The following is a 112096-nucleotide window of genomic DNA, read 5'->3' as shown; positions in this document are numbered from 1 at the left end:
GCGATGTTCTTCCTCCCGGACTACAACATCAAGGACGACGCCAAGGCCGCCCGCAAGGAGTTCGGCCGCGCCCTCGCCTCGTACATCGACCTCGTGGCCCTGGAGCGCAACAGCGGGTCGGGGCCGCGGCAGGCCATGGAGATCGCCGCGAACATCGGCGACTCGTGGGTCTTCCGGCGCCTGGCCACCGAGCTGGCGCGCTCCCGCTGGTCGGGCCTGCCCCCGTGGGACGCCCTGCGCAAGCTCTCCGACGAGCTGGGCCTGCCCGAGCTCGCCGACCTGGCGGACATCATGCGCCTGTCCGGCGAGGAGGGGGCGCAGGTCTACGCGACCCTGCGCTCCCGCTCGCAGTCCATGCGGACCGCCGAGCTCAACTCCGCCCTCGCGGAGGCCAACGCGACCGGGGAGCGCATGTCCCTGCCGATGTCGGCGCTGGGTCTGATCTTCATGATCATCCTCGTCACACCGGCGCTGCTCGAGGTCTGGGGCACCTGAGCCCCGTCGACGTGCGATGACGGGGAGTTCTCTCCTTGGGTCCCCGGGAGGACTCCGATAGCCTTGGGCCCGTCCGGGGGGACACGCCAGCCCCGGGCGTCACCTCACGTCATCCGGGAGCACTCACCATGATCCAGCTGTTCGCGACGTTCCAGGTTCTGGGCGCCCAGACCATGGACTACCTCGACCGCCAGGCCGACGTCATCGACCGCGCCCGCCAGGACCGCGGGTCGATCACCATCGAGCAGGTGCTCTGGGCCGTGGCGGCCATCACCGTCGTCGGCATCGTCTTCACCGCGATCAAGACCTTCGTCCAGCGCAAGACCAGCGAGATCAACTGATCACATGACCGCAGGCAGGGGACGCCGATCACGGTCGGAGCGCTGGCGCTCCGACCGAGGCGCGCTGACGCTCGAGCTCGTCGTCCTCCTGCCCCTCGCCCTGAGCATGCTGCTGCTCGCCGTCCAGGGCGCCGTGTACTACCAGGGCCGCACCGTGGCCATGGCCGCGGCCCAGGACGGCGCGCGGGGAGCGGCCGCGTTCCGGGCCACCGACGCCGACGGGAGGTCGGCCGCGTTGGCCTTCGCCCGCAAGGCCGGCGGTGAGGGCCTGCTCGAACGTCCTGAGGTGCGGATCGAGCGCGACCAGGTCGCCGGGACGGTGACCGTGGAGGTCCGCGGGACGACGATGTCGCTCGTCCCCGGGTGGGACCCGACGGTCGAGCAGTCCTCCACGCGCCCGATCGAGGAGTTCACCGGGGCAGAGGACTCCGGGGGTGGTGTCACGTGGTGACCCCGCGCCGATGGGCCGGCGACCGCGGCTCGGCGAGCATCGAGCTGGTCATCCTCGGTCCGGCCTTCATGCTCCTGCTCGGGCTGCTCGTCATGGGCGGGCGCCTCGCCATCGCCAACCAGACCATGCAGTCGGCCGCGAGCGCGGCCGCACGCAGCGTGACGATCGAGCGCGGGGGCGACTCCGAGGAGCGTGGCCGCGAGGCCGCGGCCCGGGTCCTCGACGAGCAGGGCACCCAGTGCACCCAGCTGGACGTCGCCCTCGACCTCACCGGCAAGGACACCGATCCCGGCGTCGTCGGCCAGTCCGTCACGGCCACGGTCACCTGCAAGGTCGACCTGAGCGGCCTCGGTCTCCCGGGGATCGACGGCGCCCGCACGGTCGAGGCCTCCGCCAAGAGCCCCGTCGACACCTACCGGGAGCGCTGATGTCCCTCCCTACGTCCCGGACGCGGCTGCGCGACGAGCGCGGCTCGCTGAGCACCTACTTCGTCTCCGCCGTCATCGCGACGATCCCGCTCGTGGGCCTGGTCGTCGACGGGGGCGGGCAGGTGCGCGCCCTCCAGCGCGCCAACGACGTCGCCGCCGAGACAGCCCGCTACGCGGGGCAGGCCATCGACAAGGGGTGCGCCATCCAGGGCGCGGAGGTCGAGGTGCCGGCTCCCCTGGCCCGGCTGGCCGCCCAGGAGTTCATGGCCGACAACCCCACCGACGTCAGGCTCGAGTCCGTGCAGGTGACCGACGGTGGCCACGCCATCACCGTGCGCACGAGCGTCACGTACGACCCGATCTTCCTCGGCGCCGTCGGCGCGGGCTCCAAGCAGCTGACCGGCGAGGCGAGTGCCTACCAGTACCGCACCGACCTCTCAGGAGAGGAGTACGACCCCAGTGAACAAGCGTACGGCTCCTGCCGCTAGGGCCAAGGGCCTGCTGGCCCTGGTCGGCATCCTCCTGCTGGTCGTCGGTTTCCCCTGGCTGATGTCCCAGATCGGCGCCGGCCCGGTCCCCGATCGGTGGGTCTCCCCCGCCGAGATGTGGGACGCCGTCACGACCCCGGACGACGGGGCCGTGCTCATCACGATCTTCCGCTACGCCGCGTGGCTGGCATGGCTCTTCATCGTCCTCTCGATCGTCCTCGAGGTCGTGGCGCGGCTGCTCGGCACCGACGTGCCCCAGCTGCCGGGCCTCTCGCTCCCGCAGGGCATCGCCCGCTACGTCGTCGGCACGGCGGCGCTGCTCTTCGTCAGCCTCCCCGCGGTCGGCAGCTGGGCGACCGCCAGCGCCGCCCCCATGCCGGGCGACGTCGGGTCCACGACAGCGTCCTCGACCGCCCTCGCAGGTGGTCTCGCGGCCACCTCCGCTGCGGGCGCCGTGGCGGACCAGGTCGCGAGCGATGCCCCCACCGCGGACCGGGCGAGCGACACCCGCGAGAGCGTCAGCCACGAGGTCGCCCGGGGCGAGAGCCTGTGGTCGATCGCCGAGCAGCGCCTCGGTGACGGCACCCGCTACACCGAGATCGTCGACCTCAACCGGGACACCATCCCGGCCTCTCACTGGATCTCACCCGGCCAGACCCTGCAGCTGCCCGCTGACGCAGCGAGCGACACCGCTCCCTCGGAGGACACCCGCACCGTCGAGGCGGGCGACACCCTCTGGGACATCGCCGAGGACGAGCTCGGGTCGGGCGACCGCTACACCGAGATCGTCGATGCGACCGGCTCGGTCGAGCAGCCGGACGGCGACCGCCTGACCGACCCCGACCTCATCAAGCCGGGCTGGACCCTCCAGCTGCCCGGCGACGGGGACGCCTCGGCGACCACGACGCCGCCCGCCGCCGACACCACCGCCGACTCCGCCGCCGACCCCGCTGCGAAGGACGCCACGACGGGTGCGGCCGGTGCCGGCGCCGGGTCCGGCGCCACCATCCACACCGCGGCCGCGAACCTCGGCAGCGACACCGCTGCCGACACCACCGCGGACGACGCCGACGACACCGACCGGGGTGCGCTCGACCCGACGCTCGCCGGAGACCCCGCGGACGAGTGGGGCAGCACCGTCCTCGGCCTGTCGGGCCTCACCGCCGCCGGCCTCGTCGCGCTCGTCGACCTGGCGCGGCGCCGCCACGCAGCGCGGCTGGGCACGCCCGACCGGTCCGACCCGACCGGGCTCGAGCGGGACCTGCGGCTCGCGGCCGACCGTCACACCGCCGAGAGCATCGACCTCGCGCTGCGCCACGTCGCCGCATCCGCAGCAGACGCCGGCCGCGCCCTGCCCGGGCTGTACTCGGTCCGCATGACCCGCGAGCAGCTCGACGTGCAGCTCGCCGACCCCATGCGGCTGCCGGCGCCGTGGACCTCCACCGCCGACCCGCGGCTGTGGACCCTCGCCGTCGACCGGGCCGTGACGCTCGACCGGCAGGCACTCGCCGAGGTCGCTGCCCCCTTCCCGTCCCTGGTCGTCGTCGGCCAGGACGACGAGGGCGCCCAGGTCCTCGTCAACCTCGCGCAGGCCCGCACCTTCGCGGTCGTGGGTGCCGGCGAGCACACCCGCGAGACCCTGGCCGCGATGACGCTGGCGCTGGCGACCGCCCCGTGGTCCGACGCGACGACCGTCACGGTCATCGGGGGCGATGCGTCCCTGGAGCAGGTCATCGCTTCCCCCCGGGTGCGCTTCGTGCCCGACATGGCGACCTACACCCTCTCGGTGGAGGTCCAGATCAGCCCGACGGCCCGCGAGGTCATCATCGTCAGCGGCGACCTCGACGCCCGCGACCGCCGCCGACTCGACACGGCCGTGGCCTCCTCCCCCCGCGTCGCGCTCGCACACGCGGCGACGAGCGCCCCCGACGGTGCGGACGCGCTGACCATCGCCGACGACCCGAGCACCGCGGTCCTCTCCCCGGCATACCTGCAGCTGCACCCGCAGCGCCTCAGCGAGCACGACGCCGCCCGGCTCGCCGACCTCTTCGCCCTCGTCGCCCCGTCGACCGACCGCTGGGCGCCCCCCGACGGCGAGCCGACCCTGGCGAGCATCGGCGAGGCCGCGGCCGCCATGGGCGCGCCCGGCATCATCGTCAACCCCTCCGCCGACCTGCCCGTCGACGACGCCCCCACGGTGCGCCGCTCGCAGTCGCACGACCGGGTCGCCCACGGGACGCCGGTCCGCTGGAACACGCCGGTCCACACCCCGGTGGCGCAGAGCTCGTCGACGCCGGGCGACGACGTCCCGACGGTGCGCCGCACCGGGGGCCTGGACCTCACCGCCCTGGCGAGCGCGCCCCACTGGTTGTCCAACCAGATCACCCCGACCCCGGGTACGCCGTTGCCGCCGGTCATCGCCTTCCCGGAGCGGGTCCGCGAGCTCGCCGCCCCGACGCACGCGCCGGTCCTGCGCGTGCTCGGGCCGGTCGACATCGACAACGTCGGTGAGGTGGCCGCCGCCCACCGCATGCGGCTCACCGAGCTCGCCGCCTTCGTCAACCTCCACCCGTGCGCGAGCGGCAGCGAGGTCGACGACGCCCTGTGGCCCAACCGGGCCCAGCACGACCACGTGCTCGTGCGCAACCGCGCGCTCACCGGCCTCGGCGAGTGGCTCGTGCAGACCCCTCTGCCCGACGCCGGCCGCACGGCCGCCGAGGGTCTCGTGAGCGACTGGGGACTCTTCCGCGGGCTCGTCCCCGGCGACCCCTCCGTCGCCGGGACCGACCACCTCGAGCAGGCGCTCGGCCTGGTGCGTGGCCGCCCCTTCGCCGGGGTGCACCCGCGCCACTACGTGTGGGCCGAGGCGCTGCGGGCCCAGATGGTCTTCGCCATCACGACCACGGCCACCGAGCTCGCCCGACGGCTCCTCATGGAGGGCCGCTGGGCGACCGCCCTCGACGCGACCGTCGTCGGCCTCACGGTCGAGCCCGGGGTCGAGGCCCTGTGGCGGATGCAGCTGCTCGCCGCACACGAGCTCGGGGACCTGCCCGCCGTGGAGGCCGCGGCGGTCGGCCTCGCCGACTGCGCGCGCCTCGCCGACCGCGAGCTCGAGGCGGCCTCGCTCCAGCTGCTCGCCACCCTGCCCGAGCTCACCGCGGCGCAGACGCGGACGACCACCCACCACGCGGTCTGAGGAGGCCCACATGTCCGCCCCGACCCTCTTGCGCCGCGAGCGGCTCCTCGGCGTCCTCGGCGTCACCCTCCTGCTGCTCGTCACCTCGCTGGCCACCGCGCCCCCGAGCGACGCGGGCATCTGCCAGAACTTCGGGCTCAACGCCAGCTGCCGGATCATCTTCGGCGGTGAGAAGAGCAACGGCGACGGGGGCAAGGGCGGCGGCGGCAAGGTCATCCCGCCGTGCAACCGCGGAGCGCCGGAGCACGAGGCCGTCCCCTGCGAGAACGCCGTCGGTGGCTCCTGGAGCAACGAGCGGCAGTGCTACGTCCTCGCCGCAGACCCCCAGCCCGACCCGTCGGACCCCCTGTGGCAGCGCAGGGGCAAGCTCTACACCTGCTTCGGCCTGGACGACGAGGGCCAGGTCGTCCCCAAGGACTCCTTCTGGTCCGTGCGCGAGCCGCGCACCGACAGCCCGGGCAACCTGCAGGAGGATCTCGAGCGGGGCGTGCGGACCAAGTTCCGCGCGATGTACCCCGGTCTGGCCCCCAACCCCGTGCCGATGCACTCCCGCTTCGACGGCTGGCGCATGGCTCCCGTCGGCCTGTGGGTGTGGATGTGGCCCCGCGCCCCCTTCGACTCCCAGTGGGGCCCGATCGAGGCGACCGATGAGTCGACGGGCTACTACATCAACGCACGCGTGACCCACGTCGTGTGGGAGATGGGGGACGGCACGACGAAGTCCTGCGGGAAGAGCCCGGCCTTCATGCCGTACATGCGCGACCGCACGCCGACCTGCGGGCACAAGTACAAGAAGCCCGGCAACTACCTCGTGCGGGTCACGACGCACTGGAAGATCGACTTCCGCGACGCGGCCGGTCCCGACAGCACGACGCTCTCCTTCCCGCAGTCCCTCTGGGTCCGCATCGGCGAGAACCAGGTGGTCACCAAGTGACCCGACGCCACGCGGGCGCCACCCCCTTCGTCCTCGTCGCGGTCGCCGGGCTCCTGCTCTCCGGGTGCGGCGAGGAGTACCCGGACGAGACCATCGATCGACAGCTCGTGAGCTCGAGCACGACGACGCCGCCGACCGGTGAGGAGGTGGCGAAGGAGCGCGCCCGCGGGGCCGTGTACCAGTACGTGAGCGGCCGCAACACGGTGCTCAGCGACCCAGGGAGCTACCGCGACACCTCTTCGATCGGCTTCGCCGAGGGGCGCGCGGCCACCTCGGTCGTCGCCGAGGCCGGCGAGCTCGACGTCGAGCACCACCGGATGTCCGGCCAGGCGAAGCTCACCGCCGACCCCGAGGCGACCGACATCGACCTGGACCCTCCCGCGAAGGGCGGGGTTGCGGTCGCCCCCTTCGTCGAGGTGCGCGGGTGCATCGACGAGAGCGCGACGTACGCGGTCGACGCGAGCGGCGCCAAGGTCGAGGGTTCGCAGGGGCCGGGCCCGCACCCGGTGCGCTTCCACGTCATCAACCGGCAGTGGCCCAGCCCGTCGGGGTGGCAGATCGCCTGGTTCGAGGAGCTCAAGGGCTCCTGCTGAGTCAGGCCCGCGCGGCGAGCGCGACCACGACCGGGACGAGCGCGGCCACGACGACGAGGGTGTCGGCCCGGGTCCACGGCGCCCGTGAGACCCAGGTGCGCCGGCCCGCCGTCGCGAAGCCCCGGGCGTCCATCGCCACTGCGAGGGTCGCGGCCGACCCGAGCGAGCGCAGCAGCATGCCGAAGGTCGAGGCCCACAGGTGCGCGAGCACCGACCCCGGCCGTCGCCACGTGATGCCCTGGCCGCGCAGCCGGCGCGCCCACCCGATCTCGGCCCACACCTCGCCGAAGGACTGCACGCGCTGGAGCGCCGCGCCGAGGGCGACGACCGGCCGTGGCGGCAGCCGCAGCCGCTGGGCGAGGTGGTCGGCGAGGTCGTCGGGGTCGACGAAGGCGAGGGTGATCGCCGAGGGGACGACGATGACGAGCAACCGAGTCGCCGCGGACAGCGCCGTGTCGACCTCGCGCGCCCCGAGGAGCCAGGTCGACCACCCGACGCCGAGAGCACCGAGGAGCGCCGGGACGAGCCGGATACCGAGTGCGCGCCACCGCGCGGCGTCGGTCCACCCGCCGCCCGACCCGCGCCGGTTGGCCAGACCGACGAGTGCACCGAGAGCGAGCAGCCCGAGGATCGCGAGCGAGACCTGCCAGCCCGGCGAGAGGACCGCCGCGACCATCGGCAGGGCCGCGGCGGCGAAGAGGGAGAGCGGACCGCAGCGCGACAGGACCGCACGCGGGGTGGTCCGGGGCGGCGCCGCGGGCGGTGGCACGACGGGCCTGGTCTCGTCGACGAGCGCGACGAGGTCGGCGTCGTGCGTGGCGGCGACGACCGCGCCGCCGCGGGCGCGGTGCGCGAGGAGGAGCCCGGTCACGGCCGACCAGGTGCCCCGGTCCTGGCCGACCGTCGGCTCGTCGGCGAGCACGGCGGCCGGGCCGTGGGCGAGGGCGGCGGCGACGGCCAGGCGGCGCTGCTCGCCGCCGGAGAGGGTCTGCGGGTCGGCGGACTCGAGGTGGGCGAGGCCGAGCACCTCGAGCAGGTGACGGGCGCCCCCTTCGTCCGGGGCGCCGAGGGTGGCGCCGGTCAGGGTCACCTCGTCCAGGACCGTCCGCGCGAGGAGCGCGCTCGAGCTCCACTGCGGCACCCATCCAATGAGCGGCGCGACCTCCGTCGCCGGCAACCCGGCCACGTCCCGGCCGTCGCCCGTCGTCACACCCCCGGACGAAGGGGGCAGGAGCCCCGCGATCACCGCCAGCCACGTGCTCTTGCCCCCACCGCTCGGCCCGGTGAGCGCCGCGGCCCGGTGGGCCCGCAGGTCGAGCGGGGCGTGCGTGACGAGGGCGGTGCTCACCTCGCTGCTGCCGTCGAGGCGGTTGCGCCGACGCTCGACGACGAGGGGGTCGACCGTGATGACCGGGTCGGTGGCCGGGACGGCGAGCGGACCGAGGTCGACGGCGAGCGGCTCGGGCGCGGGCACGCCGGGCACCCAGATGCCGTCTGCGGCGAGTGCCTCCCCGTGGTCGGCCAGGACGGTCCGTGGTGGTCCGTCGTGGTGCACCCGGCCGTCGCGGCCGAGGACGAGCAGGCGGTCGACGTGCGGCAGCCACGGTCCCAGCCGGTGCTCGACGACGACGGTCGTGACACCGGCGGCGCCGCGGACCACGGCCTCGCGCACCCGGGCGGCACTCGCGTCGTCGAGCATGGCGGTGGGCTCGTCGAGGAGCAGCAGCGCGGGGTGCAGGGCGAGGGCGCCGGCCAGCGCGAGTCGCTGCGTCTGCCCGCCCGAGAGCGCGCCGGTCGGGGTGCCGGGGTCGAGGTGGTCGAGGCCGACCGCGGCGAGCGCGGCCGCCACGCGGGCGGGCATGTCGCTCGGGTCGACCGCGACGTTCTCCAGGCCGAAGGCCACGTCGCGCTCGACGGTCGCGGCCACGGTGCCCGAGCCCGGCTCCTGCAGGACGAGCCCGACGGTGCCGGGCCGCTCCCCGGGGGCCCGGCCGTCGACCTGGACGGACCCCGTGAGGTCACCGGAGTCGACGGTGAGCAGCAGACCGGCGAGGGCACGCAGCAGCGTGGACTTGCCCGACCCGCTCGGCCCGACGAGCAGGACGCGCTCGCCCGGGTCGAGGGTGAGGTGCAGGTCCCGCAGGACCGGCTCCCTTCGTCCGACGGGGCGCCAGGTGAGGCCCTCGACCTCGACCCGCCCCCCGCCGGACGCATGGTCAGCGGTCACCGATCAGACGGCCCGCCGCTCGAGGAGCTCCTGCCCGGGCGGGAAGGGGTTGAGCGCGCCGGCCCGCGCGAGCGCCCGGGTGAGCAGCCACCCGCCGATGCCGGCGACGACGAGACCCGAGACGACCATGAGCGGGAGGTAGGCGAGCTTCCAGGTCCAGGTCCAGTCGGTGAAGTAGTACGCGATCTCGTAGACCCACTCCAGGGGCGCTGACAGCGCACCGGCGAGGACCGCGACGGCGGGGCCGAAGGCCTTGTAGGCGAAGATCGCGAAGGCGATCTCGGCCCCGAGTCCCTGCGCGAGCCCGGAGACGATGGTCGTCACGCCCCACTGGTTGCCGAAGAGGGCCGAGACGATCGCGGCGATGAGCTCGCAGGCCAGGGCGGCGCCAGGACGGCGGACAACGAGGCCACCGACGATCCCGGCGATGAACCAGAAGCCGACGAAGAGCCCGAAGAGGGGCTGGAAGGCGAGCCCGAGCGCGGAGATCGGGCCGTTGTAGAGCAGGCCGTAGCCCCAGTAGGCGACGCCGAAGGCCACGCCGAGGAAGGCGATGGTCAGCAGGTCGACGGTGCGCCACCGCATGAGCGGGCGGGTGGCGAGGACGGTCGCGGCGGCGCGCTCCGTCAAGGACGTGGTGGTGGTCATGATGGTGCATCTCCTGTGTCGTAACCCACAGGGAGGGCCATGGTCGTCGACGCGACCGCAGGGTCGTGCCGGCGACGACGTCCCTTGAGACTCGACTCCCTACGCCGGTGCTAGCCGGATCAGGTACGAGGGTCTGCGGTTGCCCGCACTCTCAGCGCTGCTGCGCTCCCCTGTCGTGCCCGACCAGCATACCGAGGCCGGTGGCCCGGCGGACCAGGGAGGGCGTCCTGTGGCAGTGTGGGACCCGTACCGGGTGGGCGAGTCCGTCGGCCACCGATCGACGTTGAAGGGAACACCGACGTGGGCAACATGGTCTGGAAGATCCTCGGCACGGGCTCGGCGATCCTGGCCGGCATGGTCGCGAACAAGATCGTGCAGGTCATCTGGTCTCGCGCCGGCAGGGACGAGTCGATCGACCCCAACAACCCGGAGAACCCGATCGGTGAGGCGATCGCCTTCGCCGCGCTCGCGGGCCTCGCGATGGGTCTGGCGCGCACGATGGCCACGCGCCAGGCGGCCCACTTCTACAAGAAGTCGGCGGGCCACCTGCCCGACGCGATGCGCAACCTCGAGGGCGAGCTCGACAAGGTCTCCTGATGCGCGGCATCTCCATCACCGAGCCCGGTGACGCCGACGTCCTGCAGGTCACCGACGTCGACGCGCCCGTGGCGGGTCCCGGCGAGGTCGTCGTCGACATGGTCGCCGCGGGGGTCAACCGCGCGGACGTCATGCAGCGCCTCGGGCACTACCCGCCGCCGAAGGGCGCCTCCCTCCTGCCGGGCCTCGAGGTCTCGGGCACGGTCCGGGAGGTCGGCCCGCAGGTCGAGGGCTGGTCCGTCGGCGACGAGGTCTGCGCCCTCGTCGACGGCGGCGGTTACGCGGAGCAGGTCAAGGTCCCCGCGGCACAGCTCCTCCCCGTGCCGAAGGGGGTCTCCCTCACCGACGCCGCGGGGTTGCCCGAGGTGGCGTGCACGGTCTGGTCCAACGTCTTCATGACGGCCAACCTGCAGCCCGGTGAGGTCTTCCTCGTGCACGGTGGGTCCTCCGGCATCGGCACGATGGCCATCCAGCTCGCCACGGCGGCCGGGGCGCGCGTGGCGGTGACGGCCGGCTCGCAGGACAAGCTCGACGTCTGCCGCGACCTGGGCGCCGAGATCCTCGTCGACTACAAGGAGCAGGACTTCGTCGAGGAGGTCCGGGCCGCGACCGACGGCCACGGCGCCGACGTGGTCCTCGACCTCATGGGGGCGAAGTACCTGCCCCGCAACGTCGACGTCCTGGCCACGTCGGGGCGTCTGGTCGTCATCGGCCTCATGGGTGGCCGCAAGGGCGAGCTCGACCTCGGCAAGCTCCTCAGCAAGCGGGCCGCGGTCATCGCGACCTCCTTGCGCGCCCGACCCGCTGAGGAGAAGGCGGCGATCGTCGCCGCGGTCCGCGAGCACGTCTGGCCGCTCATCGAGGACGGCGCGGTCCGCCCGATCGTCCAGGGCACGCACCCGCTCGACCGGGCGGCCGACGCCCACCGCGAGCTCGAGGCGAGCGGCCACATCGGCAAGATCCTGCTCACCGCCTGACGCGACCCCTCCCCCTTCGCATTGCCCTAGGGGAATGCAGCCGCGAGCCCGCATTCCCCTAGGGCAATGCGGGCTCCCGCGGCCGGACGAAGGGGGTCAGTCGCCGAGCTCGGCGCCCATCGCCCGCCCCGCGGTGCGGCCGGAGAAGATGCACCCGCCGAGGAAGGTGCCCTCGAGCGCGCGGTAGCCGTGGAGGCCGCCGCCGCCAAAGCCGGCCGCCTCGCCCGCCGCGTACAGCCCGCGGACCGGCTCCCCGTCGTGCCCGAGGACCCGCGCGGACAGGTCGGTCTCGAAGCCCCCGAGGGTCTTGCGGGAGAGGATGTGCAGCTTGACGCCGACGAGCGGTCCCTTCTTGGGGTCCTGGAGCTTGTGCGGCGGGTAGGCCCGCTTGGAGATCTTGTCCCCGATGTAGCTGCGGGCCACGCGCATCGCGGCGACCTGGGCGTCCTTGGAGTAGGCGTTGTCCAGCTGCGCGTCGCGCTCGTCGAGCAGGCGCTTGACGTGCGCGACGTCGAGCTGCGGCTCACCGTCCTCGACCAGCCCGTTCATCTGCGCGACGAGCTCCTCGACCGTGTCGGCCTGGACGAAGTCGGCGCCGTGGTCGAGGAAGGCCTGCATCGACGGCGTGACGTCGGCGAGCGAGCGCTTGCGGATGACGCCGCCGATGTCCTTGCCGGTGAGGTCCTGGTTCTGCTCCGACCCGGACAGCGCGAACTCCTTGCCCGCGACCGACCGGTTGGTGACGAACCACGAGTGGTCGTGGCCGGTCCGGCGCAGGTGCTCGAGGGTGCCGAGGGTGTCGTACCCCGGGAGCAGCGGCGCCGGCAGGCGGTTGCCCTCGGCGTCGAGCCACATGGAGCTCGGCCCGGGCAGGATCCGGATGCCGTGACCGGCCCAGATCGGGTCCCAGTTGCGGATCCCCTCGACGTAGTGCCACATGCGGTCGCGGTTGATGAGGCGCCCTCCGGCGGCCTCGGTGATGGCGATCATCCGGCCGTCGACGTGCGCGGGCACACCCGTGACCATGCGCCGGGGCGGGGTCCCGAGGCGCTCGGGCCAGTTCTCCCGGACGAGGTCGTGGTTGCCGCCGATGCCGCCGGAGGCGACGAGCACGACCGGCGCCCGCAGCTCGAATCCGTCCACGGGGTCGCGGTTGGTCGCGACACCGCGCTCGGCCGGGTCGGCCGCGAGCCGGACGCCACGGACGCCGACGACGGCACCCCCTTCGACGACCAGCTCGTCGACGCGATGGCGGTGCGCGTAGGTGACCAGGCCCCCTTCGCGCGCCTCCTCGACACGACGGACGAAGGGGGCGACCACCCCCGGTCCCGTCCCCCACGTGATGTGGAACCGAGGGACCGAGTTGCCGTGGCCGTGCGCGGAGCCGTCGCCGCGCTCGGCCCAGCCGACGATCGGGAACCAGCGCATCCCCTGCTCGTGGAGCCAGGCGCGCTTCTCCCCGCCGGCGAAGTCGAGGTAGGCCTGCGCCCACCGGCGCGGCCAGTGGTCCTCGTCCCGGTCGAATCCGGCGGTGTTCATCCAGTCCGAGTGCGCGAGGTCCGCGGAGTCCTTGATGCCCAGGCGACGCTGCTCGGGGCTGTCGACGAAGAACAGCCCACCGAAGGACCAGTGCGCCTGTCCCCCGAGGTTGGCCTCGCTCTCCTGGTCGACGAGGAGGACCCGTCGGCCGGCATCCGCGAGCTCCGCGGCCGCGACGAGCCCGGCCAGTCCGTGGCCGACGACGATGGCATCTGCGTTCATGCCGTGAGCCTAGACGCGGTTACCGACAAGTAGCAATGTGGGTGCCAGCGGCCGTCTGCCTACAGTGGGGCGGTGCGATGGACCGAGCTGATGCGACGCGCCGGCATGGCCGCGCTCGTGGCCGCCGCGACGCTCACCGGTGGGCTCGTCACCGCCGCGCTGTGGCCCGTCACGGTCGAGACCGGGTACTACGCCGCCGACGTGCGGCTCGCCCCAGGGTGGGGCGACCGCTCGCGGATCGGGACGGACACGGTCGTCGGGAGCGTGTCGGCCCGCTTCTCCGGGCTGGCCCCGGGCGTCGACGTCGCGCCGCGCGTCAAGCCGGAGATCACCGAGCTCGTCCGCTCCGGCGACCTCGACGCCAGCGCCCTCGACGTCGGCCCCGACGAACGCACCCGGGTCATCCGCGAGGCCGCGACGGGCGTCGGCCTGCGCTTCGCCGCCGGTGCCGCGCTCGGGCTCGGCGTCGTCCTCCTCGGCGTCGGCCTGCGGCGACGGGGACTCCCTTCGCCCCGGACGGCGGTCGGCTCGCTCACCGTCGCCGCCCTCACCTGCGCGCTCTCCGGGGTCTCCGCGCAGCGCACCTACCAGGCCGACCGGCTCCTCGCGCTCGACTCGACCGGGCTGCTCCAGCTGGCCATCGCCAACCGCGGCCTCCTCGACGACGTCGAGCAGCGCGCCGACCAGGCGACCCCCTACCTGCGCAACCTGCTCGCCCTCTCCGCCGCGATGCAGGACGAGTACGCGCCCGAGGAGGTCCCCGGCGGCGAGGCCCTGCGCGTGCTGCTCGTCTCCGACATCCACTCCGCCAACCAGTACGCGCTGATGCGCACGATCGTGCAGGAGCAGGACGTCGACGTCGTCATCGACTCGGGCGACCTCATCAACCTCGGGCACGTCGAGGAGGCGCGCCTGAGCAACCTCTACCGCTCGATCACCTCGCTCGGCGTGCCGTACGTCTTCGTCGCCGGCAACCACGACCGCAGCAGCCCGAGCGACACCGCGCTCCTCGACGAACTCGCGGGCACGCAGGGGGTGCAGCTGCTCGAGCCGGGCGACGGCGGCTACCGCGAGGTCGACATCGGCGGCCTGCGGATCGCCGGGTTCAACGACCCGAGGTACTACGGCGACGCCGACGACGGCACCACCGACGCCCAGGGCGCGGCGCGTGATCGGTGGCTCGAGGCGCTCGGCGAGCAGGAGCCACCCGACATCACCGTGTCCCACGAGGCACCAGCTCTCGACGACGCCCCCGGCCGGCTGCGCGTCCACGGGCACGGCCACGTCCCGCTGCTCGACGGCAACCGGCTGCAGGTGGGCACCTTCACGGGCGGCGGGACGCTGTCGCACTTCGTCGGTGGGCCCGACGCCGAGCTCGTCGGCCAGCCGAGCTCCTTCGACGTGCTGACCTTCGACTCCTCCTGCCGCGCCCAGCGCCTCGTGCGCTACCAGTACCGCTCGGTCATCGAGGGCCGGCCGAGCTTCGACTCGCTGTCGGTGCTCAACGCCTCGCGGATCGTCGAGGACCCGGCCGAGGGACGCACCTGCGGCGGCGACGAGTTGAGCGTCCGCCCCCTTCGTCCCTGAGGTGGGGTGGCGGGGGCGCGAGTCCCACTGGCCCCATGATTATCGGGTCACCCGTTAAACCCCCGCTCAGCAAGAGTTTGAAACTCTTGCGAACCCGAGGTTTCTCGGGTGACCCGATAATCTTGAGGCGGCGCGGCCTCCCCGCCGCCGCTCAGACCGCGGGGAAGACCGGCGGGTGGACCGCCGCGATCTCCTCGAGGACGCGCACGACCTGGCACGAGTAGCCGAACTCGTTGTCGTACCAGACGTAGAGGACGACGCGGTCGCCAGCGGTGATGGTCGCGCGGCCGTCGACGATGCCCGCGTGGCGGTTGCCGACGAAGTCGGTGGAGACCACCTCGGGGCTGTCGATGTAGTCGAGCTGCTTGTGCAGGTCGCCGTAGAGCGAGGCCTGGCGCAGGAAGTCGTTGAGGGTCTCGCGCTCGACCGGCTTCTCGAGGGTGAGGTTGAGGATCGCCATCGACACGTTGGGCGTGGGGACGCGCACCGAGTTGCCGGTGAGCTTGCCCTCGAGCTCGGGCAGCGCCTTGGCGACCGCCTTGGCGGCACCGGTTTCGGTGAGGACCATGTTCAGGGCCGCGGAGCGGCCGCGACGCTCACCCTTGTGGAAGTTGTCGATGAGGTTCTGGTCGTTGGTGAAGGAGTGGACGGTCTCGATGTGGCCGCCGACCACGCCGTACTCGTCGTTGATGACCTTGAGCGTCGGGACGATCGCGTTGGTCGTGCACGAGGCAGCGGTGACGACCTTGCTGTCACCGATCATCGCGTCGTTGATGCCGCTGACGATGTTGGGCAGGCCGCCCTTGCCCGGGGCGGTGAGCAGGACGCGCGAGACGCCGGGGCACTGCAGGTGCTGGGACAGGCCCTCCTCGTCGCGCCACCGGCCGGTGTTGTCGACGACGATCGCGTCGTTGATGCCGTACTGCGTGTAGTCGACGCTCGAGGGGCTGTCGGAGTAGATAACCTGGATGAGCGTGCCGTTGGCGAGGATCGTGTTGTTGTCCTCGTCGACCGTGATCGTGCCGGGGAAGGACCCGTGGACCGAGTCGCGGCGCAGGAGGCTGGCGCGCTTGGACAGGTCGTTGTCGGCACCGCGGCGCACAACGACGGCGCGCAGGCGCAGGCCCTGGCCGTTGCCCGCGTGCTCGATGAGGATGCGGGCGAGGAGGCGGCCGATGCGGCCGAAGCCGTAGAGCACGACGTCGGTGCTCTGGCGGCTGCCGCCACCGGAGCCGCCGCCGACGACGTCACCGAGCTCGGCGCGCAGGAAGTCCTCGAGCGCGAGGCCCTCACCGGTCTCGAGGCGACGGCGGTGCAGGCGGGCGATGTCGACGGAGGCCGGACCGAGGTCGAGCGCCGCGAGCGCCTCGATCATCGGCAGCGTGTCGTCGAGGGTCAGCTCGACGTCGACGCGGCGGGCGAAGCGGTGCGCCTTGAGGATCTCGGTCGAGGACTGCCCGATGAGCGGCCGGCCGTGGATCGAGGTGACCACCCCGTGCTCCCGGTAGAGGCGACCCACGGCGGGGATCATGGCCTCGGCCTTGGCCTGTCGGTCTGCCCAGTCGGCGAGATGCTCGTCTGCTGCGTCGGTGGTCTGCGGCGTCGTCGTCATGGGCGCCGAGAATAGTCGCTCGCGTGGATGGGTCAGACGCCGGATCCGTCGGTCGGACGCACGTCGTACAGGGCCTGCTGCTTGGGCACCCCGGCGCAGGTGAGGACGTGGGCCTCGGACATCGTCCGGGTGACCCGGCGAAGGGAGGTCCTCCCGCCCGCCGTGACCGTCACCCGCCACGTCTCCTCGCCGATCAGGTCGACCTGCGGCACAGCGATGTCCGCCAGCCGGACCTCACCCTCGCGCAGCACGTCGTGGACGGCGGCCTGGGCCGCCGGGTGCCACGAGCAGCGACCGCGCCACCGCTCGAGGTCGACCCGTCCGTCGAGGTGGTCGAGCACGACCTGCGGGGCGGTGTCACCCTCGAGGCGCCCGTACATCGAGCCCTCGGGCAGGATCGTCACGTTGCCGGCGAAGCGGTCACCGCCGAGGTGGGTCGTCTCCCAGACGGCACCGGGCAGGGCGTCGTCGAGCACGGCCGCGACGACGCGGCCGTCGATGGCGCAGCACACGTCCTTGCGTCCGTGCGTGCACACGAGGAAGAGCGGCTCGGCGCTCGGGGAGGGCAGGTCGTCGAAGCGCCCGGCGAGCTCGACGAGGTCCTCGGGCCGCTCCCACGTGGCCCGTCCGACGAGCCCGCGGCGCACGTCGACGAGGAAGACCGGGTTGCCGTCGGCCGCGACGACCTCGCGCTCCTGGCGACCGTGCCGCCGGATGAGCTGGAGCCGGGCACCGAAGCGGTCGAGCGCCGCCGCGAGGGCGTCGCCCACCTCGGTGAGGGGCGGGGCGGTGATCGGTTTGACCGGCCACGGGCCGGGGTGGGCGACGAGCATCCAGTACCGCGCCGGCACGGCCGTGCCGACCGGCACGTCGCCGCGCTCACGGGCGGCGATCGAGCACCGGACGTGCTCTGCGGAGGGGTCGGGGCTCACCTCGGCGACCCTACGCGGGCGGAGCGGTGAGCGGGACGGCCACCCCGGCCACGACGAGGCGCCGCGCGAGCGCCGGGTCGAGCCGGGCAGGCTCCTCGGCCGCCAGCCACGTCGTGACGGCGTCGGCCTCGGACGCGTCCAGGGGCAGGCGGCCGGCCCGGCTCACCAGGACCGCACCCTCCCCGTCGGGCTCGAGGGCGGCGCGCAGGTGCTCCCGGGGGACGACGACCGGCTCACCCGCGAGGGCCTCGGTCGTGGCGACGGGCGCGACGGGCGCCGGGCGCTGGGCGGCGCGCTGGCGGCGGGCGAGCTGGGCCGCGACGGCCGCCTCGTCGACGGCGGCGACCGCGTCGAGCAGGGCAGCGCGGACGACGGCGAGGTCGTCGACGAGGTCGTCGGGGTCGGCGACGTCCACCCCGGGGCGAAGGGGGGTCCGCGCCTCCGCGAGGGCGGCCACCCCCCTCCGTGCGGCGTCGAGGACGGCCTCGGCGAGGTGTCCGCGGTGCCAGACGTGGACGCCGACGGTGAGGTGCGTGCTCACGCCGCCGAGCGCCTCGGCCGCGTGCAACCAGCCGCGCGGGACGTAGAGGACGTCGCCGGGCCGGAGCGTGACGAGGAGGTGCGGCTGCTCCTGCGCCGCCTGCTCGACCGGGGCTCGGCGGTCCTGCCAGGGCTGGGTGCGCAGGGGGTGCTCGAGGACGGGCGGGTGGAGGCGCCAGGTCTTCTCACCGCCGCACTGGAGCACGAAGACGTCGTGGACGTCGTAGTGCGCGGCGAACCCGCGGCTCTGCGGCGGGGTGACGTAGGCGTTGACCTGCACGGGGTGCCCGAGGTCCGCAGCCAGGTCCTGCGCGAAGTCCAGCACAGGCGGGTGCGTGCGGTGCAGCCCCTGGAGCACGAGCGTGTGGCCCTCCGCGAAGAGCCGCAGCAGCGCGGTGTCGTCCAGCTGGTCCGCGACGCCCGCCCCGACGCCACCGCCGCGCGTGAACTCCGCGTCGGCCAGCGTCTGCCCCTCCCGCGCCACCCGCAGGAAGGGGGTGCGCAGGCCGCGCCGGGAGAGCAGGTCGTCGACGGCCGGGGTGTCGAGCAGGTCCACGAAGTCGCTGCCGAGGGCCGCGGCGGGCACGTGCCGGGGCTCGCGTCCCCAGGCCCGCGCGAAGTCCTCGGGGCCGAGGTCCGTGACGCGGCGGAGGCCGGTGCCCGTCGGGGCACCGGCCTCCTCGCGTGGGGTCACTCAGGCACCGCCGTCGGCGCCACCATCGCCAGCAGCACCGTCACCGGCCGCGCCGTCCGCGCCACCGTCACCGGCCGCGCCGTCCGCGCCACCGTCACCGGCCGCGCCGTCCGCGCCACCGTCACCGGCCGCGCCGTCCGCGCCACCGTCACCGGCCGCGCCGTCCGCGCCACCGTCTCCGGCTGCGCCGTCCGCGCCACCGTCGCCACCGGTCGTGGGCGCCTCGGTGGGCACCCCGCCGATGGCCTCCTCGGGAACGTCGGGAGTCTCGTTCGGAGGCTGCGTCATGTGCTTCTCCTTCGTCGTCGGTGACGGTGCGGCGCACCGCCTCCCCCCTTCCTAGCGGAGTCGACCCCCGGAGGGAACCCTCACCCCGTGACGACGTGCGCACAGGACGCGAATGTCCCTGCCGGGCAATGCGGTTAGTGTCGAGAGCATGACTTCGTCCGCCGCCGCTCGTGAGTACGACATCGTCCTGGTCGGGGCCACCGGCTTCGTGGGGCGCCTTACCGCGGGCCACCTGCGCGACCACGCCCCGGAGGGGCTGCGCATCGCGCTCGCCGGCCGCTCCCGTGACCGTCTCGACGCGCTCGCCGCGGAGCTCGGCGGGCGGGCCGCCGAGTGGCCCCGGCTCGTCGTGGACCTCGCCGACCCGGGGGCCTGCACGGACCTGGCCGAGCACGCGCGCGTCGTCGCCACGACGGTCGGGCCGTACGCCCGGTACGGGCGGGAGCTCGTCAAGGCCTGTGCGGTGGCGGGCACCCACTACGCCGACCTGTCCGGCGAGGTGCTCTTCGTCCGCGACAGCGCCGAGGCCTTCCACGACCTGGCCCGCCGCACCGGTGCCCGGATCGTGCACTCCTGCGGCTTCGACTCCGTCCCGTCCGACCTCGCGGTCTGGGAGACCGCCCGGGTGGCCGCCGCCGAGGACGCCGGCGAGCTGACCGACACCGTGCTCTTCGTCCGGCGCCTCAAGGGCGGTCTCTCCGGCGGCACCATCGACTCGATGCGCACCCAGGTCATCGCGGCCAGCGAGTCCCCGGAGGACCGCCGGGCGATCGCCGACCCCTACGCCCTGAGCCCCGACCGGTCGGCGGAGCCGACCCGCGCCGACCGCGCGGGCGTGCCGACCGCCGGTGCCGCGCAGCGCGGCCGGGTCCGCAGCGTCCTCGGCCGCCTCGGCTCCCGTCTGCCGGTCCGGCGCACCGAGGACGGCCACTGGACCGGCCCCTTCATCATGGCCTCGTACAACACCCGGGTCGTGCGCCGCTCCAACGCGCTCCTGGGCTGGCGCTACGGACGCGCCTTCCGCTACCACGAGGTGACCGACTTCGGCACCCGCGCCAAGGCCCCCTTCGCGGCGACCGGCATGACGGTGGGCCTGCTCGGCCTCGTCGGCGGGCTCGCCTTCGGCCCGACGCGCAAGGTCGTCGACCGCTTCCTGCCCGCCCCGGGAGAGGGTCCCGACGAGGAGTCGCGGACCCGGGGCCGCTTCGCCGTCGAGGTGGTCGCGAGCACGACCACCGGCGCCCGGTACGCGACGACGGTCGCCGCCGACGCGGACCCGGGCTACAGCGGCACGGCGATCATGTTCGGTCAGGCCGCGCTCTGCCTCGCCCTCGACGACCTCGACAGCGAAGGGGGGGTCCTCACCCCCGCGGTCGCCATGGCTGCCCCGCTCGTCGAGCGCCTGCGCGCCCACGACTTCACGATCGAGACCACCCGCGTCCTCGACTGACGCGCGCCCGGCCCCGGCGAGCTACTCGTCGAGGCGGGCCTGTGGGACGGGCGCGTCGATGCCCTCGGCGAGCACGTCCCGTTGCCACGACTCGGTCCGGTAGCGGGTGACCCACCCCATGGACTCGTAGATGCCGTCCGCCCCGGTCGGGCTGTCGGCGTCGACCTCGAGGGAGACCCGGTTGCGGCCGCGCGCCGCGGCGTCGGCAATGACCGCGTGGAGCAGCGACTTGGCCACCCCGCGCCCGCGGGCCAGCCGGTGCACGCCGATGTAGTCGATGTAGGTGCCCTCGGTCCCCGACGCGTCGGGCGGCAGGACCGCCGCAGCGACGGCTCCGCCGGGGACCCACTGCCCCTCCATCTCGATGTCCGCGATCCACCAGTGGTCCCACCGGTGACCGGGCGCCTCGCGCAGCCGGGCGAGGAACTCCGGGAAGGACTCGCGGTAGGAGTTGAAGTGGTCCGCGAAGGACTCCTCGATCATCCGGTAGACCGCCTGCAGGTCGGCCGCCACCGGCGTGCCGTCCTCGCGCCGGGCCACCCGGCGCACGACGACGCCCTCGCGCCGGTGCGTCTCGAGCAGCTCCTCGTCGCCGGGCTGCGTGGGCCGCCTCATCTGCAGCCAGGTGCGGACGTGCTCGAACCCGTCGGCCGCGAGGAGACCCCGCAGGCGCTCGTCGTCCTCGTGCACAGACATGTCCAGCCGCGTGCCCCCGAGACCGCGACCGCGGGAGATCCTCAGGGCGACCTCCTCCGCCCAGGCGAGGACGGACGGCGCGAGCTGCTCCTCGACCTCGGCACCCAGCGCGGGGTCGGTCGTCAGGTCGATGTTGCAGCGACCGGCGGCGCGGTCGTGCACGCGGGCCCAGAGCCTGATCGCCCCGGCCGGGTCGACGACGACGACCTGGCGCCGCGTCCACGACGCCTCGCCCACGGCCTCGCTGGCGACGAGCTCCTCCTCCACCGCACCGGAGCCGTCCACGGCCTCCTTGGCGGTGGACACGAGGGCGATGAGGTCCTCGACGTCTCCCTCGTCGGGGACGCGGGTGGTCCACCCCTCGGGGAGACCCTCCGGGACGATCGGGAGGAAGCCGGTCTGCTGCTGCGGGCCGCCGCTCACGGGACGAGGCGACGCTGGCGGGGCAGGTACTCGGCGGCGGTGCGCTCGAGGTTGGCCTTGCGGGCTCGGGCGGCGTTGGGGCCCAGGAGCAGCGGGAGCTGCTCGAGTCGCTCGCGGGCGAATGCCCGCCGGGGACCGGAGGTCCACGTCCGGTCGAAGAGCCGCTTGGTCGCCGCGAGCGCGTCGGGCGAGCGCTCGGCGAGCTCACGCGCCAGCTCGGTCGCGGCCCCCACCGGGTCGTCGGCGAGGTCGGTGACGAGGCCGAGCTCGTGGGCCCGCTCCCCCGAGATCTTGGCGGCGGTCATCGACAGCTTCTTGGCGACATCGATACCGACGAGCTGGGACAGGGCGTGCACGCCCGACATGTCGGGGACGATCCCCCAGGCACCCTCGAGCACCGACCACGTCGAGTCCGGGCGGGCGATGCGGAAGTCGGCCGCCAGCGCGATCTGCAGCCCGCCACCGAGGCAGTGGCCGTGCACTGCCGCGATGACCGGCACCGGCAGCCGCCGGTAGGCCCACGGGGCCTCCTGGAAGGTGTTGGTCCCCCGCCACGGTCGCGGCACGAAGCGCCGCGCGATGCCGCGAGGGTCCTTCATCGCCGAGCCGAAGTCGAGCCCGGCGCAGAAGGCGTCCCCCTCACCCGAGATCACGACGGCGCGCAGCCGTCGGTCGGCACGCAGGCCGTGGGCGGTGGCGACGAGGTCGTCGAGCATGTCGAGCGTCAGCGCGTTGAGCTTGTCCGGCCGCGCGAGACGCACCTGGGCGATGCCCTCGTCGATGGAGGTGGTGATGTGCCGTGCCATGGCGTCCACCCTATGGCGCCGGGCACGACGAGAGGGCCCCGTCGGGTGACGGGGCCCTCTCTCGATCGGTGACGCGTCGATCACACGGTGTCGAGCAGCTTGCCGAGGATCGCCGAGACCTCCTTGGCGGAGTCGCTGCTCGCGGAGGTGACGAGGTAGGTCGTGCCACCGGACTCGCCGGCGCACTGCTGCGTGGAGCGCAGCGTGCCGCAGTGGTGGTCCCCGACCTTTTCGTCCTTGTCCCAGATCGCCTCGAAGTCGGCCGGCTTGACCGAGTCGGAGATGACGACCGAGATGGTGTCGCCGCCCTTGGTGTAGACCGCCGTCTCCTGGCCGCCCGCGTCCGAGGTCTGGCCCTTGGTCCAGCCGTCGAAGGAGTCGGGGAAGCTGGCGCCACCGCCGGCGCTCGTCGTCTCGCTCGAGGGCTCGCTCGTGGAGCTCTCCGTGGTCGACTCGGTGGTGGGCTCGCTCGTCGAGCTCTCCGTCGTCGACTCGGTGGTCGAGCTCGGCGTCGTCGACTCGCTCGACGTCACCGACGAGGTGGTCGTGCTCGAGGACTCGTCGTCGTCGCCGCGGGCGATGAGGAAGCCACCGATGCAGCACAGGAGCAGCAGGAGCGCCACGCCGCCGGCGATGCCGGCGAGCAGGCCCTTGCCCATGCCCTTCTTCGGCGGCTGCCCGCCGGGCCCACCGGGGCCGGGACCGCCGTAGCCCTGACCGGGCAGCGGTCCGGTGTACCCCTGGCCGGGGGGCGGCGGTCCGGTGTACCCCTGGCCCGGGGAGTTGAACTGACCGGACGGCGGCTGCGTCTGGCCGAAGTTTCCGCTACCGGGCGGCGGTGGGACGTTCGGGCCGCTCGGACCCCCTGCTGATGGTGTCGACATGGGGTTATCGTCACACAATCCGGGCCGGCGCGACACGGATCGTCGTGGGGACACACGCAAGGGCGGGACTCCCCCTGCGGAGTCCCGCCCTGCGGTCAACCCCGGGACCCCCTGCGGGTCCCGCGTCGGTGCCATCCGAGGATCCCCATCCCGTCTGACACCGATGAATCTACGAGCCGGCCGAGGTGCCGGTCGATGGGGAGAAGTACCCATCCCTGCGGGGGTCTTCCGGACGGACGAAGGGGGGCGGTCCCCCCTTCGCCGATCAGGCCTCGAGCAGGGACTTGAGGCGGGAGAGGGTCTGGGCCATGCCGAGCTCGAGCTCGCGGTCGAAGGACTCGACGCCGCCCAGGACCTTGTCCTGCAGCGTGCGGGAGACCTGGGTCGTGCCGTCCGGCGCCTCGCGGCTGTGGACGACCTTCGTACCGCCAGAACCGTTGGGGGACAACGAGAAGGACCAGATCGCCGCGTTCTCCTTGACGCGGAACGCGAACTCCTTCGAGGGCTCGAAGCGCACGACCTTGGCGCGGGTGGGCCACACGAGCAGACCGCGTCGGTTGAGGTTGACCATGCGGGTGCCCAGGCCCACGGGCCGGTCGCCGACGATGTGGGTGCGCAGCACCTGGGGGCTCAGGCCACCGTGGGCCCGTGGGTCGGCGACGACGCGCCACACCGCCTCGGGCGTCGCGTCGATGTCGATCTCGGACGTCAGGAGCGGGGCGTTCTGCGTGGTCGTCATGGGGTGAGCCTAGGCAGCCGCGGGTGCCGTCGAGGTCGGGACGGCGTCGAGCCTGGGGGAGGATGTCCGGCGTGATCCCCCCTTCGTCCCGGACCGCGTCCACCGCTCGGCCGGTCGGGGTCGCGCTGGCCGCGCTCGTGCTCGGCGGCGTGGGGATCGGCATCACCGAGTTCGTCACCATGGGTCTCCTGCCGGAGATCGCCGAGGGCATCCGCACGACGATCCCCCGCGCCGGCCACACGATCTCGGCGTACGCGCTCGGCGTCGTCATCGGGGCGCCGGTCATCGCGGTCTTCGGCAACCGGCTGCCCCGGCGCGAGCTGCTCGTCGGGCTCATGATCCTCTTCGCCATCGGCAACGCGCTGAGCGCGCTGGCCAGCGGCTACGGCGTGCTCATGCTCGCCCGGTTCATCAGCGGCATCCCGCACGGGGCCTTCTTCGGCATCGCCTCGATCGTCGCCTTCGACATCGTGGCGGTCGGGCGCGGCGGGTGGGCGGTCAGCCGGATCATGCTCGGCATCCCCGTCGCCAACGTCGCCGGCGTCCCCTTCGCCACCTGGCTCGGGCAGCAGACCGGGTGGCGCTCCGCGTACTGGTTCGTCGCGGCGACCGGCGTCCTCACCGCCGTGCTCGTCCAGCTCCTCGTCCCGCACCAGGCCGCCGACCGGGAGGCGCGGGTGCGCAGCGAGCTCGCCGCCTTCAAGGACTCCCAGGTGTGGCTCACCCTGCTCGTGGGCTCGATCGGGTTCGGCGGCGTCTTCGCGATGTACTCCTACATCTCGCCGATCCTGCGCAACCAGACCGGCCTGCCGGCCGACGCCGTCCCGGTCTACCTCTTCGTCTACGGCGTCGGCGGTCTCGTCGGCACCGTCGTCGCCGGGCGCCTCGTCGACCGCTCCGTGCTGCGCACCCTCGTCGGGTCGACCATCGCGACCGGGCTCTCCCTCGCCGCCTTCGCCCGGGCCGCCGACTCGCCGGTCCCCGCCGCCGTCGTGCTGCTGCTGATCTGCATCTCGGTCTCGGCCTTCGTGCTCGCGCTGCAGCTGCGGCTCATGGAGGTCGCCGGCCGCGCCCGCACGCTCGGGGCCGCCGGCAACCACGCCGCGCTCAACATCGCCAACGCGCTCGGCGCCTGGCTCGGCGGTGTCGTCCTCGCCGCCGGCTGGGGCTGGCAGGCGCCCTCGCTCGTCGGCGCGGGCCTGTCCGCCGCCGGCCTGCTCGTGCTGCTCCTGTCGCTTCGGGTCCACCGGCGGCGCACGACCTTGGACTGAGGGCACCCTTCGAGACGGTCGCTGCGCGACCTCCTCAGGGAACGCCCTTCGAGACGGTCGCTGCGCGACCTCCTCAGGGAGCGGGCGGGGTCCTCCTCAGGGAGCGCGTGGGGGCGGGCTCCTAGAGTCGGGCCATGCGCCATCCCGACATCCGGCCCGCGACCGCCGCGGACGTGCCCGACATCCTCCGCCTCGTCCACGACCTCGCCGAGTACGAGCGCGAGCCCGACGCCGTCGAGGCGACCGAGGCCGACTTCGTGGCGGCGCTCTTCCCCGATGAGGGCACCCCGAGCGCCGCCTGCCATGTCGCAGTAGGAGGCGAAGGGGAGGAGCGTCGCGTCGTCGGGATCGCGCTGTGGTTCCTCACCTTCTCGACGTGGACCGGCAAGAACGGCATCCACCTCGAGGACCTGTACGTCGAGCCCGCGCACCGCGGGTCCGGCCTGGGCAAGGCGCTGCTCCTGACGCTCGCCGACGAGTGCCGCGCCCGCGGCTACCGACGACTGGAGTGGACCGTGCTGCGGTGGAACACCCCGTCCATCGAGTTCTACGAGTCGCTCGGCGCGAGCCCCCAGAGCGAGTGGGAGACCTACCGGCTCGACGGCGACGGCCTGGACCTGTGACAGCGTGAGCACCATGCAGCGACCCCGCACCGCGTCCGGCACCGTGACGATCGCCGTCGACCCGATGACGGCGTGGGAGGCGGTCAGCGACATCACCCAGATGGGTCGGTGGAGCCCGGAGAACACCGGCGGCCGGACCGCCACGGACGGCCCGGTCACCGTCGGCAGCTCCTTCGTCGGGCGCAACCGCCGCGGTCGGGCGCGGTGGACGACCGAGTGCACCGTCACCGCCGCCGACCCGGGCGAGCGCTTCGCCTTCCGTGTCCACCGCATCGGCGGCAGGCGCCCGGTCCTCGCCGCGGCCATCGCAACGTGGGAGTACCGCTTCGAGCCGGTCGCCGGCGGCACCCTCGTCACCGAGACGTGGACCGACGACCGGCGCTGGCCCGACGGCGTGGCGCGCGTCTTCGACCGCGTCGTGACCGGCGGGCGGACCTTCGCCGAGTACCAGCCGGGGAACATCCGCCGCACCCTCGACCGCCTCAAGGTCGAGCTCGAAGGAGCCTGACCCGGCCCCACGACGGGATGCGGGGGTCCCCCCTTCGTCCTGCCACGAGGAACCGACCACGACCCGACCCCTGGTGCCTGTCATAGTGGGCGGGTTCAGCGCACGCGTCTTGGGAGGCACCCGGTGAGTCAGTACGTCCACATGTTCAGCGAAGGCGATCGCGACCAGAAGGACCTCCTCGGCGGCAAGGGGGCCAACCTCGCCGAGATGGTCAAGCTGGGTCTGCCGGTCCCCCCGGGCTTCACGATCACGACCGAGGCCTGCCGGGCCTACCTCACCGAGGGACGCGTCCCGCCCGAGGTGCGGGTCGAGGTGACCCAGCGGCTGCGCGACGTCGAGGACCTCATCGGCCGCACGCTCGGCGACTCCGAGGAGCCGCTGCTGCTCTCCGTGCGCTCCGGGGCGAAGTTCTCGATGCCCGGCATGATGGAGACCGTCCTCAACGTCGGGCTCAACGACGACACGGTGCAGTCGCTGGCCTCCTTCGCCGGTGACGAGCGCTTCGCGTGGGACTCCTACCGCCGCCTCATCCAGATGTTCGGCAAGACGGTGCTCGACATCGACTCCGAGCGCTTCTCCGACGTGCTCGACGCCCACAAGCAGGAGGCCGGGGTCGAGGCCGACGTCGACCTCACCGCGGACCACCTCAAGGCCGTCGTCGCCGAGTTCAAGCAGATCGTCCTCGACGAGACGGGCAACCCCTTCCCGCAGACGCCGCGCCGTCAGGTCGACATGGCGATCGAGGCCGTCTTCCGCAGCTGGAACACCGAGCGCGCCCAGCTCTACCGCCGCCGCGAGCGCATCGCCGACGACCTCGGCACCGCGGTCAACGTGCAGGCCATGGTCTTCGGCAACCTCGGCGACACCTCCGGCACCGGCGTCTGCTTCACCCGCGACCCCTCCTCCGGCCACTCCGGCGTGTACGGCGACTACCTGCCCAACGCCCAGGGCGAGGACGTCGTCGCCGGCATCCGCAACACGCTCGCGCTCACCGACCTCGAGGACCGTGACCCGGCCGCCTACCGGGAGCTGCGCACCGCGATGCGCCGTCTCGAGACGCACTACCGCGACCTGTGCGACATCGAGTTCACCATCGAGCGCGGCAAGCTGTGGATGCTGCAGACCCGTGTCGGCAAGCGCACCGCCGGCGCCGCCTTCCGCATCGCCACGCAGCTCGTCGACGAGGCCCTCATCACGATGGACGAGGCGCTCGAGCGCGTGACCGGCGAGCAGCTGGGCCAGCTGCTCTTCCCGCAGTTCGACCGCGAGGCCAAGCGCACCCTCATCGCGACCGGCATGGGCGCCTCCCCGGGCGCCGCCGTCGGCGCGGTGGCCTTCGACAACGCCAGCGCCGAGGCCAAGCAGGCCGAGGGCAGCTCGGTCATCCTCGTGCGCCGCGAGACCTCCCCCGAGGACCTGCCCGGCATGATCGCCGCGGCCGGTATCCTCACCGCGCGTGGTGGCAAGACCTCGCACGCGGCCGTCGTCGCGCGCGGCATGGGCAAGTGCGCCGTGGTCGGCGCCGAGGACCTCGTCGTCGACGTGGCCGCCAAGGAGATCCGGGTCGGCGAGCACGTCGTCCGCGAGGGCGACACCCTGGCCATCGACGGCAAGACCGGTGAGGTCTTCCTCGGTGACGTACACGTCGTCGACTCCCCCGTCATGACCTACATCTCGCAGGGCGTCGAGGCCGCCGTCACGATCGCCGACGACGACGAGACCCGCGAGCTCATCGAGGCCGTCGACCGCGTGCTGCAGCACGCCGACGCCCGCCGCCGCCTGCGCGTGCGCGCCAACGCCGACACCGGTGAGGACGCCAAGCGTGCCCGCGACCGCGGCGCCGAGGGCATCGGGCTGTGCCGCACCGAGCACCAGTTCCTCGGGGACCGGCGCCAGCAGATCGAGCGGGTCGTGCTCGCCGAGGCCGACGAGGAGCGCGAGGCCGCGCTGGCGGAGCTGCTGCCGGCGCAGGTCGAGGACTTCGTCGACCTGCTCACCGCGATGGACGGGCTGCCCACGACGATCCGTCTCATCGACCCGCCGCTGCACGAGTTCCTGCCCGACCTCACCGACCTGACCGTCGAGGTCGCCCTGGCCGACGAGCGGGGCGAGAGCGGCCCGGAGGTCGAGCGGACGCGGGCGCTGCGTGACGCGGTGCGCGCGATCCACGAGTCCAACCCGATGCTCGGTCTGCGCGGCGTGCGCCTCGGGCTGAAGATCCCGGGCCTCTTCGGCCTGCAGATCCGCGCGATCGCCGAGGCCGTCGTGCGTCTGCGCGAGGAGGGCAAGGACCCGCAGCCGGAGATCATGGTCCCGCTCATCGGCTCCAACCGGGAGCTCGTCATCGTGCGGCGCCAGGCGGAGGAGATCATCGCCGAGGTCGCCGAGGCCCACAACCAGTCGATCGAGATCCCGATCGGCTGCATGATCGAGCTGCCGCGCGCCGCCCTCACGGCCAACCGCATCGCGCAGACCGCCGACTTCTTCTCCTTCGGCACCAACGACCTGACGCAGACGACGTGGGGCTTCTCCCGCGACGACGTCGAGACCGCCTTCTTCCCGAAGTACCTCGAGAACGGCGTCCTCACCATCTCCCCCTTCGAGACCCTGGACGCGATCGGCGTCGGCGAGCTCGTGCGGATCGGTGTGGAGAAGGGCCGCTCGACCAAGGCCGACCTCAAGACCGGCGTCTGCGGCGAGCACGGCGGCGACCCGGAGTCGATCCACTTCTTCCACGACGCGGGTCTGGACTACGTGAGCTGCTCCCCCTTCCGCGTGCCGGTCGCGCGGTTGGAGGCTGGTCGCGCGGTCGTGCTCAAGGACGACGTCGGCACGCGCTGAGCGCACGGGCACGACGAAGGGGAGGCCCCGCACCTGGTCAGGTGCGGGGCCTCCCCTTCGTCGTGCCGCCCGGGCTGGATCACCCCCGGGCGGGGGATGCTCAGCGCGTGGAGAGGAGGGGGTGGAAGCGGTCGGCCATCCGCTGGTCGTACGGCGCGTGGTACGCGGGGCCGGAGGTGGCCGAGGCGGCGGGGCCGCGCGTGCTGCGGGTCTCGTCCTGGGACATGGCGGCGAGCTCCGCGGCCATGCGGTGGTGGTCGGCGTCCGGGCCGGCCCCCCAGTGGCGGTTGGCGGCGGGACGCAGGGCGTTGATGTAGGTCATCCAGAGCTTCTCCATGTCGATAATCTTGCTCCCTTCAACTATTTTTATCCAATTCAGTTTTATACATGTTCGTGCAGTTTTGCTTCACGATCGGCTAGGGTGCGGGGCATGGTCGACGCGCACCGGCTCCGGATCTTCTTGTCCGTCATGGCCTCCGGCTCGGTGGGGGCGGCCGCGGGGCACCTGGGGTACTCCCCGTCGGCCGTGAGCCAGCAGATCGCCGCCCTGCAGAAGGAGACCGGGCTCACACTCTTCACCCGCCACGGTCGCGGGATCCAGCCGACCCCGGCCGCGCACACGCTCGCCGCGGAGAGCGAGCGGCTCATGGTCGAGCTGAAACGTGTCGATGCCGTCGTCGACGACCTGCGCGCAGGGAGCACCGGCTCGCTGTCGATCGGGTACTTCGCGTCGGCCGGGTCCCGGTGGATGCCGCAGCTGGCCAAGCGGCTCCAGTCGAAGCTGCCCGAGCTCACCCTGCAGATGGTGCTCACCGAGGGCTACCCGCCCGGCGAGGCGCCGCCGGTCGACATCGACGTCGTGCCCGACGACCCGACGACCTCGATCCGGCCGGGGTACCTCGTCACACCGCTCATGACCGACCACTTCGTCGCGCTCGTGCCCGCCGACCACCGGCTCGCCGGGCGGCGGCGCGTCGAGCTGGCCGAGCTGGCCGAGGACCCGTGGATCAGCAACGACATCTCCGCCGGCATCACCCAGGAGATGGTCGACCGCGCCTGCCGCGCAGCCGGGTTCCGGCCGCGGTACAGGGTCGAGGCGCAGGACCACTACACGGCGACCGCCTTCGTCGCAGCCGGTGTGGGCATCACCGTGGTCCCCGACCTCGCCGCCCGCACGATCCCCAAGACCGTGCGGCGGCTGCGCCTGACCAACCCCAACCCCGTGCGCGACATCGTCGCGCTGACCGCGCCCGTGGCCAAGACCAACGAGGCCGCCCGCCTCGCGGTGGAGATGCTCCAGCAGATCGCCGCGGCGTCGGCTCGGCGGGGGTGACCCGCCACATACGCCTCAGGTTTATCGGGTCACCCGATAAACCTCGCCTTCGCAAGGGTTTAAAACTCGTGCGAACCCGTAAGAAGTCTTGCTGAGCGTCTCCTCCCCCTTCGTCCACAGTGGTCGGAGCGGGCGGCAGGCCTTGCGTGCCAAGGTGTCCACACGACCACGACGAAGGGGGATGACGTGACGGCTTTCGGGATCGGCCGCGACCGCGAGGCGGACATCGCGGAGATGGCCGACCGGGTCATGCAGGGGGCGAGCGCGTGGTCCAACCGGCGCACGCGGACGGCCGAGCGGTCCATCGCGCAGCTCGTCGACGACACCCGCACGCGGTACGACCGGGAGTGCGCGGGGTGGGCGATCCTGAGCATCCTCGCCGAGCGGGTCGGCCTGGCCTTCGAGCGCGGCTGGCAGCCCGTCGACCTGCACCGCCACGTCACCCGCTCCACCAAGGCGCCGGCCGCGTCCCTGCTCGGCGACGCGATGGCGTACCACCTTCGCCCCTACGCCCGGGCCACGGTCGACCCCGACTGGTGGACCCAGATGGAGGCGATCGGGGCGAGCGTCTGGTGGCCGGACCACGAGAGCTACCCGGCGGCGCGCGGTGCCCGCGACTCCTGGCCCGAGGTGGTCCGGGGCGCGGTCGAGCTCATCGCGGCGATCTGGGGTGTGCCCCGGATCGAGCAGATCGGCCCGCTCCCGGGACAGGCCCACCCCTCCTCCCGTCGGCCCTCCTCGCACGTCGACGCACGCGTCCTCGAGCGGGTGCGGGCCCTGCTCGCCAAGGCGGAGTCGACGACCTTCGAGGCGGAGGCGGAGACCTTCACCGCGGGCGCCCAGGCGCTCATGGCCCGCCACAGCATCGACGCGGCCCTGCTCGCGGCGAGCACGCCCACGTCCGACGCCCCGGGCCTGCGACGGGTCGGGATCGAGGGGCCCTACGAGTCCCCCAAGGTCTCGCTCCTCTCCGGCATCGCCGCCGCCAACGCCGCCCGCGCCGTGTGGACCAAGGACCTCGGGTACGCCACCCTCATCGGGCACCACGACGACCTCGACGCCGTCGAGACGCTCTTCACCTCGCTGCTCGTGCAGGCGACCACGGCGATGGCCCAGCACGGTCAGCGCACCGACGCGCGCGGTCGCTCACGGACGGCTGCCTTCCGCCGGTCCTTCCTCGTCGCCTTCGCCCACCGCATCGGCGAGCGGCTGCGGGAGGTCGTGGACGCCGAGGTCGCCACCGCTGCCGGGGAACGCCACGGGTCGACGGGCACGGACCTCGTCCCGCTGCTCGAGCAGCGCAGGGAGGCCGTCGACGACGCCGTCGACGAGCACTTCCCGTACCTGCGCGCCGCGCGCTCCACGACGGTCAGCGACGGCGAAGGGTGGTTCTCCGGCCAGGCGGCAGCCGACCGGGCGTCGTTGAGCGGGGGCGGTGCCGTGGAGGGACGGCACTGACCCCGGTCGAGGTATTGGCGACCGCCTATCCGGTCCGCGGCCCTTCGACCCCTGATACCTCGACCCACTCCTCGCGCAGGATCGCGTAGGTGTAGCCGTCGACCCAGCCGAGCTCGGCGTGCCACGAGTCCTTGACCCCGTGCTGCTCACGCCGCATGCCGACCCGCTCCATGACCCGCCACGAGGGGGTGTTGTCGGCGAAGCAGCCCGCCGTCACGCGGTGCAGCCCGAGGTCGTCGAAGGCGATCGACAGCAGGGCGCGGGCGAGGTGCGTCCCGTGGCCGCGGCCCGCGTGGGCCGGGTCGATCGTGTAGCCGATGCTGCCCTGGGCCCGTCGCCAGATCGGCTCGCCGGCGTGCACCTGACCCATCGCGTCCGCGATGTCGAGCGAACCCGTGCCCACGAGCTGCCCGTCGACGTGCGCCGCGACCCCGATGCTGTCCGGGTCCTCGGCGAGCCAGCTGCGGGCGTACGTCACCGGATCGACGGTGGTGAGCAGGAGCCAGCGCGTCACCTCGGGGCTGTTGCGCCACGTGAGCGCCTGCTCGATGTCCTCGGCCGCCGGAGGGCGGAGGGAGAGCGGCCCGGCTTGCCGGGGCCAGACCATCTCAGGCACCAGCGCCCCAGGATCGCTCGACGAGCTCGCGCAGCACGGACTCGTCGACGTCCGACATCCGCTTGACGTAGAGGCAGCCCTTGCCGGTCGTGTGCGTGCCCAGGCGCTCGAGCAGGTCCCCGTTGGACCCGTAGAAGGTCAACCCGTAGAAGGTCAGCGCCGCCTTGCGCGGGGCGAGCCCGACCCTGAACCACTCGTGCTCCTTGCCGTCGGCCGTCGTGTACGGCTGGGTGCCGAAGCCGATCATCGACGGCCCCCAGACGACCGGCTCCACGCCGGTCACCTCGCGCACGAGCGCGATCGCCTGCTCGGCGTCAGCCCGGCGCCGCTCGTCCTCGACCCCCGCGATGAGCTCGTCGGCAGAGGCATCGGTCGGCTTGGTCTTGCGGTCGTCGGCCATACGAGGAGGGTAGGGCTGTGAGGTGTCCGCCGTGGTCAGGCTCATCGTCTCTCACTTCAGTCCTCGGCGCGGTTCCTCTCACCCTTCTGACGGTCTGTCGGGCTCTCTCCCCACTGCTTGCCGACGTCTCGGGACGCTGACCACAACTGCACTGGTCAACGAATTACCGATATGGGCGAGTTCGCACGATTCCAGAAGCGATGGGTTGTGCTCCAACAACCGTTCGAGAGCTGCCTCCAACTCCTCATCTGTGACGGCTTCGAGAGCGGCGGTTGACGCGCTCTGGGCGTCTGGATCCTCGATGCGCGCGTTCCTCAGGAGGGCGAATTGTTCGTCCGCGAACTGCTTGGCCATCAGCGCGGCCACGAGCCGGTCCCTGGCCTCCTCGCTGCCCATGCTGGCGCGATAGGCCTCAAGGGTTTGAGCCACGTCCTCAGCGGCTTCACGAACGTTCTCTGGCGCGAGCGCAGTGCCTGTCTCCCGCCGGCGCCAACGTCGTGGCCGCCGGATCCGCTGCCTCACTCGAGTGAGCGTCGGCCGTGCGGCTTCGTGCCACCAGTGGGCGATATCCGTCCGTCTCTCAATGGCCACCGCCACGCCTATCACCAAGAGGGCAGCCACGAGCTCTGCCGTTTCGTCTTGGTCAGTCTTGGTCGTCTCCGCCGTCTCATCGACGTAGATGTACACCGTCTGGGGTTCTCCGGTCGGTTGCTCCTCGTCGTCTTCCACGATGGATTCAAGAACCACGTGCCCCAGGTTGTTGCCACTGTCCCGCGTCAGCGGACTGAAGTCTCCCGGGCTCTTGCGCGAGTGGCTGAGGTCCGCACCGTCCTCCCAGGACACCCACATCATTCGCTTGGGCATGTCATGCCACCTTCGTGAATCTCATGCGCCCACGGCCTCGGCGCGACCATCGACCTCACGCAGGATCTCCACGATCGAGTCGACATGCGTCTCGTCGAAGAGATCATCGGGTCCGGTGGGCGCATGGTCCGTGTACGGGGACTCGAAGAGCCGCCCCGGCGCGACGCTCCCGTTGGACGTCAACTCGTCGACGATCAGGCTCACGAACCGCACCTGGTGCACGTCGAAGCGCGTGCCGTCCAGATAGTCGGCGAAGGCCTCCATCGCCGCTTCGCGTTCAAGCCCGATGAGCGAGCGCACGAAACGACCCAAGCCGTGGGAATGCGCAACCGCACGATCAAGGTCAGCCCGGCCGCCGGCGCCGCTCTCCTCCAGCATCTGCTCGAGTGACGACAAGTCGGCAGTCGTCAGCTGACGATTCCGACGGAGACGCTGCAGGGCGACGTGGCTCTCGTGCTGGTGCAGGTAGGCCGCAACCTTGGCGCGGAAGCGCTCCATGTCCGTTCCGGGCACCGTACCCGGCAGCGCCACCTCGGTAGCGTCGCCGAGCTCGTCGGCGAAGTCCGTGTACACCGGGTTGCGTTTGGTGCGCTCGATGAGACGGACGAGGTCACGGACCCGCAGCCGGGCGAGCTCGAGCATGGGCAGAGTGACGTCGACCCACCACTCGTCGCTCGCGAGCTCTTCGAGGAGCTCGCCCTGGGCTGCCACGGATGGGATCGCCGTCTTGCCCAGCAGCGCGACCGCGACCTCTTGGACGGTCTCGCGCAGCCGCTCGGCAAGGACGAGGTCGCCGTCTAACTGGGCTAGCTGGCGTCGCAAGATGACGAGGTCGAAGCGCTTCGCATCCTCGTCGTCGTCCCGGACACCCGACGGGAGGCCGGCCAGATGCTCGACGAGGTCGTTGGCCTCCTCGATCGAAACGGAGTCCCACGCGGCGCGTTCCCCGTAGCGCTCGACCCATTCGCGGTGCGGGCGGACGAGGAAGTTGTCGAGGTTCATCCCAGCGACCGCTCGGTGCAGGAGGTCCGCCGCCGACGCGCGAAGGGAGGCATCCCCCTTCGTCCGACCCAGTGCGGTGATCAGGGCAACTCGTCCCTCGAACAGGCGTTGGGTGAGGGACTTTTGCAGCGATCCCTCGGAGCCCGGGAGGTCCTGGCTGAAGAACTCGAGGTTGCCGCAGAAGTCGAAGACGAGAAAGTCTTGCTTGTCCTGCCCGGGTCCGAAGAGGCCCGGTCGCAGGCGGGTGCCTCGCCCGATCATCTGCCAGAACTTGCTCTTGGACCGCACGACCTTGAAGAAGACGAGGTTGACCACGTCGGGCACATCGATCCCCGTGTCGAGCATGTCGACCGAGATCGCGATGTGCGGCGCCTTGCCGGGGACCGAGAAGTCGTCGATGAGGCTCTGTGCGTAGGGCGTGCCGTGCGTGATCGTCCGCGCGAACTGCCCGCCGTACTCGGGCCACGCGATGTCGAAGCGCTGCTGGATGAAGTCGGCGTGCTGCTGGCTCTTGGCGAAGATGATCGTCTTGCCGAGCCGGTCACCGCCAGCGACCTTGTATCCGTCCGCCATGAGCGTCGCGAGCACCTTGTCGACGGTGTCCTCGTTGAAGAGGAAGCGGTTGAGCTCTTCGGCGCCCACCTCCCTCGGCGGGCCATCCTCGCCCCAGTCCAGCAGGTCCCACTGGTCCTTTTCTTCATCGCTCAGGTCGTCGTAGCGGATTCCCTGACGGAGGAACTTCGTGCCGACGGAGACTCCCTTCGGCGGGACGAGATAGCCGTCGGCGACGGCCTCGTCGAGGCTGTAGGCGTCGGTGGGAACGCCGTCCTCGAGGTGGAAGAGTCGATAGGTGTTGTGGTCGACCTCGTCCTTGGGTGTGGCAGTGAGCCCGACGAGCAGACCGTCGAACCAGTCGAAGATGGTGCCGTACTTCTGGTAGACGGACCGGTGGGCCTCGTCGATGACGACGAGGTCGAAGTACCCGGGGCCGAACTTCCGCTTGACCACGCTCGGGTCGGCGTCGTCGGAGAGCTCGTTGATGAGGTTCATCATCGTCGGGTAGGTCGAGGCGTAGACCCGCCCGGAACCGCTCCTGTTGGTCACGAGGTTGACGGTCGCCACGTCGGGCAGGTGCTCGGTGAACGCCCGGGCCGCCTGACTCACCAAGACCGTGCGGTCGGCGAGGAAGAGCACGCGCTTGACCCAGCCGGCGCGCATCAGCTGGTCGACGAGGGCGATGGTCGTGCGCGTCTTGCCGGAGCCGGTGGCCATGACGAGCAGGGCGTCACGTTGTCTGCGGTCGAAGGCGTCGCCCACCGCAGCGATGGCCCGCACCTGGTAGGGCCGACCGGCGATGTCCGGGTTCACTCCCTCCCCGGCGAGCGGACGTCGGGTCTGCCGCCGCTGGATGAGCAGCTCGAGCTCGTCCCGGGTGAAGAAGCCCTGGATTTCTCTCGGCGGATAGGCGCTGGCGTCGTCCCAGAGCCAGTGCTGCATCCCGTTGGTGTAAAAGACCATCGGGCGGCGGCCGAACTCCGCCTCGAGCCGATCGGCGTAGAGCCTCGCCTGCTGCTGACCAATGCCCGCGGACTTCGTGGTGCGCTTGGCCTCGACGACGGCGAGGGGCAGCCCGTCGCTACCCCAGAGCACGTAGTCGACGTAGCCGGCACCCGACTCGTTGGGCATCCCCGAGACCTCGTACTCACGGTCCCGGGGTTCGGCGAGTGGCCAGCCGGCTTCGCCGAGGAGCAGGTCGATCAGGTCGCTGCGGGTCTGCGCCTCGTCGTAGTTATGGGTGTCGACGGTCTGCGTCTTGGCGGCCTGAGCGGCAGCAACCTCGGCCTTGAGACGCTCGATCTCAGCGTCCTTGGCGGCCGCCAACTCGTCCTTGGCCGCAAGCTGCGCGGCATGGGCCTCGTCCTGGGCCTTGATCCTGGCCGCGAGCTTGATCAGCTCGTCGCGGGTGAGCGGCGCAGTCTTCTGCGCGAGCCCCGGGTCGAAGGCCGTGCCCATCGGCACGGAGCTGGGGGACGTGGAGTAGCGGAAGGCGGCCCAGATGACGATGTGGTGCAGCTCGCGAAGGGAGGTGAGCGCCGCGTGTGCAGGGATCGGCGTGGCGTCATGGACGGCCTTGTTGCCAAGGTTGCGGACGAGGTTGAGCTTCTGGGTGATTGATGGCCCGGTCTTCGCCTTGAACCCGGGCTCGTTGACCCGGGCCGCGAGGTCGTCCTTGTAGGGGACTGGCAGCGCCATGAGGTCGTAGAGGTGGTGCACGACGTCCTCGGTCGCGCGCCGCGCGTAGAAGCACGCCGTCCTCGGGTCGCTCGCGAGGTAGGACTCGGCGCGCACGCAGTCGGCGTGGACGCTCGGCCACTCGGCCTTGATGAAGGCGAAGTTGCTCACCTGATCTCCTCTCTCGATGCCCCTGACCCAGAGTGTCAGATGGTCAGGACCGGTGGGAGGCACCGACGCTGTCGGCGTGAGGAGCCAAGATGGACGTCATGAGTCCGGACCGTCGCCAGCGCCGCAAGAAGTCTGCGTCGGCCCCCGCTCCGGCCGTGGCGCACGCTCGGCCTTCGGCCGATGCCGTGCACGAGATCGTCTTCTTCCGCCGGCACCCGACCGACGACCCTCACCGGCGGACGCCCGGCCGCGAAGCCCTCAATGCTTGGCCGACGAAGGTGCGGGCTACTGCGCGCGCCGCCCTGAGGGCCGTGGCGGAGGCCCCGCCCAAGAGGTTCGCCGGAGGTGGCTACTGGGAGGCGATGCACGGCGAGATGACCGGCTGGTTCGAGGTGCGCGTCGACGGGCCGGGTCGACGTCACTACCGCCTCTTCTGCCGCCTGGACTACGAAGCCGAGGGCCGCCACAATCCTCTGCTCGTGGTCATCGACGGCAGAGACAAGCCATTCAGGACCGCGCTGACCGACTCCGACTACGCGCAGGTCCGGACCCTCGGAGACGAGTACTTCAGCCGCAACCCGAGGTCGGTCGTCTGACCCGTCAGCGCCCCACGGTGTGCTTCAACGACGTGGCACGGATGCGGTGGATCTCCCGGGCGAAACGCTTGGTGGCAGTGAACCGCTTGTCCCTCAGCGGCTTGGTCACGACTGCGCGCTCCTCCTCCGACATCGGCTCGACCGTGATCCGCATACCCACCGCCGCGGCGACCTCAGCCAGTGTGCCGAGCGTCGGGTTGGCACCGCCCGAGGTGAAGAGGCGGCGCATCGTCGCCGGTTCGGTGTGAAGCGCGCGCGCCAGCTCAGCCTTGCTCAGGCTCTCGGCCTCGCGCGCCTCATCCAAGGCGTTGACCACGGAGTCGATCGTCGCGATGCGGACCGATTCGGCGATGTACGCCTGACGAAACTCCGGGTCCTCCAGATCGCGGGACAGGTCGTCCCAGAATGCACTGCTCATGTCGGTCACCCCTTCCCGTCAAACGTACCATTGATGTTACGCGTGCCGGAAGAGTTCGCACGGAGCTACTCGAAGAAGTCCTCGTCCACCTCGACGATCTGGACCGACCGCCGCACCTGCACGCCGACGCCGTACCTGATCATCAGCGTCGCGAGACGCTGCCCGTCGACGAGGACGACCCGCGTGGCGACACCGTCGGCGTAGCTGCGGGCCCCGCCGCTGAAGCGCCCGGTCGTGATGAAGACGCCCTGGTTGGCGGCCTGACCGTGCAGCGCTCCGACGAAGCCCTGGATCTCGGGTCGCCCGACTGCGGTGTCGAGGGCGTAGCGCTTGGCCTGCACGTACACCCGACTCAGGCCGAGGGCGTCCTGGTCGATGATCCCGTCGATGCCGCCGTCGTTGGACAGCTGGGTACGGGTCGCGGCGCCGTCCGCTCCCCCGTAGCCCATGGCCATGAGGAGGTCGAGCACGGCCTGCTCGAAGAAGGCGGGATCGTTGGCGTGCAGCCGGGTGAGCAGCTCGACGGCGACGTCGGCGTGGATGCGGGCGATGCCTTCCTCGACCTGTTCGGTCGGGTCGACCTCGGGGGTGGTCGTCACGACCTCTACTCCCGACGCACTGTCGGTGGCCTTGGTCGTCCACCACGTGTCGCCGGGCCGCGCATGCTGCCGCAGCTCGATCTCGGAGATGCCCGAAGGGTGGTCGGCCAGCAGTCGTCGTCCCATCTCGGTGATGCGATAGTCGCCACGCGCCGGCCGTTCCAGTGCCCCGACGCGGTAGAGGTACGACACCGCCCACCCGATGCGGTTGTCGGCCTTGGGCACTCCCGAAGGGAGGACAGTCGCACGTTGGTCCTCGGTGAGAACCGCCGCAGCCACGTCGGTCCGGACGGAGCGAAGGGAGCGCACTTCACCGTCTGACTGGAGCTCCAGGACTGGGATCATGAACTGGTCCCACGACGGAAGAGCAACCATCAGAGCTCGTCCTTGAACGCGCGGGATTGAAGTGAGGCGAAGAGTTCTTCGTCCGCTTCTAGAGCATTCTTGATCGCAACTCTTTGGGCATCAACGACGCGGACTCGAGCCGCGAAAGCCTCTTGGAGCCCAAGCGGTACGTCAGGCACCGGCACCCGCCGCAGGTCACCGATATTGATGCCCCGCACGGCCACTCCCTTGGTATGACGCACCAACCATCGCTGGAGGCCGAGGGTTTCGATGGCCCCCCGGACGTAGACGGCAGACGCCTCGTTGTTGATCGCGATCCTCGCCGAGTCTTGTGTGACGTTGCCGCCATCAAGCGACTCAGGAACCCTTGCGAAACGCCCAACATGCCCTCGTATCGATATCAGGAGGTCGCCGGTGCGAATGGTCGATCGACGGTAGGCGTGGGCGATCTCTGGCGTTGTGCGACGAACCGCTTCCACGTTGATGTCGCCATTTTTCATGTCCGCTACACGAACATAGGGGACGCCTCCATCGATATCAGGCCCCGGTTTCAGGATTCCGTACGTGATCGGCTTGTCGACATCAACCCAAGCTGCCAATGGGCGAGCCGCTTCGACCCCGCCATCAGAAGTCGGATCACCGAACATATCGTGGAAGATCGACCGGGAGAGATCGTCGAGGTGGGCGAGGACCTGGCGACGCTTGGCGCGAAGGGCGTCGGCGTGGTCGAGGATAGCGGCGATCCTCTGCTGCTCGTGGAGCGAGGGTAAGGGCACCTGCAGTGACTCGAGATAGGCCGCGGGGACACGCCTTTGCCCGCCGCTGCCAGTCATACGCAGTTCGCCGCGGGCGCGAACTTCTGGTCGCCTCAGGAAATGCAGGAGATAACGAGGGTCGGTGGCTTCTGTGGCTCGCACCACATGAAACTCAGTGGAGCCCACACCCACCTCATGGTCTAGGTGGGCTTGACCTACCTTTCCGTTTTCCCAACAGGGGGTGATCTTGGCTACGAGAACGTCCTGGTCACGAAAGACCGTGTACCCCTTCGACACCGAATCAAATTGCACCGTTTCACGCGCCTTTGCTACCGCTCCCTCAGCGCTCAACTCAGCCATCCCCACGAAGCTCACCGGCTCTTGGGCGGCGATGGGCACAGCACGAGGATTGATCTCAGCCACCTCGGCCAAACGTGCGAACCTCACGACAGTATCGCCTTCAGCTCCGCGCGGACTTCATCGATCTCCGCCTCAAGCGCCTCGATGTCCGCGATGATCTTCCGCGGTGCGCGGTGCTCCACTTCGTCGTGGACGACCTCCTGATAGCGGTTCACCGAAAGGTCATAGTCCTGGGCGACGATGTCTTCCTTCGGCACGGTGAACGACTGGTTGGTGCGGGCGCGGCCAAACTCGGGCCAGGCTTCGAGGCTTGTTCCTCGCTCCTCAGCCAGCGGGGCGGGCTTGGCCTGCCAGCGGGCGAGAACGTCGGGGAGGTCGTTCGCGTCGATCGGGTTGCGCTTGTCGTCGAGCGAGAAGCCGTCGGCCCGCACGTCGTAGAACCACACGTCATCGGTGCCGCCGGAGTCCGTCCTCGTGAAGAAGAGGATCGCCGTCGAGACACCGGCGTAGGGCTTGAAGACGCCGGAGGGGAGCTTCACGACGGCGTCGAGCTTCTGCTCCTCGACGAGGATCTTGCGCAAGGTCTTGTGCGCCTTCGACGAGCCGAAGAGGACACCCTCCGGCACGATGACCGCGGCGCGCCCACCGGGCCTGAGAAGCTTGAGGAAGAGCGCGAGGAAGAGCAACTCGGTCTTCTTCGTCTTGACCACGCGCTGGAGGTCCTTGGCCGTCGCCTCGTAGTCGAGCGATCCGGCGAAGGGCGGATTCGCGAGGATTAGCGAGTACTGCTCCTCCTCGCTGCTCGCGCCTTCGGAGAGCGAGTCCCGGTAGCGGATGTCGGGAGCCTCGATGCCGTGCATCAGCATGTTCATGCTGCCGATCCGCAACATGGTCGAGTCGAAGTCGTAGCCGTGGAACATGCTGTTGTGGAAGTGCTGCCGCTGCGTGACATTCGTCAGTGCTGACGGGTGATGCTCGCGGACGTACTCGGAGGCGGCGGCGAGGAATCCCGCTGTGCCGCAAGCCGGGTCGCAGATCTCGTCCTCGGGGGTGGGCGCCGTCATGGCGACCATCAGCTCGATGATGTGGCGCGGCGTACGGAACTGACCGTTGGTACCGGCTGAGGCGATCTTCGACAGCAGGTACTCGTAGAGGTCACCGTTGGTGTCACGGTTGTCCATCGGGATGTCGTCGATGAGGTCGACGACCTTGGACAACAGCGCAGCAGTCGGGATTGTGTAGCGGGCGTCCTTCATGTGGTCGGAGTAGGTCGAGCCCTCACCGCCGAGCGTGTGGAGGAAGGGGAAGACCTCCCGGACCATCGTCTGGTGCGCCTCGGCAGCCCCGGCGTTCTTGAGGTGCTGCCACCTCAGGTGGGACTGCCCGGGCAGGAAGATCGGGTACTTGATGCTGCCAGTGACGCGGGCCTTCTTCTCCTTGAGCGTCTGCAGCTCGTCCAGCCGCCTGATGAAGAGCAGGTAGGTGATCTGCTCGATGACCTCCAGCGGGTTGGAGATCCCGCCACTCCAGAAGGCGTTCCAGACGGTGTCGATCTTGCTCTTGAGGTCTCCGGTGATCACGAGCGTCAGGCTACTGCGGCGGAAACCCTGGCTGTGCATGACCGCCGCAGTCGTGGCCGCGATCGCCGCCTGCGTCGTGACTGGTCTTGGGCTCACACCTGGCTGGAGAAGGTCCAGAAGCATCGACTACGACATCTACCCGGCTAAGACTCGACCACCCGTCGGCCGGTCCCGGGGGGCTGCCGCGGGTGCTCGAGTTGATCCCGCGCCTGTTCGGCATTCATCTCGTCCCCTTGGGCGGCGATGCGCTCGGCCACGTCGCGCCGCTCGGGGTGGCTCGTCAGGGTCCACCACTGCACCGTGACCGAGCGGTCGTCGGCCAGCGCCAGCACCGTCTCGGGAGAGAGGCGCCGAGAGATGGCGGCCGCCGACCGAACCTCGGCGCGGCGGTCGCGTGCGAGGCCCTCCAACAGGTCGTCGGGGACCGCGACGTTTTGTGCGAGAGCCGCCCGCACCCGCGCTGCCTCGTCGGCAGCGAGCCGAGCCACCACGCGTTCGTCGGTGACCACCTGCGCCAGGAATTCGCGGACCTCGGGCTCAGGGTCGGCGAGAATCCGCTCGAGGTCTTCGGGCGTCAGGTCGTCACGCTGCGCAGCGAGGGCCCGTGTCTCACGATCAGTGCAGGACAACGCGACTCGTCGGGCGGCCGCGCTGGGATTGTCCACGACGCCGAAGCGCACCTGCCACCTCTCGTCCTCCACCAACAGAGCGAGGACCTCCGACGGGGTCGACGGGTTCTGCGCCACGGCCGCGCGGACCTTGGGGGCACGATCCGTCGCCGCATCGCGAAGGACATCAGTGTCCGCATCGGGGTCGGCTGCAGCGCGAGCACGATCGGCGATCGAGGGCATGGGCTCATCCTGCCCGGTGCGAGGTCTGGAGGCCACGCAGGCAGACCGCCTGCGGACATTGACTAACGGTGGTCAGGCACCGCGCAGGTCGTGGTGGACCCAGACATTCGGCTCGACGTACACCGCGTGGTCGTTGGCGACGTCGACGTGCACCGGGGCGAGACCCCCTTCGACATCGAGGCGACCATCCGCGTCGAAGGGCAGGCCGGTCCACTCCCGCCACTGCGCGAGCGTCCCCGGGATCGTCATCGACAGCGGCGCGACCTGCACGATCCGGCCACCGAGCCGGACGTGAGCGCGCAGCCACGGGTCGACCGGGAGCCCGTCCTCGCGCACCCGCCGCGCGTACTCGTCCGCGCCGGTGCGCGGCTCGAGCCACTTGCGGGTCGGCCGCACCGGGCCGAAGAGGTCCCGGCAGCCCAGCGCCGCGTACCGCCGGCGCGCCTCCGCTAGCAGCGCACCGCTCAGGCCCTCGCCCCGCCGGCCCACCGCCACCCGCGCCTCGATGAGGCTGATGGTCGAGAGGTCAGGGGTCGCCTCCTTCGCCACCATCCACTCTGCCCGCTGGAGCGCGTGGTCCCACCCCCGGGGCGGGAGCGAGTCGACGCCCGCCTCGAACGCGACGGCGTGCAGCCGCGCGACCGCCACGTCACCGTCCATGACGACGAGGTGCAGCTGCGGGAAGCCGTCGACCACCGCCTCGTACGCGCGGTCCGACGTCGGGTCCTGGAGCATGAAGGTCGGCCAGTCCCCCTCGATCGACCAGAAGGCGTCGACGAGGTCCGGGCGCTCGGCGAGGGAGTGGGTCCGCATCAGGCCATCCAAGACGAAGGGGGAGGAAAGGACCACTGGGTTTTCGCTGGGTAGGGTCGGCCCATGACGGATCGCGACTTCCGCAACCTCTACCGCCACGGCTTCGCGCGGGTCGCTGCGTGCACGCTCCCGGTGACGATGGCCGACCCGCACGCCAACGCGGAGGCGGTCCTGACGCGGGTGCGCCACCTCCACGAGCGCGGCACGGCGGTCGCGCTCTTCCCGGAGCTGGGCCTCACCGGGTACGCCGTCGACGACCTCTTCCTGCAGGACGTGCTCCTGCGCGACGTCGAGGCCGCCCTCGTCCACCTCGCCGAGCAGACCGCCGACCTGATGCCGCTCGTCGTCGTGGGCGCCCCCCTTCGCCACCGCAACCGTCTGTACAACTGCGCGGTCCTCATCCACCGCGGCGAGGTCGTCGGCATCGCGCCCAAGGCCTACCTGCCCAACTACCGTGAGTTCTACGAGAAGCGGCACTTCGCGGCCGGGGCCGGCATCGTCGACGAGTGGTTCCGGCCGACCTTCGCCACCGGTGACGCGGCGGAGGTGCTCGACGGCGTCCCCTTCGGCACCGACGTCCTCGTCCACGTCGACGACGTACCGGGCCTCGTCGTCCACGCCGAGGTCTGCGAGGACATGTGGGTCCCGGTCCCGCCGAGCCACGCGGCGGCCCTCGCCGGTGCGACCGTCCTGCTCAACCTCTCCGCCTCCCCCATCACCGTCGCGCGCGCCGACGACCGGCACCTGCTCGCCCGGTCCGCGTCGATGCGCTGCAACGCGGCCTACCTCTACGCGGCGGCCAGCGAGGGCGAGTCGAGCACGGACCTCTCCTGGGACGGCCAGACCATGGTCTACGAAGGGGGAGACCTCCTCGGCGAGTCCGAGCGCTTCCCCGCCGGTCCCCGCGAGACCCTCGTCGACGTCGACGTCGACCGGCTGCGGCAGGAGCGCATGCGCCAGGGCAGCTTCGACGACAACGCGGTCGGCATCGGCGTCGACGTCGCGCCCTTCCGCGAGGTCCACATCGAGCTCGACCCACCGACCGGCGACCTCGGCCTGCTCCGCGCGCTGGACCGCTTCCCCTTCGTCCCCGACGACGAGGCCCGGCTGGCCCAGGACTGCTACGAGGCCTACAACATCCAGGTGTCCGCCCTCGAGCAGCGGCTGCGCGCCATCGGCGGCCCCGACTGGGAGCCGAAGATCGTCATCGGCGTGAGCGGCGGGCTCGACTCCACCCACGCCCTGCTCGTCGCGGCCAAGGCGATGGACCGGTTGGAGCGCCCGCGCACCGACATCATCGGCATCACGATGCCGGGCTTCGCGACGAGCGACCGCACCAAGACCAATGCCGTCGCGCTCATGGAGTCGCTCGGCATCACGTGGGAGGAGCTCGACATCCGGCCCACGGCCACCCAGATGCTGCGCGGCCTCGGCCACCCCTACGGGCTCGACCCCGAGGCGGACCACCCGGACGGGGTCTACGACGTCACCTTCGAGAACGTGCAGGCCGGGCTGCGCACGGACTACCTCTTCCGCATCGCCAACCAGCGGGGGGGGATCGTGCTGGGCACCGGCGACCTGTCCGAGCTGGCCCTCGGCTGGTGCACGTACGGGGTCGGCGACCAGATGAGCCACTACGGGGTCAACGCGGGCGTGCCCAAGACGCTCATGCAGCACCTCGTGCACTGGGTGGCCGACTCCGGCCAGCTGCCCGAGGTCTCGCAGACGCTGCTGTCGGTGCTCGGCACCGAGATCTCCCCCGAGCTCGTCCCGAGCAAGGACGCGGACCGGCCGCAGTCGACCCAGGACAGGATCGGGCCGTACGCGCTGCAGGACTTCACCCTCTTCCACGTGCTGCGCCGTGGGGACCGGCCGAGCAAGATCGCCTTCCTCGCGGAGCAGGCGTGGTCCGACGCGTCGCGCGGCACCTGGCCGAGCTCGGTCGCCGAGGAGGACCGCGGCGCCTACGACCTGACCGAGATCAGGAAGTGGCTGCTCGTCTTCGTCCAGCGGTTCTTCGACAACCAGTTCAAGCGCTCGGCGCTGCCCAACGGGCCCAAGGTGCTGCCGGGCGGCACGTTGTCACCGCGGGGTGACTGGCGGATGCCGAGCGACGTCGCCGGCACCCGCTGGGTCGCGGACATCGAGGACAACGTCCCGACGCAGTGACGAAGGGGGGCGCTCCCCCCTTCGTCACGGGGTCACTTGATGCCGATCGAGGGGCTGTCGGTCGCCGTGTCGCCCTCGGCGTAGGTGTAGCTGCCCATGCCCATCTTGCTCATGACGACGCCGACGACGATCGTCACGACGGTCAGGATGACGGCGAGGATGCCGAGCATCGGGCTCAGGGCGATGACGGCCCACGTGCCGACGGCCGCGGTGATGACACCGAGGACGAGGACGGCGTACCACGCGGCGTTCTGCGCGTGGCCCAGGTCCTCGACGGCGTGCGGCCCGGTCGGCGGGTGGGACAGGCGAGGGTGCTTGCTCATGGCGCCCATCATCCCATGAGGCGACGCCTCGTGGACAAGGCCTCTGCCCTCACGTCCGCGGGCCTGCGAGATCGCGCAGGTCACGCCGTACGACCTTGCCGTTGGCGGTCCGGGGCAGCGCCTCCAGCACGCGCACCTCGCGGGGCCGCTTGTAGGGGGCGAGCCGCTCGGCCGCGCGGTCGAGCACGCCCTGGCGCAGCGACTGCGGGTCGGCACCGGCCGTCGGCACGACCCACGCGCAGACCAGGCTGACCCCGTCACCGACGTCGAGCGCCGACACGGCGACCTCGGCGACGCCCGGCGTGCCCGCGAGCGCCTCCTCGACCTCGGCCGGGGAGACGCGGTAGCCCATCGCGTTCATGACGTCGTCGGAGCGACCGTGGTAGGTCAGGTACCCGTCCTCGTCGATCTCGGCGAGGTCACCGGTGACGAACCACTCCCCCCGCAGCACCTCGGCCGTCTCCTCGGGCCGCTGCCAGTAGCCGAGCATCAGGCCCGGGTCGGAGCGGTGGACCGCGAGGCGCCCGATCTCGCCGGGAGGCAGGGGCATCGAGGCATCGAGCCGCTCGGGGTCGAGGACGGCGACCCGGCGGCCGGGCTGGGCGCGCCCCGGGCTGCCGGGGCGCACCGGCACGTCTGGCCCGGTGGAGACGAAGGTCGAGATCTCGCTCATCCCGAGCGACTCGTGCAGCGGCACCCCGGTCGCCTGCGTCCACTCCCGCCACAGGGACGAAGGGAGCGCCTCGCCCGCCACGAGGGCGGCCCGCAGGGAGCGCAGGTCCCACGCCGCCGGGTTCCCGTGGCGCAGCAGGTGGCGGTAGACCCCCGGGACGGCCGCGACGTGGGTCGCCCGGTGGGAGGCGATGATCCGCGGCCAGACCAGGCCGTCCCGCGGACCGTCGTGGACGATCGCGGTCGCGGCACTGGCCCACGGGTCGGTGAGCCCGACGCCGAGCGTGTACGTCCAGTTGAGGGCGCCGGCGTGGAGCATGACGTCGCCCTCCTCGAGCCCGTACCAGCCGCGGTACATCGGCCGCCGGCCCCAGGCGCTGCGGTGGGCGTGGGTCACCCCCTTCGGCCTGCCGGTCGTGCCGGAGGTGTACGTGATGAAGGCCGGCCGGTCCGGATCGCCGAGGTCGTGCTCGGCGCGCTCGCCGCCCGCGACCCAGGTCGCGATGTCGTCGGCCGTGACGACCGGGACTCCCTGCGGGACCACGAGATCGAGGTCGGGGTCGAGCGCGACGGCGGAGGCACCGCAGTCCCGGAGCAGGAGCCCGGCCTCGTCCGCGGTGAGCTGCGAGCTCGTCGGGACCGCGACGAGTCCCGCCGCGATCGCCCCGAAGAAGACGAAGGGGAACTCCGCCCGGTTGCCCATGCGCAGCAGCACGCGGTCACCCGGGTGCAGCCCGAGCCCCAGCAGCCCGGCGGCCACGGCACGCACGGTGTCGTCGACCTGCCCGAAGGTCCACCGAGAGTCGTCGCCGTCGCCGTGCACGACGACGAGCGCGTCCCGGTCCGGGGCCCGCCCCGCAGGGTCGGCGACGCAGTAGACGGACATGCCGAAGGGGGACGGGACCGCCTCGCCCGGGACCGGCCGGACCGGCCAGCGGGCCGCCCCCTCGCCGGCCGTCACGCGGTGTGGGCGTCAGCGACCGACAGCGCCTCGTCGAGGATCGCCAGGCCCTCACGGACCTCGTCGGCGCTCGTCGTGCACGGCGGCACGACGTGGACCCGGTTGCCGGCGACCATCGGCCACAGCCCGGCCTCCTTGCACGCCGCCGCGACCTCACCCATCGGCGCGGACGCCTCGCCCGAGGCGTTGAAGGGCACGAGCGGCTCACGGGTCTCCCGGTCGCGCACGAGCTCGACCGCCCAGAGGACGCCGAGGCCGCGCACGTCACCGACGCTCGGGTGCCGCCCGGCGATCTCGCGCAGGCCGGGGCCGATGACGTCCTCGCCGAGCGCCCGGGCGTGCTCGACGATCCCGTCCCGCTCGAAGATCCGCATCGACGCCACCGCGGACGCGCAGGCGAGCGGGTGTCCCTGGTACGTCAGGCCGCCCGGGTACGGGCGCTGCCCGAAGGTCTCCCGGATCGGCGCGTCGACGATGACCCCGCCGAGCGGGACGTAGCCGGAGTTGACCCCCTTCGCGAAGGTGATGAGGTCGGGCGTGACGCCCCACCGGTCCACGGCGAACCACTCGCCCGCGCGGCCGAAGCCGGCCATCACCTCGTCGGCCACCATGACGATGCCGTGCTCGTCGCAGATCTCGCGGACACCGGCCAGGTAGCCGTCCGGCGGGACGAGCACGCCGTTGGTGCCGACGACCGTCTCCAGGACGATCGCGGCGACGTGCTGGGGACCCTCGACGGCGATCGTCTGCCGCAGGTGCTCCAGCGCGCGCTCGCACTCCTGCTCGTCGCTGTCGGAGTGGAAGGGCGAGCGGTACGGGTACGGGCCCCAGAAGTGGACGACGCCGGTGAACGACGGCTCGCTCCCCCACCGCCGAGGTTCACCCGTGAGGGCCATCGCCCCGGACGTGCCGCCGTGGTAGCTGCGGTAGGCCGCGAGGACCTTGTGCCGCCCCGTGTGCAGGCGCGCCATCCGGATCGCGTGCTCGTTGGCATCGGCGCCACCAGTGGTGAAGAAGACCGAGTCGAGGTCGCCGGGGGCCCTGGCGGCGATCATCGCCGCGGCCTGCGAGCGCGCCTCGACCGCGAACCCCGGTGCCATCGTCGTCATCCGCCCGGCGGCCTCGGCGATGGCCGCGACGAGCTCCGGGTGCTGGTGACCGATGTTGACGTTGACGAGCTGGCTGGCGAAGTCGAGGTAGCTGCGGCCCTCGTGGTCGGTGAAGCGTGACCCCTGCGCCGACGCGACGCCGGGCGGGTCGATGAGGTCCTGGGCCGACCAGGAGTGGAAGACGTGCGCCCGGTCGAGCCGGCGCACCTCGTCCATGTCGAGCGAGGGCAGCAGCTCCCCCATCACATCTCCTCGTGGGTCTCGGGGTCGGCGCCGAAGAGGCGCCCGTCGGGGCGGCCGAGCGCGGTGATCGCCTCGGTCTCGGCGTCGGAGAGGTCGAAGCCGAGCACCTCGAGGTTGGTGCGCTGGCGCTCGGGGTCCGCGGACTTCGGCAGCGGGAGGGAGCCGAGGTGCAGGTGCCAGCGCAGGACGACCTGGGCCGGCGTGACGCCGTGGGCCTCGGCGGCGGCCACGACGGGCGCCGCGTCGAGGAGCTCGCCGCGGCCGATCGGGCTCCACGCCTGGGTGACGATGCCGCGTGCGGCGTCGGCGGCGCGCTGCTCCACCTGCGGGAAGGCCGGGTGCATCTCGATCTGGTTGGACGCGGGCGTCACGCCCGTGGCCTCGATGATCTCGTCGAGGAACCGCGGCGTGAAGTTGCTGACGCCGATGGACCGGACGAGCCCGGCCTCCTTGGCCGCGACGAGCCCCTCCCACGCGCGGACGTAGGACTCCTGCGAGGGGTTGGGCCAGTGGACGAGCACGCTGTCGAGGTACTCGAGGCCCATGACCTGCAGCGAGGTCTCGATGCAGCCCTTGGCGCCGCGGTGGTCGCGACCGGGCACCTTGCTCTGGATGAAGACGTCACCGCGATCCAGGCCGCTGGCGCGCACGGCCTCCGCGACCTCGCGCTCGTTGCGGTAGTTCACCGCGGTGTCGATGAGGCGGTAGCCGACCTCGAGCGCGGAGACCATGGCGCGCACGCCGTCGTCACCGCGGAGCGGGTAGGTGCCGAAGCCGAGGACGGGGACGGAGACGCCGTCCCCCAGGACGCGTGTGGGGAGCTCAACCATGGACCCACGCTAACCAGCCGCGCGTCGCGGTGCGAGCCCCGGTCAGGGTCGGGCAGGAGGGCCCGCCGGCTCACTCCCCGAGCACGGCGAGGAGCTCCCCCTTCGCCTGCGTGTACTCGGCCTCGAGCTGGTCGACGAGGTCGGCCACCGGCAGGACGTCCTCGATGCCCGCGACGGAGTGCCCCGCGCTCCACACGTCGCGCCACGCCTTGGGCGCGATCGTCGACGAGGTGCTGCGCGGCTCCTCCTCGGTGTGCGGGTTGGTCACGTGGGAGACGTCGATGCGCTCCGGCGCGGGCAGGTCGTCGGGGTCGAGGCCGGCCCCGATGATGCTGCGGCGCAGGAAGTTGGCCGGGATCGTGCTGATCGACGGGGTGTAGACGATCTCCTCGGCGCCCGAGTCGACGAGCATCCGGCGGTACTCCTCGGACACGGCCGACTCCTGCGTCGCGAGGAACCTCGTGCCCATGTACGCCAGGTCGGCGCCGGCGGCCTGCGCCGCGAGGACGTCGCGGCCGGAGCTCAGGGCGCCACCGAGGATGAGCGGTCCGTCCCAGACCCGCCGCACCTCGGCGATGAGGGCGAAGGGGTTGAGCCCGCCCGAGTGGCCACCGGAGCCCGCGGAGACGAGGATCAGCCCGTCGACGCCGGCCTGCGCCGCCTTGACGGCGAAGGGAGCGTTGACGACGTCGTGGAAGACGAGACCGCCGTAGGAGTGGACCGCGTCGACGACGTCCTGGGCGGCCCCCAGACTGGTGATGACGAGCGGCACGCGGTGCTCGACGATCTTGGCGAGGTCGGCCTCGATGCGCTTGTTGGTGCGGTGCACGACGAAGTTCACCCCGTACGGCGCGGGCTCGCGGCCGGTGTCCGTCGGCTCCGCGAGCGCGCTCTCGATCTGCGTCAACCAGCCGTCGAACTCCTCCGTCGTGCGCAGGTTGAGCGCGGGGAAGGTCCCGATGACACCCGCGCGGCAGGTGCCGATGACGAGGTCGAGGCCGGAGCCGAGGAACATCGGCGCGGCGATGATGGGCAGGCGCAGTCGGCCCTGGAGCTGGGGGGGCATCGTCATGCCCCCCATCCAAACAGACCTGCGCCGCGGTTACCGGGCTCGCCTCGTGGCGAGGGCCATCCCGCGGCCCATCAGCGACCAGTACCGCGCGGGGACGGCGCGGGCGAGCTTGTCGAGCGCCTTGGCGTCGTTGCCGATGAGCAGCCGACCCTGCCCCGCGATCGCGGCCTCGATGATGGCCTCGGCGGCCCGGTCGGCGGGGTGGCTGAGCATCTTGTCGAAGGCCCTGCGGTAGGTCTCGGCCTCCCCCGGGTCGACGCCCTCGGCGACCCGCGCGTTGACCGCGATGTTCGTCCTGATGCCGCCGGGGTGGACGACGGTGACGCCGACCGGCTGGTCCTCCTCGTCGAGCTCGCTGCGCAGCGACTCGGAGAACCCGCGCAGGCCGAACTTGCTCGTGCAGTAGGCGCTCTGGCCGGGCGGCCCGATCAGCCCGAAGAGGCTCGAGGTGTTGACGACCTGCCCCTGGCCGTTGTCGAGCATCACCGGCAGCAGCGCCCGGGTGAGGCGGATCGGCGCGAGCAGGTTGATCTCGAGCAGCCAGTCGAAGTCCGCGGCGCTCACCTGCGTGAAGCGGCCGCCGACGGCGACGCCCGCGTTGTTGAAGAGCATCGTCACGGCCGGGTGCTCGGTGCGGACCCGCTCGATGACGTCGTCCGTGGCGGCCCGGTCGGCGAGGTCGACGACGAAGGGGGTGACCCCCGCTCCCGGCGTCTCCCGCCCGATCTCGGCGGCGACGCGCTCCAGGCCCTCCGCGTCCCGGTCGAGGACGACGAGGTCCGCACCGCGCCGGGCCAGGCCCTTGGCGAGGTGCTCGCCCATCCCACCGGCCGCGCCGGTGACGACGGCGGTGCCACCGGCGACGACGAGCTCGGGCCGCTTCATCGCAGCACCTCGAGGGTCTCGTCGCGCACGTCGCCCGGGGAGCCGTCGACATTGCTCGACGTCCCGGGCAGCGGCAGGACGGCCGGCGCCGCCGCACCCCGCGGGAGGTGGGCCCCATTCGCCCCGACGGGCACGAAGTGCATGTCCGCGGTCACATCGGCGCGGCCGAAGGCGATCTTGTCCTTGAGGTAGCTCTGCGGCATCGTCCACGGCGCCCGGTCGCCGACCTTGGGGAAGGCCGAGACGACACGCTGGACGTACCCCGCGGTGAGGTCGAGGATCGGCCCGGCGGTCATGCCGTCGGGAGCGACGGGGACGGCGACGCCGAGCCCGCGGTCGCGCATGTGGCCGATGAGCGAGGCGACGTACCGGCTCACCAGGTCGGCGCGCAGGGTCCACGAGGCGTTGACGTAGCCGACGGTCATCGTCACGTTGGGCACGCCGGCGAGCATGAGGCCGCGGTAGGCGTAGGCCCGCTCCATCGCGACCGGCTCGCCGTCGACGCTGAACCGGACGCCGCCGAGCAGCTTGAGCAGCAGGCCGGTGGCCGTCACGACGATGTCGGCCTCGACGACGCGCCCGTCGGTCAACCGCACGCCCTCGGGGACGAAGCGGTCGATGTGCCCGGTGACGACGTCCGCGCGACCGCTGCGGATCGAGGCGTAGAGGTCGCCGTCGGGGACGGCGCACAGGCGCTGGTCCCACACGTCGTACGGCGGGGTGAAGTGCTCGTCGACGACGTCCTGCGGCAGCTGCCGCCGCAGCTGCCCGAGGACGAGCTTGTTGGCGGCCGCCGGCCGGCGCCGGGAGAGCCCGTAGAGGAAGTACTGCATCCCGAGGTTCTTGACGCGGGCCACGGCCTGGACCGCGCCGGGGCCGAGCCGGGTGCGCAGCGCCTGGACGAAGGGGTCGACCCCCGGCACCTCGAAGACATAGCTCGGGGTGCGCTGCAGCATCGTCACGTGCGCGGCGGTCCGCGCCATCGCGGGGACGACGGTGACGGCGGTGGCGCCCGAGCCGATGACGACGACGCGCTGGCCGGCGTGGTCGAGGCCCTCGGGCCAGAACTGCGGGTGGACGACGGTCCCGGCGAAGTCCTCGACGCCCGCGAAGCCCGCGTCGTGCGCCCGCTCGTAGTCGTAGTAGCCGCTGCCGAGGTGGATGAACCCGGCCCGCACCTGCCGGTGGCCGGCCGGGGTCTCGACGTCGACCACCCACTCCTGGGCGTCGGTCGACCAGCTCGCGGCGACGACGCGGTGCCCGGTGCGGACCAGGGCGTCGAGGCCACAGGCGCGAGCGGTGTCGCGGAGGTAGTCGAGGATGTCGCCGCCGTCGGCGATCGCCCTGCGGCCCTGCCATGGACGGAAGGGGAAGGACAGGGTGAACATGTCGGAGTCCGAGCGGACCCCCGGGTAGCGGAAGAGGTCCCACGTGCCGCCGGTGGCCTCGCGGGCCTCGAGGATCGCCATGGTGGCGTCGGGGTTGGCCTCGCGGATCCGGTGGGCGGCGCCGATGCCCGACAGGCCGGCGCCGACGACGAGGACGTCGACGCGCTCCGGCAGCTCGCTGGGGGCGGGGCCCGGCTCGGCGCGGTCCTCGGGTGCAGCAGTCATCGGCGACCTTCCGTCACGGCGTTGTTCCTCACGGGTAACCTACGCCGGTCCCGGCGCGGACGCACCGCCGCGACGCTACGCCCGGGGCGTCCGCAGGTGACAGGCCCCCGGCTCGGCGAAGGGGGTGAGCTGCGGCTCGGGGTCGCCCTCGCGCCGGTCGACGATGCCGTCGACGAGGCCGAGGTGCACCTGGCAGATGACGTCCGGGTTGGCGACGGCCAGGTCGAGCAGGGGGCAGGTGGTGAGCCTCACGAGGTCGCCGTCCCGCTCCGGCCCGAAGCCGAGGTCGCTCAGGGCGGTGTCGAGGTCGGGGCGCGGTCCCTCCTGCGCAGCCCCGGTGGCGAGGTGCTCACCCCAGGCGCGCCCGATCCGGCGGGCCCGAGCCCGCACCCGGGGGCCGCCACCGCTCGCGACGAGGTCGGCAGCGAACGCGCCGGCGAGGGCGCGGTACTCGCCGGCACGACCACCCGGCCGTGGGCGGGCTGAGTACAGGAGCGCCGGTCGGCCGCGCCCTCGGGCCGGGGCGGGCACCGCCTCGATGAGCTCCCGCTCGAGCAGCGTCGCGAGGTGCCCACGGATGGTGTTGTCGTGGGAGCCCACGGCAGCGGCGATCTCGCCGATGCGCAGCGGCCCGTCACCGCCGCGCAGCGCCTCGAGCACCCGGGCGGCGGCACCGAGGTCGTCGGGGTCGGCCCGGGGCGTCGGGCGCGGCCCGAGCGAGTTGTTATTCACGGAATCCAATGTAGTAAATTGGCAGGGCGCGGACAACAGCACCGCGGCCACCCTCGAAGGGACACACCATGACCGAGACCCACCTCCCCCTGGCCGAGGACATCCCGGCCCTCGACGTGCGCCCGATCCCGCGCTCGATCCGGCACGCCACGGTCATCGGCGCCCTGTCGGCGATCCGCCCGGGAGGCGCCCTCGACCTCGTCGCCCCGCACGACCCGCAGCCCCTGCTGCGCCAGGTCGAGGGTCTCGAGCCGGGCGTCTGGTCGGTCGAGTACCTCGTGCCGGGTCCCGACGCCTGGACCCTGCGCCTCACCCGCGCCGCGTCCTGACGTCATGTGCTCCTACTGCGGCTGCCAGTCGATCGACATGATCGGGCGCTTCACCGCCGAGCACGAGGAGCTCATCAACGCGACCGGTCTGCTGCGGCGGGCAGCGGCCGCGGGCGACACCGCCGAGGTCGTCGAGCTCGTCGACGACCTCGCGGCCATGCTCGCGCCGCACACGGGCGCTGAGGAGGCCGGTCTGTTCACCGTGCTGCGGCGCGACGAGGACTTCACCGGGTACATCGACGCCCTGTGCAGCGAGCACGTCGGCCTCGACGGGCTGCTGGCCCGGGTCCGGGCCGGTGACCTCGCTGCCGCCGACCGCTTCTACACCGAGCTGCGCTCGCACATCGAGCGCGAGGAGGACGGTCTCTTCCCCGCCTCGCTCACGACCCTCCGCGGTGACGACTGGGACGAGGTCGACGCCCTCACGGCCGCGGCCGCGCCGACGTCTCCCCTCGCAGCGCGGTGACGGGCCGACCGGCCACCCCGCCCCGAGGCCAGGGCGGGGTCTGGGCGATGCGCGACCGGCCCGGCGTGCTCTGGCTCGTCGCCGCCGCGCTCACGGCGCTCGTCCACCCCTTCGTCCCGGACGCGACCTGGCTCATGGTCCACATGGTCGCCCTCGGCGCACTCACCCACTCGGTGATGGTGTGGAGCACGCACTTCGCGACGACCCTGCTGAAGAACCACCCCGACATCGACCTGCGGGCCACGCAGAACCGGCGCCTGGTCCTGCTGCACCTCGGCGTCCTCGCCGTGCTCGTCGGCGTCCCGACGACCTGGTGGTGGTTGACCCTCGCCGGGGCGAGCGCCGTCGCCTCGGCCGTCTGCTGGCACGCCTGGCAGCTCGTGCGCCGGCTGCGCGGGGCGCTGCCCGGACGCTTCCGCGTCGTCGTGCACCACTACCTCGCGTCCGCGGCCTTCCTCCCGGTCGGCGCGACCCTCGGCGTGCTGCTCGCCCGCGGCCAGGGCGACGAGATGCACGCGCGCCTGCTCCTCGCCCACTCGCTCGTCAACGTCCTGGGCTGGCTCGGCATCACGGTCACCGGCACCCTCGTCACCCTGTGGCCGACGATCCTGCGCGCCCGCATGGACGACGCCGCCGAGCGCCGCGCCCGGCAGGCCCTGCCCGGTCTGGTCGTCGGCCTGGGCCTGGCCTGCACCGGAGCCCTGCTCGGGTGGCGGTGGCTGCTCCTCGCGGGCATCGCCGGCTATGTCGCCGCGCTGCTGTGGAACGCCCGCTCGCTCGTCGCGCCGGCCCGGCAGAAGCCCCCGCGCCACTTCGCGTCGTGGTCGGTCATGGCCGGCGCCGCCTGGTTCCTCGTCGGCATCGCCATGATCGCCTGGCGGGTGGCGACGGCGGACGGGTTCCCCGAGATGGCCACCGGCTACGGGCGGGTCGCGGCCGTGCTCGTCGTGGGCTTCGCGCTGCAGGTGCTCACCGGCGCGCTGAGCCACCTCGTCACCGCCGCCATCGGTGGCGGACCGCGGGTCGTGCGGATCGGCATCGCCGGCTTCGACCGGATCGGCATGACCCGCATCGTCATCATCAACGTCCCCCTCGCGCTCGCGCTGCTGCCGGTCCCGGCCGGCACGCGGGTCGTGCTCACGACGCTCGTGCTCGTCGGGCTCGCGGCCAACGTCTCGATCCTGCTCAGCACGATCAAGCGCCTCGTCGCCGCCCGCCGGGAGGCCGCGCTCGCCACCCCCGAGGACCGTCGGACGGGGCTGGAGCAGGGCCGGGCCGAGGCCACCCGGGTGCTCGAGCCCCCCTTCCCCCGCACCCAGCTCATGGCCGGCGTGACCCTCGTGGCCCTCGCCCTGGCCGCCGGACCGGCCGTGCAGCCGGCCCTCGAGGGCGGCAGCGTGAGCGCCGCGCCCGCGACGTCCGTGGCCCCGACCGGCCACACGACCGAGGTCGCCGTGGAGGCCCGGGCCGACATGCGCTTCAGCCCCTCCCGCGTCGAGGTGCCGGCGGGCGACCGGCTCGTCATCACGCTCACCAACACCGACGGCAGCACCGTCCACGACCTCTACCTCGACGACGACACGCAGACCCCCCGCCTGGCGAAGGGGGAGTCCGCCACCCTCGACGTCGGCGTCGTCGGCGCCGACCGGCAGGGGTGGTGCTCCGTCGCCGGGCACCGCGCGATGGGGATGACCTTCGACATCGTGGTGACCGGCGCGCCCGACGGCGCCACCGGCGGCGCCACCGCCGGCCCGCGCTCGAGCACGGGCGCCGAACCCCCCTTCGCCCTGACGCCCGGAGCCACGTGGCCGGAGGGCTTCGAGGCCGACGATGCCTCCCTCCCACCGTTGCCCGCGACGCGCACCCACCGCGTGACCCTGCGGGTGCAGGAGCAGGAGGTCGAGGTCGCGCCCGGCGTCACGCGCACCCGGTGGACCTTCGGCGGCAGCGCGCCCGGCCCCACGCTGCACGGACGGGTCGGTGACCGCTTCGTCGTCACCCTCGTCAACGACGGGAGCATCGGGCACTCGATCGACTTCCACGCCGGCGCCCTGGCTCCCGACCGGCCGATGCGCACCATCGGACCGGGCCAACGGCTGACGTACACCTTCACCGCCGAACGCGCCGGGATCTGGATGTACCACTGCTCGACGATGCCGATGTCGACGCACATCGCCCAGGGCATGTTCGGCGCGGTGGTCATCGAGCCGCCCGACCTGCCCGAGGTCGACCGCTCGTACGTGGTCACCGCGTCCGAGCTCCACGCGGGCGAGGACACGAGCACGGACCCGGTCGCGACCGCCTTCAACGGGCGCGCCTTCCAGTACGACGCCGACCCGCTCACCGCCCGTGTCGGCGAGCGCGTGCGCTTCTGGGTCCTCGACGCGGGGCCGGACGGGCCGCTCTCCTTCCACGTCGTCGGCGGCCAGTTCGACACCGTCTGGGAGGAGGGGGCCTACCGCGTCGGTGGACCCGACGAGGTCGGCGGACCGGCCGCGGGATCACAGGTCCTGCCCCTGCTCCCGGCCCAGGGCGGGTTCGTCGAGCTGACTTTCCCCGAGGCCGGCCACTACCCCTTCGTCAACCACGTGATGACCGACGCCGAGCGGGGCGCGCACGGCATCGTCCGCGTGCGCTGAGCGGCCGGGTCCGCGTCAGGCCGTGGCGCGCTCGCCGGTCCGGGAGATCGTCGCCAGGACGACGTCGGCGACGAGGTCCGGGTGGTCGACCTGCGGGCAGTGGCCGCAGTCGGGCAGCGTCACGTGCGTCGCCGCGGGCAGTCGACGGCGCGCGACCAGCGCCTCGCTCGGCAGGAGCAGCCGGTCGGTGTCGCCCCAGGCGACGGTCGTCGGGACCGTGACGTCCTGGTCGAACCGCAGCAGGACCCCCCGGACGAAGTTCGGCCAGAAGCCCCTGGCGCGGCGCAGGTTGAGCGTGTCACCGACGGCGTCCTCGAGGGAGACCCGCTCCGGGTGCGTGTACAGCGAGCGGAAGGCGATCCTGCGGAACCACGCGTGGGCGAGGAGCCTGCGGTGCACGGCCTCGGGCAGGTGGCTCCCGAGCCTCATGAAGAGGAGGTTGGCGGCGACATTGGCCAGGTGCAGGGGCGGGAAGAACCCGGCCGGCGAGAGGACGGTCGCCGAGCGCACGCTCCCACGGTGGGCCAGCTCGAGTGACAGGGCACCCCCGAGGGAGTTGCCGACGACGTGCGGACGATCGAGGCCGAGACCGGCGAAGAGCCGCTCGAGCTGCTCGGCCTGGCTGCGCATGGAGTAGCCGTCCGGCGCGGCGGGCACCGGGGAGGAGCCATGGCCGGGCAGGTCGACGACGTAGACGTCGTGGCCGCGGTCGGCGAGGAGGCGCGGCACCTCACCCCACGCCTCACGCCGGTGGCCGATGCCGTGGACGAGGACGACGGGCTCGCCCACGCCCTCGTGGCGCGAGTACTCGATGGTGCTGTGCATGGGCGCAGGTTACTCGTCGGTCACCTGCGACGCCAGAGGACGACGAAGGGCGGGACGCACCTGGGTGCGCCCCGCCCTTCGCCACGGGTCCCGTGGAGCTCAGTGCTCGTGCGGGTCGGCCTCCTGGTCGGCCTTCGTCGCGTGGACGGTGCCCCGCACGTGCTCGGGCGGGCCGTAGAGCGAGTAGACCTTGAGGGGCTCGTCACCGATGTTGGTGACGTTGTGCCACTGGCCGGCCGGGACCATGATGATGTCGTCGTCGCCGACCTCGCGCTCGAACGACAGGTCGTCCTCGGCAGGACCCATCTGGACCCGGCCGCGGCCCTCCTCGACCCGCAGGAACTGGTCGTGGTCGTCGTGCACCTCCAGGCCGATGTCGTCGCCGGGGGCGATCGCCATGACCGTCAGCTGCACGTGGTTGCCGGTCCACAGCGTGGAGCGGTAGTTCGAGTTCTGCAGCGTGGCCGACTCGATGTCGACGACATAGGGGGCGGGTCCGTGGTCCGAGAGGTCGATCTGCTCAGTCATGCTGTCTCCTCGTGGTGTGGTCGGCTCAGGCGCTCGCGCCGACCGAGTCCGGCACGTCGATCTGGTCGCCGGCCTCGAGGGGGCCGTCGGCCGCCTTGGTCGCCGCGATCGCCGACTCCTCGTCGGGGGCGCTCGTGCGGATGAGGTGGTCGAAGGCGCTCAGCGACGCCGTCGAGCCGGCACCCAGGGCGGTGACGATCTGCTTGTAGGGCTCGACCGTGCAGTCCCCTGCGGCGAAGACGCCCGGCATGCTGGTCCGGCCGACGCCGTCGATGACGATCTCGCCGCGCTCGGACAGCTCGACCGCGTCACCGAGCCACTCGGTGTTGGGCAGCAGGCCGATCTGGACGAAGACGCCCTCGAGGGCGAGCTGCTCGGACGGGCCGCCGTCGCGCGGCTCGAGCACCAGACCGGTCACCTTGCCGCCGTCACCGACGACCTCGGTCGTCTTGGTGCCGAGGCGGACGTCGACGTTGGGCAGCGAGCGCAGCTTGCGCTGCAGGACCGCGTCGGCGCGCATCTCGTCCATGAACTCGATGAGGGTGACGTGGCCGACGACGCCGGCGAGGTCGATCGCGGCCTCGACGCCGGAGTTGCCGCCGCCGATGACGGCGATGCGCTTGCCCTTGAAGAGCGGGCCGTCGCAGTGCGGGCAGAAGGTGACGCCCTTGTTGCGATACTCCTCCTCGCCGGGGACGCCCATCGTGCGCCAGCGGGCGCCGGTCGCGAGGACGACGGTCCTGCCCGAGAGAGTGGCGCCGTTGGCCAGGTCGACGACCGTCAGGCCGTCGTCACCGGCGGACAGCCCGGCAGCCGCCTGGCTGCGGATCATCTCGACGTCGTACTCGGTGACGTGGCGCTCGAGGTCGGCAGCGAGCCTGGGACCCTCGGTGTGAGGGACGGAGACGAGGTTCTCGATCGCCATCGTGTCGAGGACCTGGCCACCGAAGCGCTCGGCGACGAGGCCGGTGCGGATCCCCTTGCGGGCCGCGTAGATGGCGGCGGACGCGCCGGCGGGGCCACCGCCGACGACGAGGACGTCGTAGGGCTCGCGGGCGGAGAGCTCCTCCGCGGCGCGGGCGGCGGAGTCACCACCGGAGAGCTCGTCGACCTTGCCGACGATCTCGGCCAGCTCCATGCGGCCGGAGCCGAAGGACTCACCGTTGTGGAAGACGGTGGGCACCGCGAGGACGCCGCGCTGCTCGGCCTCGGTCGGGAAGACCGCGCCGTCGATGGCGGTGTGGGTGATCTGCGGGTTGAGCACGCTCATGAGGTTGAGGGCCTGGACGACGTCCGGGCAGTTCTGGCAGCTCAGGGAGAAGAAGGTCTCGAAGTGGTGGGCACCCTGCAGTCCCTTGACCTGGTCGATGAGGTCCTGCGAGGCCTTGCTCGGGTGGCCGCCGACCTGCAGCAGGGCGAGGACGAGGGAGGTGAACTCGTGGCCCATCGGGATGCCGGCGAAGCGGACGGAGACGCTCGGGTCGGACACCCGGGTGATCGCGAAGGAGGGGACGCGCTCGTCGCGCTCGCCCCCTTCGGCCACGCGGCGGGTGATCTGCGCGCTCATGCCCTCGATCTCGACGAGCAGCGCGTCGAGCTCCGCGGACTTGGCCCCGTCGTCGAGGGAGGCGACGAGCTCGATCGGCTCGCGGAGGTTCTCGAGGTAGGCCTTGAGCTGGGTGGCGAGGTTCGGGTCGAGGGCCATGGTGTGGAGCGACTCCTGTCGGGACGAAGGGGGCGGCGCGAGGTGGTGCGCGGGTGCAGGGTGGGGGGCGACGGCAGGGCGCCGTCGCCCCCCTTCCGGATGCGGTGCCGGGCACAGCCCGGCGATCTGTCAGGGCTCGATCAGATCTTGCCGACGAGGTCCAGGCTCGGGGCGAGGGTCTCGGCGCCCTCTTCCCACTTGGCCGGGCAGACCTCACCGGGGTTGTTGCGGACGTACTGGGCGGCCTTGACCTTGCGGACGAGCTCGGCGGCGTTGCGGCCGATGCCCTCGGCGGTGATCTCGAGGAACTGGATCACGCCGTCGGGGTCGACGAGGAAGGTGCCACGGTTGGCCAGGCCCTCGTCCTCACGCAGGATGTCGAAGTTGCGCGAGATGGTCGCGGTCGGGTCGCCGAGCATCGGGTAGGTGACCTTGCCGACGGCCTCGGAGGTCTCGTGCCACGCCTTGTGCGTGAAGTGCGTGTCGGTCGAGACGGAGAAGACCTCGACGCCCAGGTCCTTGAGCTCGGCGTCGTACTGGCCGGCCAGGTCCTCGAGCTCGGTCGGGCAGACGAAGGTGAAGTCCGCCGGGTAGAAGAAGAAGATCGCCCACTTGCCGGCGATGTCGGCCTCGGAGAAGTCCTTGAACTCACCGTTGATGTAGCCGGTGGCCTGGAAGGGCTTGATCTGGGTGTTGATGAGGGACATGCGTTGAGCTCCTGTGCATCTCGGGGTCAGTGGCTCCGACCCGCGTCGCGCTTGAGCGCTCCGTGGATTGGAACGATTCCAATCTAGCGGATGGCCCCCGAGGGCGCAAACCGGGTCCGTGAAATCCGGGTGAACTGCGCGGGCTGACTGGTGCGAAGTCCCCCGCGGGAGGTCAGCACCCGGCGTGCGCCGGCCTCGGATTCCGCCACCCGGCTCCGGATTCGGTCAGGCCCCGTGGCGCAGGTCACCCCGGGGCGGCACCTTCGTCTCACCGAGCCGGACACCCCGGCCACACCAAGGAGACCCCATGACACTGCGCAGCACCCTGTCCCTCACCGGAGCCCTCGTCGGCGCCGGCGTCATGCTCACCCCGGCTGCGACCGCGGCCCCCGTGCCCGACGACGGGATCAACCGGGCCGACCCGATGACGTCGTACGTCATGCAGCGCGACGGCAGGACGCAGGCCGAGGCCAGGAGCTACCTCGCGACGAAGGAGCGCAAGCAGGCCTCCCTTCGCTCGCTCGAGGCGAAGGGGGTCGACGCCGACGGGGCATGGTTCGAGGGGACCCAGCTCGTCGTCGGCGTGGGCACCGCCCGGGACGCCGCCAGGGTGCGCGCCGCGGGGCTGCGCCCGAGCACGACCGTGAGCCAGAGCGCCCTCGACCGGGTCGCGGCCACCGTGCTCAGGCGGGCCGGGTCGCAGTCGGGACACGTCGTCACCGTCGGCCCGAACCTGCAGCGCGGCGTCGTCGAGGTGCGCATCGCCGAGGACGCGCCGACCGCGCTGCGCCAACGCATCGCCGCCATGGACCGGGTCACCGTCACCACCGCCGACGCGCTGAGCACCCAGGCCGATGTCGTGCCGGGCCGGATCATGGACCTGTCCCCCGGCACCAACTGCAGCCTGGGCTACCCGGGCAGGACCTCCAGCGGCAACAACGTCCTGCTCACCGCCGGCCACTGCGTCGAGGGCCTGCCCGCCGTCCTCGACGCCAACGGCACCCACATCGGCAGGGGCACGCACAGCCGCTTCCGCGAGGGATACAGCAGCGTCGACATGGGCCTGATGGACATCGACACCGAGGACGTGGGCCAGCCCTACGTCGACAGCCGCGGCCACTCGGGCTACTACGCCGTGCAGGGCGCGAGCAAGAACGCCGTCGGCTCCGAGATCTGCAAGGCCGGCAACACCACGGGCTGGACCTGCGGCACGATCAAGGCCTACAACCGCACCGTCAACTACGGCGGCACCATCGTCTCCGGCCTCGCCGAGGCGAGCGTCTGCACCGAGGGCGGCGACTCCGGGGGCGCGTACATCGGCGTCGGCAACCTCGCCCAGGGCATGACCTCCGGCGGCCCGGTCGGCGTGGAGTGCGGGTACAACCGCGGCTACGCGGCCGGCTCGTACAGCTTCTACCAGCCGGTCGTCGACGCGGCGAGCTACTACGGCGTGCGGATCGACGTCGCCAACTGACCCCGGTCCGACGACGGCGAAGGGGGTGGGCCGCCCGGCCCACCCCCTTCGTCCTGCCCGGCGGTCAGGCGTCCTCGGCCAGCGGACCGCGGACGAGGCTGTCGCCCGAGTGCTCGGGACGGTCGTCGAAGGCCTCGTGGGAGATGTCGACGATCACGTAGCCCTCGTCGAGCAGCGACTGGGTGATGGGGAAGCCCGGAGACCTCCTGGACGGCGAGGTCCAGGTTGTCGTCCTCGGCGGAGCCCCACGCGTACACGATCGTGTTGGTGCCCTCCTTGAGCGTGACGTCGGCCGGGCCGATGACGACGTCGTCGGTGCCGGCGAGGACCACGTCGGCCGAGACGGTCCCGGCCGCGAGGTCGGTCGTGCCCTCCTTGGGGTTCGTCACGTCGGCGAAGGCGACCTCACCGTTGGCGCGGACGTCGACCGCCGGGGCCGCGGCGGTGTGCCGGACGGTCAGGCGGGCCTGCCCGGGCTCGGTGGCGGACACGTCGTTGGCGAAGGGGGTGAGGACAGGGGTGCCGTCGGCGTCCAGGTGGGCCGCGACGGTGATGTTGGTCCCGGCCTCGACCGCGACGTCGTCGGCCTGGATGACGGCGTCGCCGTCGGCGCCGGCACCGGCCGCGGTGACCTTGAGGTCGTACTCCCCCGCGGGCAGGGGCATGGGGTCGGTGATCGTGCCGGGCTCGAAGCCTTCGAGCAGGACGTCGCCGTTGGCGTAGACGTCCACCGTGGCGCCCGGCACCCCGTGCAGGATGCTCACGGTGGCGTCGCCGTCGGCGGCGAAGGCCGGGGCGCTCAGGGCGGTGACGAAGCCCGTGGACAGTGCGGCGATGGCGAGCGGTCGGGTGAGTCGCATGAGGGTGCTCCTGGTCTGGGTGGGGAGACGCTGCTTTGCGTCCTGCCCTTACTTCGCCCCACCCCCCTCGCAGGGATGCACTTCACCGGAAGTTTTTTTGGCGACGGCCGACCGGGGTCGTCGTCGCGGGTGCCCGCGGACCCTCAGCGGGCGCGGATCGTCTTGAGCGTCAAGGGTCTGCGCACCCGCTCGGCGAGCTCGGCCACCTGGGCGAGGTACAGCTCGGCGCAGCCCAGGGCGTCGGCGAGCGGGTCGTGGGGGCGGTAGCGAGGCAGGCCGAAACGCTCCCGCGAGGTCTGGAGCCGCAGCTCACCCGCCCGGGGCTCGGGGCCGGTGCCGAGTGCCCCAGCGAGGACCCGGCGCTGCAGGTCCAGGGTGTCGACGCACGTCGTGGCGAAGGGGGCCGCGAAGACCCGGTCGCAGGCAGCGGCGAGGAAGGTGGTCTCGATGGAGTCGTGGTGGGCGAGCAGGACCCGTCCGGTGAGCGCGGCGAGCAGCTCGGTGAGCGCGTCGGCCTCCGGTTGGCCGGCTGCGACCGCGTCGTCCGTCAGGCCGTGCACGGTCGCCGACTCCCCGACGCCGGCGTCCGCAGCCACGACGAGACGCCGCGCTCCCCCGAGGTCGACGGCCGGCCCGTCGACCGGCACCCAGGCCATCGCGACGATCCGGTCGCTGCCGGCGTCCAGGCCGGTCGTCTCCAGGTCGAGGGCGAGCAGGGGCAGCTCGGCCACCGGGGTGTCGGGCGAAGGGGGTGGCACCGCCAGGTGGTCCCGCAGCGGGCCGGCCGGGGCCCGGCGCGCGGCGGCCTCGCGCCGCCGGGCCGAGCCGCCGCCCGGGTCACGCCACCGGATCATGCGAGGTGCTGCCCGGGGTGACGCTGCGCCAGGCCCCGCTGGGCCTCGCGGACGATGTGGAAGGCCTCGCGCAGCGCGCGGCGCTCGAAGGTCGTCAGCTCGTCCGGGGAGAGCCAGGACGTCGGGCGGAGCCCGGCGACCTCCCTTCGGGACTGGTGGGCCAGACGCACGTGCGAGATGAACTCGAGCGCGTCGACGAGGCCCTCCGCCGTCTCCGGGGAGAGCCCGCCGGGCCCGGCCACGGCGCGCAGCCGGGCGCGAGTGTTGACGACGGTCAGGCCCGAGCCCAGCGCGTGGACGCGGGCGAGGTCGACGATCGCCCCGACGCCGCCGCGCTTGAGGTCGAGCATGTCCTTGTGCTCCCCGCTGCGGGCGAGGACGAAGCCGCGGAAGAACCCGAGCGGGGGTTCGTTGGCCACGGCCTGGGCGGCCAGGTGCGCGAGGAGGTTGCGGGCCTGCGGCACCCGGGCGGCGACCCCCTCGACGAGGCGGGCGTGCAGCTCGTGGTCGCCGGCCAGCGGTCGGGAGTCGAAGAAGATGCTGGCGCCGAGCACGGCATCGGGGACCGGTTCGTCGAGCCACTGGCGGAACTCGGCGCGCCAGCCCGAGAGTCGTTGGTGCCAGCGGGGGTTCGTCGCCATGACGTCACCGGGGCAGCGCGGGTGCCCGGCCGCCTCGAGCCCCGCCACCACCTGCGCGGCCAAGGCGGCGACGTACTCCTCGGCACCCTCCGGGGCGTCGTCGGCGATGATCACCGCGTGGTCCTGGTCGCTGCCGAGGGCCTGCTCGTGCCGGGCGCGGGAGCCGAGGACCATCCAGCACATCCGGGGCGCGGGGCCGAGCCCACGGGAGGCGAGGTCCTCGTGGGCGAGGGCGATGAGGCGGCGCTCCACCGCGTCGCCGACCGAGGTGACGACCCGGGTGATGCCGTCGGCGCTCACGTCCTGCTCGAGCAGCTGCTGCACGAGCCTCGGTGTGCGGGCAGCGATCGCGACGACCCCGTCGACGTCGGGCTGCTTGGTCACCTCGCCGACGATGTGCACGGCGTTGGCGCGCTCGAGCCGCATGAGGTCGGTGGCGGTGACCACGCCGACCGGGCGGCGCCCCTCGACGACCGGCAGGTGGTGGACGTTGGCCCGCGTCATCGTCAGGAGCATCTCCAGCGCCGGGGCGTCGACGGGCGCGACGATCGGCTCGCGCGTCATCACCTCGCGCACCGGACGCGCCGGGTCGACCCCGGCGGCGACCACCCGGCGCCGCAGGTCCCGGTCGGTGAGGATGCCGACGAGCACGTCGTCGTCGACGACGAGGAGGCTGGAGACCCCTTCGTCCGTCATGACGCCCGCCGCCTGCGCGATGCCCGTCCCCGACCCGACGGTGATGGGGGCGCGGTGGACCAGGTCACGGGCGGAGGTGCGCATGATCGCCTCGCCGTGCCGACTCGTCGCGACCGCCGTGGCCGCTGCGCGCAGCAGGCCCGCCCGCTGCACCTCGAAGTGGTCGGCGAAGCGCGGCTGCTCACGGCGCAGCTCGTGGAAGACCTCCGCCGGCATGTGCAGGCCGAGCGTGTCCTCGATGGCGACGACGTCGAAGCGCGACGGGTTGCTGCCCACGAGGGTCGTCGAGCCGCTGGCCCACCCCTCGGCGCCGCGGCTGACGAGCCGTCCTTCCGCGTCGCGGGTCTCGACGGCTCCCGAGCGGATGATGATGAGCTCGTCGCTGTCCCGCCCCACGGTGATGAGGTGGCTGCCGCGGCGGTGGTAGCGGACCCTCAGGCGGCGCGCCAGGTCCCGGCGCACCCGGTCCGGCAGCGCGTCGAAGGGGGCGTGCTGCGCGAGGAAGTCGACGACCTCGGTCAGCTCGGTCTCGGCCATGCCCCCATGGTGGCAGCCCGGTCCCCCGCATTCCCCTAGGGCAATGCGCAGGTCGGCGACCGCTCGTCTGCATTGCCCTAGGGGAATGCAGCGTCTCGGGTCAGGGCGGGCGCCGCCGGATCAGGCGGAGTGGGTCAGGCGCCCGGCGACGAAGGTCGCGAGGACCCGGGTCGTGCGCAGCAGCGCGGCCTGCTCGGCGGTGCCGGACAGGCCGGCGGGGCGGGCGCCGTCGTCGACGAGCGCGAGGTCGGCCGGGCCCCCGACGGCCGGCTCGGCCACTCCGTCCGTCGAGGCGAGCAGGGCCTCGCGCGGGGTGATCGCCTGCTCGGGAGCCCACGGCTCGCGCTCGTCGGCGCTGCGGTGGACGGCGGCCGACATGGCCAGCCACGGGTCGAGCGGCGCGACGGGCGCGTCCGAGCCCAGGCGAAGGGGGATCCCCGCGTCCACCATCGACCGCAGGGCGAAGCAGCGCTCCAGCCGGTCGGGCCACAGGGCCTCCGTCGAGTCGCGGTCGTCGAGCAGGTGGGCCGGCTGCACGCTGGCGACGATCCCGAGCTCGGCGAAGCGGCCGAGCGCCTCCATCCGCACGAGCTGGGCGTGCTCGATGCTGCCGCGGGCGCCGCTGGCCGCGTAGGCGTCGAGGGCGTCGAGCAGGGCCGCGTCGCCGATGGCGTGCACGGCCCCGTCGAGGCCGTGGGCATGTGCCCGGGCGAGCATCGCGGTCAGCTCCTCGGGGTCGACATTGCGCTTGCCCCGTGGGTCGCCGAGGTCGTCGTCGGTGACGAAGGGCTCGCAGCACCACGCGGTGCGGGTGTTGAGGGAGCCGTCCGTGATGACCTTGAGCGGACCCATCGTCACCAGGCCGGTGGCGTCGAGGACGTCACCGGTGCGGGCACCGGCGGCGATCGCGTCGTCGAGCCCCTCCGGGTACGTGCACGTGCGCACCCGCAGCAGGTCGAGCCCCGCCGCCGTGCGGGCCGGCCACTCCAGGCGACCGGTCTCGAACTCCATGTCGGCGACGCCGACAACCCCCTTCGCCGCGGCCGCTCGCATCGCGCCGTCGAGGCTGGCGCGCACGACGGCCGGGTCCTCCGGCAGGTCCGCGAGGCGCGAGTAGATGGGGAACCAGTCGTCCTCGTCGAGGTGGCCCTCGCGCACCGGCAGCCCGAGCGCGCGGAAGGCGGCGCTGCTCAGCCAGCCCGCGTGGCAGTCACCGCTGATGAGGATGACCGGTCGGTCGCCGACGACGGCGTCCAGCTCCGCGGTGCTCGGCAGCCGGTCCCAGCCGGCCACCCGCCACCCGAAGCCCTGCACGACCGCGCCCGGCGCCGGACGCTCCGCCGCGAGGTGTCGCGCGACCCTCGCGGTGACCTCGTCCGGGCTCTCGGTGTCCGAGACGTCCACCCTTCGCGCCATCGCGGGCCACTGGCCGAAGTGCACGTGACCGTCCCACAGACCCGGGATCACCAGCGCTCCCCCGGCGTCGTGCACGGCCGCGCCGCGGGCGGCGAGACCGGCGCCGATCTCCACGATCCGCCCTGCGTCCATCCGGATGTCGACGGGCGAGGCGCCGGGTCGCAGCCGGGCGCCGGTGAGCAGCGCGTGCGGGGCGAAGGGGGTCATGCCCGGCACCCTACGACGGTTACCGTGGCGCCATGCACCTGCTCGTCGTCGCCGCGATCGCGGCCGAGGCCGCCCACGTCCCCGAGGACGTCGAGGTCCTCCTCACCGGCGTCGGCAAGAGCCTCGCGGCGGTCGCCGTGACCCGTGCGGTCTGCGAGCACCCGCACCGCGAGGACCTCGTCGTCGTCAACATCGGGACCGCCGGTGCGCTGCGCCCGGACGTCACCGGGCTCCACGAGATCGGCACGGTGCTCAACCACGACCTGTCGGCCGAGCCGATCCGCCGGCTCGGCCTCGACCCGCGGGAGCGGCTCGAGCTGGACCCCGCTCACCCGACGACGCTCGCGAGCGGGGACCTCTTCGTCACCGACCCCGCGGTCCGCGACCGGCTCGCCGAGCAGGCCCACCTCGTCGACATGGAGGGCTACGCGATCGCCCTCGCCTGCCAGGAGCTCGGCGTCCCGGTCCATCTCGTGAAGATGGTGAGCGACAACGCCGACGAGACCGCGCACGACTGGTCGGCGGCCGTCGACGGGTGCGCGCGCGAGCTCGCGGCGTGGCTGGCCGACTTCGCCGGGTGATGGGAATGGTTCTCGACTCGTCGGGGTTGAGCACCACATGATGACGCGCAACGACACCCTCTACGGCTTCGAGCGGTACGAGCGCGCGAAGCACGCCTTCGATGCCGCCCGGTACACCGATGCCGCTCGCGAGCTCGAGGACTTCCTCATCGACCTCGCCGCGGCGCGCGCCGGTGGCGACGCGGACCCGATCGGCCACGGCACGGCCGAGCTGCACCTGCTGCTCGCCCGCGCCTACTTCCACTCCGCGCAGCTCGGGCGGGCCGAGTCCGCCTGCCGCCAGGTCCTCGTCGAGGCCCCCGACGACGCCTACGCGCACCTGCTGCTCGGCCGCACCCTCCAGCGGGCCGGGCGGCACGACGAGGCGCGCGGCCCCCTTCGCCTCGCCGAGCTGCTCGGTGACTACGCGACGCCGGCGGACGCTGCCGCCGAGGTGGCTGACGAGGGCTTCTGAGCGCCCCACGTGTCCCACGATTCTCGGGTGACCCGATAATCCCCGGGTTCGCAAGAGTTTGAAACCCTTGCGAACCCCGGGAAAGTCTTGCTCAGCGGAGCACGTCGTCCGCGTGCGGTCGGTCAGGACGTCTGGGCCCGTCCACGACGAAGGGGAGGGGAGACGACGCGTCTCCCCTCCCCTTCGTGCTGCCGGCTGGGCGTCAGCCGGCGCTCGGGTGCGTCATGTCGGCCGGGACCACCCAGGCGTCGAAGTCCTCGCCGGAGATGTCCCCGGAGGCGAGTGCCGCCTCGCGCAGGCTCGTGCCCTCCTTGTGCGCCTTCTTGGCGATCGCCGCGGCCTTGTCGTAGCCGATGTGGCGGTTGAGCGCGGTGACGAGCATGAGGTTGCGGGCGAGGTTCTCCTCGATCTTCTCCGTCACCGGCTCGATGCCGACGGCGCAGTTGGTGTCGAAGGAGACGCACGCGTCGGAGATGATCCTGATCGACTCGAGGACCGCGTGGGCCATGACCGGCTTGTAGACGTTGAGCTGGAAGTTGCCCTGGCTGCCCGCGAAGCCGACCGTCGCGTCGTTGCCGAAGACCCGCGTGGCGACCATCGTCATCGCCTCGGCCTGGGTCGGGTTGACCTTGCCCGGCATGATCGAGGAGCCCGGCTCGTTCTCCGGGATGGCCAGCTCGCCGATGCCGTTGCGGGGGCCGGAGGCGTACCAGCGCACGTCGTTGGCGATCTTCATCAGCGCGCCGGCGAGCGTGCGCAGGGAGCCGCTCACCTCGACGAGCGCGTCGTGGGCGGACAGCGCGGCGAACAGGTTGGGGGCCTGCACGAAGTCGTGCCCGGTCTCGGCCGCGATCTTGGCGGCGCAGAGCGCGCCGAACTGCGGGTGGGCGTTCAGGCCGGTGCCGACCGCGGTGCCGCCGATGGCCAGCTCGCGGGCTCGCTCGTCGGCGTGCCTGACGGCGTCGAGGGCGAAGTCGATCTGCGCGACCCAGCCGTCGATGACCTGGCCGAGGGTGACCGGGGTGGCGTCCTGCAGGTGGGTGCGCCCGACCATGACGACGTCGGCGTACTGCGTGGCCTTGGCGGCGAAGGTCTCCCGCAGCTGCGTGACGGAGGGGTAGAGGCGCTCGGCGAGGTCGAGGACGATCGCGATGTGCATCGCGGTCGGGAAGGTGTCGTTGCTCGACTGGCCGCGGTTGACGTGGTCGTTGGGGTGGACCGGGGTCTTGGAGCCCATCTCGCCGCCGGCCATCTCGATGCCACGGTTGGAGATGACCTCGTTGGAGTTCATGTTGGACTGCGTGCCCGAGCCGGTCTGGAAGACGACGAGCGGGAAGTGCGCGTCGAGGTCACCGGCGATGACCTCGTCGGCGGCCCGGGTGACGAGGTCCGCGACGTCCTGCGGGAGCTCGCCGAGCTCGGCGTTGGCCAGGGCGGCCGACTTCTTCAGGACACCCAGGGCGCGGATCATCGAGCGGCCCCACACGAAGGTGTCCCGACCGATGTCGAAGTTGCCGAGCGAGCGCTGCGTCTGCGCCCCCCAGTACTTGTCCGCGGCCACCTCGATGGTGCCCATGCTGTCCTTCTCCGCGCGCATCTCAGTCATGGGGCCAACGCTACTCGGAGCGCTCAGGTGAGCGACCGGAGCACCCGGGTCCCGACCCCGCGGGCCTCCAGCTCCTCGAGGGCGGAGTCCAGGTCGGGCGCCACGACGATGTCGTCCAGGCTCGCCGGCGACATGAACCCGGCCTGCGAGATGCCGCGAAGGGAGTCCAGCAGCGGCGTCCAGAAGCCGTCGACATCGAGGAAGCCCACCGGCTTGTCGAGCAGACCGATCTGCCGCCAGGTCCACACCTCGAAGATCTCCTCGAGCGTGCCCATCCCGCCGGGCAGCGCGAGGAAGGCGCTCGTCAGGTCCGCCATGAGCGCCTTGCGCTCGTGCATCGTCTCGACGACGTGCACCTCGGTGAGGTCGTCGCGGCCCCACTCGCGCTCCACCATGAAGGAGGGGATCACACCGATGACCTCTCCCCCTGCGTCGAGCGCACCCTGTGCGAGCGCGCCCATGAGGCCGGACCCGCCCGCGCCGTAGACCACGCCGATGCCGCGCCCGGCGAGGTCGGACCCGACCGCGTGCGCAAGCTCGACCCACCCGGGGTCGTTGCCGGGGGTGGAACCGCAGAAGCAGGTCAGTCGCTCGATCACCCGTCGACCCTATGCGGCCCTGTCTGCGCGCACGGCTACTCTCCGCTCATGCGCCGCTTCCTGAGCCTCGTCGTGCTGGTCCTCGTCGGCGCGCTCGCCCTGGTCCTGTGGCGGCCAGCGCTCAACCCCTTCACCCCTGAAGAGGAGCCGGCCAGCAGGACGGTCCTCCAGTCGTTGACCGACATGAGCGAGTTCCACGCCGTGAGCGGGTACTACGAGACCGTCGTCCTCCTCGAGGACGACTCGCGCGTCCCTGACTTCCTCACCGGCGACCGCCTCGTCTACGTGGGCAAGGGCAACGTCGACGTCGCCGTGGACTTCGGCGGCCTGGACGAGGACGCGATCACCACGACAGCAGACCGCACGTCGGCCACCATCCGTCTGCCGGAGCCGAGCCTGAGCAAGCCCTCTCTCGATCTCGAGGAGAGCAAGGTCTTCACGCACGAGCGAGGACTGATCACGAAGTTCAAGGGCTCCGACCGCGAGCGCAAAGCGCAGATCAAGGCCGTCGAGCAGATCACCGCCGCCGCCAGCGCGGAGGACAAGCTCGTCGAGCAGGCCAAGAAGAACACGAGCGCGATGCTCGACGACCTGCTCGGCGGGCTCGGCTACACCGACGTGACCGTCCTGTGGGGCGCGGAGCCGGCAGACGGTGAGTGACCTCGTTCGTCACGCTCGCACGAGTCGTCGCAGCGCCATCCGCGCGATCGGCGCATAGGCGAGCGCGAGCGGCCGCGGCGCCGCGATCTCGACCCACGCGCTGCTCCCCCTTCGTCCTGCGTCGACGCCGTGGCGCATCCGCACCCGGAGCGGGGCCGGCCCGGGCATCCAGACCCAGCGCAGCGCCTCGTCGTCGACCGCCTCCACGACGAAGGGGACGCGGAGCCCGAGCGGGCCGCGCACGACCCCTTCGCCACCGGCGGTGATGCGTCCGGGCGGGTGGTCGACGCCCCGGATCTGCGGTGCCCAGCCGGCCCACAGGGCGGGCGTCGTGTACCTGCGCCACACCTCGTCGACGGCCGCGGAGCCGTCCGCCCGGACGCGAAGGGGGCGCCCCGGACCGCTCGTCATCCTCGACCTGCACGGGTGGCCATGCGTCGACACTACGGCCGACCGGGCGACCGTAGGCTGAGTGAGTGGCCCCGGATCCCCGCACCCTCACCGCACGGACGGTCGGCGCTGCGCAGCGACGTCTGGCCACGGCGCTGCGCAGCCGGGTCGCGGGCCCCGACGCGCACGAGGCCGCAGCCCGCATCTGGGACACCCCCGGGCCGCGCTGGTTCACCCGCGAGGACCCGATCTGGCGGGTCCACGGGGACGCGTCGATGTTCACCGGGGGTGTCGCCGCCCTGCTGCTGCAGTCGCTGCACCCCTCGGCGATGGCGGGCGTCGCCGGGCACAGCGGGTTCCGCGGCGACCCGTGGGGCCGGCTGCAGCGCACCAGCCACTACCTCGCGACGACCACGTACGGCACGGTCGAGCACGCCGAGCAGGCGATCGACGTCGTGCGGGCGGTCCACGCGCGCGTGCGCGGCACGAGCGACCTGGGCGTCCCGTACGCCGCGGACGACCCGCACCTGCTGCGCTGGGTGCACGTGGCGGAGGTGTGGTGCTTCCTGCGCGCGCACCAGCTCTTCGGGGCGCGGCCCCTCACCGTCGAGGAGGAGGACACCTACGTCGCCCAGACCGCGGTCCCGGCGCTCCGCCTCGGCGCCCGCGACCTGCCGATGTCGGTGGCCGAGCTCGAGGTCCAGCTCGCCGACTACCGGCCCGAGCTCGTCGTGACCGAAGCGGCCCGGGACGCGGCGACCTTCCTCCTGCGCGAGCCGCCCCTCCCGCTGGCTGCTCGTCCCGGATACGCCCTCATCGCCGCCGGCGCCCTCTCGGTCCTGCCGCCCTGGGCGGGCGAGATGCTCGACCTGCCGGCGACCCGCGGCGGTCGGCGCACGCTCGCCCGCGCCGCGGGTCACACCTCCACCCGGTTGGTGCGGTGGGGCATGGCGGGCAGCTGACGCGCGAAGCCCTCGGCGGGGCATCTGGCAGGCAGTGGACCATCATGGCCGGATGAGCCGATCATGGATTCGTGACCACGCGCTGCTGCTGGCCAACCTCGCCCTGTTCGTGATCTTCCTCGTGGGCATGGTCGTCGCCGGCACCAGCGTCTACAACGAGACGCAGATGGAGCACGGCCAGCCGGGCACATCGCTCCTGGGCTACCTCAAGACGCCCGACTTGGTCGAAGCGACCTTCGAGAACTGGGAATCCGAGTTCTTGCAGATGGGGATGTACGTGCTCCTGACAGCCAAGCTCGTCACGGTCGGATCCTCGGAGTCCAAGCCCCTGGAAGGGTTCGAGGGCGACGAGGACCCGCGCGACCATGCGCACGACCCCGACGCCCCGGGACCGGTGCGTCGCGGTGGGTGGCTGCTGCGCCTCTACGAGCACTCCCTGGGCTTGTGGTTCCTCGCGTGGTTCCTGCTCAGCATCGTCCTGCACGCACTCGGCGGGGCGGCGGCCTACAGCGAGGAGCAGGTCCAGCACGGCGGCGAGCCCGTCGGGGCTTTGTCGTACGTGACCACGAGCCAGTTCTGGTTCGAGTCCTTCCAGAACTGGCAGTCGGAGTTCCTCGCCGTCGCGGCGATCGTCTTCGCCTCGATCTGGCTGCGGCAGCGCGGGTCAGCGGAGTCCAAGCCCGTGCACGCGCCGCACTGGCAGACCGGTAGCTCCTGACTCACCCACGGGGCAGCGTGACGACGGCCAGCAGACGCGCGAGCCGCTCGGCCATGTCCTCGGCGGTGTGGTCCTCGTGCTCCTGCCACCACGTCACCGCGGCGTCGACGATCGACTCCCAGATGTGGTCGAGCAGGTCGTGGTCGAGCGGGTCCTCGAGCCCCGCCGCGGCGAGCACGTCGCGGGTGCCGACCGTGCCCATCGTGCGCAGCCGGACCCGGTGGTCCACGGCGAGCGCGGCGGCGGCGGAGCCGGCAGGCAGGGTCTCGTCGTTGATGAGGGCCCAGGCGTGCCGGTGCTCGGCCATCGCGGAGAAGATCGCGGTGAAGGTCTCCTGCGCCCGCCGGCCCGGGTCACTGGCCGTCTGGGCCGCGGCGATCGAGGAGACGAGCGGGGGCCCCACCTCCTCGAGGCAGGCGGCCGCGAGGTCGGCCTTGGACCCGAAGACGTTGTGCACCATCGCCTTGGACACGCCGGCCCGCTCGGCGATGTCGGTCATCGAGGCGCCGTCGTAGCCCTTGCGGCCGAGCTCTTCGACGGCGGCCTGCACGAGCTGCCGCCTGCGCTCGGCGCGGGCGACCCCCTTCGTCCCGATCGTGCTCACCGAACCTCCTGTCGTGGTGCGGCACATCTTGTCACCGACCCGAACTGACTCTATGGTCAGTTCGTCCCGTCCCGAGGCGAAGGAGCCCCGACATGGCACGACCCGACCTCACCGTGCTCGCCATCCCGGCCTTCATCGGCGCGATGGGCGCCGAGCTGTGGTGGCAGCGCCGGCACCCGGCCGCACCGGGCGAGGAGCGTGCGGGCGACTACGAGCTGGGCGACACGATCGCCTCGCTGACGATGGGAGTCGGCAGCCTCGTCACCCCCTTCGTCACCGGCCCGCTCCTGCGTCGCCTCACCCCCGGCAGCACGAAGGGGGGCACCGCCCTCCTCGCCCTCGGCGCCGCCGCGGGCGCGGCCACGACGGTCGGGGACGTCCTGCGCCGCCGCCGCGAGCACGGCGGCACCCTCCCGGAGGCCGGCACCCTGCCCTCCGACGCGGCACCACCGGTCACCGTGCGCTCCCGCGCCGACGCCCTCGGCCTCCTGACCGCTGGCTCGGCCGTCGCCGCGGTCGCCTCGACGGCCGTCGCCGCCGCCACCGTCTGGACCGCTCAGACCTCGGCCACGCGGCTGGCGCGGCTCGCCCCCTTCGGCCTGCGCACGGGTGCGGCGAGCTACCTGCTCGGGATCGCCGGCTGGGACTTCATCTACTACTGGAACCACCGCCTGTCCCACGAGTCGCGCTGGCTGTGGGCCGTGCACGTCGTGCACCACAGCAGCGAGCGCTACAACCTCTCGACCGCCCTGCGGCAGCCGGTCGCCGAGGGCTTCACGATGGCCGTGCCGTACGGGCTGCTCGCCCTCGCCGGCGTGCCGCCGAGGTACATCGAGGACGCGCGGGCGCTCAACCTCATCTACCAGTTCTGGATCCACACCGAGGCGGTGCGCTCGATCGGCTGGCTTGAGCGGGTGCTCAACACCCCGAGCCACCACCGGGCCCACCACGGCAGCCAGCGGCAGTACCTGGACATCAACCACGGCTCGATCCTCATCCTGTGGGACAAGCTCTTCGGGACCTTCGAGCCCGAGGTCGAACGCGTGCGCTACGGGCTGACCCGCAACATCGAGACCTTCGACGTCAGGACGATCGCCACGCACGAGTGGCGGGACATCGCCACGGACGTCGCCACGGCCCCGACCTGGGCCGACCGCTTCGGGTTCCTGCTGCGCGGACCCGGGTGGGCCTACGAGCGCCGTGCCGAGCTGGCCCCTGTCGCGGAGCCGGTCAGCCGGGTGTCGGAGCCGGTGGCGGGCTGAGCGGGCCGGCACGGCCTCACCCCAGGAGCAGGTCCCGCATCGACACCTCAGGGTCGGCGAGCCGGGTCCGGTCGAGCTGCTGCCCGTGGTGCAGGGCCCGCCGCCCGACCATGAAGTCGCGAGGCCGGTTGACCGTGGCGACCCCGCGGAAGCTCCCGTCCTCACGGAAGGCGAGGACCGCCAGGTCATCAGCGCCCTCGCGCACGACACAGTCGTCACCCGGACCGACGATCCCGGCCATCTGCAGGTGCAGATCGGCCTGGTCCGACCAGAAGAACGGCACGGTCGCGTACGGCTGCTGCTGCCCGAGGATGGACGCGGCGACCGTCTTGGCCTGGTCGATGGCGTTCTGGACCGACTCCATCCGACCGACGAACTCGACGTGCCCGCCGTTGGTGCAGTCGCCCGCGGCGTACACACCCGGCAGGGTGGTCCGGGCGAACTCGTCGACGACGATTCCCTGGTCGACCTCGGCGCCGATCGCCTCGGCGAGCTCGGTCCGCGGGGCAGCACCGACACCCACGACGACGAGGTCCGCCGGCAGGCTCGCGCCGTCCTCGAGCACCACCTCGAGCCCGCCGTCGGCCTGCCGCAGCCCGGCGATCCGCGCGTCGAGATGGAACTCGATCCCGCGAGCCTGATGGTGCTGCTGCACGAACGTCGAGATCTCCGGTGGTGCAGCCCGCCCGAGCAGCCGCGGCGCCGCCTCGAGCACGGTGACCGCACACCCACGGGCTCGAGCGACGGCGGCCGCCTCCAGCCCGATGAACCCGCCACCGACCACGACGACCCGCTGCGCGCTCGCCAGGCCCTCGGCGAGCCGGTCGGCGTCCTCGAGGTCCCGCAGGACGTGGACCGCGTCACCGGTGAACCCGGGCAGGGTGAGCGACCGGGGCGCTGCGCCGGTCGCCAGCACCAGGTGGGCGAAGGGGAGGTCCGCGCCACTGGCCGTCGTGGCGCGGCCCCCTTCGCCCGGGTCGAGGGTGAGCGTCTCGACCCGGTCACCGGTGATGACCGTGATGTCCTGCGCCTCGTAGTACGAGTCGTCCCGCAGGACCAGGCTCTCCCGGTCCGCCTCGCCGGCGAGGTAGGCCTTCGACAGCGGCGGGCGCTGGTACGGGGAGATCGCCTCCTCGCCGACGATGACGACCGGGTCGGGGTAGCCCCCTTCGCGCAGTGACTGCGCGACCTGGGCGCCCGCCTGGCCCCCGCCGATGATGACGACGCCGGCGCTCATTCCTGCTCCGGCGCGATCGTGACCGACAGTCCCTCGAGCTCTTCGCTCAACTTGATCTGGCAGGACAGGCGGCTCGTCGGCCGCCGCGGGGCGACGGCCTCCTCGAGCATCTCGTCCTCCCAGTCGTCCGCTCCGCCGACCTGCGTCGCGAACTCCTCGTCGACGTAGACGTGGCAGGTCGCGCAGGAGCAGGCTCCGCCGCACTCCGCGACGATGCCGGGCACCCCGTGCTTGACGGCCGTCTCCATGAGGGAGCTGCCGGGCCTGCCGACGACCTCGTGGAGCTCGCCCGAGGGGGACGTGAGCCGGACGGTGATCATGATCGTTCTCCTTGGTTGTGCGGGTCAGAACTTCTCGAAGTACTCGCGGTGCTCCCAGTCGGTCACGCCGTTGACGTCGGCCTCCCGGTCGGGGTTGCTCGCGACCCACTCCTCGTACCGCCCCACCTCGAAGCGCTTCATCGTCACCAGGTAGTCGATGAAGCTGCTGCCGAAGGCCTCCCGGAAGAAGGAGTCGCTCTCGAGGGCGTCGATCGCGCTGCCGAGCGACTGCGGCAGCTGCGGCACGTCGGCCGCGTAGGGGTCGATGCTCGCGGCGCCCGGGGCGGTCTTGCGGCGGATGCCGTCGAGGCCGGCGGCAACCTGCGAGGCGATGTAGAGGTACGGGTTCGCGCTCGGCTCCCCGACGCGGTTCTCCACGTGAGAGCTCGGGTCGCCGGGGTTGGAGATGACCCGCATGAGGGCGGCCCGGTTGTCGTTGCCCCAGGTGAGCCGGTCGGGGGCCAGGGAGTACGGACGGCGACGACGGTAGCCGTTGACGGTCGGCGTGGTGAAGACCGAGGCCGCCTGCGCGTGCGCGAGGGTCCCGCCGATGTAGTGCATGCCGACGTCCGAGAGTTCCTGGCCCTCCCCCGGGACGAAGGCGTTGGCGCCGGTGACATCGTTGAGCGAGGTGTGCAGGTGCCACCCGCTGGCGTAGAAGCCCGCGATCGCCGGGGTGCACATGAACGACGCCAGGTGCCCGTTGCGCTTGGCGACCTGCTTGACCGCCATCCGGAAGAGGGTCACCGAGTCGGCCGCCTCCAGACCGGGCAGCACGTCGAATGTCGACTCCACCTGGCTGGGTGCCCACTCGTCGTCGGTGGAGCGCAGCGGCAGCCCGAGCGCCTGGACCGCGCGACGGATCGGGCGCAGCTGCTCGTCGATCTCGTCGAGGTGGTCGTCGAGCAGGTAGCTGTACCCGCGGGCGACCGGCGCGACGATCGGGGCGTCGGCGGCGATGCCGGGTGCTCCGAGCGAACCGTTCACCACGTTGTCGTCGAGCAGCCGGGTGAGGTACCACTCGATCTCCAGACCGGTGACGAGGTCGTACCCCTCGCTCTTGAGGTCCGCGAGGGTGCGCTTGAGGATCGAGCGCGGCGAGAACGGGAACGGGGACCCGTGGCGGGAGTACAGGTCGCACATCACCCAGCCGGTGCCCTCGGCCCACGGCAGGACCCGGAAGGTCGGGATGTCGGGGACCATGACGACATTGGGTGAACCCGCCAGCTCGGGGATGCCGAAGCCACCGTCGGGCGAGAACGGGTTGAACACGATCCCGTTGGCCGTGTCGAAGAAGTACGGCGCCATGGTGATCTCGATGCCACCCTTGAGTGCGCTCTCGAAACCGTCGCGAGACATGCTCTTGCCGCGCAGCTGACCGTGCTGGTCGGGCCAGGTCATCCGGATCGCGTCGAGACCGAGCTCGTCGATCCGCGCGAGGAGCTCGCTCGCCGCGGCGCGCTGCTCCTCCGAGTAGATGCCGTGCCGCTCGATGAAGTTGCTGGTTGCACTCATGTGGGTCTTCTTTCGTGGGGAGATGGGTCGCCGTCCGGCCGCAGGTGGGCCGGCTACCGGTGGGTCGAAGGGGGGAGGTCCAGCCAGCCGCCGATGAGGGCGGCCGCCGCGGCGCGGGAGGTCGGGGCGGCGGCCTCTGCGTCGGCGAGCATGGCGTCGACGTCGAGCCCCGCCGCGCGCAGCTTGGGGCCCTCCCGGGCGATCAGGTCCCGGATGCCGTCCGGGGAGATCTCGGGATGGAACTGCACCGCCAGCGCGCTCCCGAGGGACCACGCCTGCGGGTAACGGTCGCTGGTGGCGAGGATGTCGACCCCCGGCGGAGGCTCGAAGGTGTCGCTGTGGAACGAGAAGAAGGTCCCGTCCATGGCATCGGACAGGGGGTGCTCGACGTCGGTGCGGCGCACCTGCGTCTGCCCGTACTCCAAACCCTGCGTGCCCGGCACCGCCGCCCCGCCGAGCACGTGCGCCAGGATCTGCGACCCGAGGCAGATGCCGAGGGTGGGGGCGCCCGCGTCGATCGCGGCGCGGATCCACTCCATCTCTGCGACGAAGGGAGGATCGTCCAGCTCGTCGTACACGCTGGTCGGCCCGCCCAGGACGACGACCCGCTGCGGGTCGTCGGGCAGGGTCTCGCCGCCGAAGGTGTGCACGATCCGGTGCGGCATCCCGCGAGCGTCGAGCTCCTCGATGATCCACGCGACGTCGGGGGTGTCGATGTGGCTGATGATGATCGTCTCGTCGGTCACCGGGTGTGCTCCACCGTGGTGTGCCAGGGGCGCCAGTGGTCGACCTCGGCGAGGGCGCCGAGCAGCCCGACGGCCTCGTCCCGGTCGACCGCCACGAAGCTCTCGTCGGGGACGACCTCGTAGACCGAGTGGTCCCAGAAGTGCATCGCCCGGACCTGGACGGCGAGCTCGTCGAGCGCGACGAGGCGCCGTCCCTGGCGCTCGACGACGGCTTCGAGCGCGGCGCACCGGTGGCGCAGACGTTCCGTCTCCGACCGCAGCTGTGCGATGGCGTCCTGCAGCTCGTCGGACATCACAGCACCAACGTGAGGTTCTCGTGGCCGTGCTCGGAGTCGAGCAGGTTGGTCTGCTTGAGCACGATCTCCCAGCCCTCCCCCTTCGGCCGCAGCACGTGGCCGCACCATCCGGAGTAGAGCTTGGTGACGCCGGCGCGGAACTCGGTGACCAGGACGTTGGAGCGGATGAACCGCAGCCCGCTGGTGGTGTCGTCGAGGACCTCGACGTTGGTGATCAGACGACGGGTGCGCGATCGCGGGATCTGGCAGTAGGCCAAGCCGGTGCGCAGCCAGTGCACCCGGTCGGTGAGCCGGCGGCGGTCGTCGAAGGCGTGGCTGACCTCGCGACGCGGGTCGCCGGAACCGGCGGTGATCGGCACCCAGTAGAGGCAGTCGTCCGAGAAGAGGTCGATCCACTCGTTGAACCGGCCCTCGTCGACGTACCGCGCCTCCCGGTGCAGGTAGGCCGCCGCTTCCGCGGTCGTCGTCGGGTCGGCGATCGGCCAGTCCTCGCCGAGGGTGGCGACGAACCCGGTGAGCCGCTCGTACCAGACCTCGTCGACGTGGTACGACCAGCGGGAGGTGTCCGAGTAGTCGGTGGCGGTCATCGGCCGGCTCCTTCCATGAGGCGGGTCCACTCGGCGTAGTACCCCCGCATGTGCAGCTCGTCGGTCACGGGGCTGAGTCGGCGACCGTGCTCGTCGGTACCGTCCCAACCATCGACACCGAGCCCGCGGTTCATGAGGATCCACTCGACCTCGCCGATCCCCAGGCCGATCTGGGCCTCCTCGAAGTTGGCCTGGTCGTCCGGCTCACCGAAGGCGGGGAAGTCCTCCTGGGTGCGCATGCGCATGGTGTTGACCAGCTCCGGGACACCCTCGACGGTGCTGGCCCACCAGACGAGCTCGGTCTGGTCGATCGCCAGCGGTTCGACGACCTGCACCTGGTTGCCGATGATCAGCAGGTTGGGGAAGATGCTGAGGTTGATCATCGAGCCCGAGCACAGGTCGAGGTACTGGTCGGCCTCGTCGGGGTACCGCTCCCGCAGGGTCTCCTCGATCCACTCGCGGCCCGGCTGGGGACGCTGGTTGCGCCAGATGTCGCCGGGGGCAGCGAAGTTGGTGCGCTGGTCGATGACGCTGTGCCCGTTGCCGAGCTGACGGACCGTCATCGTCCCCTCGTCGGGGCTCTTGCCGAAGTAGGCCATGTCCTTGCTGTCACCGAGGCGACCGGCCATGTCGAGCAGCGAGCGGTGCGAGAACGCAGGGTGGTACCCGTCGCCGGCGTTGTCGAAGGCCAGCTTCCAGTTGCCGCGGTAGGCCATCCGGTGGGCGGCGCTGCGCAGCTGGACCTGGCCGGTGGGCGCACGGTCGATCCAGTAGTCGAGCCATTCGGTCGCGCCGGCGAGGTGCTCGGTCAGCGACGGCGCGTCCATCGAGAGGGTGCCGAAGATGAAGCCGCGGTAGGACTCGACGCGCGGGACCGCCGTGAGACCGAGCTCGGACTTGTCGAAGTCCTCTCCATAGCCCCCGGGCCAGGGCACCCCGACCAGCTCGCCGGTGTTGCGGAAGGTCCAGCCGTGGTACGGGCACTGGAACTGCTTGGCGATGCCCGAGTCCTCGCGGCAGACGGTCGCGGCGCGGTGGGAGCACCTGTTGAACAGTGCCCGGATCTCGCCCTTGCGGTCGCGCGTGATGAGGAGCGGGCGGAGGCCGAGCTTCGCGCGGAAGAACGAGTTGGGCTCGGGGAGCTGGCTCTCGTGGGCGAGGTAGACCCAGGTCTGCCCGAAGATCACCGCCATCTCCCGGGCGAAGACGGTGGGGTCGGTGTACAGGTCCCGATGGACCCGGTCGGGCTTGACCAGGTTGGACCAGGACCTCGTCGAGGTCTCACGCGTGACGGTCATGCAGGCTCCTTGTCAGGCAGACGACCGAGGGGTCGTCACGGCCGGTAGGCCTATGACGGTGTCCCACGTCCGGGCTGGCGTAAACGAAGAAAACTTGGCGTATCGGGAGCGGAACGGTCGGGTGCCTGCCGGCCGGCACCGGGTAGCCTGAAGAGAGTCGTCTGGTGAGCGAGAGGTGGCTGCGCGATGATGCGCGGAACTGGCGAGGACCCGAGCCCCCCTGCGCCCCAAGGCAATTCGACTCCCGTCGAGGTCCGCCCACTCGACCCTCGACTCAACCGCAAGGTGCTGAGCGCGGTCCAGCAGATCTCGACGTTGCTGACGGAGTCCATCCTCGACGGCTCGTTGCGCCCCGGTGACCGGTTGCCCTCCGAGGACGTCATGGCCGAGAACCACGGAGTGAGCCGACCGACGATGCGCCTGGCGCTGCGAGCGCTGCGCGTCAAGGGGGCCATCCGGGTGGTCCGGGGGCCGAAGGGAGGGCACATCGTCGAGGACATCGACCCCGCCGTCATCGCGGACGGGTTGAGCGGTCGGATGAGCCTGGCGCTCGACGGGGCGGAGCTGACCTACGACCAGATCTCAGAGGTCCGCGACGAGCTGGAGCCGTTGTCGGCGCGGCTGGCCGCGCAACGCCGGACAGACACCCAGCTGGACGACCTGCTGGCACTGGACGAGCAGCTCGGGCTGTCTCCGGCGGACCGGGGGGTCGGCCTGGAGGATGCGGTGCGGTACGACATGCACTTCCACCGACGGTTGGCGGAGTGCAGCAACAACCCCCTGCTCGTCGCCTTCGCGAGCGGCTCGATCATCGCCTTCCAGGACCGCGACATCGCCCCTCTGGGCCTCGACGGCGAGAAGCTCTTGGTGCACCTGGACCTCGTCCGGGCGGCCGTCGTCGCGGGCGACCCTGTGGCCGCCGAGACCGCGATGGGGCGTCACCTTGCCGACGCCCGTCCGCCCCGCGCGCGGTTCGTGGCGCCGCGGCAGGTCGAGCCCGGCGGTGGCTGACTCCCCCGCGACTCAGTAGTACACGGCGAGCGGGCCGTTGGGCCCGGCGATCACCTGCACGTCGGTGTCGAAGACCCGCGTGAGCACCTCGTCGGTCATGATCTCCTCCGGCGTGCCGAACTCGACGACCCGCCCCTCCTTGACGGCGCAGATCCGGTCGGCGTAGTGCCCGGCGAAGTTGATGTCGTGGAGCACGACGATGATCGTGCGGCCCAGCTCGGTCGCTGCCCGACGCAGCAGGCGCATCATGTGCACCGAGTGCTGCATGTCGAGGTTGTTGAGCGGCTCGTCGAGCAGCACGTAGTCGGTGTCCTGCGACAGGACCATCGCGACATAGGCCCGCTGCCGCTGCCCGCCGGAGAGCTGGTCGAGGTAGCGGCCCTCGAGCTCGGTGAGGTCGAGGAAGTCGATCGAGCGGGAGATGACCTCCTCGTCCGCGACGGTCAGCCGGCCCTGCGAGTGCGGGAACCGTCCGAAGCCCACGAGCTGGCGCACCGTGAGCCGGGTGATGAAGTGGTTCTCCTGCCGCAGGATCGAGATGATCTTGGCCAGGTCCTTGGACGCGGTGCTCGCGATGTCGTAGCCGGCCACCTCGATGCTGCCCTCGTCGAGGTCGAGCAGGCGCCCGATCATCGTCAGCAGCGTCGACTTGCCCGCGCCGTTGGGCCCGACGAGCGCGGTGACGCCCCCGGCCGGGATCTCGAGGTCGACCGGGCCGATCGTCACCTCGCTCCCGTAGGTCTTGCGGACATCGGTCAGGGTGATCACAGGCGCCCCTTGCGGAGGATGACGATGAGGAAGACGGTGCCACCGACGAGCTCGATGATGATCGAGACGACGCCCTGCGCGTAGAACACGTGCTTCATGACGACGTAGGCCCCGCAGAGCACGACGAAGCCGGTGAGCACGGCGACGGGGAAGATCCGGCGGTGGTCGTAGGTGTCGGCGAGCTGGTAGGCCAGCGTGGCGACGAGGAACCCGAGGAAGGTCATCGGCCCGACGAGCGCGGTCGAGACGGCCATGAGGACCGAGACGAGCAGGAGCGTCGTCATCAGCTCGCGGCGGTGGTCGACCCCGAGGTTGGTCGCGGCGCCGCGGCCGAGGGCGACGACGTCGAGACGGTGGGACCGCCGCCACAGCAGCGCGGCCGCGACGACGCACAGCGGGATGGCGACGGGGAAGTACCCCGGGTCGGCGTTGGCCACCGACCCGAACATCCGCGCGGTGAGGACGTCGAACTCGCTCGGGGTCAGCATCCGCCGCATGAAGGAGGACACCGACGCGAGCCCGCCGCCGATCACGATGCCGATGAGCAGCATGATCTGCACATTGCCGTAGCGCCCGGAGAGCAGCCACCCGTAGAGGGCGAGCGACAGCCCGACCATGACGGCGACCTGCAGGACGAACTGCGGCAGCCCCGTCATCATCCCCAGCCCGGCGACACCGAGGACGTAGACGGCTGCGGTCTGCACCGCGACGTAGAGCGACTCGAACCCCATGATCGAGGGCGTGATGATCCGGTTGTTCGTCACCGTCTGGAAGCTCACCGTGGCGATCGCCTGGCAGACGGCGACGACCGCCATGGCCACGAGCGAGCTCGCCCGCAGCTCGGCGACGAGCCAGAAGCCCCGCGACCCGACCGGCATCGGGTTGTCCCACGCCAGGTGCCCGAAGGCGGAGCCGAGGGCGAGGACGACGAGCACGGCGAGGACGACCCGGTAGCGCCGGCGGGCGCGGACTGTGGGAAGGGGGCCGGACGCACGTCCGCCCTCGGTCACCACCGGCTCGGTGGTGACCGGGGTGACGCGGGCCCGTGCGGGTGCCTCAGCCACGACGGCGCTGCCTGAGCAGGAGGGCGATGAAGACGCCCGCCCCGACGACGCCCAGGATGAGCGAGACCGGCACCTCGAAGGGCGCGATGATCGTGCGGCCGACGAGGTCGCAGACCGTGACGATGCCGATGCCGAGCAGGCAGACCCACGGCAGGTTGCTGCGCAGGTCGTCCCCGCGGAACATCGAGACGATGTTGGGGACGATCAGCCCGAGGAAGGGCAGGTTGCCGACGACGACGGTGACGACCCCGGTGGCGACGGCGATGAGGCAGGTGCCGATCAGGATGACCCGGTCGTAGTCGAGCCCGACGTTGGTCGAGATCTCCTCACCGAGCCCCGCGACGGTGAACCGGTCGGCGACGACGAAGATCGCGACGGCCACGAGGGCGACGACCCAGAGCACCTCGTACTGCCCGCGCAGGATCGAGGTGAAGCTGCCCGCGAACCAGATGCCCAGGTTCTGCAGCATGTCGGTCTGCAGCGCGACGAAGGTCGAGACCGACCCCACGACCGCACCCAGCATGATCCCCACGATGGGGACGATGAGCGAGGACCTGAGGGTCACCCTGCGCAGGAAGAGGAAGAAGACCATCGTGCCGATGAAGGCCGCGACGACCGCCCCGACCATCCGCTCCATGAGGCTGGCGCCCGGGAAGAGGATCATCACCGTCAGCAGCCCCAGGCCGGCCCACTCCGTGGTGCCGGTGGTCGTCGGCTCGACGAAGCGGTTCTGCGTGAGCAGCTGCATCACCAGGCCAGACATCGCCATCGCGGCACCGGCGAGGACGAGCGCGACCGTGCGCGGGATGCGGGTGATGGCGAACATCTCGCCGCCGCGCTCCCCGCCGAAGATGTCGTAGACGCCGGTGAAGAGGGACAGGACGAGGAGCCCGCCCACGGCGAGGGCGCCGAGGGCGAGCTTCGCGTCGAGGAGGCGCCCCTTGGTGGCGGCGCGCCCGGCGGTCGTCGTGCTCAGCTCTTGTCCTCGAGCGCGTCGGCGAAGGTCGTGAAGAACTCGGTGAAGGTCTGGATGCCCTCGTTGGTGTAGCTGTCGGCGGGCATGAAGACGACCTGGCCCGTGGAGACCGCGGTGACGTCCCGCAGCGCCTCCGAGTCCTCGATGAGCTGCTTCGCGGGCGTGTAGCCCTCCTCGTCGGCAGCGACTGCGGCGTCCCGGTCCATGACGAGGATCCAGTCGGGGTCGGCCTTCGCGATCGCCTCGACGGAGACCTCGTCGCCCTGGTGGTCGTCGCTCGCGCCCTCGACCTCGAGCGCCGGCTCCAGGTCGAAGAGGTCGAAGACCGGGCCGAGGGTCTGGCCGACGGTCGGCGCGATGTAGCCGAGCTCGCCACCCGAGGTGTTGATCGCCATGACGGTCTCGCCGGGCTGGTAGGCCGCCTTGACCCGGGCGACCTGCGCGTCGAGGTCCCGGCCGAGCTCCTCGGCCTCGCTCTCCTTGCCGAAGACCTCACCCAGGACCTCGGTCTGGCGCTTGAGCTCGGCGTCGAGCGGCTCGCCCTCGCGCGGGTCGAGGTTGAGGAAGGCGGCGTCGGGCGCGAGCTCCTTGAGCTTGGCCTCGTGCTGCGTGAAGCGCTGGCCGTTGATGACGAGGTCCGGCTCGGCCGCGACGATCGCCTCGAGGTCGGGCTCGCGGTGGGTACCCAGGTCGACGATGGCGTCGTCCTCGACGTACTCGATGGTGTCGGGCATCAGGCTCACGGCGGCGGCGGAGAGGTCGACGCCCCAGTCCGAGAGCGTCTCGAAGGTGCGGTTGTCCGTCGCGACGATCGAGGTCGGCGGCGCGGGGACCTGCTGGGTGCCGTGGTTGTCGGTCACCTCGATGGTCTCGCCGGAGCCTCCCTCGGCGGCGTCGGTCTGCCCGCCGCAGGCGGAGAGGGTGAGGGCGAGGCCGCCGACGAGGGCGAGCGAGCGGGTGCGCGTCAGCACGAAGGGAGGTCCTTCCGGAAGGGCGTCACCGCACGGGCCACGCCACGAGGCGATCAGGTCGTGTGAGGTTAGCCTCACCAATCCTCGCGCTCGTACACCGGCCCCGCACTGCGGGGACACCGGTCAGCCGATCGGGGCGCCCAGGATCGCCACGAGCCGCTCGTGGACGCCCTCCTCGCCGTCGACGGCGAGGGCGTCCTCGATGCCCCGGTGCCACAGCCACAGGTCGACCTGCTCGGCGCTGCCACGGACCGTCACGTCCGCGGCGCCCGTGTGCTCGTGCAGGGCGGGGTCGAGCACGGCGAGATCGTCGACGTCGACGACCTCGCCCGAGCGCGGGTCGCGCCCGGCGAAGCGCCCGAGCCCGACGAGCAGTCGCCGTCCGACGTCGGTGAGCTCGACGACCACGCGCGTGCCGTCGGGCGTGAACCGCCCCCACCGCGGGTGGGAGCCGTACATGACGTCGAGGCACTCGAGCACCCCGTCGGCCGCGAGCACCGGGTCGAGCGGGGTCCGCGCGCCCACCGTCAGCTCGGCGTCGACGCGGTGGACCAGCGCCTCGTGCGCCTGCCGACGCATCGTGAAGCCGACGGTGTGCAGCCGCGGGTCGGCACTCCAGGACCAGGCACCGTCGGCCGGGTCGGCGTTGCGCAGACGCAGCAGCAGGTCCTCGTGCGCCTGGTCGTAGAAGGCGAGCACGCCCGCGTGGCCGCCCGGCCGGTGCGGCTCGGGGTAGGACTCGGGCCCCTCGGGTCGCTGGGCGATCACCCACGCCCAGAAGTGCTGCACGTCCCCGCCCAGGTGCCACAGCAGGTCCTCGGCGCTCCAGTCGGGGCAGCTCGGCACCCGCAGGTCCGGGTCGGCGTCGGCGAGGCACTCGCGGAACCGGCGGCTCTCCCGCTCGATCGCGTCCAGGTAGCGGTCGAAGGGGAGCCAGTGGGCCTGCACGTCGGCGTTCATGGGGCGAGACTTCCCCCCTTCGTGCTCGTCGGCAACCGGGGTGACGGCGCGCCGGTGCACGATGGTCCGGTGACGACCACCGTCTTCTTCCACGCCCATCCCGACGACGAGGCCAGCGGGACCGCCGGCTCGATGGCCCTCACCTCGCGCGCGGGGGGCCGGGTGGTCGTCGTCTACGCGACCCACGGCGAGCACGGCACCGTCCCGGACGACCTGGGCGAAGGGGGGAGCCTCGCCGAGCACCGCCGGCGCGAGGCCGACGCGTCCGCGGCGATCACCGGCACGGCCCGCGTCGAGTGGCTCGGGTACGCCGACTCCGGGATGACCGGGTGGGAGGAGAACGGTCACGAGAGCGCCTTCCATTCCGCCGACCTCGACGAGGCCGCCGGGCGGCTGGCCGCGGTCCTCGACGAGGAGGACGCGGACGTGCTCGTCGGCTACGACTGGCACGGCGGCTACGGCCACCCCGACCACGTCAAGGTCCACCACGTCGCCCACCGCGCGGCCGCGCTCGCCGCCCGCCGGCCCCGTCTGCTCGAGGCGACCATCAACCGCGACCGCGTGCGCGAGCAGCTCGCCGCGGCCCGCTCGCTCGGCATCGACCCGGGGTTCGACGCCGACGCCCCCATGGACGACGGCAACCCGATCGGCCTGCCGCAGCACGAGATCCACCACGCCGTCGACGTCACCGAGGTCATCGACCTCAAGCGGGCCGCCCTGGCTGCCCACGGCTCGCAGTCCGACGTGCAGGAGATGCTGGCGATGCCGCCGGAGGTCTTCGCCGAGGCCTTCGGCGTCGAGCACTACGCCGAGCCGGGCCGCGCCGAGGGGATGGCGCGCGACCTCCCCTTCGTCTGAGCGGTCAGCGCAGGCGCACGCGCACGCGGCCGTCGACGACCTCGAAGGTCACGTCGGCCAGCGAGTCCACGACGAGGTCCGCGTCCGCGAGGGCGTCGGCGCCACTCGTCGTCGTCACGGCGAGGACCGCGCAGCCGGCCGCCCGGGCCGCGGCGACGCCGCTCGGGGCGTCCTCGCAGACGAGGCACTCGCTCGGGTCGACCCCCAGACGCTGCGCCGCGAGGAGGAAGGGGTCGGGGTGCGGCTTGCCGCGCTCCACGTCGTCGAAGGTCACCACCTCGTCGATGCCGATCTCGGCGGCGGTGAGGCGGACCCGGGCCAGCTCCGGGGTGGCGGAGGTCGCGACGGCGACCGGCACGTCGACGAGCGCCGCGAGCGCGTCGTGCACACCGGGGAGCGCGAGGACGTCCTCGACGTCGTCGACCTCGAGCCGCTCGATCCGCGCGAAGGCGTCGTCGGGGTCGAGGTGGGGCGCGACCGAGGCGATGATCGCGGGCGCGGGCATCCCGTGGTGACCGACGAGGGCCACCGGGTCGACGCCGTGCTCGATCGCCCACCTCACCCACGACCGCTCGACCGAGCCGGTGGAGTCGACGAGCGTGCCGTCGTTGTCGAAGATCACCGCGGCGAAGGTGCGGCCGTCGAAGGGGTCGGAGTCCATGGGACGACCTTAGGGAGACCCTAGGGTGGACCCGAACCACGGAGGTCACCATGTACGCGTCTTCATCCGGGCCGAGCGCCGAGGACCAGCCCCGGCGGGCCGCCATCGGGCCCGACTCCCGCGGCTTGTGGCTCATGGGCAACGACGTCGACCTCGCCCGGCGGCTCGCCGGCACGGGCTTCGACTGGCTGGCGCTCGACGCCCAGCACGGGGCGATCGACCGCTCCGCCCTCGTCGACCTGGGACGGGCCCTCGGCGACGTCGGCGCCAACTTCGTCGTCCGGGTACCGGGGGTCGACCACGTCTGGATCGGGGCCTCGCTCGACGCCGGCGCCGCGGGCGTCGTCATCCCCTCCGTCGCCTCGCTCGAGGACGCGCGCGCCGCGGTGCGGGCCGCCTTCTACCCGCCGCTCGGCGAGCGCAGCTGGGGCCCGCTCACCCCGATGTGGGACGGCTACGCGCCGGACGCGGAGCGCGCCAACGCCCAGGTGCAGTGCGCCGTGATGATCGAGACCGCCGGGGCGCTCGAGGCGGTCGAGGAGATCGCGGCCGTCGACGGGGTCAACCTCCTCTTCCTCGGACCGGTCGACCTCTCCCTCGCCCTCGGCGTGCCGATGGCGCAGATGCTCGCCGACACCTCCCCGAGTGGTCCGGTGCCCCGGATCCTCGCGGCGGCCCGCCGCCACGGCACCGACGTGGCGGCCTTCGCCGGTCACCCCGACCACGTCCCCGCGCTGCGCGCCCTGGGCATCACCCGGGTCGCCGTCGCCACCGACATCGCCCTGGTCGCCCTGGGCGCCGAGGCGGTCCTCGACCTCACCTGAGCCACGTATCCTCGGACGTCGTGAGTGACGTGCAGCTGGACCGTGCCGTGGACGGCGTCGACCCCGATGACCTGGCCACCACCCTTCGCGTCCTCGGGATGCTCCACGAGCTGCCACCCGGCCACGAGGACATCGCCACGGTCAAGCGCGCCGCGGGCTCGATGTACAACCGGGTGAAGAAGGCCCGCCGGCGCGAGGCCCGGCAGGCCGAGCGCGGCCCCAAGATGGCGCACGACCAGGCGATCCTCGACCGGACCGCGACCGGCTCGCCGATGCGCATCGACGACGAGACGAAGGGGATCCCGCTCGCCCCGACGAGCGAGGGCCGCTTCGTCGGGGAGCTGCAGATCCCCCGCGGCTGCTACATGTGCCACGCGGACTACACGCTCGTCGACGCCTTCTACCACTGGCTCTGCCCGGACTGCGCGGCCCGCAGCCACGTCCGCCGCGACCAGGGCACGGACCTGCGCGGCCGCCGCGCGCTGCTCACCGGCGGCCGGGCGAAGATCGGCATGTACATCGCCCTGCGGCTGCTGCGCGACGGCGCCGACCTGACGATCACCACGCGCTTCCCCCGCGACGCCGCGCGACGCTTCGCCGAGCTCGCCGACTCCCCCGAGTGGATCGACCGGCTGACGATCATCGGCATCGACCTGCGCGACCCCACCCAGGTCGTCGCCCTCACCGACGAGGTCGCTGCCGCAGGACCGCTCGACATCCTCATCAACAACGCCTGCCAGACGGTGCGCCGCTCCCCCGGCGCCTACTCGCACCTCGTCGACGGCGAGTCGCAGCCGCTCGAGACCGGTGGCGTCACACCGCGGATGCTGACCTTCGACCGGGTGAGCGAGGCACACCCGGCGGCCCTCATCGGGACCCTGGGCTCGCACCCGGTGCCGCACGCCGACGTCGCCACGCAGAGCGCCGCCGACCTCACCCGCCTGGCCCTCTCCGCCGGCCACGCCTCGCTCGAGGCGCACCTCGCGGGCACCGCGGTGGACGCCGGCGGGCTGCTGCCCGACGTCGTGGCGACCAACTCGTGGAAGCAGACCGTCGACGAGGTCGACCCGCTCGAGCTGCTCGAGGTGCAGATGTGCAACTCGGTCGCCCCCTTCCTCCTCGTCTCCCGGCTCCGGCCGGCGATGCGTGCGGCGGTCGAGCGCCGTCGTGCCGAGGTCGGCGACGCGGCCCGGGCCTACGTCGTCAACGTCTCCGCGATGGAGGGGCAGTTCTCCCGGCGGTACAAGGGCGCCGGGCACCCCCACACCAACATGGCCAAGGCCGCGCTCAACATGCTGACCCGCACGTCGGCGGGCGAGATGTTCGAGACCGACCGCATCCTCATGACCGCTGTCGACACGGGGTGGATCACCGACGAGCGTCCGCACCACGAGAAGCTCGAGATCGCGGCGCAGGGCTGGCACGCCCCGCTCGACCTCGTCGACGGCGCTGCCCGCGTGTACGACCCGGTCGTGCGCGGCGAACGCGGCGAGGACCTCTACGGTGTCTTCCTGAAGAACTACGAGCCGTACGCTTGGTGAGGCTTACTTCGTGAGGCGAGTTGTTCACTCACGAGCATCACCCGCCCTCATTCAGGCCGCGTCAACACATCGAGAAACTCGTGGTTGACGAAGAGACGCTCCCTGCCAACCTTCACGTCACTGAGGAGCCCAGCGTCAACCAGTGCGTGTAGCCAAGAGGAGGCGGTCTGACGGGAGATGTCGCATCGCTCGGCCACAGTGTTGATGCGGCAGTAAGGCTGTTCGAAGAGGACGGCCAAGAAGTGCGCGTCTTTCCCACCCGGGGTGGCCGCTCGAGCACGCTCAGCAATGTCCTCCTGGCACGTACGGATGGACCCGATCTTCTGCGTGGTCGACGTCGCCGACTCCCTTACGACGTCAAGCATGTAGAGGATCCATTCGATCCAAGCACCCTCGGCCGTCACAGCGCGCAGCAGTCGATAGTAGTCATTCTTCCGCGCGATGATCGCGCGGGAGAGATAGAGGATGGGGTCGTGGAGGAGACCCGCCTCGATCAACATCAGGATGTTGATGACGCGACCAGTGCGGCCATTGCCGTCGTGGAAGGGGTGGATCGCCTCGAACTGGTAATGAGCCACCGCCATGCGCACCAGCGGATCAAGATCGTCTCCGGAATGAACAAAGCGCTCCCACTCCGAGAGCTTCCCCCGGATGAGGTCGGCTCCCTCGGGTGGGGCATACACGATTTGACGCGTGGCCGGGTTCACGATTCTTGTGCCGGGCACTGCGCGAACAGCCATGTCGCGCCCCTGCAACTCAGAGCAGATTCGAGCGGCTGTCGTCGCAGTGAGGGGCCGGCTCCTGATCGATTCAACCCCAGCGAATAGGGCGCTGCGGTATCTCAGCGCCTCTTTGGTGGCATGGTCCCCCCCACCCGAGTCGACGTGCTTGAAGAGTTCATCGGCCGTGGTCACGATGTTCTCGATCTCGGAGCTGGCTTGGGCCTCGAGCAACGGGACGGCGTGGATCAGGATGTTCGGGTTCGGGAGCACCAGTCCGGCTTGGGCAAGTGTCGCCAGCGCCGTCCGGGCTTCGACGGTCGCCTTGAGCACAGCCTTGGGCTCAAGGTCCAGGTCCGCTGGGGGCAGGGGCGGGAGGTCGTTGAAGGGAGTTTCAGGGCTCCACGTCACGTGTCGCTCCTTTCACCGTATCCGCACAACGCGTTAAGAATTTTCGTGAAACCTAACATGTTTTCGGGATGTGTCAGGGAACCTGACACGTGGACTCGCAGCGGCGCTCGGCCAGCGGGGTCTCACCCTCAAGGCGTGCCCCCTGGTAGCCCGTCGCGTGGTGTTTGACGCTACGGTGAAGGGCGTCACACCACGTCGACGAAGGGAGCAGCGGCCATGGCACCGAAGGACTCGACCTTCCTGGGCTGGCCCGTGCTGCGTCAGCTAGCATCGGGCGACTTCCTCGGCCGCGGCAACGCGGTCACCTCGCGCAGCACGAGGGAGATGGAGCCGCGCACCTCGACGGCCGACCGTGTCGTGCAGAGCGTGTGCCCCTACTGCGCCGTCGGCTGCGGCCAGCGCGTCTTCGTCAAGGACGAGCGGGTCGTGCAGATCGAGGGCGACCCGGACTCGCCGGTGAGCCGAGGGCGCTTGTGCCCCAAGGGTGCCGCGAGCGAGCAGCTGGTCAACTCCCCTTCGCGTCAGACCCACGTGCTCTACCGCGCGCCGGGCGCCACGGAGTTCCAGCGGATCGAGCTCGACGAGGCGATGGACATGGTCGCCGACCGGTATCTCCAGGCCCGCGCCAACAAGTGGCAGGAGGTCGACGACCAGGGTCGTCGGCTGCGGCGCACGATGGGCATCGCCTCGCTCGGGGGCGCGACCCTCGACAACGAAGAGAACTATCTGATGAAGAAGCTGTACACGGCTTCTGGCGCGATACAGATCGAGAACCAGGCGCGTATTTGACACTCCGCCACGGTTCCCAGTCTGGGATCCTCCTTCGGGCGCGGCGGCGCCACCCAGTCTCTGCAGGACATGGCCAACGCAGACTGCATCATCATCCAGGGCTCCAACATGGCCGAGTGCCATCCCGTGGGCTTCCAGTGGGTGGCCGAGGCCAAGGCCCGCGGCGCCCGGGTGATCCACATCGACCCCCGCTTCACCCGCACCTCCGCGATCGCTGACACGCACGCCGCGATCCGGGCCGGTACCGATGTCGTCCTGCTCGGCGCGCTGATCAACCACGTCCTGGCCAAGGACCTCTACTTCCACGACTACGTCGTCGCCTACACCAACGCGGCCACGCTGGTCAGCGAGGACTTCGTCGACACCGAGGACCTCGACGGCGTCTTCTCCGGCTACGACCCGGAGACCGGCACCTATGACATGTCCTCGTGGGCCTACGACGAGCGACCTGCCGAAGGGGGCGGCACCAGCGACGAAGGGGGCGCAGGCGGCGATGACGTCGGCGGACCCTCCGGGGGCCACGAGCACGGGGCGCACAAGAGTGCCCGCGCGGCGGGCGACCAGCACGGAGGTGCCGGACCCGCGCTCGAGCACGCCCGGGTCATCCGCGACGACACCCTGCAGCACCCGCGGTCGGTCTTCCAGGTCCTCAAGCGTCACTACGCCCGCTACACGCCGCAGATGGTCGAGGACCTCTGCGGCATCCCCCAGTCGCAGTTCCACGAGATCGCCGACGCCCTGACGGCGAACTCCGGTCGCGAGCGCACCACTTGCTTCGCCTATGCGCTGGGCTGGACCCAGCACAGCCTGGGCGCGCAGTTCATCCGCACCGCAGCGATCCTCCAGCTGCTCATGGGCAACATGGGTCGGCCCGGTGGCGGGATCATGGCGCTGCGCGGGCACGCGAGCATCCAGGGCTGCACCGACATCCCGACGCTCTTCAACATCCTGCCGGGGTACCTGCCGATGCCGACCGTCGGTCTGCACGACACCTACGAGGACTACCTATCCAGCATCAGCTCTCCGCTGCAGAAGGGCTTCTGGACCGAGGCGCCGTCCTACACCGCCAGCCTGCTCAAGGCGTGGTTCGGCGATGCCGCGACGCCCGAGAACGACTTCTGCTACGACTACCTGCCCCGGCTGACGGGTGCCCACGGCACCTACCAGACGGTGATGTCGATGCTCGACGACGAGGTCGAGGGCTACTTCATCCTCGGGCAAAACCCAGCGGTCGGCTCGGCCCACGGCAAGATGCAGCGGCTGGCGATGACGCACCTGAAGTGGGTCGTCGTGCGCGACTTCCAGCTCATCGAGTCGGCGACCTTCTGGAAGGACTCCCCCGAGATCGCCAGCGGCGAGCTGAGGACGGAGGACATCGACACCGAGGTCTTCTTCTTCCCGGCCGCCAACCACGTCGAGAAGTCCGGGACGTTCACCCAGACCCAGCGGATGCTCCAGTGGCACCACCAGGCGGTCCAGCCGCCCGGCGATGCCCGCAGCGAGCTCGAGTTCTTCCACGAGCTCGGCGTGCGCATCCGGGAGCGCCTCAAGGACTCGACCGACGAGCGCGACCGCCCGCTGCTCGACATGACCTGGGACTACCCCAAGGACGAGTTCGGCGAGACCGATGCCGAGGCGGTCCTGAAGGAGATCAACGGCTACTACCTCACCGGTGAGCGCGCGGGCCAGACCCTCGACAAGTTCGCCGACATGCGCGCGGACGGCTCGACCTCCGGCGGGTGCTGGATCTACACCGGCGTCTTCGCCGGCGGGGTCAACAAGTCCGCCAACCGGGTCCCCGGGCGCGAGCAGGACGAGACCGCCCTCGAGTGGGGCTGGGCCTGGCCGATGAACCGCCGCATCCTCTACAACCGCGCGTCCGCTGCCCCGGACGGCACGCCCTGGAGCGAGCGGAAGAAGTACGTGTGGTGGGACGCCGACGCCGGGAAGTGGACGGGCAAGGACGTCCCCGACTTCCCGGTCGACCGCGACCCGTCCTTCCGGCCCGACCCGGAGCAGGGCGGTCCGGCGGCGATCGCCGGCGACGACCCCTTCATCATGCAGGCCGACGGCAAGGGCTGGCTCTTCGCACCCAAGGGGATGGTCGACGGTCCGCTGCCGACGCACTACGAGGCGCAGGAGTCGCCGGTCGACAACCCGCTGTACTCGCAGCAGCGCAACCCGGCCCGCCTGGTGTACCCGCGCAAGGACAACCTGTGGAGTCCCTCGGGCGACGAGCCGGGGGCGGAGGTCTACCCCTTCGTCTTCACGACCTACCGGCTCACCGAGCACCACACGGCCGGCGGCATGAGTCGGTGGCTGCCGTACCTGTCCGAGCTGCAGCCCGAGATGTTCTGCGAGGTCTCCCCCGAGCTGGCCGAGCAGCAGGGCCTGGTCAACGGCGAGTGGGCGACGATCGTCTCCGCGCGCAGCGCGATCGAGGCCCGCGTGCTCGTCACCGAGCGGATGACCCCGCTGACGATCCGCGGGCGCACGGTCCACCAGATCGGGCTCCCGTACCACTGGGGTGTCGGCCGCGACGCGGTCGTCGAGGGCGACGGCGCCAACGACCTGCTCGGCATCGCGCTCGACCCCAACGTCCAGATCCAGGAGTCGAAGGTGGGTTCCTGCGACATCATCCCGGGCCGCCGGCCGCGCGGCGAGGAGCTGCTGCGCTTCGTCGCCGAGTACCAGTCCCGCTCGGGCACGACGGTCGAGACCGGCAACACCCGCCGCGACGAGCAAGGAGCGCTCTGATGGGCTACCTGTCACGCCAGCTCTCGGGGGAGACCAACCCGGCGGTGGACGCCGGGTGGGCCGACGCCCCGGAGCGCAAGGGCTTCTTCACCGACACCTCCATCTGCATCGGGTGCAAGGCCTGCGAGGTCGCCTGCAAGGAGTGGAACGGCATCCCGCTCGACGGGCTGGCCATCACCGGCAACTCCTACGACAACACCGGCGACCTGGGCGCGAGCACGTGGCGGCACGTCGCCTTCGTCGAGCAGACCAAGGACCGCATCGAGGCCGCGCGCGAGTCCGGCCGCAAGCTCGTCGACCTCGGGATGCCCGCCCTCGGCGCCCCCGCGGCCGACCCCCCTTCGGGCGGGGCCCCTGCGGGCTACGGCACGCTCCCGGCACCGATCGAGGGCCACGGGCCGGCGCTGGGCGACATGCTCACCGAGAAGGCCAACATCGAGGCCGGCGGCACCGGTGACCACGGGCTCACCGTGGACGGGGTGCCGATGGTCGGGCCGGTCCCGGAGTTCCGCTGGCTGATGTCCTCCGACGTGTGCAAGCACTGCACCCACGCGGGCTGCCTCGACGTCTGCCCGACCGGCTCGCTCTTCCGCAGCGAGCACGGGACCGTCGTCGTGCAGGCCGACATCTGCAACGGGTGCGGCTACTGCGTCGGGGCCTGCCCCTTCGGGGTCATCGAGCGCCGCAACGACCAGAGCGTCTCGGTGACGGCCGACGACCACGTGCCCCACGTCGGCGTCGCGCAGAAGTGCACGCTCTGCTACGACCGGCTCGGCCACGACCAGACGCCCGCATGCGCGCAGACCTGCCCGACGACCTCGATCAAGTTCGGCGCGCACGACGACATGGTCGCGACCGCCCGGGAGCGCGTCGTCCAGCTGCACGAGCAGGGCTTCACCGAGGCCCGCCTGTACGGCGCCAACGAGCAGGACGGCGTCGGCGGCACCGGCTCGGTCTTCCTGCTGCTCGACGAGCCCGAGGTCTACGGGCTCCCGCCGGACCCGGAGGTGCCGAGCAAGCGGCTGCCCGAGATGTTCCGGGCCGCCGGCCTGGCCGGTGTCGGGCTCCTCGGCGCGGTCGCCGTCTCCTTCATCGGGAGCAAGTCGTGACGACCTCCCCCTTCGACGCCTACCGCCCGCCCGAGGAGGGCCGCCGCAAGCGCCGCCGTGACTCCGGCGTCCGTGGCGCGGTGACCGGCGCGGCCCGGGACCTCGCGAAGGGCGGTCAGCGCAGCTGGCTCTCCCGCGACGGTGGTGGCCGGCGCGAGGCGCCGGCCGTCCCGGACGCCGAGTTCTCCAGCTACTACGGCCAGCCGATCGTCAAGCCGGTCCCGTGGGACCACAAGATCTCCGCGTACCTCTTCGTCGGCGGCATCGCCGGCGCCTCCGGCATCATCCAGGCGGGTGCCGCAGCGACGGGCAACACGGTCCTGCAACGCAGCTCGCGCCTGACCGCGATGACCTGCGTCGCCCTCAGCGGTGCCGCGCTCGTCGCCGACCTCGGCCGGCCGGAGCGCTTCCTCAACATGATGCGCACGGTCAAGCTCACCTCGCCGATGTCGGTCGGCACCTGGATCCTGTCGGCCTACGCGGGATTCGCCGGGGTCACGACCGCCTCCGAGGTCCTCCGGCTGCTCCCTTCGCGCGGCCCGGTCGCGGCCCTCACCCGCGTCACCGACGTGCTCGGCGTCCCGTCGACGATCGGGCAGGCCGCCTTCGGCGCGCCGCTCGCGGCGTACACCGCGGTCCTGCTCTCCGACACCGCGCACCCGGTGTGGCACGAGAGCCGGCGGGAGCTCCCCTTCGTCTTCGTCGGGTCGGCGGCACTCGCCTCCGGCGGGATCCAGATGGTCCTCAACCCCACCGGCGTCGCAGGGCCGGCTCGCCGGCTCGCCCTGGTGGGGGCGGCGACGGACCTCGCCGCGATGCACCGGCTCGAGGAGCACCTGGCGCACCTCGACATCGACGAGCCGGTGACGTCCGGGCAGGGAGCCGGCAAGCTGCGACTGGCCAAGGGGCTCGTCATCGCGGGCGGGCTCGGCACGCTGCTCTCCGGGCGCAGCCGTCTGCTCGCCGTCGCCTCCGGCGCGGCCCTGGCGGCGGCCTCCGCGCTCACGCGCATGGGGGTCGTCGAGGCCGGGATCGAGTCCGCCAAGGACCCCAGGTACACCGTCCGCGTCCAGAAGGCTCGCCTCGAGGCGCGGCGCGAGCAGGGGATCGTCCACGACAGTGCCGTCACCGTGCGGTAGCACTCACGCACCAACACACCGGGAGGTTCCATGAGCACGGAGACCGAGCAGGCCCCCACCACCGGGGTGGGCAACCGCTGGATCATCCTGGCGGGAGGTGTCCTCGTCCAGCTGACGATCGGCGCCGTCTACGCCTGGAGCACCTTCAGCAAGGCGATCCAGAGCGACACCTCGGCGATCGAGCTGTCCAAGGTGCAGGCGACCATCCCCTTCGAGGTGGCCATCGGCATGCTCTTCCTCGGCACCTTCCTCGGTGGCCGGATCCAGGACAAGCAGGGGCCGCGCCTCGTGGCCCTGACCGGCGTGGTCATCTACTCCATCGGCATCATCGTCGCGAGCTTCACCCGGGACGCCTCCGACCTGTGGCTGCTCATCCTCGGCTACGGCGTCCTCGGCGGTTTCGGTCTCGGCCTGGCCTACATCGTGCCCATTGCCATGCTGCAGAAGTGGTTCCCGGACAGGCGCGGCCTGATCACCGGCATCGCCGTCGGCGGTTTCGGCTTCGGTGCCGTCATCACCTCCCCCCTCGCGCAGCGGATGATCTCCGGGATCGACGGCTACGACGTCCACCCCACCAAGGCCTTCCTGTGGCTGGGCATCGCCTATCTCATCTTCGGTCTCATCGGCGCCTCGGTCTTCAAGAACCCGCCGGCCGGCTACGTCCCGCCGGGCGTGGCCAAGGCGCACGCGCAGCACGACACCAAGCGGGAGGAGACCGTGGCCAAGGCCGGCCGCGACTTCACCCAGCAGGAGGCCCTGAGCACCCCGCAGTGGTACATGCTCACGCTCATCCTGACGATCTCCGTCACCGCGGGCATCTCGCTGATCTCGGTCGCCGCCGGCACCGCCACCGACGTCGCCGGGATGAGCGCTGCCGCGGCTGCGACCCTCGTCGGGATCATGGGCCTGTTCAACGGTGGTGGCCGCATCCTGTGGGCCGCGATCTCGGACAAGATCGGGCGCATGCCGGCCTTCCTCGGCATCCTCGGCCTGCAGGGCCTGGCGCTGCTCGCCATCCCGCACGCGGGCAACGCCGCGCTCTTCTACGTCCTGTGCGCGGTCGTCTACACCTGCTACGGCGGCGCCTTCGGCACCATGCCCTCGACGGCCGGTGACTTCTTCGGCGTGAAGAACTCGGGTGGCATCTACGGCCTGATGCTCATCGGGTGGTCGATCGGTGGCGTCGTCGGCCCGCTGCTCATCTCGTGGCTCATCGGCGAGGACCAGGCCTACACGATGGCCTTCACCGTCATGGGCATCATCGCCCTCGTGGGCCTGGTGATCCCCTTCATCGCCAAGCCGCCGAAGCACGCCTGAGCATCCCGGTGACCGTTCGCCTGCACTGCCCCGTGGCAGTGCAGGCGAACGGTCACTGCTCACTCGCGGACGTCCGCCGGACCGTCGTGCAGGGGCAGGCCGGAGGCGGTCCAGGCCTCCACCCCTCCGATGACGTCGGTCGCGTCGACCCCCAGGGAGCGAAGGGAGACCGCCGCCAGTGACGAGCTGTAGCCCTGCCGGCACAGGACGATGACGCGGGTCCCGGGCATCGCCTCGGGGATGCGGTGCGGGCTGGTCGGGTCGAGCCGCCACTCCAGGACGGTCCGGTCGATGACGAGCGCCCCCGGCACCTCACCCTGACGGGTGCGCTGCGCGGCGGTGCGGGTATCGACGAGGAGGGCTCCCCCCTTCGCCGCGTCGTGGGCCTGCTGCGGGGTCAGCCGGACGAGGCCGGCCCGGGCGGCGGCGAGGACGCGATCGACCGCGCTCACGCCACCTGCACGAGGACCCCGTGCCCGAGCGTGCCCGCGGCGACGGTCTCGCCGACGACCGGCGCACCCGGCACCTCGCCGACGACGAGCAGGCCCCCGGAGGTCTGCGCGTCGGCGAGCAGGATGAGCTCGTCCTCGCTGGTGCCGTCGGCGGACAGGTGCGGGCGGACCCAGTCGAGGTTGCGCTTGGAGCCGCCGGGTACGTGGCCCGCCGCGAGCGCCTCGCGCGCGCCTGTGACGTAGGGGACGGCCGCGGCATCGATCCGCGCGGCCACCGACGAGGCCCGACACATCTTGTACAGGTGACCGAGCAGGCCGAAGCCGGTGACATCGGTCGCCGCCCGCACCCCGGCCGCCAGCGCGGCGCGGGAGGCGTCGCGGTTGAGGGCGACCATCGAGGCGATCGCCTCCTCGCTGCGCTCGCCGGTCGCCTTGTGCCGGTTGTTGAGCACGCCGACACCGAGCGGCTTGGTGAGGCTTATCGGCAGGCCGGGCTCGGCGGCGTCGTTGCGCATCAGCCGCTGGGGGTCGGCGGTCCCGGTGACGGCCATGCCGTAGATCGGCTCGGGGGCGTCGATGCTGTGGCCGCCGAGGACCGGGAAGCCCGCCTCGGTCGCGACGTCGAGACCACCCCGCAGGACCTCCCGCAGGAGGTCGGTCGGGAGCAGCTCACGCGGCCAGGCGACGAGGTTGATCGCCATCACCGGGTCGCCGCCCATCGCGTAGACGTCGGAGACGGCGTTGGCGGCGGCGATCCGGCCCCAGTCGTAGGGGTCGTCGACGACGGGCGTGAAGAAGTCCGCGGTCGAGAGCACCGCCCGGCCGCCCTCGATGCGCACGGCCGCCGCGTCGTCGCCGTCGTCGAGGCCGACGAGGACGTCCGCGCCGGGGGGCGCCGCGACGTGCAGCCCGGCGACGATCTGCTCGAGCTCTCCGGCGGGGATCTTGCAGGCGCACCCTCCGCCGCGGGCGAACTGGGTCAGTCGGACCGGCTCCATGGCCTCACCCTAGGACGCCGGCCCCACCGAGGGGCGGCAGGGGCTCAGCCGAGGACGACGAGCGCCGCGCCCGCCGCGAGGCCGGCGGCGGTGACGACACCCGCGGTGACCGCCGTGACCCGCCAGGTGAGGGCGCGGCCCACCATGACCAGGGACGGGAGGCTCACGGCCGGCAGCGCGATGAGGACGAGCCCCAGCACCCACGGGCTGGCACCGACGGCGGCCAGGGCGAGGAGCACCGGGATCTCGCCACCGGTCGGGATGACGAGGAGGACCACGACGGCAGCAACGGCCACCAGGGCGAACCCCCCGCCGGTCACCCACGCCGCCTCGAAGCTGAAGACGTGCGCGGCCGCGCCCACGAGCGCGACGACGACGAGGTACTCCGGCACGAGGGTGAGCGTGAACCGCACGAGCGAGCGGACGAACCGCCCCAGCGAGGGCCCGTCCTCGTCCACGGTCTCCGGTGCGATGTCCGCGACGGTGGGGTCCACCCTTCGTCCCTGGGCGAGGCGGGCGGCGAGCGCCGCCGCCCCCAGGACCAGCCCGACCCCGACGACGAGCCGGGTCGCGGCCCACTCCCACGGCCCGACGAGCGCGAGGAAGACGAGGACGGCCGGGTTGAGGACCGGGTTGCCTAGCCAGTAGGCGACGACCGACGGGAGCGGCACCCCGCTGCGACGCAGCGAGACCGCCACCGGCGAGGCGCAGCAGGTGCACATCATGCTCGGCAGCGAGGCAGCGCCCGCGATGGCCGCGCCGGAGGTGGAGCCGCGGCCGGCGAGGACCCGGCGCAGGTGCTCCCGGGGCAGGAGCGCGTCGATGGCCGCGGCGACGAGCAGGCCGACGAGCAGCGCCTTCCAGACGGCCAGGCTGTACGCGAGCGTGAAGTCCCAGGCCCCCTGCCACCACGTCGGCGCGTCACGCGCGACGTCGACGAGCGCACCCCCGTCCCACGCCCGGCTGCCGACGAGGCCGTCGATCTTCAGCGCGTAGGGCCACCACTTGGCCCAGACGAGACCGACGACGAAGACCAGGGCGGTGATCGCGACCCCGAGGACCCAGCGGTCGAGGTGTCGCGGCCGGCCGGGAGACGGTGCGGTGCTCACGTCGTCACCGTAGGAGAAGGACGCTCCGGTGTCTCGGGGGACGACCTGTCCTAGGGTGGGCGGCGGAGGCGTCTGGGTTCCTGGTGGTCCCCCCGGTCTTCAACACCGGTGAGGCCGAGCATCTCGGTCTGGCGGGTTCGATTCCCGTCCGCCTCCGCCACACGTCCGACCCGAAGGGAGCACGGTGACCGACCCCCGGCGGGCCATCCCGCGCACCGACACGCTGCTGGCCTCGGCGCCCTTCGTCGCCGCGGCGGAGCGACTCGGGCGGGATGTCGTCCGGGTCGCGATCACCGCCGCCCAGCAGCAGGCGCGCGACGGGAGCATCGGCCCCGACGAGGTCCCTGCCACCGCACTCGCCGGGCTCCCGACCCGGGCCAGCTCGCTCACCGCGGTCCTCAACGCGACCGGCGTCGTGGTGCACACCAACATCGGCCGGGCCCCCTTGTCCCCCAGCGCGATCGAGGCCGTCGTCGCCGCCGCCGGCTACGTCGACGTCGAGATGGACCTGGCCACGGGAGCGAGGAGCCGACGCGGCGCCGGGGCACTCGCCACCCTGCTCGACGCCGTCCCCGACGCGACCGGCGCGCTGGTCGTCAACAACGGCGCGGCCGCGCTCGTGCTCGCCACGACCGCGCTCGCCGCCGGGCGCGAGGTCGTCGTCTCGCGCGGGGAGATGGTCGAGATCGGCGACGGGTTCCGCCTGCCCGACCTCATCGCCTCGACCGGCGCTCGGCTGCGCGAGGTCGGCACGACGAACCGGACGCACCTGAGGGACTACGCCGACGCGATCGGTCCGGGCACCGGGTGCGTGCTCAAGGTGCACCCGAGCAACTTCCGCGTCGACGGGTTCACGGCCGAGGTGGGCCTCGGTGAGCTCCGCGGGCTGCGTCGGCCCGACGGCTCCCCCGTGCCGGTCGTCGCCGACATCGGGTCCGGCCTGCTGCGGCCCGACCCGTTGCTGCCCGACGAGCCGGATGCCACGACGTGGCTGCGCGCGGGCGCCACGATCGTCACCGCCAGCGGCGACAAGCTCCTCGGCGGCCCGCAGGCGGGTCTCGTCCTCGGCGACGCCGAGGTCGTCGAGCGGTTGCGTCGCCACCCCTTCCAGCGCGCCCTGCGCGTCGACAAGCTGACCCTCGCCGCACTCGAGGCGACCCTGCGCGGCCCGGTCCCACCGGTCACTGCCGCGCTGCACGTGAGCGCCGACGAGCTGCGGCCGCGGGTCGAGGCCCTCGCCGCCGCCCTCGGTCGTGGGGTCGTGGCGGTCGAGGGCCGCGTCGGCGGCGGCGGGGCGCCCGGCGTGCCCCTGCCCGGCTGGGCCGTCGAGATCCCCGCGGACGCCGTCGAGCGCCTGCGCGTCGGCGAGCCGGTCGTGCTCGCCCGGGTCGAAGGGGGGCGCGGCCTGGTCGACCTGCGCTGCGTCCCGGCCGATCGGGACGGTGACGTCGAAGCGGCACTGCGGGCGGCGCTCGGCGACGACGGGCCCGACCCGGGGACGCCCACCCCATGAGGCGCGTGCTCGCCACCGCCGGGCACGTCGACCACGGCAAGTCGACGCTCGTGCGCGCGCTCACCGGGCGTGACCCCGACCGGCTGCGCGAGGAGCGCGAGCGCGGGCTGACCATCCAGCTCGGTTACGCCTGGACGACCCTGCCGAGCGGGGCCGAGGTCGCCTTCGTCGACGTGCCGGGGCACCAGCGGTTCCTCGGGACGATGCTGTCGGGGCTGGGGCCGGCGCCGGCGGTGGTCTTCGTCGTCGCCGCCGACCAGGGCTGGCAGGCGCAGAGCAGCGAGCACCTCGCCGCCGTGCAGGCGCTCGCCATCACCGACGGCCTGCTCGTCATCACCCGGTGCGACCTGGCCGACGACGAGCAGCGAGCCGACGTGCTCACCGAGTCGCGGCGACACCTGGCCGAGGCCGGGCTCGACCTCCCTGCCGTCGAGGTCTCGGCGGTCCGGGGCGACGGGATGGACTCCCTTCGCGCGGCGCTCGACGAGCTCGCTGCCCGGCTGCCCGAGCCGGACGCCCGGGCGCCGGTGCGGCTCTGGTCCGACCGCAGCTTCTCCGTCTCCGGCGCGGGGACGGTCGTCACGGGCACCCTCGGCGCGGGCACGGTCCACGTCGGCGACCGGCTGGTGCTGCTCGACCGCGGGTCCGCACGCGAGGTGACGGTGCGTGGCCTGCACAGCCAGGACGAGGCGCACGAAGCCGTCGGCCCGGTCTCCCGGGTCGCCGTCAACCTGCGCCGCGTGGACGAGGTCGGCCGATCCGTCGCGCTGCTGACGCCCGACGCCTTCGCGCTCGCGTCGGTCGTCGACGTGTCCGCCACCGAGCTGCATTCCCCTAGGGCAATGCAGACGAACGGTCACGGGAGCGCGCATTCCCCTAGGGCAATGCAGATGGTCGAGCAGGGGACGCTGCACGTCGGGTCGGTCGACGTCGAGGTGCACGTGCGCCCGCTCGGGCCGGACCACGCCCGCCTCTCGGCCGCGACCGTCCTCCCGTGGCGCGTGGGCGACCGGGCGATCCTGCGCGACGCGGGGAGTCGTCGCCTGTGGGCCGTCCGCGTCGTGGACGTCGACCCCCTGCCGCTCACCCGCCGCGGTGCCCCAGGGCGAAGGGGGCAGGCCCTCGCCTCTGCAGGCGCGGACCCCGCCGACCTCGCCACCGCTCGGCTGCGCTCGCGCGCAGCCGAGCGGGCGGACGTGCTCGACCGGCTGGGTCTCCCCGCGCCAGCGGGTGCCGTGCGGCACGGTGACTGGTGGGTCGACGCGGGGGCCGTGAGCACGTGGCGCGACCGGCTCGGCGAGGCCGTCCGCCGGCACCATGCCGCCGACCCGCTCAGCGCCGGGCTGCCCGTCGCCGAGGCGGCCAGGTCGCTCGGCCTGCCCGAGCACCTCCCTGCGGTGCTCGGGCAGGCCCTGGTGCCGGGACTGGCCACCGACGCCGGCCTCGCCGTCGCCGACGGCCGCGTCCACGACCCGGAGGCTGGCGGCCTCGGAGCCGCGGAGGCCGGGATCGCGGCTCTCGAGGCACGGCTGGGGGCCACCCCCTTCGTGGCGGCGGAGCGGGGTGAGCTCGCCGAGCTCGGTCTCGGGACCGCGGAGCTCGCGGCCGCCGAGCGCCTCGGACGGATCATGCGTCTGCCCGACGACGTCGTGCTGCTCCCCGACGCGCCGGCGCGGGCGATGCGGGTGCTCGCCGGGCTGGAGCAACCCTTCACCCTCAGCCTCGCGCGACAGGCGCTCGGGACCACCCGGCGCGTCGCCGTGCCCCTGCTCGAGCACCTCGACGCCCGCGGGTGGACCCGGCGGGTGGACGGGAGTCTGCGGCAGGTCGTGCGCTAGGCCGCGCTCAGGCAGCGACCTCGAGGCTCGTCGTCACCGGCACGCCGTGCGTGAGGTTGTCGAGGACGGGGCAGTGCTCGGCGACGGCCTGCTCGAGGCGGCGGTACTCCCCTTCGCTCTCCGGGCCGCTGACCGTGATGGCCAGCTCGATGCCCTGGAAGCCCGGACGCACCGACTCGTCCGTGCCGAGGAACCCGGCGAGGTCCAGGTCGCCGCGCAGGTCGACGTCGATCGTGTCGACCCGGAGGCCGAGCTTGTCGGCCCAGACCTGGTAGCTGATGACGGTGCACGAGGCGAGGGCGGCCAGCAGGTGCTCGACCGGGTTGGCGCCCTTGTCGGTGCCGCCGAGGGCCGGCGGCTCGTCGATCGTGTAGCTGAACTGGCGGCTCGTGATGGCGACCTCGGTCCCCGTGACGAGCGCGCCCCGGGTCGTGACCTCGAGCAGCGTGGTGGGTGCGGTGGTGGCAGTCATGGACGGCTCCGTGGATCAGGGGCTCTCGTGAACCCGCGCTTGGCGCGGCCGGTCGGCCGACGCCCAGGTCGTCACCCGGGGCACCCCACCGAGGGTGGAGGGTTGCCGCCCAGCAAGCCGGGGCTTCGCGCTGGGACTCATGACCTGGCCATAAGATGACACACAGCAACCCATAACGTCCAGTTATGTATCAGGAAGTGGGACCGCGCCTGAGGTCGACCGTGAAGAGCGGCAGGAAGAGCTGGGCCAGCGGCCCGATGGCGAGCGCGTAGAGGAAGGTGCCGACGCCGACCGTGCCGCCGAGCAGCCACCCGACGACGACCACCGTGACCTCGATCCCCGTGCGCACCAACCGGATCGAGTGGCCGGTGAGGCGCGCGATCCCCGTCATCAGGCCGTCGCGCGGACCGGGCCCGAACTGCGAGCCGATGTACATGCCGGTCGCGATGCCGTTGAGCACCACGCCCCCGACGAGGAGCACGATGCGCCAGCCGAGGTCGCCCGGCTCGTCGAGGTGCGCGAGGACGAGGTCGGCGGAGGGGCCGATGAGCAGAGCGTTGCCGATCGTGCCGACGCCGGGCTTCTGCCGCAACGGGATCCACCCGAGCAGCACGAGCAGCGAGACGCCGACGACGATCGTGCCGAAGCTCAGCGGGACGTGGCGCGAGACGCCGACGTGGAGCACGTCCCAGGGGATCTGGCCGAGCGTCGCGCGCAGCACCATCGCCATCGACGCGCCGTAGAGGAAGAGGCCCGCGAGGAGCAACGGCAGACGGACCCCGAGGCGCCCGGCACGCAGCTGCTCGAGGGGGCCGATGTCGGCGAGCTGTCGCCCGCGGGGTGGCGCGTCGTCGGTCACCGGGTCAGCGTAGGGCTCGACGAGATCAGTCGCCCACGGTCTGCTTGCCGCGGGCGACGACCTTGCGGTCGGGCGCGTAGACGATCTGGGTGTCCTTGTCCTCGTAGTCGAACTGGTTGAGGAAGAAGCGCATGGCGTTGATCCGGCCGCGCTTCTTGTCGTTGGACCTGATGACCGTCCAGGGCGCGTGCTTGGTGTCGGTCCGCTCGAACATCGCCTCCTTGGCGGCGGTGTACGCCTCCCACTTGTCGAGGCTCTCGAGGTCCATCGGGGAGAGCTTCCACCGGCGCACCGGGTCGATCTGGCGGATGGCGAAGCGGGTGCGCTGCTCCTGCTGGGTCACGGAGAACCACAGCTTGGTGACGTGGACCCCGGCGTCGATGAGCATCCGCTCGATCTTCGGCGCCTGGTCCATGAAGCCCTCGTACTGCTCGTCGCTGCAGAAGCCCATGACCCGCTCGACGCCGGCGCGGTTGTACCAGGAGCGGTCGAAGAGGACGATCTCGCCGCTCGTCGGCAGGTGCCGCAGGTAGCGCTGGAAGTACCACTCGCCCTCCTCCCGCTCGCTCGGCCTGGTGAGCGCGACGACCCTGGCGCCCCGGGGGTTGAGGTGCTCCGTGAAGCGCTTGATCGTGCCGCCCTTGCCGGCGGCGTCACGGCCCTCGAAGAGGACGACGAACTTGCGGCCGGTGTCCTGCGCCCAGTACTGGAACTTCAGCAGCTCGATCTGGAGCAGGTACTTCTCGACGTCGTAGTCGTTGCGGGTCATGAGCTCGTCGTACGGGTAGTTCTCCCGCCACGTCTCGACGGCCAGCCCGTCCGGTCTGATGAGCATCGGGTCGTCACCCTGGTCGTCGCGGACGGTGTAGCCCTCGTCGATGAGCCGGTCGATGTACTCGCGGAGGTTCTGCTTCTGCATGGGACGTGGGTACCACGTGGACCTGTCGCGCAGGTGTCGGAGCGGGTGTCCGAGACTGGGATCCATGGCCAGGAGGACGAAGGGGGGTGGCGCCACCCCCGCGACGCAGGCGCTGGCGGCGGCCGGGGTGGCGTACACGGCGCACCCCTACGAGCACCACCCTGCAGTGGCGTCGTACGGGATGGAGGCCGCCGAGGTGCTCGGGGTCCCACCCGAGCGGGTCTTGAAGACCCTGCTCGCCCAGACCGACCTGCCCCGCGACCACGGACTCGTCGTGGGCATCGTCCCAGTCGCCGGGCAGCTGGATCTCAAGGCCCTGGCCGCGGCGGTCGGCGCGAAGCGGGCGAGCATGGCCGACCCGGCGCTCGCCGAGCGGACCACCGGCTACGTCGTGGGCGGGATCAGCCCAGTCGGTCAGAAGCGCGCCCTCGTCACGGTCCTCGACGCCTCTGCGCTCGGGCACGACACGGTCCTCATCAGCGGCGGGCGACGAGGGCTCGACCTGGAGCTGGCCCCCGCGGCCCTCGTGGAGATGACGGGCGCGGTCGTCGCGGCGATCGGGCGGGCCTGATCACGGCCGGAGGCGGTCCACCTGGCTGACGCAGCCCACCGGCAGGTCGCCGCCGTAGACGTGCGGGAAGAGCTCGGTGTCGCTGCCGACCGGCGTGCCGGGGACGGCCGGCTCGAGCCGGACGGTGAGGCCCCGGGCGGCGAGGGACTGCGCGTCGAGCGTCAGGAGCAGCAGCGGCTCGGTGACGTCGGCGTAGAAGCGGGCGAGGACCCCTTCGAGCTGGGCAGGCGACCCGCTGCAGTGCATGAATCCCTCCTGCGAGATGAGCCGCCCGCGCGTCGAGACGGGGTACGTCCCGGACGCCTGGGCGGCCTGCCAGTCGGACTCGAGGGCGATGTGCTGGAGGGTCATGCAGCCATCATCCCGCGCGCCGCGCGTGGATTCGAGGGGTTGCCACGAACGCGCGGGAGGAGCACAACCGCCGCCTGCTGCGTGGCCCCGACACGATGGGCCGTGACCACGGCAGCCCGCTGGACATCCCTTCGGCCGAGGGCTCCGCGCAGGAGGGTCCGGGGCCTGACCACTCGACAAGAGAAACCTCGCCTTCGCAAGAGTTTCAAACTCTTGCGAAGGCGAGGTTTATCGGGTGACCCGAGAATCCTGGGGCACCTGAGGCGTCACACCCGCACCCCGATGTACTTGGTCTCGAGGAACTCCTCGATGCCCGTCGTCCCCCCTTCGCGCCCGAGCCCGGACTCCTTGATGCCACCGAACGGGGCGGCGGGGTTGGACACCACGCCCTGGTTGAGGCCGACCATGCCCGCCTCGAGGGCCTCGCTGACCCGCAGGCCGCGGTCGAGCCCCTGCGTGAAGACGTAGGAGATGAGGCCGAAGGGGGTGTCGTTGGCCAGGCGGATCGCCTCCTCCTCGGTGTCGAACTCGGTGATCGCCGCGACCGGCCCGAAGATCTCGGCCTCGGCCATCTGCGCGTCGGCGGGCACGCCGGTGAGGACCGTCGCCGGGTAGAAGTAGCCCTCCCGGTCGGCCGGTTCGCCGCCCAGCTGCGCCGTCGCTCCCCGCCCGACCGCGTCGCGGACGAGCTCGTCGACCTTGTCGACCGCCTTCTGGTTGACCAGGGGCCCGACGACGACGCCCTCCTCGACGCCCCGCCCCATGGGCAGCGCGCCCATCCGCTCGGCCAGGCGCTGCGCGAACTCGCCCGCGACGGAGCGCTGCACGAGGATCCGGTTGGCCGCGGTGCAGGCCTGGCCGATGTTGCGCATCTTGGCCGCCATCGCCCCGTCGACCGCGACGTCGAGGTCGGCGTCGTCGAAGACGAGGAAGGGGGCATTGCCCCCGAGCTCCATCGACGTGCGCATGACCGTCCTGGCGGCCAGCTCGAGCAGGTGCTTGCCGACCGGGGTCGAGCCGGTGAAGGAGAGCTTGCGCGAGCGCGGGTCGAGGATCATCGGCCGCATGACCTCGTCGCTCCGGCTCGTCGTCACGACGTTGACGACGCCCGCGGGCAGGCCGGCCCGCACGAGGATGTCCGCGAGCGCGAGGGTCGACAGCGGGGTCTCGGCGGCCGGCTTGATGACCGAGGTGCAGCCGGCGGCGATGGCCGGGCCGATCTTGCGGGTGCCCATCGCCATGGGGAAGTTCCACGGGGTGATGAGCACGCACGGGCCGACGGGCTGCTTGGCGACGAGGAAGCGCGAGCCGCCGGCGGGTGCCGTCATGTACCCGCCGTCGATGCGCACGGCCTCCTCCGCGAACCAGCGGAAGAACTCGGCGGCGTACGCGATCTCCCCCTTCGCCTCCGTCAGCGGCTTGCCCATCTCGAGCGTCATGACCAGCGCGAGCCGGTCGACGTCGGCGAGCATGAGGTCACGGGCCCGGGTGAGGATCTCGCTGCGCTCCCGAGGTGGCGTCCTGGCCCAGTCGGCCTGGGCCTCCGCCGCGGCGTCGAGAGCGGCCGCGGCCTCCTCGGGGGAGGCGTCGGCGACCTCGACGAGGGGCTCGCCGGTCGACGGGTCGACGACCGGCATCGTCTCCCGGGTCTGGCGCCACTCACCCCCGATGAAGAGGCCCGTCGGCACCGAGGCGATCGCCTCGCGCTCCTGCTCGCGGGTGACCTCTGGCGTGTGGGTCGTGGTCATGGAAGGCTCCTTCGTCAGCGTCCTTGCCGTCCCCCTCACCGTAGACGTATTGTCAACAATCAGACGAACAACCGGAGGTACCGATGACAGCGCTGTCCCCCCTGCTCAAGCAGGCCACCCCCGTCACGATCGACCACGCCCTCGGCAGCGAGATCTTCGACGTCGACGGCAACCGCCACCTCGACTTCACCTCCGGCATCGGGGTCGTGAGCACCGGCCACTGCCACCCCAAGGTCGTCGCGGCCGCGCAGGAGCAGGTCGGCAAGCTCATCCACGGGCAGTACACGACCGTCATGCACCAGCCGCTGCTGGCGCTCGTCGACAAGCTCGACGGCGTCCTCCCTTCGCACCTCGACAGCCTCTTCTTCGCCAACTCCGGCAGCGAGGCGCTCGAGGCCAGCCTGCGCCTCTCCCGCCAGGCGACCGGCCGGCCCAATGTCATCGTCTTCCACGGCGGCTTCCACGGCCGCACCGTCGCGACGGCGACGATGACGACGTCCGGCACCCGCTTCTCGGCCGGCTTCAGCCCCCTCATGGGCGGGGTGCACGTCGCCCCCTTCCCCACCGCCTACCGCTACGGGTGGAGCGAGGAGGAGGCGACCGCCTTCGCGCTCAAGGAGCTCGACTACATCCTCGCCACGCTCACCTCGCCGCAGGAGACCGCCGCCTTCATCGTCGAGCCCGTGCTGGGCGAAGGGGGGTACATCCCGGGCAACACCGCCTTCTTCCAGGGTCTGCGCGAGCGGGCCGACAAGCACGGCATCCTCCTGGTGATGGACGAGGTCCAGACCGGCTTCGGCCGCACGGGCAAGATGTTCGGTCACCAGCACTTCGACGTGCAGCCCGACATCATCACGCTGGCCAAGGGGATTGCCTCCGGCTTCCCGATCTCCGGCATCGCTGCCTCCCAAGAGCTGATGAGCAAGGCGTGGCCCGGCTCGCAGGGTGGCACCTACGGGGGCAACGCCGTCGCCTGCGCCGCTGCCGTCGCCACCCTCGAGGCCATCGAGGAGGAGGGCCTCGTCGCCAACTCCGCCGAGCGCGGCGCCCAGCTGCTCGAGGGCGCGAGGGCCGCCGCCGCCGTTCGAGACGGTCGCGGGGCGACCTCCTCCTCAGGGACCAACGGCATCGGTGACGTGCGCGGCCTCGGTCTGCTCGTCGGCAGCGAGTTCACCGCCGCCGACGGAACCCCGGACACGGCCCGCGCGCAGGCCGCCCAGCAGCTCGCCGCGACGAAGGGCCTGCTGCTCCTCACCTGCGGCGCCCACATGAACGTCGTGCGGATGATCCCGCCGCTCGTCGTGACCGCCGAGCAGGTGGACGAGGCGCTGGACATCTGGGGCAAGGTCCTGGCGGAGGTCTGAGCCATGCCCCGGTACATCACAATCGCCCTCGAGTCGCGCGGCGTGGTGTGCCGGGCACGGCTCCTCGACGACGAGGCGCCGTTGACCTGCGACGCCGTGTGGGACGCACTGCCGGCAGGCGGTGACGCCTTCCACGCGAAGTACGCCCGCAACGAGGTCTACACGCTGCTCCCGCGGATCACCGCCGCACCCCACCGGGAGAACCCGACGATCACTCCGATCCCCGGCGACGTGTGCCTCTTCGACTTCGAGCCCTGGGAGATCGGCAACCCCGCC

The 112096-nt window shown here is 72.0% G+C and carries 107 protein-coding genes, 1 tRNA gene and 2 riboswitches (2 of these 110 only partly in view); of the genes, 44 read left to right on the top strand and 64 right to left on the bottom strand.

Going from position 1 to position 112096, the window contains the following annotated elements:
* The 8 genes from JT1_RS15370 to JT1_RS15335 form a co-directional block, all read left to right on the top strand.
* A protein-coding gene (locus JT1_RS15370; RefSeq protein ID WP_068328473.1) for a type II secretion system F family protein crosses the window boundary here: on the top strand, positions 1-495 show its 3' portion. Its footprint begins 417 nt before the window's first position; the window shows 495 of its 912 coding nt (coding positions 418-912); its start codon lies off the left edge, out of view; the stop codon is at positions 493-495.
* 128 nt (positions 496-623) lie between these two features.
* A complete protein-coding gene (locus JT1_RS15365) occupies positions 624-836 on the top strand; it encodes a hypothetical protein (RefSeq protein ID WP_068328469.1) in 213 nt (70 codons plus the stop codon).
* 4 nt (positions 837-840) lie between these two features.
* Positions 841-1287, top strand: a complete 447-nt coding sequence (locus JT1_RS15360) for a TadE/TadG family type IV pilus assembly protein (protein ID WP_068328466.1) — start codon at positions 841-843, stop codon at positions 1285-1287.
* Positions 1284-1715, top strand: a complete 432-nt coding sequence (locus JT1_RS15355) for a TadE/TadG family type IV pilus assembly protein (RefSeq protein WP_245634784.1) — start codon at positions 1284-1286, stop codon at positions 1713-1715. Before JT1_RS15360 ends, JT1_RS15355 begins: the two co-directional genes overlap by 4 nt.
* On the top strand, positions 1715-2203 hold the full coding sequence (locus JT1_RS15350; protein WP_068328463.1) for a hypothetical protein: 489 nt from the start codon (positions 1715-1717) through the stop codon (positions 2201-2203). Before JT1_RS15355 ends, JT1_RS15350 begins: the two co-directional genes overlap by 1 nt.
* Positions 2175-5399, top strand: coding sequence for a LysM peptidoglycan-binding domain-containing protein (locus JT1_RS15345; protein WP_068328460.1), 3225 nt, complete (start codon positions 2175-2177; stop codon positions 5397-5399). Before JT1_RS15350 ends, JT1_RS15345 begins: the two co-directional genes overlap by 29 nt.
* 10 nt (positions 5400-5409) lie before the next feature.
* Entirely contained in the window at positions 5410-6333 is a 924-nt protein-coding gene (locus tag JT1_RS15340; RefSeq protein WP_068328457.1) for a PKD domain-containing protein, read from the top strand.
* Positions 6330-6926, top strand: coding sequence for a hypothetical protein (locus JT1_RS15335; RefSeq protein ID WP_068328455.1), 597 nt, complete (start codon positions 6330-6332; stop codon positions 6924-6926). The genes JT1_RS15340 and JT1_RS15335 overlap by 4 nt, the downstream gene beginning before the upstream one ends.
* Position 6927: 1 nt before the next feature.
* Here JT1_RS15335 and JT1_RS15330 read toward each other — a convergent pair whose 3' ends face one another.
* Both JT1_RS15330 and JT1_RS15325 read right to left on the bottom strand, forming a co-directional pair.
* On the bottom strand, positions 6928-9153 hold the full coding sequence (locus JT1_RS15330; RefSeq protein ID WP_068328453.1) for an ATP-binding cassette domain-containing protein: 2226 nt from the start codon (positions 9151-9153) through the stop codon (positions 6928-6930).
* Between the two features lie 3 nt (positions 9154-9156).
* Entirely contained in the window at positions 9157-9801 is a 645-nt protein-coding gene (locus tag JT1_RS15325; protein ID WP_068328450.1) for an ECF transporter S component, read from the bottom strand.
* A 79-nt stretch (positions 9802-9880) separates the two neighbouring features.
* A riboswitch (TPP riboswitch) is annotated at positions 9881-9983 on the bottom strand.
* A 127-nt stretch (positions 9984-10110) separates the two neighbouring features.
* On the opposite strand from JT1_RS15325, the gene JT1_RS15320 reads away from it, so the two are divergent.
* Positions 10111-10398 (top strand): DUF4235 domain-containing protein, encoded by a 288-nt coding sequence (locus tag JT1_RS15320; protein WP_255218340.1) that lies wholly within the window; start codon positions 10111-10113, stop codon positions 10396-10398.
* Positions 10398-11375: an NAD(P)H-quinone oxidoreductase gene (locus JT1_RS15315; RefSeq protein ID WP_068328445.1), complete on the top strand. Its 978-nt coding sequence runs from the start codon at positions 10398-10400 to the stop codon at positions 11373-11375. The genes JT1_RS15320 and JT1_RS15315 overlap by 1 nt, the downstream gene beginning before the upstream one ends.
* 96 nt (positions 11376-11471) lie before the next feature.
* Here the strand turns inward: JT1_RS15315 and JT1_RS15310 are convergent, their stop codons facing one another.
* Positions 11472-13136: an FAD-binding dehydrogenase gene (locus tag JT1_RS15310; protein ID WP_068328443.1), complete on the bottom strand. Its 1665-nt coding sequence runs from the start codon at positions 13134-13136 to the stop codon at positions 11472-11474.
* 72 nt (positions 13137-13208) lie between these two features.
* Here JT1_RS15310 and JT1_RS15305 point away from each other — a divergent pair, with 72 nt between their 5' ends.
* Positions 13209-14723, top strand: coding sequence for a metallophosphoesterase family protein (locus tag JT1_RS15305; protein WP_169702029.1), 1515 nt, complete (start codon positions 13209-13211; stop codon positions 14721-14723).
* 151 nt (positions 14724-14874) lie between these two features.
* On the opposite strand, the gene JT1_RS15300 is transcribed toward JT1_RS15305, so the two are convergent.
* From JT1_RS15300 to JT1_RS15285, 4 genes are read right to left on the bottom strand one after another with little or no spacing between them, the layout of a single operon-like run.
* On the bottom strand, positions 14875-16335 hold the full coding sequence (locus JT1_RS15300; protein WP_068328437.1) for a glyceraldehyde-3-phosphate dehydrogenase: 1461 nt from the start codon (positions 16333-16335) through the stop codon (positions 14875-14877).
* A 32-nt stretch (positions 16336-16367) separates the two neighbouring features.
* The gene (locus JT1_RS15295; RefSeq protein ID WP_068328434.1) at positions 16368-17267 is read right to left on the bottom strand and encodes a ferredoxin family protein; all 900 of its coding nucleotides are present in this window, start codon (positions 17265-17267) and stop codon (positions 16368-16370) included.
* 10 nt (positions 17268-17277) lie between these two features.
* Positions 17278-18501: a cupin domain-containing protein gene (locus tag JT1_RS15290; protein WP_068328431.1), complete on the bottom strand. Its 1224-nt coding sequence runs from the start codon at positions 18499-18501 to the stop codon at positions 17278-17280.
* On the bottom strand, positions 18502-18789 hold the full coding sequence (locus JT1_RS15285; RefSeq protein ID WP_176573195.1) for a hypothetical protein: 288 nt from the start codon (positions 18787-18789) through the stop codon (positions 18502-18504). It lies immediately after the preceding gene.
* Positions 18790-18937: 148 nt separating this feature from the next.
* Between JT1_RS15285 and JT1_RS15280 the strand changes: the two genes are divergently transcribed.
* Complete coding sequence (locus tag JT1_RS15280) at positions 18938-20239, top strand: saccharopine dehydrogenase family protein (protein ID WP_068328427.1); 1302 nt, start codon at positions 18938-18940, stop codon at positions 20237-20239.
* Positions 20240-20260: 21 nt separating this feature from the next.
* On the opposite strand, the gene JT1_RS15275 is transcribed toward JT1_RS15280, so the two are convergent.
* The 4 genes from JT1_RS15275 to JT1_RS15260 form a co-directional block, all read right to left on the bottom strand.
* Complete coding sequence (locus JT1_RS15275; RefSeq protein ID WP_068328424.1) at positions 20261-21358, bottom strand: GNAT family N-acetyltransferase; 1098 nt, start codon at positions 21356-21358, stop codon at positions 20261-20263.
* Entirely contained in the window at positions 21355-22164 is an 810-nt protein-coding gene (locus JT1_RS15270; protein WP_068328420.1) for a crotonase/enoyl-CoA hydratase family protein, read from the bottom strand. Before JT1_RS15270 ends, JT1_RS15275 begins: the two co-directional genes overlap by 4 nt.
* Positions 22165-22244: 80 nt before the next feature.
* Entirely contained in the window at positions 22245-23048 is an 804-nt protein-coding gene (locus JT1_RS15265; protein WP_082807706.1) for a hypothetical protein, read from the bottom strand.
* Between the two features lie 265 nt (positions 23049-23313).
* Positions 23314-23787 carry an SRPBCC family protein gene (locus JT1_RS15260; RefSeq protein ID WP_068328415.1) on the bottom strand — a complete coding sequence of 158 codons (474 nt, stop codon included), beginning with the start codon at positions 23785-23787 and terminating at the stop codon, positions 23314-23316.
* 62 nt (positions 23788-23849) lie between these two features.
* On the opposite strand from JT1_RS15260, the gene JT1_RS15255 reads away from it, so the two are divergent.
* The 4 genes from JT1_RS15255 (at position 23850) to ppdK (ending at position 29030) form a co-directional block, all read left to right on the top strand.
* On the top strand, positions 23850-25058 hold the full coding sequence (locus JT1_RS15255; protein WP_068328413.1) for an MFS transporter: 1209 nt from the start codon (positions 23850-23852) through the stop codon (positions 25056-25058).
* Positions 25059-25192: 134 nt separating this feature from the next.
* Positions 25193-25681, top strand: a complete 489-nt coding sequence (locus tag JT1_RS15250; RefSeq protein ID WP_068328411.1) for a GNAT family N-acetyltransferase — start codon at positions 25193-25195, stop codon at positions 25679-25681.
* A 13-nt stretch (positions 25682-25694) separates the two neighbouring features.
* Positions 25695-26189 carry an SRPBCC family protein gene (locus JT1_RS15245; RefSeq protein WP_068329377.1) on the top strand — a complete coding sequence of 165 codons (495 nt, stop codon included), beginning with the start codon at positions 25695-25697 and terminating at the stop codon, positions 26187-26189.
* 123 nt (positions 26190-26312) lie between these two features.
* Complete coding sequence (gene ppdK, locus JT1_RS15240; RefSeq protein WP_068328408.1) at positions 26313-29030, top strand: pyruvate, phosphate dikinase; 2718 nt, start codon at positions 26313-26315, stop codon at positions 29028-29030.
* Positions 29031-29130: 100 nt separating this feature from the next.
* Here ppdK and JT1_RS15235 read toward each other — a convergent pair whose 3' ends face one another.
* Positions 29131-29367 (bottom strand): hypothetical protein, encoded by a 237-nt coding sequence (locus JT1_RS15235; RefSeq protein WP_068328404.1) that lies wholly within the window; start codon positions 29365-29367, stop codon positions 29131-29133.
* 93 nt (positions 29368-29460) lie between these two features.
* Here JT1_RS15235 and JT1_RS15230 point away from each other — a divergent pair, with 93 nt between their 5' ends.
* Positions 29461-30363 (top strand): LysR family transcriptional regulator, encoded by a 903-nt coding sequence (locus JT1_RS15230; protein ID WP_068328402.1) that lies wholly within the window; start codon positions 29461-29463, stop codon positions 30361-30363.
* A 186-nt stretch (positions 30364-30549) separates the two neighbouring features.
* Entirely contained in the window at positions 30550-31821 is a 1272-nt protein-coding gene (locus JT1_RS15225; protein WP_068328400.1) for a DUF2786 domain-containing protein, read from the top strand.
* 25 nt (positions 31822-31846) lie between these two features.
* On the opposite strand, the gene JT1_RS15220 is transcribed toward JT1_RS15225, so the two are convergent.
* The 4 genes from JT1_RS15220 to JT1_RS15205 form a co-directional block, all read right to left on the bottom strand.
* The gene (locus tag JT1_RS15220) at positions 31847-32428 is read right to left on the bottom strand and encodes a GNAT family N-acetyltransferase (RefSeq protein ID WP_068328395.1); all 582 of its coding nucleotides are present in this window, start codon (positions 32426-32428) and stop codon (positions 31847-31849) included.
* 1 nt (position 32429) lies between these two features.
* Positions 32430-32837 (bottom strand): DUF1801 domain-containing protein, encoded by a 408-nt coding sequence (locus JT1_RS15215; RefSeq protein ID WP_068328393.1) that lies wholly within the window; start codon positions 32835-32837, stop codon positions 32430-32432.
* Positions 32838-32915: 78 nt separating this feature from the next.
* Entirely contained in the window at positions 32916-33701 is a 786-nt protein-coding gene (locus tag JT1_RS15210) for a hypothetical protein (protein ID WP_068328391.1), read from the bottom strand.
* A gap of 21 nt (positions 33702-33722) precedes the next feature.
* A complete protein-coding gene (locus JT1_RS15205) occupies positions 33723-37106 on the bottom strand; it encodes a DEAD/DEAH box helicase family protein (protein WP_068328387.1) in 3384 nt (1127 codons plus the stop codon).
* A 98-nt stretch (positions 37107-37204) separates the two neighbouring features.
* On the opposite strand from JT1_RS15205, the gene JT1_RS15200 reads away from it, so the two are divergent.
* Positions 37205-37702 (top strand): hypothetical protein, encoded by a 498-nt coding sequence (locus JT1_RS15200; protein ID WP_211596858.1) that lies wholly within the window; start codon positions 37205-37207, stop codon positions 37700-37702.
* A gap of 4 nt (positions 37703-37706) precedes the next feature.
* Here JT1_RS15200 and JT1_RS15195 read toward each other — a convergent pair whose 3' ends face one another.
* The 6 genes from JT1_RS15195 to JT1_RS15170 form a co-directional block, all read right to left on the bottom strand.
* Positions 37707-38120, bottom strand: a complete 414-nt coding sequence (locus tag JT1_RS15195) for a helix-turn-helix domain-containing transcriptional regulator (RefSeq protein WP_082807768.1) — start codon at positions 38118-38120, stop codon at positions 37707-37709.
* A gap of 65 nt (positions 38121-38185) precedes the next feature.
* The gene (locus tag JT1_RS15190; protein WP_369407441.1) at positions 38186-39064 is read right to left on the bottom strand and encodes a restriction endonuclease; all 879 of its coding nucleotides are present in this window, start codon (positions 39062-39064) and stop codon (positions 38186-38188) included.
* Positions 39065-39093: 29 nt separating this feature from the next.
* The gene (locus tag JT1_RS18030) at positions 39094-40242 is read right to left on the bottom strand and encodes a restriction endonuclease subunit S (RefSeq protein ID WP_169702028.1); all 1149 of its coding nucleotides are present in this window, start codon (positions 40240-40242) and stop codon (positions 39094-39096) included.
* 20 nt (positions 40243-40262) lie between these two features.
* A complete protein-coding gene (locus JT1_RS15180; protein WP_068329371.1) occupies positions 40263-41759 on the bottom strand; it encodes a type I restriction-modification system subunit M in 1497 nt (498 codons plus the stop codon).
* A gap of 143 nt (positions 41760-41902) precedes the next feature.
* Positions 41903-42610 carry a hypothetical protein gene (locus tag JT1_RS15175; RefSeq protein ID WP_068328380.1) on the bottom strand — a complete coding sequence of 236 codons (708 nt, stop codon included), beginning with the start codon at positions 42608-42610 and terminating at the stop codon, positions 41903-41905.
* A gap of 72 nt (positions 42611-42682) precedes the next feature.
* A complete protein-coding gene (locus tag JT1_RS15170; RefSeq protein WP_068328378.1) occupies positions 42683-43423 on the bottom strand; it encodes a hypothetical protein in 741 nt (246 codons plus the stop codon).
* A 63-nt stretch (positions 43424-43486) separates the two neighbouring features.
* Between JT1_RS15170 and JT1_RS15165 the strand changes: the two genes are divergently transcribed.
* Positions 43487-45592 (top strand): NAD(+) synthase, encoded by a 2106-nt coding sequence (locus JT1_RS15165; RefSeq protein ID WP_068328376.1) that lies wholly within the window; start codon positions 43487-43489, stop codon positions 45590-45592.
* Between the two features lie 32 nt (positions 45593-45624).
* Here JT1_RS15165 and JT1_RS15160 read toward each other — a convergent pair whose 3' ends face one another.
* From JT1_RS15160 to JT1_RS15125, 8 genes are all read right to left on the bottom strand, one after another.
* The gene (locus tag JT1_RS15160; RefSeq protein ID WP_169702027.1) at positions 45625-45915 is read right to left on the bottom strand and encodes a hypothetical protein; all 291 of its coding nucleotides are present in this window, start codon (positions 45913-45915) and stop codon (positions 45625-45627) included.
* A 49-nt stretch (positions 45916-45964) separates the two neighbouring features.
* On the bottom strand, positions 45965-47548 hold the full coding sequence (locus JT1_RS15155; RefSeq protein ID WP_255218339.1) for a class I adenylate-forming enzyme family protein: 1584 nt from the start codon (positions 47546-47548) through the stop codon (positions 45965-45967).
* On the bottom strand, positions 47545-48900 hold the full coding sequence (locus tag JT1_RS15150; RefSeq protein ID WP_068328365.1) for an aspartate aminotransferase family protein: 1356 nt from the start codon (positions 48898-48900) through the stop codon (positions 47545-47547). The genes JT1_RS15155 and JT1_RS15150 overlap by 4 nt, the downstream gene beginning before the upstream one ends.
* On the bottom strand, positions 48900-49730 hold the full coding sequence (locus tag JT1_RS15145) for an aldo/keto reductase (RefSeq protein ID WP_068328363.1): 831 nt from the start codon (positions 49728-49730) through the stop codon (positions 48900-48902). The genes JT1_RS15150 and JT1_RS15145 overlap by 1 nt, the downstream gene beginning before the upstream one ends.
* 70 nt (positions 49731-49800) lie before the next feature.
* Entirely contained in the window at positions 49801-50802 is a 1002-nt protein-coding gene (locus JT1_RS15140) for an NAD(P)H-dependent flavin oxidoreductase (protein ID WP_068329363.1), read from the bottom strand.
* Between the two features lie 30 nt (positions 50803-50832).
* A complete protein-coding gene (locus JT1_RS15135) occupies positions 50833-51687 on the bottom strand; it encodes an SDR family NAD(P)-dependent oxidoreductase (RefSeq protein ID WP_068328357.1) in 855 nt (284 codons plus the stop codon).
* Positions 51684-53300, bottom strand: coding sequence for a flavin-containing monooxygenase (locus tag JT1_RS15130; RefSeq protein ID WP_068328354.1), 1617 nt, complete (start codon positions 53298-53300; stop codon positions 51684-51686). Before JT1_RS15130 ends, JT1_RS15135 begins: the two co-directional genes overlap by 4 nt.
* A gap of 75 nt (positions 53301-53375) precedes the next feature.
* Positions 53376-54032 carry a helix-turn-helix transcriptional regulator gene (locus JT1_RS15125; RefSeq protein WP_068328352.1) on the bottom strand — a complete coding sequence of 219 codons (657 nt, stop codon included), beginning with the start codon at positions 54030-54032 and terminating at the stop codon, positions 53376-53378.
* 68 nt (positions 54033-54100) lie between these two features.
* Here JT1_RS15125 and JT1_RS15120 point away from each other — a divergent pair, with 68 nt between their 5' ends.
* From JT1_RS15120 to JT1_RS15110, 3 genes are read left to right on the top strand one after another with little or no spacing between them, the layout of a single operon-like run.
* Positions 54101-54361, top strand: coding sequence for a DUF2249 domain-containing protein (locus JT1_RS15120; RefSeq protein WP_068328347.1), 261 nt, complete (start codon positions 54101-54103; stop codon positions 54359-54361).
* Between the two features lie 4 nt (positions 54362-54365).
* On the top strand, positions 54366-54827 hold the full coding sequence (locus JT1_RS15115) for a hemerythrin domain-containing protein (protein WP_068328344.1): 462 nt from the start codon (positions 54366-54368) through the stop codon (positions 54825-54827).
* Positions 54828-54874: 47 nt separating this feature from the next.
* A complete protein-coding gene (locus JT1_RS15110) occupies positions 54875-57466 on the top strand; it encodes a multicopper oxidase domain-containing protein (protein ID WP_068328340.1) in 2592 nt (863 codons plus the stop codon).
* Between the two features lie 15 nt (positions 57467-57481).
* Here the strand turns inward: JT1_RS15110 and JT1_RS15105 are convergent, their stop codons facing one another.
* The 4 genes from JT1_RS15105 to ahpC all read right to left on the bottom strand — a co-directional run bounded on the left by JT1_RS15105 (position 57482) and on the right by ahpC (position 61231).
* Positions 57482-58291 carry an alpha/beta fold hydrolase gene (locus JT1_RS15105; RefSeq protein ID WP_068328337.1) on the bottom strand — a complete coding sequence of 270 codons (810 nt, stop codon included), beginning with the start codon at positions 58289-58291 and terminating at the stop codon, positions 57482-57484.
* Between the two features lie 99 nt (positions 58292-58390).
* Positions 58391-58819 (bottom strand): cupin domain-containing protein, encoded by a 429-nt coding sequence (locus JT1_RS15100; protein ID WP_068328334.1) that lies wholly within the window; start codon positions 58817-58819, stop codon positions 58391-58393.
* A gap of 25 nt (positions 58820-58844) precedes the next feature.
* Complete coding sequence (gene ahpF / locus JT1_RS15095; protein ID WP_068328333.1) at positions 58845-60524, bottom strand: alkyl hydroperoxide reductase subunit F; 1680 nt, start codon at positions 60522-60524, stop codon at positions 58845-58847.
* Positions 60525-60664: 140 nt separating this feature from the next.
* Entirely contained in the window at positions 60665-61231 is a 567-nt protein-coding gene (gene ahpC / locus JT1_RS15090) for an alkyl hydroperoxide reductase subunit C (RefSeq protein ID WP_068328331.1), read from the bottom strand.
* Positions 61232-61538: 307 nt separating this feature from the next.
* On the opposite strand from ahpC, the gene JT1_RS15085 reads away from it, so the two are divergent.
* Positions 61539-62705, top strand: a complete 1167-nt coding sequence (locus JT1_RS15085) for a S1 family peptidase (RefSeq protein ID WP_068328329.1) — start codon at positions 61539-61541, stop codon at positions 62703-62705.
* Here JT1_RS15085 and JT1_RS15080 read toward each other — a convergent pair.
* The 4 genes from JT1_RS15080 to JT1_RS15065 form a co-directional block, all read right to left on the bottom strand.
* A complete protein-coding gene (locus JT1_RS15080; protein ID WP_082807703.1) occupies positions 62675-63565 on the bottom strand; it encodes a DUF4397 domain-containing protein in 891 nt (296 codons plus the stop codon). The two genes, JT1_RS15085 and JT1_RS15080, sit on opposite strands and share 31 nt — an antisense overlap.
* A gap of 143 nt (positions 63566-63708) precedes the next feature.
* A complete protein-coding gene (locus JT1_RS15075) occupies positions 63709-64419 on the bottom strand; it encodes an exonuclease domain-containing protein (RefSeq protein WP_068328327.1) in 711 nt (236 codons plus the stop codon).
* On the bottom strand, positions 64416-66293 hold the full coding sequence (locus JT1_RS15070) for a DUF294 nucleotidyltransferase-like domain-containing protein (protein WP_068328324.1): 1878 nt from the start codon (positions 66291-66293) through the stop codon (positions 64416-64418). Before JT1_RS15070 ends, JT1_RS15075 begins: the two co-directional genes overlap by 4 nt.
* A gap of 120 nt (positions 66294-66413) precedes the next feature.
* Positions 66414-67916: an amidohydrolase gene (locus tag JT1_RS15065; protein WP_068328321.1), complete on the bottom strand. Its 1503-nt coding sequence runs from the start codon at positions 67914-67916 to the stop codon at positions 66414-66416.
* A 32-nt stretch (positions 67917-67948) separates the two neighbouring features.
* Here JT1_RS15065 and JT1_RS15060 point away from each other — a divergent pair, with 32 nt between their 5' ends.
* Positions 67949-68497 carry a nucleosidase gene (locus JT1_RS15060; RefSeq protein ID WP_068328316.1) on the top strand — a complete coding sequence of 183 codons (549 nt, stop codon included), beginning with the start codon at positions 67949-67951 and terminating at the stop codon, positions 68495-68497.
* Positions 68498-68537: 40 nt separating this feature from the next.
* Positions 68538-68951: a tetratricopeptide repeat protein gene (locus JT1_RS15055; RefSeq protein ID WP_255218338.1), complete on the top strand. Its 414-nt coding sequence runs from the start codon at positions 68538-68540 to the stop codon at positions 68949-68951.
* A 202-nt stretch (positions 68952-69153) separates the two neighbouring features.
* On the opposite strand, the gene fumC is transcribed toward JT1_RS15055, so the two are convergent.
* Together fumC and JT1_RS15045 are read right to left on the bottom strand one after the other, a co-directional pair.
* A complete protein-coding gene (fumC, locus tag JT1_RS15050; RefSeq protein WP_068328298.1) occupies positions 69154-70557 on the bottom strand; it encodes a class II fumarate hydratase in 1404 nt (467 codons plus the stop codon).
* Positions 70558-70580: 23 nt separating this feature from the next.
* Entirely contained in the window at positions 70581-71156 is a 576-nt protein-coding gene (locus tag JT1_RS15045; RefSeq protein ID WP_211596859.1) for an LOG family protein, read from the bottom strand.
* 48 nt (positions 71157-71204) lie between these two features.
* Between JT1_RS15045 and JT1_RS15040 the strand changes: the two genes are divergently transcribed.
* Entirely contained in the window at positions 71205-71816 is a 612-nt protein-coding gene (locus JT1_RS15040) for a DUF4230 domain-containing protein (RefSeq protein ID WP_068328295.1), read from the top strand.
* Between the two features lie 9 nt (positions 71817-71825).
* On the opposite strand, the gene JT1_RS15035 is transcribed toward JT1_RS15040, so the two are convergent.
* Entirely contained in the window at positions 71826-72227 is a 402-nt protein-coding gene (locus tag JT1_RS15035; protein WP_068328292.1) for an SRPBCC family protein, read from the bottom strand.
* Positions 72228-72292: 65 nt separating this feature from the next.
* Between JT1_RS15035 and JT1_RS15030 the strand changes: the two genes are divergently transcribed.
* The gene (locus tag JT1_RS15030; protein WP_068328289.1) at positions 72293-73168 is read left to right on the top strand and encodes an oxygenase MpaB family protein; all 876 of its coding nucleotides are present in this window, start codon (positions 72293-72295) and stop codon (positions 73166-73168) included.
* A 52-nt stretch (positions 73169-73220) separates the two neighbouring features.
* Positions 73221-73886, top strand: coding sequence for a DUF6766 family protein (locus JT1_RS15025; protein WP_068328286.1), 666 nt, complete (start codon positions 73221-73223; stop codon positions 73884-73886).
* A 1-nt stretch (position 73887) separates the two neighbouring features.
* On the opposite strand, the gene JT1_RS15020 is transcribed toward JT1_RS15025, so the two are convergent.
* Positions 73888-74490, bottom strand: coding sequence for a TetR/AcrR family transcriptional regulator (locus tag JT1_RS15020; RefSeq protein ID WP_218005610.1), 603 nt, complete (start codon positions 74488-74490; stop codon positions 73888-73890).
* Between the two features lie 92 nt (positions 74491-74582).
* On the opposite strand from JT1_RS15020, the gene JT1_RS15015 reads away from it, so the two are divergent.
* Positions 74583-75752, top strand: a complete 1170-nt coding sequence (locus JT1_RS15015) for a sterol desaturase family protein (protein ID WP_068328279.1) — start codon at positions 74583-74585, stop codon at positions 75750-75752.
* A gap of 16 nt (positions 75753-75768) precedes the next feature.
* Here JT1_RS15015 and JT1_RS15010 read toward each other — a convergent pair whose 3' ends face one another.
* Genes JT1_RS15010 through JT1_RS14980 form a run of 7 tightly spaced genes read right to left on the bottom strand, consistent with a single transcriptional unit; the run spans position 75769 to position 81751 of the window.
* Complete coding sequence (locus tag JT1_RS15010) at positions 75769-76989, bottom strand: NAD(P)/FAD-dependent oxidoreductase (protein ID WP_068328275.1); 1221 nt, start codon at positions 76987-76989, stop codon at positions 75769-75771.
* Positions 76986-77309: a 2Fe-2S iron-sulfur cluster-binding protein gene (locus JT1_RS15005; RefSeq protein WP_068328271.1), complete on the bottom strand. Its 324-nt coding sequence runs from the start codon at positions 77307-77309 to the stop codon at positions 76986-76988. Before JT1_RS15005 ends, JT1_RS15010 begins: the two co-directional genes overlap by 4 nt.
* Positions 77310-77333: 24 nt before the next feature.
* Positions 77334-78824 (bottom strand): glutamine synthetase family protein, encoded by a 1491-nt coding sequence (locus JT1_RS15000; protein ID WP_068328268.1) that lies wholly within the window; start codon positions 78822-78824, stop codon positions 77334-77336.
* A gap of 53 nt (positions 78825-78877) precedes the next feature.
* Entirely contained in the window at positions 78878-79570 is a 693-nt protein-coding gene (locus JT1_RS14995) for a type 1 glutamine amidotransferase (protein WP_068328265.1), read from the bottom strand.
* Positions 79567-79863 carry a hypothetical protein gene (locus tag JT1_RS14990; RefSeq protein ID WP_068328263.1) on the bottom strand — a complete coding sequence of 99 codons (297 nt, stop codon included), beginning with the start codon at positions 79861-79863 and terminating at the stop codon, positions 79567-79569. The genes JT1_RS14995 and JT1_RS14990 overlap by 4 nt, the downstream gene beginning before the upstream one ends.
* Positions 79863-80453 carry an aromatic-ring-hydroxylating dioxygenase subunit beta gene (locus JT1_RS14985; protein ID WP_068328260.1) on the bottom strand — a complete coding sequence of 197 codons (591 nt, stop codon included), beginning with the start codon at positions 80451-80453 and terminating at the stop codon, positions 79863-79865. Before JT1_RS14985 ends, JT1_RS14990 begins: the two co-directional genes overlap by 1 nt.
* The gene (locus JT1_RS14980) at positions 80450-81751 is read right to left on the bottom strand and encodes an aromatic ring-hydroxylating oxygenase subunit alpha (RefSeq protein WP_068328258.1); all 1302 of its coding nucleotides are present in this window, start codon (positions 81749-81751) and stop codon (positions 80450-80452) included. The genes JT1_RS14985 and JT1_RS14980 overlap by 4 nt, the downstream gene beginning before the upstream one ends.
* 285 nt (positions 81752-82036) lie before the next feature.
* On the opposite strand from JT1_RS14980, the gene JT1_RS14975 reads away from it, so the two are divergent.
* Positions 82037-82762, top strand: coding sequence for a FadR/GntR family transcriptional regulator (locus JT1_RS14975; protein ID WP_068328255.1), 726 nt, complete (start codon positions 82037-82039; stop codon positions 82760-82762).
* Positions 82763-82774: 12 nt separating this feature from the next.
* Here the strand turns inward: JT1_RS14975 and JT1_RS14970 are convergent, their stop codons facing one another.
* The 5 genes from JT1_RS14970 to JT1_RS14950 form a co-directional block, all read right to left on the bottom strand.
* Entirely contained in the window at positions 82775-83530 is a 756-nt protein-coding gene (locus JT1_RS14970; RefSeq protein ID WP_068328252.1) for an iron ABC transporter ATP-binding protein, read from the bottom strand.
* Entirely contained in the window at positions 83527-84594 is a 1068-nt protein-coding gene (locus JT1_RS14965; protein ID WP_082807701.1) for an iron chelate uptake ABC transporter family permease subunit, read from the bottom strand. Before JT1_RS14965 ends, JT1_RS14970 begins: the two co-directional genes overlap by 4 nt.
* Positions 84587-85492, bottom strand: a complete 906-nt coding sequence (locus JT1_RS14960) for an ABC transporter permease (RefSeq protein WP_255218337.1) — start codon at positions 85490-85492, stop codon at positions 84587-84589. The genes JT1_RS14965 and JT1_RS14960 overlap by 8 nt, the downstream gene beginning before the upstream one ends.
* A 74-nt stretch (positions 85493-85566) precedes the next feature.
* Entirely contained in the window at positions 85567-86541 is a 975-nt protein-coding gene (locus tag JT1_RS14955; protein WP_068328225.1) for a siderophore ABC transporter substrate-binding protein, read from the bottom strand.
* A gap of 123 nt (positions 86542-86664) precedes the next feature.
* Complete coding sequence (locus JT1_RS14950; protein WP_068328220.1) at positions 86665-87501, bottom strand: maleylpyruvate isomerase N-terminal domain-containing protein; 837 nt, start codon at positions 87499-87501, stop codon at positions 86665-86667.
* 69 nt (positions 87502-87570) lie between these two features.
* Between JT1_RS14950 and JT1_RS14945 the strand changes: the two genes are divergently transcribed.
* Positions 87571-88359: a PIG-L deacetylase family protein gene (locus JT1_RS14945; RefSeq protein ID WP_068329348.1), complete on the top strand. Its 789-nt coding sequence runs from the start codon at positions 87571-87573 to the stop codon at positions 88357-88359.
* Positions 88360-88363: 4 nt separating this feature from the next.
* Here the strand turns inward: JT1_RS14945 and JT1_RS14940 are convergent, their stop codons facing one another.
* Positions 88364-89020 carry an HAD-IA family hydrolase gene (locus tag JT1_RS14940; protein WP_068328218.1) on the bottom strand — a complete coding sequence of 219 codons (657 nt, stop codon included), beginning with the start codon at positions 89018-89020 and terminating at the stop codon, positions 88364-88366.
* A gap of 50 nt (positions 89021-89070) precedes the next feature.
* On the opposite strand from JT1_RS14940, the gene JT1_RS14935 reads away from it, so the two are divergent.
* The gene (locus tag JT1_RS14935; protein WP_068328216.1) at positions 89071-89844 is read left to right on the top strand and encodes an HpcH/HpaI aldolase family protein; all 774 of its coding nucleotides are present in this window, start codon (positions 89071-89073) and stop codon (positions 89842-89844) included.
* Between the two features lie 20 nt (positions 89845-89864).
* Complete coding sequence (locus JT1_RS14930) at positions 89865-91385, top strand: SDR family NAD(P)-dependent oxidoreductase (protein WP_169702026.1); 1521 nt, start codon at positions 89865-89867, stop codon at positions 91383-91385.
* 47 nt (positions 91386-91432) lie between these two features.
* On the opposite strand, the gene JT1_RS14925 is transcribed toward JT1_RS14930, so the two are convergent.
* A complete protein-coding gene (locus JT1_RS14925) occupies positions 91433-92515 on the bottom strand; it encodes a Fic family protein (protein ID WP_068328212.1) in 1083 nt (360 codons plus the stop codon).
* 216 nt (positions 92516-92731) lie between these two features.
* On the opposite strand from JT1_RS14925, the gene fdh reads away from it, so the two are divergent.
* The 4 genes from fdh to JT1_RS14900 are packed head-to-tail and all read left to right on the top strand — an operon-like array spanning position 92732 to position 99626.
* Positions 92732-96061, top strand: a complete 3330-nt coding sequence (fdh, locus tag JT1_RS14915) for a formate dehydrogenase (protein ID WP_169702025.1) — start codon at positions 92732-92734, stop codon at positions 96059-96061.
* Positions 96061-97170: a 4Fe-4S dicluster domain-containing protein gene (locus JT1_RS14910; RefSeq protein WP_068328203.1), complete on the top strand. Its 1110-nt coding sequence runs from the start codon at positions 96061-96063 to the stop codon at positions 97168-97170. The genes fdh and JT1_RS14910 overlap by 1 nt, the downstream gene beginning before the upstream one ends.
* Positions 97167-98309 (top strand): NrfD/PsrC family molybdoenzyme membrane anchor subunit, encoded by a 1143-nt coding sequence (gene nrfD / locus JT1_RS14905; RefSeq protein ID WP_068328201.1) that lies wholly within the window; start codon positions 97167-97169, stop codon positions 98307-98309. Before JT1_RS14910 ends, nrfD begins: the two co-directional genes overlap by 4 nt.
* A gap of 30 nt (positions 98310-98339) precedes the next feature.
* A complete protein-coding gene (locus tag JT1_RS14900; protein ID WP_068328199.1) occupies positions 98340-99626 on the top strand; it encodes an L-lactate MFS transporter in 1287 nt (428 codons plus the stop codon).
* A 59-nt stretch (positions 99627-99685) separates the two neighbouring features.
* On the opposite strand, the gene JT1_RS14895 is transcribed toward JT1_RS14900, so the two are convergent.
* Genes JT1_RS14895 through JT1_RS14885 form a run of 3 tightly spaced genes read right to left on the bottom strand, consistent with a single transcriptional unit; the run spans position 99686 to position 102185 of the window.
* The gene (locus JT1_RS14895) at positions 99686-100078 is read right to left on the bottom strand and encodes a rhodanese-like domain-containing protein (RefSeq protein WP_068328197.1); all 393 of its coding nucleotides are present in this window, start codon (positions 100076-100078) and stop codon (positions 99686-99688) included.
* Positions 100075-101076 (bottom strand): selenide, water dikinase SelD, encoded by a 1002-nt coding sequence (gene selD, locus JT1_RS14890; RefSeq protein ID WP_068328194.1) that lies wholly within the window; start codon positions 101074-101076, stop codon positions 100075-100077. The genes JT1_RS14895 and selD overlap by 4 nt, the downstream gene beginning before the upstream one ends.
* A gap of 44 nt (positions 101077-101120) precedes the next feature.
* Positions 101121-102185 carry a permease gene (locus JT1_RS14885; protein WP_068328192.1) on the bottom strand — a complete coding sequence of 355 codons (1065 nt, stop codon included), beginning with the start codon at positions 102183-102185 and terminating at the stop codon, positions 101121-101123.
* Between the two features lie 64 nt (positions 102186-102249).
* Between JT1_RS14885 and JT1_RS14880 the strand changes: the two genes are divergently transcribed.
* The 3 genes from JT1_RS14880 (at position 102250) to JT1_RS14870 (ending at position 105536) form a co-directional block, all read left to right on the top strand.
* Positions 102250-102345: transfer RNA gene (locus tag JT1_RS14880), tRNA-Sec, on the top strand.
* Between the two features lie 24 nt (positions 102346-102369).
* Positions 102370-103698, top strand: a complete 1329-nt coding sequence (gene selA / locus JT1_RS14875) for an L-seryl-tRNA(Sec) selenium transferase (protein ID WP_068328189.1) — start codon at positions 102370-102372, stop codon at positions 103696-103698.
* A complete protein-coding gene (locus JT1_RS14870) occupies positions 103695-105536 on the top strand; it encodes a selenocysteine-specific translation elongation factor (protein WP_068328187.1) in 1842 nt (613 codons plus the stop codon). The genes selA and JT1_RS14870 overlap by 4 nt, the downstream gene beginning before the upstream one ends.
* Positions 105537-105543: 7 nt before the next feature.
* On the opposite strand, the gene JT1_RS14865 is transcribed toward JT1_RS14870, so the two are convergent.
* The 3 genes from JT1_RS14865 to ppk2 form a co-directional block, all read right to left on the bottom strand.
* Entirely contained in the window at positions 105544-106008 is a 465-nt protein-coding gene (locus JT1_RS14865; RefSeq protein WP_068328185.1) for an OsmC family protein, read from the bottom strand.
* 30 nt (positions 106009-106038) lie between these two features.
* A riboswitch (SAM riboswitch) is annotated at positions 106039-106153 on the bottom strand.
* A gap of 45 nt (positions 106154-106198) precedes the next feature.
* A complete protein-coding gene (gene yczE, locus JT1_RS14860; RefSeq protein ID WP_068328182.1) occupies positions 106199-106867 on the bottom strand; it encodes a membrane protein YczE in 669 nt (222 codons plus the stop codon).
* A 25-nt stretch (positions 106868-106892) separates the two neighbouring features.
* Positions 106893-107786 (bottom strand): polyphosphate kinase 2, encoded by an 894-nt coding sequence (gene ppk2 / locus JT1_RS14855; protein ID WP_169702024.1) that lies wholly within the window; start codon positions 107784-107786, stop codon positions 106893-106895.
* Between the two features lie 64 nt (positions 107787-107850).
* On the opposite strand from ppk2, the gene ybaK reads away from it, so the two are divergent.
* Complete coding sequence (ybaK, locus tag JT1_RS14850) at positions 107851-108357, top strand: Cys-tRNA(Pro) deacylase (protein ID WP_068328175.1); 507 nt, start codon at positions 107851-107853, stop codon at positions 108355-108357.
* On the opposite strand, the gene JT1_RS14845 is transcribed toward ybaK, so the two are convergent.
* Both JT1_RS14845 and JT1_RS14840 read right to left on the bottom strand, forming a co-directional pair.
* Positions 108358-108708, bottom strand: coding sequence for a DUF952 domain-containing protein (locus JT1_RS14845; protein WP_068328173.1), 351 nt, complete (start codon positions 108706-108708; stop codon positions 108358-108360).
* 266 nt (positions 108709-108974) lie between these two features.
* Positions 108975-110456 carry an NAD-dependent succinate-semialdehyde dehydrogenase gene (locus tag JT1_RS14840; RefSeq protein WP_068328171.1) on the bottom strand — a complete coding sequence of 494 codons (1482 nt, stop codon included), beginning with the start codon at positions 110454-110456 and terminating at the stop codon, positions 108975-108977.
* An 83-nt stretch (positions 110457-110539) separates the two neighbouring features.
* On the opposite strand from JT1_RS14840, the gene JT1_RS14835 reads away from it, so the two are divergent.
* The gene (locus JT1_RS14835; RefSeq protein ID WP_068328169.1) at positions 110540-111820 is read left to right on the top strand and encodes an aspartate aminotransferase family protein; all 1281 of its coding nucleotides are present in this window, start codon (positions 110540-110542) and stop codon (positions 111818-111820) included.
* A gap of 3 nt (positions 111821-111823) precedes the next feature.
* A protein-coding gene (locus JT1_RS14830; RefSeq protein ID WP_068328166.1) for a DUF3830 family protein crosses the window boundary here: on the top strand, positions 111824-112096 show its 5' portion. Its footprint extends 222 nt past the window's final position; 273 of the gene's 495 nt are visible here — the first part of the coding sequence; its start codon is at positions 111824-111826; its stop codon lies beyond the right edge, outside the window.

The organism is Janibacter terrae NBRC 107853 (assembly GCF_001591405.1).
Taxonomy (GTDB): domain Bacteria; phylum Actinomycetota; class Actinomycetes; order Actinomycetales; family Dermatophilaceae; genus Janibacter; species Janibacter terrae.
This window is presented reverse-complemented; position numbering and strand designations above follow the sequence as displayed.

Bases quoted from the DNA above. Each gene is read 5' to 3' on its own strand.
- JT1_RS15365 (WP_068328469.1), top strand. From the start codon at position 624: ATGATCCAGCTGTTCGCGACGTTCCAGGTTCTGGGCGCCCAGACCATG.
- JT1_RS15360 (WP_068328466.1), top strand. From the start codon at position 841: ATGACCGCAGGCAGGGGACGCCGATCACGGTCGGAGCGCTGGCGCTCC.
- JT1_RS15350 (WP_068328463.1), top strand. From the start codon at position 1,715: ATGTCCCTCCCTACGTCCCGGACGCGGCTGCGCGACGAGCGCGGCTCG.
- JT1_RS15340 (WP_068328457.1), top strand. From the start codon at position 5,410: ATGTCCGCCCCGACCCTCTTGCGCCGCGAGCGGCTCCTCGGCGTCCTC.
- JT1_RS15325 (WP_068328450.1), bottom strand. From the start codon at position 9,801: ATGACCACCACCACGTCCTTGACGGAGCGCGCCGCCGCGACCGTCCTC.
- JT1_RS15320 (WP_255218340.1), top strand. From the start codon at position 10,111: ATGGTCTGGAAGATCCTCGGCACGGGCTCGGCGATCCTGGCCGGCATG.
- JT1_RS15315 (WP_068328445.1), top strand. From the start codon at position 10,398: ATGCGCGGCATCTCCATCACCGAGCCCGGTGACGCCGACGTCCTGCAG.
- JT1_RS15310 (WP_068328443.1), bottom strand. From the start codon at position 13,136: ATGAACGCAGATGCCATCGTCGTCGGCCACGGACTGGCCGGGCTCGTC.
- JT1_RS15300 (WP_068328437.1), bottom strand. From the start codon at position 16,335: ATGACGACGACGCCGCAGACCACCGACGCAGCAGACGAGCATCTCGCC.
- JT1_RS15285 (WP_176573195.1), bottom strand. From the start codon at position 18,789: ATGACGCAGCCTCCGAACGAGACTCCCGACGTTCCCGAGGAGGCCATC.
- JT1_RS15280 (WP_068328427.1), top strand. From the start codon at position 18,938: ATGACTTCGTCCGCCGCCGCTCGTGAGTACGACATCGTCCTGGTCGGG.
- JT1_RS15270 (WP_068328420.1), bottom strand. From the start codon at position 22,164: ATGGCACGGCACATCACCACCTCCATCGACGAGGGCATCGCCCAGGTG.
- JT1_RS15265 (WP_082807706.1), bottom strand. From the start codon at position 23,048: ATGTCGACACCATCAGCAGGGGGTCCGAGCGGCCCGAACGTCCCACCG.
- JT1_RS15260 (WP_068328415.1), bottom strand. From the start codon at position 23,787: ATGACGACCACGCAGAACGCCCCGCTCCTGACGTCCGAGATCGACATC.
- JT1_RS15255 (WP_068328413.1), top strand. From the start codon at position 23,850: ATGTCCGGCGTGATCCCCCCTTCGTCCCGGACCGCGTCCACCGCTCGG.
- JT1_RS15250 (WP_068328411.1), top strand. From the start codon at position 25,193: ATGCGCCATCCCGACATCCGGCCCGCGACCGCCGCGGACGTGCCCGAC.
- JT1_RS15245 (WP_068329377.1), top strand. From the start codon at position 25,695: ATGCAGCGACCCCGCACCGCGTCCGGCACCGTGACGATCGCCGTCGAC.
- JT1_RS15235 (WP_068328404.1), bottom strand. From the start codon at position 29,367: ATGGAGAAGCTCTGGATGACCTACATCAACGCCCTGCGTCCCGCCGCC.
- JT1_RS15230 (WP_068328402.1), top strand. From the start codon at position 29,461: ATGGTCGACGCGCACCGGCTCCGGATCTTCTTGTCCGTCATGGCCTCC.
- JT1_RS15220 (WP_068328395.1), bottom strand. From the start codon at position 32,428: ATGGTCTGGCCCCGGCAAGCCGGGCCGCTCTCCCTCCGCCCTCCGGCG.
- JT1_RS15215 (WP_068328393.1), bottom strand. From the start codon at position 32,837: ATGGCCGACGACCGCAAGACCAAGCCGACCGATGCCTCTGCCGACGAG.
- JT1_RS15210 (WP_068328391.1), bottom strand. From the start codon at position 33,701: ATGCCCAAGCGAATGATGTGGGTGTCCTGGGAGGACGGTGCGGACCTC.
- JT1_RS15200 (WP_211596858.1), top strand. From the start codon at position 37,205: ATGAGTCCGGACCGTCGCCAGCGCCGCAAGAAGTCTGCGTCGGCCCCC.
- JT1_RS15195 (WP_082807768.1), bottom strand. From the start codon at position 38,120: ATGAGCAGTGCATTCTGGGACGACCTGTCCCGCGATCTGGAGGACCCG.
- JT1_RS15190 (WP_369407441.1), bottom strand. From the start codon at position 39,064: ATGATCCCAGTCCTGGAGCTCCAGTCAGACGGTGAAGTGCGCTCCCTT.
- JT1_RS15175 (WP_068328380.1), bottom strand. From the start codon at position 42,610: ATGCCCTCGATCGCCGATCGTGCTCGCGCTGCAGCCGACCCCGATGCG.
- JT1_RS15170 (WP_068328378.1), bottom strand. From the start codon at position 43,423: ATGCGGACCCACTCCCTCGCCGAGCGCCCGGACCTCGTCGACGCCTTC.
- JT1_RS15165 (WP_068328376.1), top strand. From the start codon at position 43,487: ATGACGGATCGCGACTTCCGCAACCTCTACCGCCACGGCTTCGCGCGG.
- JT1_RS15160 (WP_169702027.1), bottom strand. From the start codon at position 45,915: ATGAGCAAGCACCCTCGCCTGTCCCACCCGCCGACCGGGCCGCACGCC.
- JT1_RS15150 (WP_068328365.1), bottom strand. From the start codon at position 48,900: ATGGGGGAGCTGCTGCCCTCGCTCGACATGGACGAGGTGCGCCGGCTC.
- JT1_RS15145 (WP_068328363.1), bottom strand. From the start codon at position 49,730: ATGGTTGAGCTCCCCACACGCGTCCTGGGGGACGGCGTCTCCGTCCCC.
- JT1_RS15140 (WP_068329363.1), bottom strand. From the start codon at position 50,802: ATGACGATGCCCCCCCAGCTCCAGGGCCGACTGCGCCTGCCCATCATC.
- JT1_RS15135 (WP_068328357.1), bottom strand. From the start codon at position 51,687: ATGAAGCGGCCCGAGCTCGTCGTCGCCGGTGGCACCGCCGTCGTCACC.
- JT1_RS15130 (WP_068328354.1), bottom strand. From the start codon at position 53,300: ATGACTGCTGCACCCGAGGACCGCGCCGAGCCGGGCCCCGCCCCCAGC.
- JT1_RS15120 (WP_068328347.1), top strand. From the start codon at position 54,101: ATGACCGAGACCCACCTCCCCCTGGCCGAGGACATCCCGGCCCTCGAC.
- JT1_RS15115 (WP_068328344.1), top strand. From the start codon at position 54,366: ATGTGCTCCTACTGCGGCTGCCAGTCGATCGACATGATCGGGCGCTTC.
- JT1_RS15110 (WP_068328340.1), top strand. From the start codon at position 54,875: ATGCGCGACCGGCCCGGCGTGCTCTGGCTCGTCGCCGCCGCGCTCACG.
- JT1_RS15105 (WP_068328337.1), bottom strand. From the start codon at position 58,291: ATGCACAGCACCATCGAGTACTCGCGCCACGAGGGCGTGGGCGAGCCC.
- JT1_RS15100 (WP_068328334.1), bottom strand. From the start codon at position 58,819: ATGACTGAGCAGATCGACCTCTCGGACCACGGACCCGCCCCCTATGTC.
- ahpF (WP_068328333.1), bottom strand. From the start codon at position 60,524: ATGGCCCTCGACCCGAACCTCGCCACCCAGCTCAAGGCCTACCTCGAG.
- ahpC (WP_068328331.1), bottom strand. From the start codon at position 61,231: ATGTCCCTCATCAACACCCAGATCAAGCCCTTCCAGGCCACCGGCTAC.
- JT1_RS15085 (WP_068328329.1), top strand. From the start codon at position 61,539: ATGACACTGCGCAGCACCCTGTCCCTCACCGGAGCCCTCGTCGGCGCC.
- JT1_RS15080 (WP_082807703.1), bottom strand. From the start codon at position 63,565: ATGCGACTCACCCGACCGCTCGCCATCGCCGCACTGTCCACGGGCTTC.
- JT1_RS15075 (WP_068328327.1), bottom strand. From the start codon at position 64,419: ATGATCCGGTGGCGTGACCCGGGCGGCGGCTCGGCCCGGCGGCGCGAG.
- JT1_RS15070 (WP_068328324.1), bottom strand. From the start codon at position 66,293: ATGGCCGAGACCGAGCTGACCGAGGTCGTCGACTTCCTCGCGCAGCAC.
- JT1_RS15065 (WP_068328321.1), bottom strand. From the start codon at position 67,916: ATGACCCCCTTCGCCCCGCACGCGCTGCTCACCGGCGCCCGGCTGCGA.
- JT1_RS15060 (WP_068328316.1), top strand. From the start codon at position 67,949: ATGCACCTGCTCGTCGTCGCCGCGATCGCGGCCGAGGCCGCCCACGTC.
- JT1_RS15055 (WP_255218338.1), top strand. From the start codon at position 68,538: ATGACGCGCAACGACACCCTCTACGGCTTCGAGCGGTACGAGCGCGCG.
- fumC (WP_068328298.1), bottom strand. From the start codon at position 70,557: ATGACTGAGATGCGCGCGGAGAAGGACAGCATGGGCACCATCGAGGTG.
- JT1_RS15040 (WP_068328295.1), top strand. From the start codon at position 71,205: ATGCGCCGCTTCCTGAGCCTCGTCGTGCTGGTCCTCGTCGGCGCGCTC.
- JT1_RS15035 (WP_068328292.1), bottom strand. From the start codon at position 72,227: ATGACGAGCGGTCCGGGGCGCCCCCTTCGCGTCCGGGCGGACGGCTCC.
- JT1_RS15025 (WP_068328286.1), top strand. From the start codon at position 73,221: ATGAGCCGATCATGGATTCGTGACCACGCGCTGCTGCTGGCCAACCTC.
- JT1_RS15015 (WP_068328279.1), top strand. From the start codon at position 74,583: ATGGCACGACCCGACCTCACCGTGCTCGCCATCCCGGCCTTCATCGGC.
- JT1_RS15010 (WP_068328275.1), bottom strand. From the start codon at position 76,989: ATGAGCGCCGGCGTCGTCATCATCGGCGGGGGCCAGGCGGGCGCCCAG.
- JT1_RS15005 (WP_068328271.1), bottom strand. From the start codon at position 77,309: ATGATCACCGTCCGGCTCACGTCCCCCTCGGGCGAGCTCCACGAGGTC.
- JT1_RS15000 (WP_068328268.1), bottom strand. From the start codon at position 78,824: ATGAGTGCAACCAGCAACTTCATCGAGCGGCACGGCATCTACTCGGAG.
- JT1_RS14990 (WP_068328263.1), bottom strand. From the start codon at position 79,863: ATGTCCGACGAGCTGCAGGACGCCATCGCACAGCTGCGGTCGGAGACG.
- JT1_RS14985 (WP_068328260.1), bottom strand. From the start codon at position 80,453: ATGACCGCCACCGACTACTCGGACACCTCCCGCTGGTCGTACCACGTC.
- JT1_RS14980 (WP_068328258.1), bottom strand. From the start codon at position 81,751: ATGACCGTCACGCGTGAGACCTCGACGAGGTCCTGGTCCAACCTGGTC.
- JT1_RS14950 (WP_068328220.1), bottom strand. From the start codon at position 87,501: ATGAACGCCGACGTGCAGGCCCACTGGCTCCCCTTCGACCGCTACCTG.
- JT1_RS14940 (WP_068328218.1), bottom strand. From the start codon at position 89,020: ATGGACTCCGACCCCTTCGACGGCCGCACCTTCGCCGCGGTGATCTTC.
- JT1_RS14935 (WP_068328216.1), top strand. From the start codon at position 89,071: ATGTACGCGTCTTCATCCGGGCCGAGCGCCGAGGACCAGCCCCGGCGG.
- JT1_RS14910 (WP_068328203.1), top strand. From the start codon at position 96,061: ATGGGCTACCTGTCACGCCAGCTCTCGGGGGAGACCAACCCGGCGGTG.
- JT1_RS14900 (WP_068328199.1), top strand. From the start codon at position 98,340: ATGAGCACGGAGACCGAGCAGGCCCCCACCACCGGGGTGGGCAACCGC.
- selD (WP_068328194.1), bottom strand. From the start codon at position 101,076: ATGGAGCCGGTCCGACTGACCCAGTTCGCCCGCGGCGGAGGGTGCGCC.
- JT1_RS14870 (WP_068328187.1), top strand. From the start codon at position 103,695: ATGAGGCGCGTGCTCGCCACCGCCGGGCACGTCGACCACGGCAAGTCG.
- JT1_RS14865 (WP_068328185.1), bottom strand. From the start codon at position 106,008: ATGACTGCCACCACCGCACCCACCACGCTGCTCGAGGTCACGACCCGG.
- ppk2 (WP_169702024.1), bottom strand. From the start codon at position 107,786: ATGCAGAAGCAGAACCTCCGCGAGTACATCGACCGGCTCATCGACGAG.
- ybaK (WP_068328175.1), top strand. From the start codon at position 107,851: ATGGCCAGGAGGACGAAGGGGGGTGGCGCCACCCCCGCGACGCAGGCG.
- JT1_RS14845 (WP_068328173.1), bottom strand. From the start codon at position 108,708: ATGACCCTCCAGCACATCGCCCTCGAGTCCGACTGGCAGGCCGCCCAG.
- JT1_RS14840 (WP_068328171.1), bottom strand. From the start codon at position 110,456: ATGACCACGACCCACACGCCAGAGGTCACCCGCGAGCAGGAGCGCGAG.
- JT1_RS14835 (WP_068328169.1), top strand. From the start codon at position 110,540: ATGACAGCGCTGTCCCCCCTGCTCAAGCAGGCCACCCCCGTCACGATC.